Source organism: Pseudomonas sp. R11-23-07, from assembly GCF_003852295.1.
Taxonomy (GTDB): Bacteria; Pseudomonadota; Gammaproteobacteria; order Pseudomonadales; family Pseudomonadaceae; genus Aquipseudomonas.
The window spans coordinates 56,467-171,809 of record NZ_CP027761.1; the positions used below are offsets into that span (position 1 = coordinate 56,467).

A 115,343-nucleotide genomic window follows, 5' to 3' on the forward strand; every position below is an offset into this window, starting at 1 on the left:
AGTGACTGATGAGTCGGCGCCTTGGGCTGTGGAGGTTTCCCAACTTTTTCACTGCCCGACGTCGAACTGGCCTGGAACACTTACCCTGCATTGATCAAGAGGATGAATCATGAGTGATAAGGATAAACAGCCGTTGGCTGCGTCGGCTTCAGCCTCTCAGGCGGAAACCGCCGATGCAGCGCTGCAGCACATTGTTGACGGCTTTTTGCATTTCCATCACGACGTCTTCCCCCAGCAGGAAGAACTCTTCAAGAAACTTGCCACGGCTCAAAGTCCCCGTGCGATGTTCATCACCTGCGCCGATTCGCGCATCGTGCCGGAGCTGATCACCCAAAGCTCCCCTGGCGATCTGTTCGTCACCCGTAACGTGGGTAACGTAGTGCCGCCTTATGGCCAGATGAACGGCGGCGTGTCCACGGCCATCGAGTACGCGGTACTGGCGCTGGGCGTGCAACACATCATCGTGTGCGGGCACTCCGACTGCGGCGCCATGCGTGCAGTGCTCAATCCCGACAGCCTCGAGAAGATGCCAACGGTCAAGGCCTGGTTGCGGCATGCCGAGGTGGCCAAGACCATGGTCCACGACAACTGCGACTGCGCCAATGAAGGCGAGAGCATGAAGGTGCTGACCGAAGAAAACGTCATCGCCCAGTTGCAACACTTGCGCACCCACCCTTCCGTGGCTTCGCGCATGGCCAATGGCCAATTGTTTATCCACGGCTGGATCTACAACATCGAAACCAGCGAGATCCGGGCCTACGACGCGGATCAGTCGGCGTTCCGACCGTTGGGCGGTGAAGGTCCGATTCCATCCGCGACGCCTAAAGCGCGCTTCTAACACACTTCCCTGCCGGGTAAAGCGGTGGCTGCCATGGATGCAGCCAGGCTTTACCGCGCCCGGCGAATGCCTCGGGAGAGTCATCATGCGTGCTGCTCAATTGAAAGCTGTTTTGCCTCGGGAGCTGCTCGCCTCCGTGGTGGTGTTTCTGGTCGCCCTGCCTTTGTGCATGGGCATCGCGATCGCATCCGGTATGCCGCCGGCCAAGGGCTTGATCACCGGGATCATCGGTGGTCTGGTGGTGGGCTGGTTGGCGGGTTCTCCGTTGCAAGTCAGTGGCCCGGCAGCGGGGTTGGCGGTGTTGGTGTTCGAGCTGGTACGCCAGCACGGCATGCTGATGCTGGGGCCTATCCTGTTGCTGGCGGGCTTCCTGCAATTGGTGGCCGGGCGTCTGCGCCTGGGCTGCTGGTTCCGCGTGACGGCGCCGGCGGTGGTGTACGGCATGCTGGCGGGGATCGGCGTACTGATTGTGCTGTCGCAGGTTCATGTGATGCTCGACGGCGCGCCCAAACCTTCGGGGCTGGATAACCTGGCAGGCTTCCCGGCGGCATTGATCGAAGCGATACCCACCCTCGGCGGCGGGCTCGGCTGGCAGGCGGGCTTGCTCGGTGTATCGACGATGCTGGTGATGTACCTGTGGGACAAATTCCGTCCACACCAACTGCGCTTCGTGCCAGGGGCTCTATTGGGCGTAGGCCTGGCCACGGTGACCAGCCTGGTGCTGGCGTTGCAGGTCAAACGTGTGGAAGTGCCGGAAAACCTGGCCGACGCCATCGATTGGCTGCGTCCCAGCGACCTGCTCAACCTGGCTGACCCGCAGCTGCTGATCGCCGCATTTGCCGTCGCCTTTATCGCCAGTGCCGAAACGCTGCTGTCCGCCGCAGCGGTCGACCGCATGCACAGCGGCCAGCGTTCGGATTTCGATAAGGAATTGTCCGCTCAAGGCGTGGGCAACATGCTGTGCGGATTGGTCGGTGCTCTGCCGATGACCGGCGTGATTGTCCGCAGCTCGGCCAACGTCCAGGCGGGCGCTACCACGCGCTTGTCAGCGATGTTCCACGGGCTGTGGCTGCTGGGCTTCGTGTTGTTGCTGTCGAGTGTGCTGCAGAGCATCCCGGTGGCGAGCCTGGCGGGCGTGCTGGTGTATACCGGGATCAAGCTGGTGGACGTGAAGGCGTTCAAGGCATTGGGGCGTTATGGCCGCATGCCGATGTTTACCTACGCGGCCACGGCGCTGGCAATCATCTTCACCGACCTGCTGACCGGTGTACTGGTGGGCTTCGGGCTGACGCTGGTCAAGCTGGCCTTCAAGGCCTCACGGCTGAAAATCAGCCTGATCGACTTGCCTCAGAACGGCGAGATGGAGTTGCGACTGATCGGTGCCGCGACGTTCCTGAAAGTGCCGGCGTTGACCCAGGTGCTGTCGACGGTGCCGATGGGAACCACCGTGCATGTGCCGCTCAATAACCTGAGTTATATCGACCATTCCTGCCTGGAGCTGTTGGAGGAATGGGGCCGTGCCAATGCGGCCAAGGGCTCGAAACTGGTGATCGAGGCGCGTGGGTTGAAGCGCCGGTTGGAAGGCCGCGTGCGAACGACGGTGGGGATCGGCTCGGCGCCCTCAGTCGGCTGATGGAACCGGATCAAAATGTGGGAGGGGGCTTGCTCCCGATTGGGGTGTGTCAGCCAAATAGATTTTGACTGGTCCACCGCTATCCGGGGGCAAGCCCCCTCCCACATTTGTTTTGTGTCCAATTTGGGATTAAGTCGGCTGATCCAGCGCCAACTCCACTCCAAGCTGGCGCGACAGGCACGGCCAGCGCTTCCATGCCGCTTCCGTGTCCGGGCTTTTCAACTGCTCGCGGTATGTCTCGACCGACTCCAGCGCAAAGCTCTCTTCGTTAAGCATCTCATCCACTGCCATGTGCACCGCTTCATCCAGCTGGTTGGCGAAGTCTTCACCGATCAATTGGTGGGCAATCAGGTTGGCGACCGTGGTGTCCGCCGGGATCAGCGGCTGGCCGAAATGCTTGATATACAGGTCGTTGACCTCCTCCACCAGGCGATGGGCCAGGTAGGCTTCGTCCAGCAAACCGTCCAGGCCTTCGTGCCCCGCCAGAATTGCTGGCGGCTGCAGGAAGAAATGCTCGGCAATTTTCAGCACAGGCTTGATCTGGCTTTCGATTCCGGCTTCGCGCGCTACGTCGTTGGCGGCTTCGAGCAAATCCGGGACGAGGTCGATGTACGCGGTGACAAAGCGGGTCATGACAATGTTGCGATCACCGTCAACCAGGGAAATGGCCGAATGCAGGTGCGGCAATTGCTTTTCCAATTGCTGGGCAAGCTGGCCCGTGGTTGCTTCGTGTTGATGGGCACGGGAAATCTGCTCGCGCAATGCGGCGGTGTTCATGAAGGCTCCGGTCAGGCGTAGGAAAAGAGAGAGGATAAGGTAGCTCGCTTATACGAGCACCTAAGACGCATTTGTCATAATTATTTCATGGTTATACGCACACGTTATATCGAATTGCCATCGCTCGTCGGATAAACGATTCCGCCGCCCGTTTTATTGGGCCCGTCTGTCTGTTTTCACTCATTTGCCCCTACACATTGCGGGGTCGCTGCGGCTGTCTATACTCGGATTTGTAGGCAATTGGCTGATGACGCCCGACTGCATGACGCAGCAAGGCTTGGCGGTGGTAAGCAGTTTGGAAGCCGCTCCCTTCGCCGCAGGTGCAAACCGGCGGGATAACAAGAAACATAAAAGGGGAACCCGCAATGACGCGACATCCACACGTTTGGATGGGCTTAGTGTTGTCGTCGGTATTCGGCCAGGCCCACGCCGCCTGGACAACGAATATGGCGCCAGGTGCTACTGAAGTCAGTCACGCTGTGTTTGACCTGCACATGACCATTTTCTGGATTTGTGTAGTGATCGGCATCGTCGTGTTTGGCGCGATGTTCTGGTCGATGATCCTGCACCGCCGGTCCACGGGCCAGGTAGCGGCCAAGTTCCATGAAAGCACCACGGTGGAAATTCTCTGGACCGTGGTGCCGTTGCTGATCCTGGTGGCCATGGCCATTCCCGCAACCAAGACGCTGATCAACATCTACGACAGCAGTGAGTCGGATATCGATATCCAGGTCACCGGCTATCAGTGGAAGTGGCATTACAAATACCTGGGCCAGGACGTGGAGTTCTTCAGCAACCTGGCCACACCGGCCGAGCAAATCCATAACCAGGCCACCAAGGGCGAGCACTACCTTCTCGAAGTCGACCAGCCGCTGGTGTTGCCGGTGGGGGCGAAAGTGCGCTTTCTGGTGACCGCCGCCGACGTGATCCACTCCTGGTGGGTGCCGGCCTTTGCGGTCAAGCGTGACGCCATTCCAGGCTTCGTCAATGAAGCCTGGACCCGCGTCGAGAAACCCGGCATCTATCGCGGCCAGTGCGCCGAGCTATGCGGCAAGGACCATGGGTTCATGCCCATCGTGGTCGAGGTCAAGTCCAGGGCCGACTACGACACCTGGCTTGGCGAGCGCAAGCAAGAGGCGGCCATGCTCAAGGAACTGACCTCCAAGGAATGGACACTCGACGAACTGGTGGCCCGCGGCGACAAGGTCTACCACACCACCTGCGTGGCCTGTCACCAGGCTGAGGGCCAGGGCCTGCCGCCCATGTTCCCGGCGCTCAAGGGCTCGAAAATCGCCACCGGGCCTGCCGCCGATCACCTGAACCTGGTGTTTCACGGCAAGCCAGGCACCGCGATGGCCGCGTTCGGCAAACAACTCTCGGAAGTCGATATCGCTGCGGTAGTGACCTACGAACGCAATGCCTGGGGCAATAACAAAGGCGACATGGTCACGCCAAAAGACGTGCTGGCCATCAAACAGGCGGAAAGTAAATGACAGCCTCCCTTGCCACCGTCCAGACCCGCCCCGCCCACTCGCTTGCAGGAGAACGGTCATGAGCACTGTGATCGATGACCATGGTCACGCCGACCACGCCCACGGCCCCGCGAAGGGGTTGATGCGCTGGGTGCTGACCACCAACCACAAAGACATCGGCACGATGTACCTGTGGTTTGCCTTCACCATGTTCCTGCTGGGCGGTTCGTTCGCCATGGTGATTCGCGCCGAACTGTTCCAGCCCGGCCTGCAGATCGTGCAGCCGGCGTTCTTCAACCAGATGACCACCATGCATGGCCTGATCATGGTGTTCGGCGCGGTGATGCCGGCCTTTGTCGGCCTGGCCAACTGGATGATCCCGTTGATGATCGGCGCACCGGACATGGCTCTGCCGCGCATGAACAACTTCAGTTTCTGGCTGCTGCCGGCGGCGTTCCTGTTGCTGGTCTCGACCCTGTTCAGCCCCGGCGGCGGGCCGAATTTCGGCTGGACGTTCTACGCCCCGCTCTCCACCACCTATGCGCCGGAAAGCGTGACCTTCTTCATCTTTGCCATCCACCTGATGGGCATCAGTTCGATCATGGGCGCAATCAACGTGGTGGCGACCATCCTCAACTTGCGCGCGCCGGGCATGACCCTGATGAAAATGCCGCTGTTCGTGTGGACCTGGCTGATCACCGCGTTCCTGCTGATTGCGGTGATGCCGGTGCTGGCCGGTTGCGTGACCATGATGCTGATGGATATCCACTTCGGCACCAGCTTTTTCAGCGCGTCGGGCGGTGGTGATCCGGTGCTGTTCCAGCATGTGTTCTGGTTTTTTGGCCACCCTGAGGTGTACATCATGATCCTGCCGGCGTTCGGGGCCGTCAGCTCGATCATCCCGACCTTTTCGCGCAAACCGTTGTTTGGCTATACCTCAATGGTCTACGCCACGGCCAGCATCGCGTTCCTGTCGTTCATCGTATGGGCGCACCATATGTTCGTGGTCGGTATACCGCTGGTGGGCGAACTGTTCTTCATGTACGCCACCCTGCTGATTGCGGTGCCCACCGGGGTCAAGGTGTTCAACTGGGTCAGCACCATGTGGCAAGGTTCGCTGACCTTCGAGACGCCGATGCTGTTCGCGGTGGCCTTCGTGATCCTGTTTACCATCGGCGGTTTTTCCGGGCTGATGCTGGCGATCGCGCCGGCGGACTTCCAGTACCACGACACCTACTTCGTGGTGGCGCATTTCCATTACGTGCTGGTGCCCGGCGCGATCTTCGGCATCTTCGCCTCGGCCTACTACTGGCTGCCGAAATGGACCGGCCACATGTACGACGAAACCTTGGGCAAGCTGCACTTCTGGCTGTCCTTCGTCGGCATGAACATGGCGTTCTTCCCGATGCATTTTGTGGGCCTGGCCGGCATGCCGCGTCGGGTGCCGGACTACAACCTGCAGTTCGCCGACTTCAACATGGTGTCGTCCATTGGTGCGTTCATGTTCGGCGCCACGCAGATCTTCTTCCTGTTTATCGTGATCAAGTGCATCCGCGGCGGCCCGCCCGCGCCGGCCAAGCCGTGGGACGGCGCCGAAGGCCTGGAGTGGAGCGTGCCCTCGCCTGCGCCGTACCACACCTTCACCACGCCGCCGGAGGTTAAATGAATACCTTTGCGCGCTGCGAACGCGGTCACTGTGGGAGAGGGCTTGCTCCCGATAGCGGTGTGTCAGCCACCCTCATCATGGGTGGTAAAACCGCCATCGGGAGCAAGCCCCCTCCCACACTGACCGCATTCACCTCAGGTGGGCGTCATGGCTGACTCCGTGCCCCTCAAGCGCCTGGTCACGCGCCTGCTTATCCTGGTGCTGGCGATGTTCGCCTTCGGTTTTGCCCTGGTGCCGATCTATGACGTGATGTGCAAGGCATTCGGCATCAACGGCAAGACCGGCGGGCAGTACGAAGGCGAGCAGGTCGTCGACCCGTCGCGCCAGGTGCGGGTGCAGTTCCTGTCCACCAATGCCATCGATATGGTCTGGGATTTCTATGCCAAGGCCGACGAGGTGGTGGTCAACCCGGGTGCTGTGACCGAGATGCTGTTCGTCGCTTACAACCCGACTGACAAACCGATGACCGCCCAGGCGGTGCCGAGTATTTCCCCGGCCGAAGCGGCGATGTACTTCCACAAGACCGAGTGTTTTTGCTTCACCCAGCAAGTGTTGCAGCCAGGCGAACGTATCGAGATGCCAGTGCGCTTCATCGTCGATCGCGCCATGCCCAAGGATGTGAAGCATTTGACCTTGGCCTACACGCTGTTCGATATCACTGCGCGCCAGCCGCCCGTGGCGGTCCACAGCGGCGGCTAGCTACTGTTTGCCCGCTCAATCAGGAGAGCGAATACATGTCGACTCATGATACGTACTACGTACCAGCGCAAAGCAAATGGCCGATCATTGCCACGATTGGCCTGTTGGTCACCGTGTATGGACTGGCCGTGTGGTTCAACGACCTCAAGGCGTTGCGCCCGGAATCCCACGGCCCATGGATCTTCTTCGTCGGTGGCCTGTTGCTGGCCTACATGCTGTTCGGCTGGTTCGGTGCGGTGATCAAGGAAAGCCGCGCCGGCTTGTACAGTGCGCAGATGGACCGTTCGTTTCGCTGGGGCATGACCTGGTTTATCTTTTCCGAAGTGATGTTTTTCATCGCGTTCTTCGGCGCGCTGTTTTACGTGCGTGTCTGGGCAGGACCCTGGCTGGCAGGTGAGGGCCCCAAGGGCATCGCGCATATGTTGTGGCCGAATTTCGAATTCGCCTGGCCATTGCTGAACAACCCGGACCCCACGTTGTACCCGGCACCCAAAGGCACGATCAGCCCCTGGGGCCTGCCGTTGGTAAACACTATCCTGCTGGTGAGTTCCAGCGTGACCATCACCATCGCCCACCATGCCTTGCGCAAAGGGCATCGCGGCGCGCTGAAGATCTGGCTGGCGCTCACCGTGCTACTGGGCCTGGCGTTTCTCGGGTTCCAGGCCGAAGAGTACATCCACGCCTATAGAGAGCTGGGCCTGACGCTGGGCTCGGGTGTATACGGCGCGACGTTCTTCATGCTCACCGGGTTTCACGGTGCCCACGTGACCATCGGCACGATCATTCTGTTTGTGATGCTGATGCGCATCCTGAAGGGGCATTTCAATGCCGAACACCAGTTCGGTTTCGAGGCGGCCAGTTGGTATTGGCACTTCGTGGATGTGGTGTGGATCGGGCTGTTTTTCTTTGTGTATGTGCTGTGAACCGTTCTACCACGGCGCATGCGAGACCAACTGGCCACTGAAAAAGCCCCAGGCGATCAGCCCGACGGTGATGGCGGCCAACACCACACGCACGGTCAGGGCAGTGACGAGGCGGTTGGAACGGCCCTCGTCCTTGACCAGGAAGAACAAGCCACTGAACAGGCTCGCGACGGTCGCGATCAGCATCAGGGCAATGGCGGCTTTGAGCATGGTCTGGCTCCGGGCTTCAGGGGGAGGGGGCAATGAGATTCAGTATAGCCAGTGCCAGGCAGCGCCTGCGGCCCGGCATCGCGCCGACCTTGGTGGTGCTGCTGTTGCTGCCGTTGATGGTCGGCCTGGGCTTCTGGCAACTGTCGCGCGGTCAGGAAAAACAGCGCCTGGTCGACACTTACGCAGAGCGGCGTGCGGCCGAGCCCTTGGGCAGCGAGCAGCTTGAAGCCAGTGCCGACCCAGCCTTTCGCCGGGTTCATCTGCGCGGCAACTTCGATGCCGAACACAGCGTGCTGCTCGACAACCGTATGCGCGACGGCAGGGCCGGAGTTGAGCTGTTGCAACCCTTCCATGACCAGGCCAGCGGCCTGTGGGTGTTGCTCAATCGCGGCTGGCTGCCCTGGCCGGACCGCCGCACGCCACCGCTTTTCACCACCCCGGATCAACCGGTGAGCCTTGTCGCCTGGGTGTACGTCGCCCCCGGCGAAACCTTCCAATTGCGCGTCGACCCCACAACCGCGCAGTGGCCGCGCCTGTTGACCGCGTTGCATCCCGTCGCGCTGTGGGCTGAATTGCGCCGCAGCGGCTTCGCCTACGAGCTGCGCGCCGAAGCCGGCCCCGGTACCTACGACACCACCTGGCCGGTGGTCGCCATGGGCCCGGAAAAACACCTGGGGTATGCCGTGCAGTGGTTTGCCATGTCACTGGCGCTGCTGGCGCTTTACCTCTACCTCGGATGGCACAACGCAAAGGAGAAGCACCATGGGAGCCGCCATGAATCCACTCAACATGTCTGAGGCGCCGGACCGGCGTAAAGGCCGCTTTCAGTTGATCCTGATCCTGCTGATGGTGGTGGGTCCGATGGTGCTCGCGACCTTTATGTACAAGCTGCAGTTCTGGGTGCCGGACAATCGCAGTTATCACGGTGAAATGATCGGTAACGGCCAGACCCGCGCCGACATCGGCGTGCAGGCCGATGAGCAGCGCTGGCAACTGTTGGTCACCGCCCCCGCCGCCTGCGCCGCCGAATGCCAGCAACTGGTGTACCTCGCGCGCCAACTGCAGATCGGCCTCGGTCGCGATGCGTCCCGCGCCAGCCACGCGCTGGCCAGTGCGCAGCCGGTCGCTACCGACTACGACGCCAGGCTCAAGGCCGAGTACCCGCAATTGCAACGCTACTCACTGGACCTGTCGACCTTCAATCGCAATGCCGACGCGCCGGGCGATGCGCACCTGTGGATCGTCGACCCCCACGGTAACCTGGTGCTGCGCTACGACGCCAAGGTCAACGGCAAGGATTTGCTCAACGACCTGCGTCTGCTGTTGAAACTGTCGAACATCGGATAAGGGCATCGTCATGGCCAAGCCTGGATTTCGCCTCGCGTTGTTTGCCACCTTGCTGGCGCTGATCGTCGTGTTGCTCGGCGCCTATACCCGCCTGACCCATGCCGGCCTCGGGTGCCCGGACTGGCCGGGTTGCTACGGCTTTATCAGCGTGCCGCAGAGCGCGGCTCAGTTGGCCCATGCCGAGCTGCATTATCCGGATACGCCGGTGGAGGCCGACAAAGGCTGGGCCGAGATGACTCACCGCTACTTTGCCGGCACCCTCGCCCTGCTGATCGCGCTGCTGGCGGCGCGTGCGTGGAGCCACCGCCGCGACCCCGGCCAGCCGGTGAAATTGCCGTTGTTCGTGTTGATGGTGGTGATCGCGCAGGCGGCGTTCGGCATGTGGACGGTGACCCTCAAGCTGTGGCCGCAGGTTGTGACGGGGCACCTGTTGGGCGGTTTTGCCACCTTGAGCCTGCTGTTCCTGTTGACCCTGCGCTTGTCCGGTGTGTTGCCCGCATTGATCGTGCCCAGGCGCCTGCAATATTGGGCAACGGCGGGGTTGGTGCTGGTGATCGGGCAGATTGCGTTGGGTGGTTGGGTCAGCTCCAACTATGCGGCAGTAGCCTGTGTCGATTTGCCAACGTGTCACGGCCAATGGTGGCCGGCAGCGGACTTTGCCAATGGTTTTCACCTGACCCAGCATATCGGCCCTAACTACCTCGGCGGTCAGCTGGACAGCGATGCGCGCACGGCCATTCACCTTACCCATCGCGTCGGGGCGGGGCTGGTCACGCTGGTGCTGCTGGGCCTGGCCTGGCAATTGCGCGCGGTGGGCATGACGCGCCTGGCGGGCTTGCTGTTGATCGCCCTGGCGGCGCAAATCAGCCTGGGCCTGAGCAATGTGGCGTTCGGCTTGCCGCTGCCGGTGGCAGTGGCTCACAACGCCGGGGGCGCGGCGCTATTGCTGAGCCTGGTACTGGTCAATTATCACGCGCGTACCAGCCTGGTCCGGGTGCGCGTTCCACGCCCGATTGCCTGGCGGTTTATTCCGCGCAAACAGGTATCGGGCCTGATAACCCTTAAAGGAGAGATGCCATGGCGTCCTTGATCGGCGCAGGTCACGGCCAGGCTATCTGGCGCGACTATCTGGAGCTGACCAAGCCGAAGGTGGTGGTGCTGATGCTGATCACCTCGCTGGTGGGCATGTTCCTCGCCACCCGCGCCGGAGTGCCGTGGACGGTGCTGGTTTTCGGCAACCTGGGCATCGCCTTGTGCGCGGGCGCGGCGGCGGCGGTCAATCATGTGGTGGACCGGCGCATCGATGCGTTGATGGCGCGTACGCACAAACGGCCATTGGCCGAGGGCCGCGTCTCGCCGGCTGCGGCACTGGCCTTTGCGCTGTTGCTGGCGGTGGCGGGCCTGGCGCTGCTGCTGGCCTTCACCAACCCGCTGGCGGCATGGCTGACGCTGGCTTCATTGGTGGGCTATGCGGTGATCTACACCGGTTTCCTCAAGCGCGCGACGCCGCAGAACATCGTCATCGGTGGCCTGGCTGGCGCCGCGCCGCCGCTGTTGGGCTGGGTCGCGGTAACCGGGCATATCAGCGCCGAACCCCTGCTGCTGGTGCTGATCATCTTCGCCTGGACGCCGCCGCACTTCTGGGCGCTGGCCATTCACCGCAAGGAGGAGTACGCCAAGGCCGATATTCCGATGCTGCCGGTCACCCACGGCGAGCATTACACCAAGGTGCATATCCTGCTCTACACCTTTGCCCTGCTGGCGGTGAGTCTGATGCCCTATGTGATCCATATGAGCGGGTTGCTGTACCTGGCCTGTGCGCTGGTATTGGGCGGGCGCTTTCTGCAATGGGCCTGGGTGCTGTACCGTGGCAGCCAGCCGCACGCGGCGATCAACACCTTCAAGTACTCCATCTGGTACCTGCTGCTAGTGTTTATCGCCCTGCTCGTCGACCACTACCTACTGTTGAACCCATGACTCGAACTCAGAAAACTGTCTTCATTCTCGTGGCCCTGGTGGCGTTGATCATGGGCCTGACCGTCAACAAGGTGCTATCGGGCAAAGGCCAGGGCGATCCCACTGCGCTGATCGACGCCGGCATCATCCTGCTGCCGCAAAGTCGCCAGCTGCCTGCGGTGAGCATGACCAACCAGGACGGCCAGCCGGTGCTGGTCGATGAGCTGAAAGGCAAGTGGAGCCTGCTGTTCTTCGGCTACACCTTCTGCCCGGATATCTGCCCGACCACCCTCGCCCAGCTGCGCCAGATCAAGAGCGAACTGCCCAAGGACGCGGTGGATAAGTTGCAAGTGATCCTGGTCAGCGTCGACCCGAACCGCGACACCCCAGCCCAGCTCAAGCAGTACCTGGGCTATTTCGATCCGCAGTTCCAGGGGCTGACCGGTGCGAATGTGCAGGAGGTGCAGACGGTCTCGAATGCGGTGAGCATTCCGTTCATCCCGGCGGACACCAGCAAGCCCAACTACACCGTCGATCACAGCGGCAACCTGGCGCTGATCGGGCCGGACGGTACCCAGCGCGGGTTCATTCGCGCGCCGTTGAATAACCAGAAGTTGGTGGCGCAGTTGCCAGTTCTGCTGCAGCGTAAATAGCTCACGACACAAAACAAATGTGGGAGGGGGCTTGCCCCCGATAGCAGAGTGTCAGTCGATGAAGATGTTGACTGACCTGCCGCTATCGGGAGCAAGCCCCCTCCCACATTTTGATCTCCAGTGTGTTGGAGATCGTTCCCACGCTCTGCGTCCGTGTTGGATCAGAACGCTGGCTTGATCGCGCCTTTGTACTTCTCTTCGATGAATTGCTTCACTTCAGGTGTGTGCAGGGCGGCTACCAGCTTCTTCACCGCGTCCGAATCCTTGTTGTCTTCACGGGTCACCAGGATGTTCACGTAAGGCGAGTCGCTGCCTTCAATCACCAGGGCGTCCTTGGACGGGTCCAGCTTGGCTTCCAGCGCGTAGTTGGTGTTGATCAGGGCCAGGTCGACCTGGGTCAGCACGCGCGGCAGGGTGGCGGCTTCGAGTTCGCGGAACTTCAGGTTTTTGCTGTTACCGGTGATGTCCTTGATGGTCGACAGGATGTTGGTCGGGTCCTTCAGGGTAATCAGGCCGTTGTTGGCCAGCAGCAACAGGGCGCGGCCGCCGTTGGTGGCGTCGTTCGGGATCACCACATTGGCGCCGTCCGGCAGCTCGTCCAGCTTCTTGTATTTGCTCGAGTACGCGCCCAGCGGTTCCAGGTGCACGCCGCCGACGCTCACCAGGTGAGTGCCCTTGGCCTTGTTGAATTCATCCAGGTACGGCTGGTGCTGGAAGAAGTTGGCATCCAGGCGCTTTTCAGCCACCTGTACGTTCGGCTGCACATAGTCGGTAAAGACTTTGACCTGCAGGTCCACGCCTTCTTTGGCCAGCGCAGGCTTCACGAATTCCAGGATTTCTGCATGCGGCACTGGCGAGGCGGCGACCTTGAGGGTCTCGGCGTGGGCAGAAAACGCGGCAACGGCGGCGAAAGCAACCAGTAGTTTTTTCATCCAGCAAGCTCCATGTTCGGGCATCTGCCGGCACCAGGCCGGCCATGGCCGTTATTTTCGAGAAAAGTGCACCACCAGCTTGTCGCCGACGGTTTGCAGAATTTGCACCAGGATCAACAGCATCACTACGGTGACTACCATCACGTCGGTCTGGAAACGCTGGTAACCGAAACGGATCGCCAGGTCGCCCAGGCCACCGGCACCGACCACGCCGGCCATCGCCGTGTAGGACACCAGTGTAATCGCCGTTACGGTAATTGCCGCGAAAATGCCGGGGCGTGCTTCGGGCAGTAAGGCGTTGGTGATGATCTGGCGCGTGCTGGCACCCATCGACTGCGTGGCCTCGATGATGCCGCGGTCCACTTCACGCAGGGCGGTTTCCACCAGGCGCGCAAAGAATGGCGTGGCGCCCACCACCAGCGGCGGAATCGCACCCGCTACGCCCAGCGATGTACCAGTGAGCAGCACGGTGAACGGAATCATCACGATCAACAGGATGATGAACGGCAGCGAGCGCAGGATGTTCACGATCAACGACAGCAGCGCGTACAAGCCTTTTTGCTCGAACAACTGACGTGGGCTGGTCAAGAACAGCAGCACGCCCAACGGCAGGCCCAGCACGACCGTAAAGAACAGCGAACCGAACAGCATGATCATGGTATCGCCGGTGGCGAGCCAGATTTCGGACCAGTCGATGTTGGCAAAGAAGCTCAGGAAAATGTCCATCAGCGCAGCACCTCCATATGAACGTCAGCGGCGGTGAAGCGCGCAAACGCGGCCTCCATGTCACCGCCAGTGACGGCGAGGGTCAATTGCCCGTAGGGAATGTCTTTGATCCGGTCGATACGACCGGCAAGGATGCTGTAGTCCACCCCCGTTTCACGGGCGACGGTACCCAGCAATGGCGCGTAGGTCGCATCCCCCTGGAACGTCAGGCGCACGATACGGCCCGGTACGTGGGCGAAGTCATCGTGCTGCTCGCCTTCATCGACCTGTTCGGCTTCCTGGACGAAGCGCTTGGTGGTCGGATGCTTGGGATGCAGGAACACATCGGCCACCGAGCCTTGCTCGACGATCACGCCGGCGTCCATCACGGCCACCTGGTCGCACACGCGACGAATCACGTCCATTTCATGGGTGATCAACACGATGGTCAGCTTCAGCTCGCGGTTGATTTCCGCCAGTAATTGCAGGACCGACGCGGTAGTTTGCGGGTCCAAGGCGCTGGTGGCTTCATCGCACAGCAGAATCTTGGGTTTGGTCGCCAGGGCGCGAGCGATGCCGACGCGCTGTTTCTGGCCGCCAGACAATTGCGCCGGGTACTTGCGGGCGTGGTCCGACAGACCGACGCGGGCGAGCAGCTCGGCGACACGCAGGTCGATTTCCTTGCGCGACAATTCGCCGGCCAATGTCAGCGGCAGCGCCACGTTGTCTGCAACGGTCTTGGACGCCAGCAAGTTGAAGTGCTGGAAAATCATGCCGACTTGCTGACGGAAACGGCGCAGGCCGTTGGCATCCAGTGCGGTGACTTCTTCGCCGTCGACACTGATCTGCCCGCCACTGGGCTCTTCAAGGCGATTGATCAGGCGCAGCAGGGTACTTTTTCCCGCACCCGAGTGGCCAATCAGGCCAAACACCTGGCCGTTTTCGACGCGCAGGCTGGTGGAGTGCAGGGCTGGAATATCCTTACCGGCGACGCGGTAGGTTTTATGGACGTTTTGAAACTCGATCACGTAGCGAACCTTGTGGGGCGCATGGAAAAGGGATCAGCGGTTAGCCGGGCGCGCATTTTAGCCTGTCCAACTAGCGTTTCTTAGCATTTATTTCGTATCCGTCCAGCGATTTGGCAATAACGAGACCAAAGGTCATAAAAAGGAACGGCTCATAACGCTATCAGTCACTACTTAAGCAATGCGATGTTCCGGGTGCCGTGCCCGGGGCTTCATTCAAACGAGCCGGGGACCGCTCTGGCCACTTTGACTAAGGAGTTTTGACTGATGAGTACCAAGAAGCCAGGCACCCCGCCGAAGAGTGAACTCGCGGGTACCGATACCCTGGACCGAGGCAATACCAACACCAAATTGCAGGCGTTGGAAGAATTCCGTTCCGATGCGACCGGCCAAGCCCTGCGCACTAACCAGGGCGTGAAGATCTCCGACAACCAAAACACCTTGAAGGTCGGTGCCCGTGGCCCTTCGCTGCTTGAAGACTTCATCATGCGTGAAAAAATCACGCACTTTGACCATGAGCGCATCCCGGAGCGCATCGTGCATGCCCGTGGTACCGGCGCCCATGGTTATTTCCAGAGCTACGGCGACCATTCGGCGCTGAGCAAGGCTGGTTTCCTACGTACTCCGGAGCATAAAACGCCGGTGTTCGCGCGTTTTTCCACGGTGCAGGGGCCGCGCGGTTCCGGTGACACCGTACGTGACGTGCGCGGTTTTGCCGTGAAGTTTTTCACCGACGAAGGCAACTTCGACCTGGTGGGCAACAACATGCCGGTGTTCTTCATTCAGGACGCGATCAAGTTTCCTGATTTCGTGCACGCCGTTAAGCCTGAACCGCACAACGAGATTCCTACAGGCGGCTCGGCCCACGATACGTTCTGGGACTTTGTCTCGCTGGTACCGGAGTCGGCGCATATGGTGGTGTGGGCGATGTCTGACCGCGCCATTCCGAAAAGCCTGCGTGCAATGCAGGGTTTCGGCGTGCATACCTTCCGTTTGATCAACACCGAAGGCAAATCGAGCTTTGTGAAGTTTCACTGGCGGCCAAAAGTCGGTACCTGCTCGCTTGTGTGGGACGAAGCGCAAAAGCTGGCCGGTAAAGATACCGATTACCACCGTCGCGACCTGTGGGAATCGATTGAAAGCGGCGACTACCCCGAGTGGGAACTGGGCGTTCAGATCGTTGCAGAAGAAGACGAGCATAAGTTCGACTTCGACCTGCTCGACCCGACCAAGATCATCCCCGAAGAGTTGGTGCCGATCACCCCTCTGGGCAAGATGGTGCTTAACCGCAACCCGGACAATTTCTTTGCCGAGGTCGAGCAGGTCGCGTTCTGCCCAGGCCATATCGTGCCGGGCATCGACTTCACCAACGACCCACTGCTGCAAGGTCGTCTGTTTTCCTACACAGACACCCAGATCAGCCGTCTTGGCGGGCCGAACTTCCATGAGATCCCGATCAATCGCCCGGTCGCACCAAACCACAACAACCAGCGCGATGCCCTGCATCGCAGCGTGATCGATAAGGGCCGCGCAGCCTACGAGCCGAACTCCATCGACGGCGGGTGGCCGAAGGAAACGCCGGCAGGTCCGACCGACGGCGGTTTTGAGACCTACTACGAGCGCATCGATGCGAACAAGGTCCGCGAGCGCAGTGAGTCGTTTGGCGACCATTTCTCCCAGGCCACGCTGTTTTTCAACAGCATGAGCCACCACGAGAAAGAGCACATCATCGCCGCCTACAGCTTCGAGTTGGGCAAGGTCGAGCGCGAACATATTCGTGCCCGCCAGGTGAATGAAATCCTGGCCAACATCGACCTGGAACTGGCCAAGCGCGTGGCGCAGAACCTGGGCCTGCCAGTGCCGACCAAAGGCACGGTGCCGGTACGTGAAACGTCGTTGAAGCAATCGCCGGCATTGAGCCAGGTGAATTTGCTGTCTGGCGACATCAAGACGCGCAAAGTGGCGATTCTGGCGGCTAACGGCGTGGACGGTGCAGCGATTGATGCACTCAAAGCCGCACTTGAGGCTGAAGGTGCGCACGCCAAGTTGCTGGGGCCGACTTCGGCGCCTGTGACCACTGCCGATGGCAAGTCGCTGCCGGTGGATGCGTCAATGGAAGGCATGCCGTCCATTGCGTTTGACGCAGTGTTTATCCCTGGCGGTAAAGAGTCGGTCAAAGCGCTGAGCGGCGACGGTGTGGCGCTGCACTACGTGCTGGAAGCGTACAAGCACCTGAAGGCCATCGCGGTAGCCAGTGACGTGAAGCCTTTGTTGGATCTGCTGAAGCTGGAGGCGGATGCGGGGTTGATCGTGGGTGCGGATGCCAAGGCGTTCAAGGCGTTCTTCGCCGCGATTGCCCAGCATCGGGTCTGGGATCGGGAGCCTAAGGCCAAGGCGATTCCGGCTTAATTATTGGGTTGTTTGTTAGATCGCCATCGGGGGCAAGTCGAATCGTCGCACCGCCCCTCCCACATTTGAAGTGTGAATACATTCAAGTGTGGGAGGGGGCTTGCCCCCGATGCTTTTAGTCGGCTTTACGCGGAATCAGCACAACCTGCGCCGGAATGTGTTTCAAAATTTGCCGGTGAATCTTCAGGTCATACCCTGCATCAATGCGCTTCACCCGTTTGGTCAGCAACGTGGCCAACCACGGGTAATCCTCGGTACGTGGCACCTGAATGCTGACGTCGCACTGGTAATTCACCACATCGGTGGCGATGGCATCCAGCTGATGGCGCATGGCTTCGACATCCGCCAGGTTCAACGCCACGGTGGTGCTCGGCGCCGCCGGGTCGATGACTTTGGCGGCGGGCTTGGCTTCGGCGGCTTTCAAGGCGGCCTCGGCCTGATCCAGCTCGGCTTTGCGCGCATGGCTGATGGCGCTGTTGACGCCACCGGTCAGGGCCGGGGCCTTGGGCATCAGCGCGCGGGCACGGCTCAGGGCTGTGGCGGCGGCGTTGACGTCGCCCTTTTGCAGCACGATCTGGCTGCGCTGCAGGTAGGCTTCGGCCAATTGCCGCTGGTAAGCCTCAAGCGCCGGATCGTTGGGCGATTGGGCCTGCAACGTGGCGAGCTGGTCTTCGGCGGTGGCCAATTCGCTGCTGGCCAGGTTTTGCTCCAGTTGCGCGATGGCCGCAGCACGGGGGTCCAGCGCTTCGGGGGCGGCGGGCGGTGTGCTTTGACAGGCGCCCAGCAGCAGGGAAAATGCGGCAAGGAGCAGATAACGGAAGGTGAACGGCTTCATTCCTGCGACTCTCTATTTGCGCAAAAAGCGAGCAAGTCTACACCCCTCGACGGGGCAGGACAAAACTCAGCAGAAACAGGGCGGCCGCCGATACTACGATCGACGGCCCGGCCGGTGTGTCCTTGAACCATGACAACGCCAGGCCTCCACACACTGCCAACATGCCCAAAAGGCTCGCGCCGATTGCCATTTGCTCCGGCGAACGAGCATGGCGCTGAGCGGCGGCTGCGGGAATGATCAACAGCGACGTGATCAACAATACGCCGACAATCTTCATCGCGACAGCGATCACCACCGCGATCAATAACATCAGCGCCAGGCGCAAGGCCGGCACGGGCAAACCTTCTACCGTGGCGAGTTCCTCGTGCACGGTAATCGCCAGCAGCGGGCGCCACAGGCTCACCAGCAGCACCAGCACCGCCGCGCTGCCGCCCAGGATCCACATAAGATCGACAGGGCTGATCGCCAGCAGATCGCCAAACAGGTAGGCCATCAGGTCGATGCGCACTTCATGCATGAAGCTCAGCACCACCAGGCCCAGGGACAAGGTACTCGGCGCCAGGATGCCCAGCAGCGTATCGGAGGCCAGGGGTTGGCGCTGTTGCAGCGTTACCAACAACACCGCCAGCAGCAGGCAGCCGACAGTGACGGCGATGGTCGGGCTCACATCCAGCAGGAAGCCCATGGCCACGCCGAGCAGCGCGGCATGGGACAGCGTGTCGCCAAAGTACGCCATGCGCCGCCAGACCACGAACGAGCCCAACGGGCCCGCCACCAGCGCCAAAGCCAAGCCTGCCAGCAGGGCGTAGAGCAGAAAATCAGCCATGCTTGCAGCTATCTCCATGAACATGAGGGTGGGGTGCGGCGGGGTCGTCAACCACGGCGCCGTGCAGATCATGGGCGTGGTCATGGTGATGATGGTAGATCGCCAGGCTTTGCGCGTTCTTACCGAACAGCTCGACGAACGCCGGGTCGCCGCTGACCTGCTCCGGGTGGCCGGAACAGCACACGTGACGGTTGAGGCAGACCACCTGGTCCGTGGTGCTCATCACCAGGTGCAAATCGTGAGACACCATCAGCACACCGCAGCCGTGACGGTCGCGCAAGCGGGTGATCAGGCTGTACAGCTCGGCTTGCCCGGCGACGTCGACGCCTTGCACGGGCTCATCGAGCACCAGCAGCTCTGGCTCGCGCAACAGCGCGCGGGCCAGCAGCACGCGCTGCATTTCACCGCCGGAGATGCTCTGCACCGGGCTGTCGATCACCTGTTCGGCGCCGACTTCCTTGAGCGCCGCCTGCGCGCGGGCACGGTCAACCCCCGGTACCAGGCGCAGAAAGCGCAGTACGGAAAGCGGGAGTGTCGGGTCTACATGCAGCTTCTGCGGCATATAGCCCACGCGCAGTTTGGGCCTGCGCCATACGCTGCCACGGTCCGGCTTGAGCAGGCCCAGCACGGCGCGCACGAGGGTGGTCTTGCCAGCGCCATTGGGGCCGATCAGGGTAACGATCTGCCCAGGCTCCACGCTCAATGCGATGTCATCCAGCACGTTTTGCCCGGCGAACGTGACCCCAACCTGCTCCAGGCGGATTAACGCGTTGCTCATCAAGCCCCCTGACAGCCCGAGCACAGGCCGACCACTTCGACCGTTTGCCCTTCGACGCTGAAGCCGACTTCAGCGGCGCTTTTGATGATGGCGTCACTGATGCTTTTTTGTTCAAGCTCGATGGCGGCGTGGCACTGGCGGCAAATCAGGAACTGACCCTGATGCGCGTGTTCCGGGTGGTTACAGCCGACAAAGGCGTTGAGCGAGGCGATGCGGTGCACCAGGCCGTTTTCCAGCAGGAAATCCAGCGCGCGATAAACCGTGGGCGGCGCAGCGCGGCGGCCGTCCTGCTCGCTGAGTACGCCGAGGATGTCGTACGCGCCGAGCGGCTTGTGGCTTTGCCACACCAGCTCGAGCACGCGACGACGCAGCGCGGTCAGGCGCAAACCCTTCTGCGCGCACAGGGTGTCGGCCTCCGACAGCGCGGTGTGAACGCAGTGAGAGTGGTCGTGGGGACGGCTGGCAAGAGGTGTTATAGGCATGAGCGGCGACAGATATTTGATAGAGACGTTATTATGTTACCCGTTCCTACGCCATTGAGTGGTCATCGTGTCCCGACTTTTTCCCGTTTTTGTCGTATTTGTCACCAGTTTGTTCATGGCTGGCGCCGCTCAGGCCGGGGTCAAGGTGCTGACCAGCATCAAGCCGCTGCAACTGATTGCCGCTGCTGTACAGGACGGTATAGCGGTTCCGGAGGTGTTGCTGCCACCGGGTGCGTCGCCGCATAACTTCGCATTGCGCCCATCCGACGTACGGCGCGTGCAGTCGGTAGACCTGCTTTACTGGATCGGGCCGGACATGGAAACATTTCTGCCGCGCGTGCTGAAAGGCCGTACGGCGACAACGGTGGCCGTGCAGGACCTGCCGGGTATGAAACTGCGCAGGTTCGGCGAAGATAGCCACTCCCACGCCGATGAAGCCGACGAACATGACCACGATCATCGTCCCGGCAGTGTGGATGCACATCTGTGGCTGTCGACGGTGAATGCGCGGGTGATCGCGGCGCGTATGGCGGCTGACCTCAGTGCCGCCGACCCTGCCAATGCCGCGCGTTACCAGAGCAACGCAAAGGCCTTCGAGGATCGCCTGGATGCGCTGGATGTGCGCCTGAAGCAGCGTTTGGCCGGCGTTGAGGGCAAACCTTACTTTGTATTTCACGAAGCCTTTGATTACTTCGAAGACGCCTACGGTTTGAAGCACGCCGGCGTGTTTGCCGTTGCAGCCGAAGTGCAGCCAGGCGCCCAGCATGTGGCGGCGATGCGCACGCGGTTACAGGAAGTGGGCAAGACCTGTGTGTTCAGCGAGCCGCCGTTGCGGCCTAGGTTGGCGGAGACGCTGGTGGCAGGTTTGCCGGTGAAGCTCGCGGAATTGGACGCGCTGGGTGGGTACACCCCGGCCACGGCCCAGGGTTATGAGCAGGTGCTGGAAAAACTGGGCAATGACCTGGCTGGCTGCCTGGAATCGCTCTAACAGCCACCGCAGATCAAATGTGGGAGGGGGCTTGCTCCCGATGAGGGAGTGTCAGTGAGCACATCATTGGCTGACCCACCCTAATCGGGAGCAAGCCCCCTCCCACATTTTTGACCGAGCAGGTCTTTAGAGTGCGAATGGCAGGTGGACGCTGACTTGCTGGCGTTGCGCCAAGCGCTGCTCGAACTCCGCCGGGTCATGAATCAACACATCCTGCCCCGCAAACGACTCGGCTGCGATCAGCCGCGACAGCCAGAACCGCACGCACGCGACGCGCAACAGGGTCGGCCACAGCTCGGCTTCCTTCGCGGTAAACGGCCGCAGCCCCGCGTAAGCCCCAAGCAACGCACGGGCGCGCTGCCCATCAATCACGCCGTCGGCATCCGAACACCAGTCATTCAAGGCGATGGCGACGTCGTACAGCATCGGCCCCGAGCAGGCGTTGTAGAAGTCGATCAGGCCGGTCAGGTGCGTGCCTTCGAACATGGCGTTGTCGCGGAACAGGTCGGCGTGTACGTTGGCGCGCGGCAGGGCAAGGATCTGCGCCTTGTGGGCCTGGATCTCGCTCAAGGCGTCCTGCAGAAGCCGCTGTTGCGCGTCGTTCAGGTGCGAAATCAACTGCGCGCCTTCAGTGAGCATCCAATCCAGCCCGCGATCGGTCTTGCGTTCCAGCACCTTGTCGCCCTGGGTCGCCAGATGCAGGTGACCGAGCAAGTCGCCGACCTGGGCGCAATGCTGGGCGTTGGCGTCCTTGATGTGTTTGCCGGCCAGGCGTGGTTGCAGCAGCGCCGGCTTGCCGGCCAACGTGCGCAGGGCGACGCCGTCGGTGGTGCGCAGGGCGTAAGGCACGGGCAGGTCGGCGTCGTGGAGCACGTCGAGCAGTTCGATGAAGAACGGCATTTCGGCGACGGGGCCCCGTTCGACCAGGGTCAGGACGTACTCGCCCTGTTCCAGGCTGATAAAGAAATTGGTGTTTTCGCTACCGGCGGCAATCCCCTGGAAATCAAGCAGGCGGCCGAGCCCGTAAGGGGCAAGAAAGGTTTCCAGCTCGGGCCGAGCCAGGGGGGTGAACACAGACATGGTTAAAACTGCCATTACGGGCGCCGCTCAGCGCGGCGCCGGTTGAAGTTAGGGAATCATTTCCATTCGAAGATCTTCCATGACGGGATCAGCATATCCGGCTGGTCAGAACGAATGAAGTTCGCGTCGGTTCCGTCAGCGCGTACCAGGAAATACGGTGGCGCACCTTTTGGCGTGACCTTGATGGCGTACAGGAAGCCGTTTTGGCGGTACTCCTGGATAGTCTTGTCGCCTTCCGTGCGAATGGTCACTTCCGGATCGGCCGAAGGCGCATCGTCTGCCGCCATGGCAGCCATCGGAGCGAGTGCAATCAAGCCAGTGAACAGCAGGCGATTGAATGTACGCATGATAACCTTGTCCCTTTGTTTTCATTGGTCCGGCTATTCTAGCGCCTGACCCGCCGAAAAGGTTGATCCTGCTCATGAGCCAAGCGCCCCTCGTCCTGGTGGACGGTTCTTCTTATCTGTACCGCGCCTTCCACGCGCTGCCACCGCTGACCACCTCCAAAGGCCTGCCCACCGGCGCGGTCAAGGGCGTGTTGAACATGCTCAAGAGCCTGCGCAGGCAATACCCGAACAGCCCGTTCGCCGTGGTGTTCGACGCCAAGGGCGGGACCTTTCGCGATGACATGTACGCCGAATACAAGGCCAATCGCCCGAGCATGCCCGATGACATGCGCCTGCAGATCGAGCCCCTGCACCAGAGCGTGATCGCCCTGGGCTTCCCGTTGCTGTGCGTCGAAGGCGTCGAGGCCGATGACGTGATCGGTACCCTGGCCCGCAGCAGCGCGGCCGCTGATCGTCCCGTGGTGATCTCCACCGGCGACAAGGACATGGCGCAACTGGTGGACGGGCACATTACCTTGGTCAACACCATGACCGGTAGTTCGATGGACATCGAGGGCGTAAAGGAGAAATTCGGCGTCGCTCCAGAGCAGATCATCGATTACCTGGCGTTGATGGGCGATTCGTCCGACAACATCCCTGGCGTTCCCGGAATTGGCCCGAAGACCGCCTCCGGTTTGCTGGTGGGTGTGAATGGCGGCCTCAAAGAGCTGTATGAACAGCTGGACATTGTGCCGACCCTGCCGATTCGTGGCGCCAAGACGCTGCCGGCGAAGTTGGAAGAGCATAAGGAGATGGCGTTCCTGTCCTATCAGTTGGCGACGATCAAGATCGACGTGCCCCTGGATATCGGCCTGGACGACCTGCACCTGATCGAGCCGGATCGCGAAAAGCTGCTTGAGTTGTACACGCTGCTTGAGTTCAAGAGCTGGTACGAAGAGATCCAGCGCGATACCAAGCGTGTCGAGCTCAAGATGGCAAACGAGGTCGCGCCCGTCGCTGAAGCGTCGGTTGAGGCGGTGATAGCGGTGCCGGTGGAGTCGGTTTACACCACCATCCTGGACCAGGCCACGTTCGATCTGTGGCTGAAGAAGCTCAACGACGCGCCATTGTTTGCCTTCGACACCGAGACCACCGGGATCGACGCCCAACGGGCCCAGTTGGTTGGGCTTTCGTTCGCGGTGCAGCCCCATGAAGCGGCCTATATCCCGCTGACACATGCCTACACTGGCGTGCCGGATCAATTGGACCGTGACACCGTGCTGCTGGCCTTGAAGCCGTTGCTGGAAGATCCGACCAAGCTCAAGGTCGGCCAGCACGCCAAGTTCGACATGAATATCCTGGCCAACTGCGCTATCGGCGGTGACCCTGCGCAGGGCATCACCGTGCGGGGCATCGCCTTCGATACCATGCTCGAATCCTACGTACTGAACTCCACCGCCACCCGCCATGACATGGACAGCCTGGCGAAAAAATACCTGGACCACGACACCGTCAGCTTCCAGGACATCGCCGGCAGGGGCGCCAAGCAGCTGACATTCGACCAGATCGCCCTCGAGCAAGCCGGCCCGTATGCGGCCGAAGATGCCGATGTGACGTTGCGCCTGCACCAGAAGCTGCACGCGCAGCTGGCAGCGATCCCGAGCCTGGCCAGTGTGCTGACGGACATCGAGATGCCGTTGGTGCCGGTGCTGGCGCGTATCGAGCGCCAGGGCGCCCTGGTGGACAAGGCCCTGCTCGGCATCCAGAGCATCGAGCTGGGCAACAAGATGGTCGAGCTGGAGCGCCAGGCATTCGAGATCGCCGGCGAGGCGTTCAACCTGGGTTCGCCCAAGCAGCTCGGGGCGATTCTCTACGAGAAACTCGGCATGCCGGTGTTGAAAAAGACCGGCAAGGGCCAGGCATCCACGGCTGAAGAAGTACTGGCCAAGCTGGCCGAGGATGATTTTCCGTTGCCCAAGGTGCTCATGCAGTACCGCAGCATGAGCAAGCTGAAAAGCACCTATACCGACCGCCTGCCGGAACAGATCAACCCACGTACCGGGCGTATTCATACGTCTTACCATCAGGCGGTGGCGGCAACCGGGCGTTTGTCCTCCAGCGATCCGAACCTGCAGAACATCCCGGTGCGCACCGCCGAGGGGCGACGCATTCGCCAGGCGTTTATCGCACCCAAAGGCTACAAGCTGCTGGCAGCGGACTATTCGCAGATCGAGCTGCGGATCATGGCGCACCTGTCGAAGGACGAAGGGTTGATGAACGCCTTTCGCAATGACCTGGACGTGCACACCGCCACGGCTGCCGAGGTATTCAAGGTTGAATTGACCGAGGTTACCTCCAACCAGCGCCGCAGTGCCAAGGCGATCAACTTCGGCCTCATCTACGGCATGGGCGCCCAGAAGCTCGGCAAGGACATTGGCGTCGATACCAAGACCGCCAAGGCTTATATCGATGTGTACTTCGCACGCTATCCCGGCGTGCGCGAATACATGGAGCGCACCCGCGCCCAGGCGGCGGACCAGGGTTTTGTGGAAACCTTCTTCGGGCGGCGCCTGTACGTGCCGGATATCAACTCCAACAAGCCTCAGGAGCGCGCGGCGGCAGAGCGCACCGCGATCAACGCGCCCATGCAGGGCACGGCGGCGGACATCATCAAGAAAGCCATGGTGAAGGTGGACAATTGGCTGACCGAGTCGGGCCTGGACGCTAAGGTCATCCTTCAGGTGCATGATGAACTGGTACTGGAGGTGCGTGAGGATCTGATCCCGGAGGTCAGCCAGAGAATCCGCGAACACATGAGCGCTGCCGCGCAGTTGGACGTGCCCCTGGTGGTGGACGTGGGCGTTGGCGATAACTGGGACGAGGCCCATTGATTCTGCGGCTGCGCCATCACCGCGCGTGATGGCACGGCGCTTTAGATCGGAAACTGCCGTCAGTTATTTCCAAGAGTTTTTTGAACCCGCAGGAACTTAACCTGTGAACCGTCACTCAGAGTTACTGAATGGGTGGTGAAGCCCTTCAATGCTCCTATGTTGTGTTAAGTGTTGGCAGATATCTGGACCCCGCCCTAGCGGTCCGGAACTTGGACCCCGAACTTCCCTCCCCATACGAAGTCCGGGGTTTTTTTTGCCCGCGCAAAAGTTACTCGGCGACCTCAGCGCCTTTGTCCGCCAATTCCATCCAGCCGGCCAGTACAGTGTAGGCGTCTTCGAGGCCCATGCGCTTTGGCGCGGAGAACAGTTGGATGCTGATTGCGTCGCCCCAACCCTTACGGATCTCGGTCTGCACTTTGAGCAGGGTGTTCTTGGCCGCGCCGTAGGTCAGCTTGTCGGCCTTGGTCAGCAGGATATGCATCGGCATGCCGCTGGCGACCGCCCAGTCGAGCATCAGCAGGTCGAAATCGGTCATTGGATGACGGATGTCCATCATCAGGATCAACCCCTTCAAACTCTCCCGGCCACCCAGGTAAGCCTCCAGGTGACGCTGCCAGTGCAGCTTCAATGGGATAGGGACTTTTGCATAACCGTAGCCTGGCAGGTCGACCAGACGCCGATCATCGTCTAGCTTGAAGAAGTTGAGAAGCTGCGTGCGACCTGGGGTTTTCGAGGTGCGTGCCAGGCTGGCGTGGGTCAGGGTGTTCAGTGCGCTGGACTTACCGGCGTTGGAACGGCCGGCGAAGGCGACTTCAAAGCCTTCGTCATCGGGGCATTGGTCCACTTTGGCGGCGCTGAGCATGAAGGTGGACTGTTGGCACAGGCCGAGGATGGGATTCTTGAGTTGCATGAGATTTCCGATGTGGGCGGTGCCGAAAAAGGGTGCGGCAAGCGGTGTCGTTTCCGTTTCAGTAGCGCCAGTATATAATGCCGCAGATTTTGTGTGTGCTTTGTCCCAGCGAAGGACGAAGTTCACGGGAGCGAAAGACCTTCATTGCGCATTAGAACGCAAAACGCTCTCAAACCCTGAACAGGTCGATGTATGACCTGATGGTGACTCGCTTCGGTGTCCTGATCGCGCGTTAAAGCGCCCAGGCTACACAGGAACCGCAAGCGCTGTACAACCGAGTTTGCGTGGTCATGCCGGTGCAACGCGTGACCCGGGGTTTCAAGGCAATGCCGCCGCGTGGTTTGTGCAAGGACTGCAGTACTGAGGATTACCAGGCCATCATTGAGTTGATGGTGAGTAAACCCGGTAGATAACTCTTAAACCCTTAGCCGTAGTTGGATTAGCTGATGAACAAACTGATCGTGAGTCTGCTGTTGACCTTGGGCATCACCGGTGTTGCCCATGCTGCAGGCGACGCTACCGCAGGGCAGGCGAAAGCCGCCGTGTGTGGTGCTTGCCATGGACCGGACGGTAACAGCCCGGCACCGAACTTCCCCAAACTCGCCGGCCAGGGTGAACGTTACCTGACCAAGCAGATGCACGACATCAAGGATGGCAAGCGCGTGGTGCTGGAAATGACCGGCTTGCTGGCCAACTCCAGCGATCAGGACATGGCTGACATCGCGGCGTATTTTGCCAGTCAGAAAGGCAGCGTGGGAGCTGCCGATCCGAAACTGGTCGCTCGTGGCGAGAAGCTGTTTCGTGGTGGCGACCTGGACAAAGGCCTGCCCGCCTGTACCGGCTGCCATTCGCCCAATGGCGCAGGCAACGCCCCGGCAGGCTTCCCGCACCTGAGTGGCCAGCACGCCACTTACATCGCCAAGCAGTTGACCGACTTCCGCAAAGAAGAAGCCGGCCGGGCCAACGATGGCGACGCAATGACCATGCGCACCATCGCCCGTAAACTGAGTGACGAAGACATTGCGGCAATCTCCAGTTACATCCAAGGCTTGCACTGACAGCCTGCAACGTTAACGCTCGATTAATCCATCGATGCAAGCATAAAAAGGGTGGCTACGGCCGCCCTTTTTTGTGGCGGCTGCCGTTACACTAACGAACTCATGTCCGCGTAGACCTGTCACACCTAAAGGTCGCGTGAGGCGACCGTATTTGTCCAGGAGTAAAGCATGCGTAATCTGATCCTCAGCGCCGCCCTCGTCACTGCCAGCCTCTTCGGCATGACCGCACAAGCTGCCGACGTGCCGCTTGAAGCCGGTAAAACCTACGTTGAACTGGCTAACCCGGTGCCGGTTTCGGTACCCGGCAAGATCGAAGTGGTGGAGCTGTTCTGGTACGGTTGCCCGCATTGCTATGCTTTTGAGCCAGTCATCAACCCGTGGGTCGATAAGCTGCCTCAGGACGTGAACTTCAAACGTATTCCTGCCCTGTTCGGCGGCCCATGGGACGCCCACGGCCAGCTGTTCATTACCCTGGACACCATGGGTGTAGAACACAAGGTTCACGCAGCTGTGTTCAATGCCATCCAGAAAGAAGGCAAGCGCCTGGTGAAGCCTGAAGACATGGCCGATTTCGTCGCCACCCAAGGCGTCGACAAAACCAAGTTCCTGGAGACATTCAACTCGTTCGCTGTGAAGGGCAAGATGGCCCAATACAAGGAACTGGCCCAGAAATACGGCGTGCAAGGCGTACCGACCCTGATCGTCAACGGCAAATACCGCTTTGACATCGGCAGTGCCGGCGGCGAAGAACAAGCGCTGAACGTGGCCGACCAGCTGATCGCCAAAGAGCGCGCAGCCAAGTAAGGGGCTCGCCATGCGCCGCTGGGGTACCGAACGCGTTGTAGGCCTGCATGATCCGCGGGTCAACGAACATCATCTGGAATCCACAGGCCTGCCGGCAGACAGCCGCCTGCGCCTGCTCAGTTTCAATATCCAGGTGGGTAACAGCACCGAGAAATATCGGCACTACCTCACGCGGGGCTGGCAGCATTTGCTGCCGCACAAAGGGCGCACCGGCAATCTGCAAAAAATCGGCGACCTGCTCAGCGACTTCGACCTGGTCGCCCTGCAGGAAGCCGACGGCGGGAGCCTGCGCTCCGGCTACATCAACCAAGTGGAACACCTTGCCCAGCTCGGCGCCTTCCCCTACTGGTACCAGCAACTCAATCGCAACCTCGGGCGCCTGGCACAGCACAGCAATGGCGTGCTCAGCCGCTTGAAGCCGACCGTCATCGAGGATCACCCGTTGCCGGGCCCCAAAGGGCGGGGCGCGATCCTTGTGCGTTTTGGCGAAGGTCCGGAAGCGTTGGTGGTGGTGATGATGCACCTGGCCCTCGGCGGGCGTACGCGCAACCTCCAGTTGGCGTACGTGCGCGACTTGATCGGCAACTACAAGCACCAGGTGCTGATGGGTGACATGAACACCCATGCCAACGACCTGCTGCAGAATTCCCCGCTGCGCGACCTCGGCCTGCTGGCGCCGCAGGTTGAAGCCACGTTTCCCAGCTGGCGTCCGCAGCGCTGTCTGGACCATATCCTGCTCAGCCCGAGCCTCACACTGGAAAGTGTGCAGGTGCTGGCGCAGCCCATTTCCGATCACCTGCCGGTCGCGGTAGAGATTCGTCTGCCGGGTTCGCTTACGGCTGATGCATTACCCGCGTTGAGCCCAGGCCCTCGCGGACCTCTTGCATGAGCGACGACGCCCAGCGCTGGAAAGAGAAATACCTTAAAAGCATCGAGCAACAAGACAAGCTCGAACGCCGCTGGGCCGCCCGCCTCGACCTGCTACGCCGAGGGCTGGTGCGCAGCACGCTGGCGGCCGAAGGCACTGACCGCGCTGTCGATCAATGCATGAAGGAAATGCGCGATGTGGTGCGCACCGACGACATGGACGCTGCCCTGGCTGCCCTGCTGCCGCGTCTGGAAAAGGCCGTGCTGGATTCCGAGCAGCGCCGCGAAACGCGGGTTGACCAGATCAGTTCCGCCCTCACCGCCCTGGTCGCGCAGTTGCAGAAACTGCCGCTGCCCCGTGAGGTGGCGCGCCCGCTGAAGACCTTCGCCAAACAGCTCGACGCTCGGGTGGGGCAGGCGCGGGAAATTCCGCTGCTGCTCAGCGAGTTGAGCAACCTGCAAGAGCAGGCGCTGCAAAACCTGGAGCCAGAGGGTGAAACCCCACGCTCCGGGCCCGGTTTGTTGCAACGCTTGTTTGGTGCCAAAGAGGTCTCCAATGACACCTCTGCGCCTGAGCCCGAGGTGCTCCCTGCGGCAAAATCCGTTGCGCCCAAACCTGCCTCAGAGCCTGCGGAACCGGCCCAGTCCGAAGAACTGACACAAGCCTTGCGCGCGTTTGCACCGTTGCCGCAGACAGTGACGGCCGCCGAGCCTGAGGCCGTTGCACCTGTCAAAGAGCCAGTGCCCGCCGGCGCAACGTTTGAGTTCGAAGCGCCTGCTCAAACGTCACCCGTGTCCACGCCTGACAAAACCCCCGAGCCTGCGGTGCCGGCTGAGGAAGCCGCTCCCGAAAGCGCACTTGCTGCCTTTATCGAAGAGCCCCAAGACTCAGTCGACACGCCTGAAGAAACCCTCATCGGCAGCCTTTCCCTCCCGCCCGTATGGGATACCGCAGAGCCTGATCCCGATGCAGTGCAATCGGAGGGGCTCTACGCGCTGCCCGATTCGCCCGAGCCGTCCTACAGCTCGGTTGCCCAGCACATTGAAAACACCTTGCTCGGCCTGCTGGAAGACCTGTCCCTGCCCGAGCGCCACCGGCCTCAGGCCGAAGCCATGCGCGAACGCCTTGCCCATGGCTTGAACTGGTACGAACTGCTGCCGATCCTCGACGACCTGGCGGTGCTGATGTTGGCTGTCACCGACAGCGGCCAGCATGAGTTCGAGGCTTACCTTAAACAGCTCAACGAACGCCTTGAGGCATTCCAGGGCCATCTGCAGGTTGCCAGCGAAGGTCACGCCGACAGCCGCTCTGCTGCGCGCCAGTTGGACACGCAGATTCGCGAGCAAGTGGACGGCCTGCAAAGCAGCGTGCAGGAAGCTGCCGATCTGGACAGCCTCAAGCAACTGCTGGAGAGCCACCTTGAAGGCTTGCTCGGCACCATGGACGAACACCGCCAGCAGCGCGACCAACGCGAACAGGAAGTGGCCGCGCGCCTCCAGGGCCTGGCGGAGCGGGTGGCGAACATGGAGCAGGAAGCCCAGGGCTATCGTGAGCATTTGGAAATACAGCGCCAGAAGGCGCTGATCGATCCACTCACCGGCCTGCCCAACCGCGCAGCCTGGAGTGAGCGCCTGGATCAGGAGGTCAATGCCTGGCACCAGCGTGGCAACAGCCTGTCACTGGCCATGCTGGACCTGGACCACTTCAAGCGCATCAACGACGGCTACGGCCACTTGGCCGGCGATAGAGTGCTGAAGATCATTGCCAGTGTGCTGCGCAAGCGCCTGCGGCCGACCGATTTTATTGCGCGCTTCGGCGGCGAAGAATTTGTGTTGTTGATGCCCGACTCAGCCTTGGCGGATGCCCTGGCCGTGGGTGAAGGGTTGCGAGCGGCCATCGAGGCTTGCCCGTTTCACTTCAAGGGCGTGCCGGTAACCATCACGGTATCCATGGGGGTCGCGCAGTTTCAACCAGGCGAGCGAAGTGACCTGGCGCTCAAGCGCGCAGATGAGGCGCTTTACAGGGCGAAGGCAGCGGGACGTAACCAGGTGCAGGCGGCGTAAAAGATGTTCCATTTTGTAATTTCGCCGCCTGGGATTTGACGTTACGTTACACTGTTGCATTATCGTCCTCTATGTATGCCTTCTCCCATGAAATCTCTTCTTATCGCCTCTGTAATTCTTCTGCTCGCTGGCTGCTCCAGCGGCCCGCGCCTGAACACCAGCTATCCTTCGGTTAATCACGACAACCGTGTGCAGTTCGTTGTGGTGCATTACACCTCGGCTAACCTTGAGCGCTCCCTGGCTTTGTTGACCCATGGTCAGGTCAGCAGCCATTACCTGATCGGCGATGACGCTTCAGGCACCGTCTACAAGCTGGTTGATGAAAGCCAGCGCGCCTGGCACGCAGGGGAAAGCGAATGGATGGGGCGCACCTGGCTCAATTCCAGCTCCATCGGCATCGAGATCGTCAACCCAGGCTATAGCGACACCCCGACCGGTCGGGTGTGGTACCCGTACTCCGAAGCTCAGGTGAAATCACTGGTGGTGTTGCTCAAGGACATCAGCAAGCGTAACGGGATCGCCCCCAAGAACATCATTGGGCACAGCGACATCGCCCCGCTGCGCAAGCTGGACCCTGGCCCGTTGTTCCCTTGGAGGCGTCTGGCCAATGAAGGCCTGGGGATTTGGCCGGATGCCCAGACGGTGGCTCGATTCCAGGCGCAGTACGCCACGCAACTGCCAAGCATCAGTTGGTTCCAGCAAGAACTGGCCCGTCTGGGTTACCAGACCCCGCAAACCGGCGAGTTGGATGTGGCCACGCGTCATGTAATCGCCGCGTTCCAGATGCATTTCCGTCCATCGCTGTTTGACGGAACGCCGGATGCGGAAAGTGCGGCGATCCTGCATGCCTTGAACCAGCGCTGAAATGGCTGGCAAGTTTTGTGGCAAGGCAGCAAGCACCCTCGCCACAAAAGCGCGCGCCTACAGAGGCAAGGCCATATAGAACTGTGTGCCCTGCCCCGGCCGTGAGTACACACCCATGCGGCCGCCGTGCAATTGCACGATCTCCTTGCACAGCGCCAGCCCCAGGCCGGCGCCGCCTTTTTTGCGCCCCACCTGCACGAAAGGTTCGAAGATGCGTCCTTGCTGGCCGTACGCAATGCCTTCGCCGTTGTCCTCGACGCTGATAATTACCCGCTCACCATGACGCCGAGCCTGCAAGCGAATCTGCCCTCTCTCGGCCGTGTGTCGCATGGCGTTACCCAGTAGGTTGTCGAGCACGCGCTCCAATTGTGCCTGGTCGGCATACAGGCGAGGCAGGTCAGATTGCACCTCCACCATCAGTTCAATACCTTGGGCGCCCGCCGGCTCGGCGAATCGAGCGCGGGCATGCTCGAGCAGGTCAGTCACATCGCATGGCCCGAGCGTGAGTTTCTGCAGGCCGTTCTGATAGCGCGAGAAGTTGAGCAAATCGTTGATCAACTGCATCAACCGCTGCATTTCTTCATTGACCGTATCCAGCAGGTCCGCTTCGCGTGATTCCGCCGGGAACTTGGCCCGCTCGCGAAACAGTCCGAAGGCCATGTGCATGCCGGTCACCGGTGTCCGCAGCTCGTGGGAGGCGCGCAACACGAACTCGCTGCGTACTCGTTCAAAAGCCCGCTGCTCGGTGACGTCATGCAGCACCATCACAGCGCCCAGAATGTGCCCCTGTGTATGGCTGACCGGGGTCAGGCTGTACGTCAGCAGGCGCAGCTCGCCTTCGACTTCAACTTCCAGATCCTCCGGCGCCCGCTCCAGGTTGCCGCCGCGCAGCACCAAGTGCAGCTGTTCATCCATTTCCGGACGACCCAGCGCTTCGCCCAGGCCCTGGCCGAGGCGTTCTTCGTCCCAACCCAGTTGGCGTTGCGCCACAGGGTTGAGATGCTCGAGATGGCCCTCGCGATCAATCATCAGCAAGCCGTCGTCAATGCTGTCGAGTACTGCTTGCAAGCGCTGCTGGCCGGCGAGCAGCTCATCGACATTGGTGGCCTGATGTTGGCGCAATGCCTCGGCCATGATGCCGAAGCGACGGGTCAGCTGGTTCATTTCCGCCGCCGACGATATCGGCAATGTCACTTCGAAATCGCCTTGCCCGATTTTGTCGGCAGCCTTGGCCAGCGCTTCAATTGGCCCGCCGAATCGCCGGGCAATGCCATGCGCGGTCACAAAACCGATGATCAGCACCGCAAGGCCTACCAGCCCCAGTAAGCTGGCAATCAACAGCGCCCGTTCGCGGGATCTGTGCTCGCTCGTGCTGATATTTTCCAGCGCCTGTTTGTGGTGAACGATTAGCCCATTGCGCAGGGTATTGAAGGTTTCAGTGAGCTTTTCCTTGCTGCCCGGTACAGGTGGGTTCTGCTGGAATTCGTCAAATGCCTGCAGCAGGTGCTGGTAGTCGTCGCGTGCCTGACTGAAACCGTGGGTCAGTCCGTCACGCTGTTCATGGGCGATGCCCTGGTCCAGCAGGTCGAAGTATTGCTGCTTGGAAGCTTGCAGGGCAGCCGGATCAGGGCGCTTTTCGAGCATCATCATCAGTTGATCGCCCAGGCTCTGGCGCAACTTGAGACCCAGCTCCAGGGTGACGAAGTTGCTGCGAATCAACGATTCCTGGGTCTTGGCCATCTGCATCACGCTGACCAGGCCCAGGACCAGCCCCAGCAGGGCCACGGTGATCAGCGCTGAGATGCTCAGGAATAGTCGAGTACGCAGTTTCATCGCGAGCTTCATGAGGTACAGCTCATAGGTTGTACTGTTTACGTTTGCGATACAGCGTCGACGCATCGATGCCAAGGGTGCGCGCGGCCTGGTCCAGCGTATCGCTGGTGGCCAGGACGGCGCCGATATGGGCTTTCTCCAGCTCGTCCAGGCTCAGTGCCGCACCAATGCGCGGTGCGTTGTTGGTCGGTTGCTCGGCCATGCCAAGGTGGCTGATCTCGACCTTTTCCTGAGGGCAGATGATGCTGGCGCGTTCCACCACGTTGCGCAGTTCCCGGATGTTACCGGGCCAACGGTAGTTGAGCAGCGCTTCGCGTGCCTGGTCGCTGAAGCCACGAGCCGGGCGGGCATACTCCTTGACGAAGCGCGCCAGGAACCGGTCGGCCAAGGCGAGGATGTCTTCACTGCGTTCGCGTAGCGGCGGCAGGTGCAGGGTGATGACGTTGAGGCGATACAGCAGGTCTTCACGGAAGCGGCCGTCGCGCACCATGTCTTCCAGGTTGAGGTTGGTGGCGGCGAGGATGCGCACGTCAGCGCGACGGGTAACCGGGTCGCCGACACGCTCGTATTCCTTGTCCTGAATGAAACGCAGCAGTTTTGGCTGCAAGGTGAGCGGAAAATCGCCGATCTCGTCAAGAAACAAGGTGCCGCCGTCCGCCTGGTTAACGCGGCCCAACGTGCTTTCGCTGGCACCGGTAAAGGCGCCGCGGCTGTGGCCGAACAATTCGCTTTCCATCAGTTCTGCGGTCAACGAGGGGCAGTTGATGGTTACGCAGGATTTCTTCGAGCGTTTGCTCCAGCCGTGAATGGCCCGCGCCAACTCGCCTTTACCGGTGCCCGACTCGCCGAGAATCAAAATATTGGCGTCGGTCCCTGCCACTTGGCGTGCGGTTTCCAGTACCGCCATCATGGCCGGGCTGTGGGAGTCGAGACCGTCCTTGGATTGGCGTACCGCGCCTTCCAGGGCTTCCAGGCGTGCCGAGAGCTGGCGCACTTCCAATTGTTTGGCGGTGGCCAGGCGCAACTGGTCCGGGCTGCAGGGTTTGACCAGGTAATCGGCGGCGCCGGCTTGAATGGCGTCTACCGCAGTGTCCACGGCGGAGTGGGCCGTCACGATCACGACACGCATCCATGGCGCCTGGACACGCATCTGGGCCAATACATCCAGGCCATTGTCTTCGCCCAGGCGCAAATCCAGGAAGCACAGATCGAACACTTGGCGTTGCATCAAGGCATCGGCTTGGGCCGCGCTGTTGGCGGTGGCAACGGTGTAGCCTTCATCTTCCAGGCAATAACGAAAGGTACGGAGGATCGCGGACTCGTCATCCACTAAAAGAATGCGGCCTTGAAGTTCCTTGGCTGATTCCATCTGTCCCGCGCTCCTTAACTATGAATGTTGGTGTTTAGTCCCGGAATAATCGGGCAAGTTGCATGGTTTATTCTGATCGATAAAAGGCAACGTCGCGCAGCTATCTGCATACCTTCCTACACGCCCCGCCAAAGCCCCGCGCTAGTGGCGTTTTCATATCTTCTCGCCGCTTCGGCAATCCTGCAGCTACTTTCGCTCCTTCGACCCGACCACTGGCCATCGTGCATTTCGCACGGCCCTACAGGGGGCATCGTGCAGGATGCTGTGGGGCGTGCGTTTAAATAATTCATATCTTATTGATTTTAAAGGGTTTTATTTTGTAGTAAACCTGGCATGCGCTCTGCAATAGGTAATGCATAGAGCATCATGAACGAATAATCAGAATGCGGGAGAAAGCCGTATGACTCGCCAAAGCCTCAGCCAATTGCGTGTATCGCCACTGCATCTGCAGCAAGGCCTGTTCGCCAGCCTGGCGTTGATGGTCACGCTGATCGCGGGCCAGCAGATGCAGCATTGGCAGCAGAGTCAGCAGCCGACTGCGCAGTTCGAGCGTCCCGTCATGACCCAGACCCACTTCCGTTCCGTCGCCAGCACGGCTGTCGATGTAACCGCCCCGCAACTGAGAGTGGCAGACCAGGATTCCACCCTGAGCGAACTGCCGGTCCAGGAACGCTGGGTGTTCTAAGCAACAAAACGTCGCTCATGTGAGCGGCCGCATGGCATCACTGCTGTTACCCCTATGAAAGCTTAAGGAGAATCACCATGTTGAGTTGGGCAATCACATTTCTGATCATCGCCATTGTGGCTGCAGTCCTGGGCTTCGGTGGTATCGCGGGCACCGCCACGGGTATCGCCAAGATTCTGTTCGTGGTGTTCCTGGTGATGTTCATCGCTTCGTTCTTCTTTGGTCGTCGCGGCCGAGGCTGAATATGACCACTTTGTCCCTTAAAGCCATTGCCGCTGCCGTACTGTTGGGCGGCAGTGGCCTGGTGGTGGCTGCCAACGACGGCCAATCCCGGGCCAACGAATTGCTCAGCACGGATGCGCAGTACCGTGAAACCTGGCAAGGCGTAGTGAAGAAAGAAGAGCGCCTGCCGGAATGGGTGATGAACCTGTCGGGTACCGCTGAGCAGATGAACGCTGTCGAAGAGGATGGCGACAAGTATCTGGTAGGGCCGCTGTGTGAAACGGCAGATACCTGCCTGAATAAGCGCCTGATTGTCGCCTTCAGCCTCGATAAGGAAGATGCCTACGCGATGTTGGTGGAAGTCCCGGCCGGCCTGCCGGCGGACAAGTCCCCAACACGCCACGCCGATTACCGTTTTCTCGGTAAGCCGGACGAAGGCATGAAGAAGCTGCTGATGGAGCAGCTGAAGAAAGATCCGAATTGGTACTAGGTTCCGTCTCACGGAGCTGGCGTCCATAGAAAGAAGTCCGTTCGCTTCTTTCTGTTTGCATCGCGCGTCAAGGGCGATGCATGACCAGGGGGCCGGGTTGCTCTGATCGATCAGGATCGGCGCGACCTACGGGTACAGGGAGTGCCTGCGCAAGGGCCGGGTCAGGCGAAAAGCTGCGACGCAAGTTCACAAGTCCTCAAGCTTGCTGAACTTGCGGCGAGCTTATGCTCTTCATCGCTCGCGCTTCATGCCGCCCATAGCTCACATTCATCGTTTTTCCTCCCGCCAACCATTACCTTGTGTGTCGGCGCGACCATCTATCGAGAAAACTATCCTGACGCTATAGGTTGTTTCTTACGCCAGGCTGCGGATTTTCCAAGCATTTTCAGCAAACGCCTCTAGCCATTCGGTATCTCTGTGCATACCGGAATTGGCAGCTTCACGGCAGGTTCACCCGCTTGGATGGCGGATTCGAACTGACCGTTCAGACAATTATTTTCAATAATGTCCATGCCGATTCGGCATAGGGTAGGCGTTTACGGCATTAGACGTCGCTCCCTTGCATGGGAATAGTTGCGGCTTTTTTCGCCTGCCAGTAAGCCATTTCGGCCACGCTGCGGTGACCTTCCATGGAGGCAGATGCACACACTTTTTCGCTTTCGAGCGGTCCAGCTGGCGCATTTGCCTTAAGTTCACTTGAAGTAAGGGTAATGACATGAAGAAGGCAAAGCTAAGCCTCGCCTGGCAGATCCTCATCGGTTTGGTACTGGGGATCGCGATCGGCGCAGTGCTCAACCATTTCAGTGCTGAAAAGGCCTGGTGGATCAGCAACGTGCTGCAGCCGGCGGGCGATATCTTTATCCGCCTGATCAAGATGATCGTCATCCCAATCGTGATTTCCTCGCTGATCGTGGGCATTGCCGGCGTTGGTGACGCGAAAAAGCTCGGTCGCATCGGTGTCAAAACCATCCTCTACTTTGAAGTCGTCACCACCATCGCCATTGTGGTCGGCCTGTTGCTGGCCAACGTGTTCCATCCGGGCGCGGGCATCGACATGAGTACCCTGGGTACCGTCGACATCTCCAAGTACCAGGCAACCGCCGCCGAGGTGCAGCATGAGCATGCGTTCATCGAGACCATTCTCAACCTGATCCCGTCGAACATCTTCGCTGCCGTTGCGCGCGGCGAGATGCTGCCGATCATTTTCTTCTCCGTGCTGTTCGGCCTGGGCTTGTCGAGCCTCAAGCCGGAGCTGCGCGAGCCGTTGGTGACCATGTTCCAGGGCGTGTCCGAGAGCATGTTCAAAGTCACTCACATGATCATGAAGTACGCCCCTATCGGTGTATTTGCCCTGATCGCGGTAACGGTCGCCAACTTCGGCTTCGCCTCGCTGCTGCCGTTGGCCAAGCTGGTGATCCTGGTGTACGTCGCGATTCTGTTCTTCGCGTTTGCGGTGCTGGGCATGATCGCGCGCCTGTTTGGTTTCTCGATCCTTAAGCTGATGCGCATCTTCAAGGACGAGCTGGTGCTGGCCTACTCCACCGCCAGCTCCGAAACCGTGCTGCCGCGCGTGATCGAGAAGATGGAAGCCTACGGCGCGCCGAAGGCGATCTGCAGCTTCGTGGTACCGACGGGTTACTCGTTCAACCTCGACGGTTCGACCCTGTACCAGAGCATCGCTGCAATCTTCATCGCGCAGCTGTACGGCATCGACCTGTCGATCGGCCAGCAACTGATGCTGGTCCTGACCCTGATGGTCACCTCCAAAGGTATTGCCGGTGTGCCGGGTGTGTCCTTCGTTGTGTTGCTGGCGACCCTGGGCAGTGTGGGCATCCCATTGGAAGGCCTGGCGTTTATCGCAGGCGTCGACCGTGTGATGGACATGGCGCGTACCGCGCTGAACGTGATCGGCAACGCTTTGGCCGTGCTGGTTATCTCGCGCTGGGAAGGTATGTACGACGATGCCAAGGGCGAGCGCTACTGGAATTCGCTGCCGCACTGGCGCAGCAAAGAAGCGCTGCCGGCCGGCGAGATCACGCGCGGCTGATCGCGCGATTGCGCTGACACAAACCCCGGATAATTCCGGGGTTTGTCGTTTCTGCCAGCCCCGCTATCATTCGCCCCAACTTTCGGGGGATTTAACTGATGCTCAATGGCCTGTGGCTTGGCTTCTTTGTCGTGGCAATGGTGTCAGCACTTGCGCAATGGCTGGTGGGCGGTAACGCCGGGATTTTCGCGGCGATGGTGGAAAGTATTTTCGCCATGGCCAAATTGTCGGTAGAGGTCATGGTGCTGCTGTTCGGCACCCTGACGCTGTGGCTGGGCTTTCTGCGTATCGCCGAAAAAGCCGGGATCGTCGATTGGCTGGCCAAGGCCCTGGGCCCGCTGTTTCGCCGCCTGATGCCGGAAGTGCCCGCCGGCCACCCAGCCATCGGCCTGATCACCCTCAACTTCGCCGCCAACGGCCTGGGCCTGGACAACGCCGCCACGCCTATCGGCCTGAAAGCCATGAAGGCGCTGCAGGAACTCAACCCTATCCCCAACACGGCAAGCAACGCACAGATCCTGTTTCTGGTGCTTAATGCGTCCTCGCTGACCCTGTTGCCGGTGACCATCTTCATGTACCGCGCCCAGCAAGGCGCTGCCGACCCGACGCTGGTGTTCCTGCCGATCCTGCTGGCCACCAGCGCGTCGACCCTGGTCGGCCTGCTGTCGGTAGCGGTGATGCAGCGCCTGCGCTTGTGGGACCCGGTCGTGCTGGCCTATCTGATTCCCGGCGCGTTGGTCCTGGGTGGCTTCATGGCGCTGCTGGCGACCTTGTCCGCAACCGCACTGGCCGGCTTGTCGTCGATCCTTGGCAACCTCACGCTGTTTGGCTTGATCATGCTGTTCCTGGTGATCGGCGCGTTACGCAAGGTCAAGGTGTATGAGGCCTTTGTCGAAGGCGCCAAGGAAGGCTTCGACGTTGCCAAGAACCTGTTGCCCTATCTGGTGGCGATGCTCTGTGCGGTGGGTGTGTTACGTGCGTCCGGCGCGCTGGACTTCGGCCTGGAAGGGATTCGCCACCTGGTGGCCTGGACCGGCATGGACACCCGCTTTGTCGACGCGCTGCCGACCGCGATGGTAAAGCCGTTCTCCGGCAGCGCGGCGCGGGCGATGCTGATCGAGACCATGCAGACCCAGGGTGTAGACAGCTTCCCGGCGTTGGTGGCCGCGACGATCCAGGGCAGTACCGAGACCACTTTTTATGTGTTGGCGGTGTACTTTGGTTCGGTGGGTATCCAACGGGCGCGGCATGCGGTGGGGTGTGCGTTGCTGGCGGAGTTTGCCGGGGTGGTGGCGGCCATTGCGGTGTGCTACTGGTTCTTTGGTTGAGGCTTAGATAGCTATCGGGGGCAAGTCGAATCGTCGCACCGCCCCTCCCACAGTTTGAATGTATTCACAGATCTAAATGTGGGAGGGGGCTTGCCCCCGATGAGGCCGTCAGTGTTTAGAAACAGCATTGCCTTGTGCAACCACCCAATCCACCACCTGTCTGTTCAAACTATCCCCCGCCCGCCCAAACCCAGCCACCACCGCTGGCACCTGGGTATCGCTCACTGGCTGGCGCACTTCAAACCGGCGACTGGCAATGATCCGCTGATCACTGCCGCGCACCAGCCGCGCATCCAGGCGAATCACCACATCCACGGCCTTGCCGTGATATTCACTCTGAAACGCCTGCAACTGGCCGCCGAGCTCATAGTCGGCTTGCAGGTTAGTCTCATCGGTACTCAACAGCGTCACCCGGCCGTCACGCTGGAAGCCGTCCAGCAGGCGATTACGCAACAGCACCGGCGCCGGATCGCTCCAGCGCGCGTTCGCATAGCTGCTGATCAAATCGCCATTGGGCACCACCGCAATGCGCGGGCTGTCGAGAAATTCGCTGGTCTGCGGCTTGGTCACGCGCAGTGACCAGCTTACTGGCGCGCCTTGGCTGACGGGCTGGGCCGAAGCCAGGCGGTACACGTCGGACGGGTCCGGCTTGGGCAGGATCGAGCACGCGCTTATCAGCGCGAAGGCTGCCGGGGCGATCATTCGGTAAGCACGCTTCATGGCGTGAACTCCTTGTTCTTGTCACTGCCCAGCAGGTAACCGCTGGGGTTGGCTTCGAGGCGGCGCGAGATGGCGCGCAACGAACCGAGGGTTTCGCGCAGTTCGCGCACGGCCGGTGCCAGCTCATTGAGGCCCTGCAGGCCGCTGTTCACCGAGTCCTTGTTGTTGGCCAGCAACGTGTTGAGGGTGGCGGTGCTTTGCTCAAGAGACTTCATCGCCTGCTCCGCGCTGCCGAAGGCTTGCTTGCCTTGATCATTGAGCAAGCCGTTGGCGTTGCGCATCAATACGGTGGTCTGTTCCAGCGCACCGCCGGCCTGTTTGCTCACTTGCAGCAATTGCTGCATCACCACTTTGATGTCGCCGCGCTGGTCGGCGATGGCGCCAGTGGTTTGCTGCAGGTTGTCCAGGGTCGTGCTCAAGCGTTCGACGTTTTCCCGGGAGAACAGCTGGTTGGCGTTATGCAGCAGCAGGTTGATGCTGGTCATCAGGTCGTTACTGTTATTGAGCAGGCGTGCGATGGGCGATGGCGACGCGATGATTTCTGGCAGGTTGCCATCCTTGCCCTTGAGTTCCGGGCTTTGCGGGGTGCCGCCGCTGAGCTGGATGATCGAGGTGCCGGTGATGCCGGTCAGAGCCAGCTTGGCCTGGGTGTCTTCCTTGATCGGCGTTTGCCCGGCCAGGCGGATGCGCGCCAGCACGCGGCGCGGGTCCTTGGGGTCCAGGCGCAGGCTGGTGACATCGCCCACCTTGATCCCGCTGTACTGCACCGAACTGCCCTGGGACAGGCCGCTGACCGCTTCGTTGAACACCACCTCGTAATCGCGGAAGGCACTGTCGACGCTGGATTTGGCCAGCCACAGGCCGAACAGCATCGCGCCGACCACCACAATTACGCTGAACAATCCGATCATCACGTGATGGGCTCGGGTTTCCATGTCATACCTCGTTGAGCGATTGAGCGGCATCCAATGCCGCGCGGCCTCGGGGGCCGTGGAAATATTCGTGAATCCAGGCGTCGTCGGTTTCCGAGACGACATCGATGGCATCGGCCACCAGCACTTTCTTCTGCGCCAGCACCGCCACGCGGTCGGTGATGGTGTACAGCGTGTCGAGGTCGTGGGTCACCAGGAACACACTCAAGCCCAGCGCATCGCGCAGGGTCAGGATCAGTTGGTCGAATTGCGCCGCGCCAATCGGGTCGAGGCCGGCGGTGGGTTCGTCGAGAAACAGGATGTCCGGGTCCAGGGCCAGCGCGCGCGCCAGGGCGGCGCGCTTTATCATGCCGCCGGACAGCGACGCCGGGTATTTGTCGGCCGCCGACAGCGGCAGCCCGGCCAGGGCCAGCTTGACTGCCGCCAAATGCTCGGCATCGGCGCGGCTGAGCCCGGCGTGCTCGATCAACGGCAGGGCGACGTTCTCGGTGACGGTCAGCGAAGAAAACAACGCGCCCTTCTGGAACAGCACGCCGAAGCGCCGTTCCACCAATGAGCGTTCATTCTCGGGCAAGCTCGGCAGGTTCTTGCCGAACACCCGAACTTGCCCCTCGCTGGGCCGGCGCAGGCCGACGATGCTGCGCAGCAACACCGACTTGCCGCTGCCAGAGCCGCCGACCACCGCCAGGATTTCACCCTTGTACAAATCCAGGTCGAGGTTTTCGTGCACGCTCTGGCTGCCAAAGCGGTTGCACAGGCCGCGTACCTCAATCACCGCCTCAGTGGGCGCTCGATGCAGACGACTCACCAGCCCATCTCCATGAAAAACATGGCAGCGACCGCGTCCAGCACGATCACCACGAAAATCGATTGCACCACGCTGGAGGTGGTATGCGCGCCGACGGACTCGGCACTGCCGCTGACCTTGAACCCTTCCAGGCAACCAATTGCGGCGATCAGGAACGCGAAAATCGGCGCTTTCACCATGCCCACCAGGAAATGCTGCACGCCGATGTCCGATTGCAGCAGCGACAGAAACATCGCCGGCGAAATATCCAGGGCCACCGCACACACCACACCGCCGCCGACGATCCCTGAAAGCATCGCCAGAAAGGTCAGCATCGGCAGCGCCACCAGCAGCGCCAACACCCGTGGCAGCACCAGCAGCTCCATGGGGTCCAGGCCCAGGGTGCGGATCGCGTCGATTTCTTCGTTGGCCTTCATCGAGCCGATCTGTGCAGTAAAGGCACTGGCCGTGCGGCCGGCGATCAGGATGGCGGTGAGCAATACGCCGAATTCGCGTAGGAAAGAGAACGCTACCAGGTCCACGGTGAATACCGTCGCGCCAAAGCTCTTGAGCACGGTGGCGCCGAGGAAGGCCACGACGGCGCCGACCAAGAAGGTCAGCAGCGCGACGATCGGCGCGGCGTCGAGGCCGGTCTGTTCGATATGCGCCACCATCGGCGTCAAGCGCCAGCGCTTGGGCCGCAAGATGCCGCGCACGAAGGTTTCGAGGATCAGGCCGATGAAGCCCAGCAGTTTCATCCCGTCTTGCCAGACGGTGTCCACGGCGCGGCCGATGCGCGCCAGCACTTGGATGCCGGTGCTTTCTTCCGGCTCTTTGAGCGGTACGCAAAAATCATTCAGCGAGCGGTAGACTGTCTTGAGCAGCGCCCGGTCGGCGGCGGACAGGCTGCAATCAGTCTGCTCGGCGGAGTGTTCGATGCGGTCGGGGCCCAGCAGCTCCACCAGCAGCGAAGCACCGGCGGTATCCAGGGCGCCGAGGCCGTTAAGGTCGATGCGTGCGCCGGCGTCGTATCGGCCGTCGAGGGTGGCCGACAACTTCTTCAGGTTTGCGTAGTGAGCAAGCGTCCAGTCACCGGTAATCCGCAGCAGCGGCGGTGTGCTGGACGTATCGAGTTGGGCTGCGCCGGCTGTCGTGCGAGTGGTCATAAGCTCCGAGCTTGTTTGGCTATCCACAATTGCTACGTAATAGCATGATCGGGCCTACTCTGGGTTGTCCGTTTGTGCTGAGTCGGTGACGTTGAAGCGCAGCACGCCAATGACTTGGCCGTCTTCGGTCAGCACCCGCACCTGCCAGCGGCCTACCGAGTCCGGCGGGAAGTTCTGCTTGTGGGTCCAGGCGCGGTAGCCCTCCTTGCGGCCGCCATGGATATCCAGGGCAATGCGGTCGACTTCCTTGCCGTTGAATTTCCACACATGGTAGATCCGCTCATCCAGGCCGCGCGGGGCGTTGATGGCGGTGTAGGCGTACAGTCCGCCGCTGCGCAGTTGGGCGGCGCTGACGTGCTTGAGGTCGTCGCCCGGTGTGCGGTCTTGGAGCTGGGTGCTGATGGCCACTTCGGTCATCCACAGGGTGGCAGGTGGCACCCAGCTTCGCAGCAGCCAGCCGGCGCAGCCGATCGCGGCCGTGACCCCCAGCAGCATCGCCCAGCCCTTGATGCTGCGCAGTGGCAGGCTGACGGCCAGGCTCGGAATCGACAGGGCCATGGCGACGCCCAGGGCCAGCTTGTAACTCTCGGCGGTGGTCAGGTGCAGAATGATCGGCAATGCGGTCAGCAGTGCGGCGAATAACGTCAGCGTATGCAAGGCGAGGAACAGGGAGCGCTTGGGCGCCAGCCACTTGTAGTACAGCGGGTCGATGATCGACACCAGCGCCGCCGCACCGAGCAGGCCGGTGAACACCGACTGGCCACTGTTCCAGGCCGTAGTGACGAAAAAGAACGGCAGCACGAAAAACAGACTTTCCTGGTGGATCATCTGGGTGGCGTAGCGCAGCAGCGGTTCGGGTATTTCGCGGTTGAACAGCCTGGTGAACAGTCTCGTGAAGCTGTTTTCCAGCATCAGCCACAGCCAGCTCACCAGCATGATCACGGCAATCCAGCTGGCCATGCCTTGCTGGCGGTCCACCAGGATGAAGCTGCCCACACCCGATATGAAACCGCCGAGTGCGATCACCCCAGGGTAGCGTTTGATCAGTTCTATAACGCGCTGGATAAGGGGCGGTAAGTTCGGCATGGACGATTCACAATGTGTGTGGGAAAAATCCGAGACAGAATAACGTCTTAGTCCGTTGTTCGGTGCTTCATTACAGGGTCCGTTTGCGAGAAAACCGTAGCGCCGCCCCAGCCAGGATGATCAGTCCCAACACACCCGCGCCGATCCAGCTCAGGGCGTTATAGCTCAACAGCGGCTTTTCGACCCGCCAGTAGCCCGCCTGCTCCAACACCTGGCGCATGGCCTGATTGGTCTGCGCCAGGGTCACGGCCTTGATGCGTTTGGCCGGGTCGCCGAAGCGGCCATCGGCATATTCGCCGGCCGCGCTCCAATAATAGTCGGCCAACGCGCTGTTGCCCTGCACTGCCCAGGCCTGGCGGGCGATGGCGGCTTGCTGCAAGCGAGCGAACACCGCCGGGTCGAGGCCGTCCTTGAGCAACTGCGTCTTGAGGTCTTGCAAGACCTGTTCGGCTTGCTCGAGGTTGTCCCGTTCGAGGTCGGCGTTCAGGCTGAGGAAACCGACGCCGCCGAGCACTTCGCGTTCGGTCCACGGGCCGTAGGACAAGCCGTGCCTGAGCCGCAGTTGGCGGTACAACGCCCAGTCGAGGTAGTCCTTGAGCAGGTCGTAGGTTTCATCATGCTGGTCGTCCAGCACCGGTTCCGGGAACAGCCAGTGCAGCTTGGCGTTGTCGCCGACCCAGCCGTGGATCAGGTCACGCTGGCTGGCAGCGGCATGCTGGATTTGCGGCAATGGCCGGTGTTCGCTCGGCTCTACCGGGTCGAGTTGGCCATAGGTGCGTTCCAGGTAGGCCGGCAGCAGTTTGTCCAGATCGCCGACGACGATCAGGGTCATATTATTCGGCGCGTACCAATTTTTGCGCAGCGCCTCCAACTGATCGCGCGTGAGGTGGCTGACCTCGGCGCGTTCGGCGCACTTGAGGCCCAGCTCGACGGCTAACTGGTTGCTGGCGTTGTGGCCGAGGTCCTGGCGGTCGAGCAGGCGTTGCAAGTGTGAGTAATGGCCGCCGTCCTCGCGCTCGACTACCTGCTTGGCAGCGTTGATATGGGCGTCGGTCAGTTGAGTGCGGGTGATGATTGCCAGCAGCAGGTCCAGCACCTTGCGCTGGTTCTGCGCAGGCGCCTCGATGACGAACGTGGTGTCGGCGTTGCTGGTGTAGGCGTTCCATTCGCCGCCCAGTGCTTGCATGCGATCTTCGAGGTCGCCTTCGCCACCGCCATCGATGCCGCTGAACAACAGGTGTTCGAACAGATGCGGCAGTTCTTTCTGGTCGCAGCTGAAATCGTCCAGGCCCACGCCAACCACCAGGCGGATGGCCACATGCCCGCGCTCGGTGCCCGGTTTGAGCAACAGTTGCAGGCCGTTGGGCAAGGTGTAGCCCTCGACTTGCAGGCGGTCAAAGGCAAAGGTGTGTGCCGAGCCCAGCAGCAGGCAGGCGAGTAACAGGCGACGCATAACAAGCTTCCTGGCGAACGAGGTCCATTGTTAACTGACTTCGCTGGCTGGCGTACGTTCAGGGCGAATGGGTGATGTCGGCAATATCTTCAGCAGAGAGTGCGCCGGTGTCGGACGTTTCCAACACAACATAGGCGCTGCTGCAGAACAACGAGTTCAAACGCTTCATGTCGGCAATCAGCTCCAGGTGCAAGGAACTGGTTTCCAGGCTCTGCACGATTTTACGTTGCAGGCGGCTGACGTGGGCGTGGGCCAGGCGACGTTCCTGGGCGCGAAAGCGGCGCTTCTCACGCAGTAATTGGCGGGCACTTTCCGGATCGCCGCTGAGGAAGACCGACAGGCCCAGGCGCAGGTTGGCGATCAACTGGCTGTGCAGGCCGCTGAGCTCTTCCAGGCCGACCTCGGAAAATTGCCGACGTTGCGAAGTCTTCTGCTGCTGGACTTTGCGCAGCATGCGCTCAATCAAGTCGCCCGCCAGCTTCAGGTTGATGGACAGCTCAATGATTTCCGCCCATCGTCGATTGTCCTGTTCACTCAGGTCTTCACGGGGCATTTGCGCCAGGTAAAGTTTGATCGCGCTGTAAAGCGCCTCGACGTCATCGCTGAGGCTGCGCATTTCCTGGGTAATGGCGGTTTGTTTGCCGCGCAGCACTTCCTGCATCGAGGTGAGCATGTTGTCGATCAGGTCGCCGAGCCGCAGGGTTTCGCGGGCGGCGTTGGCCAGCGCCAGGCTCGGCGTATTCAGTGAGGCCAGGTCCAGGTGGCGCGGCTTGGCTTTGCCATCGGTTTCGGGACGCTCCGGCAGCAGCCATTCGCACAGCCGTGCCATCGGGCCAATGGTAGGCAACAGAATCAGGCAGCGGCTGACGTTGTAGAGCAGGTGGAACGTGATAACCATGGCCTGAGTGCTGTAGTCCAGGCCGTCCATCCAGCGTACGAGTGGGTCGAGTACCGGAATGATCAACAGCAGGCCGATCAACTTGTACAACAGGCTGCCCAGGGCGACTTGCCGCCCGGCGGTGTTCTGCATGCTGGTGCTGAGAAAGGCCAGGATGCCGCTGCCGATGTTGGCGCCGATCACCAGGCCGATGGCGACGTGCAAACCGATCACGCCGGCCCCGGCCAGGGTTGCCGTCAGCAGCACGGCGGCGAGGCTGGAGTAGGAAATCATCGCGAACAGCGCGCCCACCAGGGCATCGAGCAGGATGTCGCCGGTCAGCGACGCGAAGATGACTTTGACACCTTGGGCATGGGTAATCGGCCCGGCGGCTTCGACGATCAATTGCAAGGCGAGAATGATCAGCCCGAGGCCGATCCCGACCCGGCCGAGTTGCCCGGCCCGCGTCTGTTTACGTGACAGGAAAAAAATCACCCCGAGGAAGATCAACAGCGGCGATAACCAGGACAGGTCCAGGGTGAGTACCCGCGCCATCAACGCGGTGCCTACGTCGGCGCCGAGCATGGTGGCCAAGGCGGGCGTCAGGCTCATCAAGCCTTGGCCGACAAAGGACGTCACCAGCATCGCCGTGGCATTGCTGCTCTGCACCATGGCCGTTACCAGGATGCCGGCGACAAACGCCAGCCAGCGCTTGGACATATTCTGCCCGATGACTTGGCGCAAGTTCGAGCCGTAGACCCGCAGGATGCCGGTACGGACGATGTGCGTGCCCCAGATAAGCAGGGTCACGGCGGAAAGCAGATTGAGCAAGGTCAGCATGCTCGGCCCCCCGTGTGGGTGCGCTCCAACAGGAGCGAAGGAAAGTTGCCGCGTGCCGTTCTACGTCTTGTACTTAAGCTGTAGTTGGCGAATGGGCTCTGCGCCAGCATCGCATAGCTAAACTCGGGATTGAAACAAAACTGTCATATGTAGGAGCGAGCTTGCTCGCGAAGAACCCAAGGACAACGCGTTAAATCAGGCAGTACGCGTAATCGTTGACGTTCTTCGCGAGCAAGCTCGCTCCTACAGGTTTATTGACCCGGAACGTCCTTGCGCAGTTTCACCGGGTCCTGCTGTTTCTTCTTTTTCGCGATGGCGGTGCGCATCTTGATGTTCACCGCTTCCACTGCCAGCGAGAACGCCATGGCGAAGTAGACGTAGCCTTTTGGCACGTGCACGTCGAAGGATTCAGCGATCAGCACGGTACCCACTACCAGCAGGAACGACAGCGCCAGCATCTTCAGCGACGGGTGCTTGTCGATGAATTCGCTGATGGTGCCAGCGGCCAGCATCATCACCAGTACGGCAACCACGATGGCGGCAACCATCACCGGCACATGGGAAACCATGCCGACGGCGGTGATGACCGAATCCAGGGAGAACACAATGTCGATGATCGCAATCTGGATGATGGTGTAGATGAACTTGCCGCCGGCGCCTTTAGGCTCGTCGTTGGTTTCATCTTCACCTTCCAGGGCGTGGTACATCTCCTGGGAGCTTTTCCACAACAGGAACAGGCCACCGAAGAACAGGATCAGGTCGCGACCGGAAATGCCCTCGCCGAACACTACGAACAGGTCGGCGGTCAGTTGCATGACCCAGGTGATCGACAGCAGCAACAGGATACGCGTGACCATCGCCAGCGCGAGGCCGAAGATCCGGGTGCGTGCCTGCATGTGCTTGGGCATGCGGCTGACCAGGATCGAAATCATGATGATGTTATCGATGCCCAGGACGATCTCGAGGGCCGTCAGGGTGAAGAAGGCAATCCAGATTTCCGGATTGGTCAGCCATTCCATGTGTATTCCTTTGAGCAAATGTTAGACCGCGCAAGCTGTAGCGCCGCGCGGTAGGTGAGTCGGTACGATTATAGAGTGCTGAACAGCGGAAAAATCCCCATCAGCAACGCGGCGACCATTATGCACAGGCATACCAGTACTGCCCACTTGAGGGTGAAGCGCTGGTGATCGCCAAACTCGATACCCGCCAGGGCGACCAGCAGGTAGGTCGAGGGTACCAGTGGGCTCAGCAGATGCACCGGTTGCCCGACGATCGACGCGCGGGCCATTTCCACGGCAGTGATGCCGTAGTGGCTGGCGGCTTCGGCCAGTACCGGCAGCACGCCATAGTAGAACGCATCGTTGGACATGAAGAAGGTAAACGGCATGCTCACCAGCGCCGTGATCACCGCCAGGTACGGGCCCATGGCTTCAGGGATGACCGCCAGCAGGCTCTTGGACATGGCATCGACCATGCCAGTGCCCGACAGGATGCCGGTGAAGATACCGGCGGCGAAGATCAACCCGACCACCGCCAATACGCTGCCGGCGTGGGCCGCGACGCGGTCTTTCTGTTGTTGCAGGCACGGGTAGTTGACGATCATCGCGATACTGAACGCCACCATGAACAGCACCGGCAGCGGCAACAGGCCGGCGATGAGCGTGCACATCAGGGCAAGGGTGAGCGCGCCGTTGAACCAGATCAGCTTCGGACGGCGGGCGTCGGGGAATTGCGACACGCTGATGTCGCTGTGGTCGATCTCGTCGCCCTGCAGGTGCAGTTCACCCAGGCGGGCGCGCTCGCGCTTGCCGTACATATAGGCAATCACCAGGATCGCCACCACGCCGGCGGCCATGGCCGGGATCATCGGCACGAAGATGTCCGATGGGTCCACATGCAGCGCACTGGCGGCGCGGGCCGTCGGGCCACCCCAGGGGGTCATGTTCATCACGCCACCGGCAAGAATGATCAGGCCGGCCATGATCCGCGGGCTCATGCCGATGCGCTGGTACAGCGGCAACATGGCGGCGACGCAAATCATGTAAGTGGTGGCGCCGTCACCGTCGAGGGACACCACCAGGGCCAGCACGGCGGTGCCGACCGAGACTTTCAGTGGGTCGCCCTTGACCATCTTGAGGATCTTGCGCACGGCCGGGTCGAACAGGCCGGAGTCGATCATCAGGGCAAAGTAGAGGATGGCGAACATCAGCATCACGCCGGTCGGCGCGAGCTTGGTGATGCCTTCGAGCATCATCGGGCCGATCTTCGGCGCGAAACCGCCGAACAGCGCGAACAGGATAGGCACGATGATCAAGGCGATCAGCGCAGACAGGCGCTTGGTCATGATCAGGAACATGAACGTGATGACCATGGCAAAGCCAAGGAAAGTCAGCATAGGAATACTCCAGGCGTAGCGCGGCTAGGGAATGGCGAACCGGGTGGGGTCAGCGCAGAACGAAAGGCACGTGGCGTACGGGGGGAGTTGGGGCAAACAGGCGGGTACGGGCGGACATCGGGAATCACCATTGTTGTTGTTAACAGTCGGTCTGTTGCCGACAGTGGGGGTGATCCTAGACGGGTAAGCTTTCAGCCAGCTTTCGCTGAGAAAACAGCTGACACTCGGTCGTGAGGCTTATTCAGATACAAATGTGGGAGGGGGCTTGCTCCCGATAGCGGTGGGTCAGCCAGCACATGTATCAGCTGACCCAATGCCATCGGGAGCAAGCCCCCTCCCACAATTGGGTTTTGCGTACTGCTGAATCTTCAGGGCAGTTCGAGACCACCGGCCGCCTTGTGCAACGCCCGCAGATGTTCGCCCATCTGCTTGAGATTGGCTTCGCAAGCGGCAATCTCGGCAGCACGGGCAGGCTCGAGCAGCGCCCTTACCTCTTTATCCAGTTCGCCGGTCAGCGATTGCAGTTGCTTCTGGCGCTCGGCACTTTCCGATTCCAGCCGCTTGGCTTCTGAAGGTTGCGGCAGGCCGTAGCCGCCACTGTCGAGCAGTTCGGCCGGACGGCTGAGGAAGCCGCTGTTGGCGAGAATTTGCTGCAGCGTGTTATTGGCTTTCTCCATGCCGCCGTTTTTCAGCTCCCGGGCATTGAGGTAGCGTTGTTTGACTTCGTCCTGGGCGAGCATCAGTTGTTTGCGATAGCTGGCTTGTTCCAGCAACAGCAACGCGGCGCTGGTGCGCAAGTCGGCCTGGCTGAACCATTGGCGGCGCTCTTGCGCATTCAGCGACAGCCACTCTTCGACTTGGGTCTGCTTGATCGGCAGACGCTTGCGCAGTACATCGAACATCGCCTGGTAGCGCTCGCGGAACGAGTCGAAGTGGTAACCCAGGCGCAACGCCTCGCGCTTGTCGTTCAGCACGCTGGTATCGGCCAACCCACGGGCGCTGAGCACTTCCAGCAAGCCGTTGGGGGTGATGTTGTCCAGGCCGGTCAATTGGGGGTTGGCGCTGCCACTGCGCAACAGCTTCAGGCTTTCTACCGCGCAGTTGTTGGAAATAAAGAAGTAGTTGCCGTCGTAGCTCCAGTGCATCTCGGCGGCATGTTCGACCGTGTCGTTGATTTCCTGGCGGTTGAGCTTCAGCGGCACCGATGCCAAACCGCGCAGTTCGGTCTTGGTGTATTCGTCGATGACCTGGGCCAGCGGCAGCACAAACAGGCGCGACGGGTATTTGCCCACCAGGCCGTCCCAGCTCGACAGCTGGACGTCACCGACGAAGGCGCGGTAGGACAACACCAGATGCTGATCCAGGTCCAGCCGGCAATCCGGTCCGCGCGGACGGCCCGGCGCGCAGATCACCAGACGCAGCATGCTGTGGCCCCAGCGGCTTACCAGATTCTGGTTGGCTTCGGCGAGCAGGTAGTCGATTTCGTACACGCGCTCCGGGTCGATCTGGCCCAGCGGGGTCTTGGCGAAGTCATTGCCGGCGTTCAAAAACGCGTAGGTATTGCCGCAGGCGTCCTGCCCGGGCGGTGCCCAGCCGAAATGTTCCTTGTAATAGCGCGCCAGCGCGGGACGGCGGCACGCGTAGCTGGGGTCGAGGAGGAAATACTCCATATTGACCGCGACGAATTCCAGCGGGCTGGTGGTTTCGTAGATATCCGGGCTGCGCACCACTTGATTATTGTGCTGTTCGCGTTCGCCGCGACGGCCGACGTATTGCGGCCAGCCGGCGAGGTCCAGCAAGCGTGGGTCGTCACTGAGCGTGAAGCGCCGGTCATTCTGGCCACGGCATTGATCGGGCAGGCCAATCAAACCGGTGATGCTGTTCTGGCGGCTGCATCGCTGGATCAGGGCTCGCTCGTCTTTGGACCAGACGCGCGCACGGTCGTAGATATGGGTCAGTTCATGCAGCACGGTGGCGAGCATTTCCTTGCGCACGGTGCCGTGGGGGCGGTTGGTTTTCTGCGTGGCGGCGCTGCCGTCGGTCAGGCTGGCAAGCAGGTTCTGGTTGAGGTCCAGTTCGGACACCAGGGAGGCCTGGCCATAAGCGTTTTCAGGCATCTTGTCGGTCCAGCCGACGTCGATACGGCGGTCCAACTGCTCGATGAAACGCGGCGGCAAGGCGCCCATCGCTTCATCGAGCAACGCCTGGCTGGCCTGCTGTTGCGCCGGGCTCAAGCCATCGGTCTTGAGCCGCAGTTGCAGGCCGGCCTGGGCTGTACCGGCACACAGCAGCACGGCCCCGGCCAGGAGCCAGGCGTTGATTCGCCTCACAGAGCGAGGATAGCTTCGGCGAGCGTCTGGTCGCTGGCATCACGGGCTTCTGGCACGCGGGTGCGCAAGGTGTCGAACGCCGCCTCAAGTTGCGCGCCACGGATCTCGCCGTTGGTGGCGACGAAGCTGGCGGCATCATCGTGGGCTTCACGCACGATTTTGGAGTCGCGGATGGAGGTGGTGGTGTCCGAGGTGAAATCAATAGTGCGCGCCGAAGCACGGACGATAATGTTACTGGTGGCCTTCAGGGTTTGCGCCTGGGCGACATCGGCCAAAAACAGCAGGCCGAGGGCGGCGATGATCAACGGGCTACGCATGGGGTGACTCCAATACAAAGATGGACATACAAAGATGATTATTGGACGAGAATTGCCTGCGCCAGTTCAAGGTCGCTCGCATGAAGTTTTGGCTGGGTACGGCGTAGGTAATCCAGCGCGGACTCCAAGCGTGCGCCCCGCCATTGGCCGTCAGTGGCAATGAAAGCAGCAGCATCATCCTTGGCAACCCGTACCAATTTGTTGTCGAACGGCGCAGAGGTCACCTTGCTGGTGGCGTATGCGCTGACAACGGTGCTCTGGATGGACACGTCAAAGGCCGAAGCCGGCGGTGCCCAGCAGGCGCAGAACATCACAGGAACAATCAACAGACGGTATGAAAAAGCCATGGGACTCGACAACTGAAAACGAGCGCCAAGGCTAGCGCAATGACCGGATGAGGGCCAGTGCGACTGGCCCTTCCCCTGGTTTTAGATCGCCAGGATGGCCTGGGCCAATTGAGCGTCGGTTGCGGTGCTCAACTGCGGCGCCTGCTGGCGGATCTGGGCCAGGGCGCTTTCCAGTTTCACACCACGGATGGCGCCTTCGCTGGCGACAAAACTGGCCGCGTCGTCACGGGCGGCTCGCACCACTTTGTTGTCGCGCAGGGAGGACGTGGCATCAGAGGTGGCGTCGGAGGTGGCTTTCAGTGCGCCAACGATCGAATCGGTGGTCACGATAAAGCTGCTCGCGTTGGCATTGGCAGCAACGACCAACAGGGCGGCAGTGCACAGCAGGCGAAGACGGGACATGGGGTAACTCCTGTAGATGAGCAAATAAAGTGGCACAGAGTGGCCACAATGAAACGGACGTTGGCATTTGGGCATCTGACGCCCGTTCTACAAGGTTCGCCACGTAGTGATTGGATATTAGGCCACCGCTTGTCCATTCGGAAGTCGTCGTTTAACTGTTATGGTTATATTTTAAAATATAAAAACTGTATTGGTTCGGCAGATTATCGCTGTCTCAATTGCATCGCATCAGAAACAGCAAAGCCCGCCTCCAGTTTCCCGGGGCGGGCTTTGCTTTGACAAATCAGAGTGCTGGCAGTGGACCCGTCAGGTCAGGGCCAGCGAGCGCCAATCAGCGCCAGAACGGCTTGCTCAGCTCTTCGTAGCGTTGAGCTTCGCTGATACCGGCATCGGCCAGCAGACGCGAATCCAGGCGAGCCAGTTGGTGGCGGCTGGAGATGCGGCGCTGCCACAACATCAGGTTGGCGAGAACGCGCAGAGGCAGGGAAGCCTGGGTGTTAACAGCTTTTTCTTCGAAGAACAGTTCGGAACTGAGTGTACGTTCCATGATGACATCCTTCCGCTTGTGGCGGGATTAGGTAGTGGTTTAACTGATGCCAATCATCCTCCTCCCGCGCAAGACTCTCTAGATACAGTTCACCTGTATTGTGAGGGGCCAGTTAACTGTTTATAGAGGCTGTACGGTACGAAATGAGGGCAACTGTACCTGTTCGCACTGAAACAGTGCGAAATTGGCATTTTAGAGGAAGGTCGTAGGTTATTTCGGTAGGAAATGACCGGTACAGCAGTACAGTTTTTGACGTAACTGCCGCTTAAGCGACCGGGTCGATGAAACTGTCTAGGCATCAACCCGGTTGTGTACCCCTCAAGCCTTGAGCATGTGTCCGGTTTCTTCCAGGTTAATGTGCCAGCTCAGTGCATCACGCAGGATGTGCGGGGTATGCCCGCCAAGCGCGCAGGCGGCCTCGAAGTAACTGTTCAGCGCATCCCGGTACGCCGGGTGCACACAGTTGTCGATGATCACTCGGGCCCGCTCCCGTGGCGCCAGGCCACGCAAGTCGGCCAGGCCCACTTCGGTCACCAGGATGTCTACGTCATGTTCGGTGTGGTCCACATGGCTCACCATCGGTACCACGCTGGAAATCGCGCCGCCTTTAGCAATCGACTTGGTCACGAAGATCGCCAGGTGCGCATTGCGCGCAAAGTCCCCGGAGCCGCCAATACCGTTCATCATTCGCGTGCCGCAAACGTGGGTGGAATTGACGTTGCCGTAGATATCGAACTCCAACGCGGTGTTGATACCAATAATGCCCAGGCGACGCACCACTTCAGGATGGTTGGAAATCTCCTGCGGGCGCAGCACCAATTTGTCCTTGTAGTGCTCAAGATTGCCAAACACGTCGGCATTGCGCCGCTCCGACAGGGTAATCGAGCTGCCGGAGGCGAAGCTCAGCTTGCCGGCGTCGATCAAGTCGAACGTCGAGTCCTGCAGCACTTCCGAATACATGGTCAGGTCTTCGAACGGCGAGTCAATCAGGCCGCACATCACCGCGTTAGCGATATTACCGATACCGGCCTGCAGCGGGCCGAGCTTGTTGGTCATGCGTCCGGCGTCTACTTCCTGTTTCAGAAAGTTGATCAGGTGATTGGCGATGCCTTGTGTATCGGCGTCGGGTGGCGTCACGGTGGACGCAGAATCCGCCTGATTGGTGATCACAATAGCGACGATTTTTTCGGGCGGGATAGGAATCGCCGGGCTGCCAATGCGGTCGTCGACTTTAACCAGCGGAATCGGCGTGCGGGTTGGCCGGTAGGAGGGGATGTAAATATCGTGCAGCCCTTCCAGGTTCGGATTGTGTGCCAGGTTGATCTCGACGATCACTTGCTTGGCAAAAATCGCGAAGCTGGCCGAGTTTCCTACCGAGGTGGTGGGCACGATATGCCCAAGCTCGGTGATTGCAACGGCTTCGATTACCGCGATGTCCGGCAACTTGAGCTGATTGTTACGCAGCTGCTCGACGGTTTCCGACAGGTGCTGGTCGATAAACATCACCTCACCCGCATTGATCGCCTTGCGCAGCGTGCTGTCCACTTGAAAGGGCATGCGGCGTGAGAGTACGCCGGCTTCGGTCAATTGCTTGTCCAAGTCGTTGCCCAGGCTGGCGCCGGTCATCAGGGTGATTTTCAGCGGGGAAGTCTTGGCGCGCTCGGCCAGGGCGTGAGGAACGGCCTTGGCTTCACCGGCACGGGTGAAGCCGCTCATGCCGACGGTCATGCCGTCTTCGATCAGTGCGGCGGCGTCTGCCGCGCTCATGACCTTGTTCAACAATGAAGGCAAGCGGATACGATCACGGTACATGAATGGTTATCTCGGGCTACGGAAGCAAGGTGGGCAGTGTAGTGATTTCAAAAAGTTTCGGCCCGCTACCATGGTCGAATGCCGAGTAGCGATTTAGAGCCTTTGGTCGGGTTTCATATGAGTGTGCAAGCGGGACGTGCAACGTCCCCGGCTGCATTCCCACGCAGAGCATGGGAACGAAAAAACCCCAGCCTACGTGAGGCCAGGGTTTCGGGTGTTGCGCTGGCGCAGTGTTATTCGACGGCCTTGACCATGTCTTCGATGACCTTCTTGGCATCGCCAAAGACCATCATGGTCTTGTCCAGGTAGAACAACTCGTTATCCAGGCCCGCGTAGCCGCTGGCCATCGAGCGCTTGTTGACGATGATGGTCTTGGCCTTGAACGCTTCAAGGATCGGCATGCCGGCGATCGGTGAGTTCGGATCGTTCTTGGCGGCCGGGTTGACCACGTCGTTGGCGCCCAGCACCAGTACCACGTCGGCCTGGCCGAACTCGGAGTTGATGTCCTCCATCTCGAACACCTGGTCGTACGGTACTTCTGCTTCGGCGAGCAGTACGTTCATGTGCCCAGGCATACGGCCCGCCACCGGGTGGATCGCATACTTCACTGTCACGCCGCGGTGCGTCAGCTTCTCGGTCAGTTCCTTGAGCGCGTGTTGCGCCCGGGCCACTGCCAGGCCGTAGCCCGGCACGATGATCACGGTGTCGGCGTTGGTCAGCAGGAACGTGGCATCGTCGGCCGAGCCGGACTTCACCGGCCGTGCTTCTTTAGAGCCTGCCGCAGCGGTGGCGTCTGGCGTGTTGCCGAAACCGCCGAGCAGTACATTAAAGAAGGAACGGTTCATCGCCTTGCACATGATGTACGAGAGGATTGCGCCGCTGGAACCCACCAGGGAGCCGGCGATGATCAGCATCGAATTGTTCAGCGAGAAGCCGATGCCCGCCGCTGCCCAGCCGGAGTAGCTGTTGAGCATCGACACGACGACCGGCATGTCGGCGCCGCCGATCGGGATGATGATCAGCACGCCCAGGACAAAGGCCAGGGCCAGCATCACTGCGAAGGCAGTCAGGTTGCCGGTGAACATGAACGCCAGGCCCAGGCCCAGCGTGAGCAGGCCCAGCACCAGGTTGAGCTTGTGCTGGCCACCGAACTGTACCGGTGCGCCCTGGAACAGGCGGAACTTGTACTTGCCCGACAGCTTGCCGAAGGCGATCACCGAACCGGAGAAGGTGATTGCGCCGATGGCGGCGCCGAGGAACAGCTCCAAGCGGTTGCCCGCAGGAATCGCGTCGCCCAGGTGTTTGACGATGCCCAGCGATTGCGGTTCGACCACAGCTGCAATGGCGATAAACACTGCGGCCAGGCCGATCATGCTGTGCATGAAGGCTACCAGCTCCGGCATCTTGGTCATTTCTACGCGCTTGGCCATGATCGAGCCGGCGGTGCCGCCGATCAGCAGGCCGACGATCACGTAGCCGATACCGGCAGTCGCCAGCTCAGCGCCGAGCTTATAGATGAGGCCGACGGTGGTGAGTACCGCCAGCGCCATGCCGAGCATGCCGAACAGGTTGCCGCGCCGCGAAGTGGTCGGGTGCGAGAGGCCTTTGAGGGCTTGGATGAAACAGATCGACGCAATCAGGTAGAGCGTCGTGACGAGGTTCATGCTCATTACTTTGGCGCCTCTTCTTTTACTTTCGGGGCTTTTTTCTTGAACATCTCAAGCATGCGCCGCGTGACCAGAAAGCCACCAAATACGTTGACCGCTGCGAGGGCCACGGCCAGGGTGCCCATCGTCTTGCCCAGCGGCGTCACCGTGAGGGCGGCGGCGAGCATGGCGCCGACGATCACGATGGCCGAAATGGCGTTGGTCACGGCCATCAACGGCGTGTGCAGCGCGGGTGTCACGTTCCAGACCACGTGGTAACCGACATAAATCGCCAGCACAAAGATGATCAGGTTGTAAATACCGGGGGAGATAAGCTCTTCCATCGTCTGAATCCCTGCTTAGGCGTTTTTGCGGATGACTTGGCCGTCGCGGCACATCAGGCACGCGGCGACGATGTCGTCTTCGAGGTTGATTTCAAACTGCCCTTCCTTGGTGAACACCAGCTTCAGGAAGTCCAGCAGATTGCGTGCATACAAGGCCGACGCATCGGCGGCCACGGCGCCGGCCAGGTTGGTCGGGCCGCAAATGATCACGCCGTTTTCCACCACCACTTGATCTGCGACCGTCAGCGGGCAGTTGCCGCCCTGGGCTGCCGCGAGGTCAATGACGACCGAGCCCGGTTTCATCTGTGCGACGGTTTCGGCGCTGAGTAAGGTCGGTGCTTTGCGACCGGGGATCAATGCCGTGGTGATGACGATATCGGCTTGCTTGGCGCGCTCGTGCACAGCCAGGGCCTGGCGCTGCATCCAACTGGTGGGCATCGGGCGTGCGTAACCACCGACGCCGACCGCGCATTCACGTTCCTCATCGGTTTCGTAAGGCACATCGACGAACTTGGCGCCGAGGGATTCGATCTGTTCCTTTACGGCCGGGCGTACATCAGAGGCTTCGATTACTGCACCCAGGCGTTTCGCCGTGGCGATGGCCTGCAAACCGGCGACGCCGGCGCCAAGGATCAGCACGCGGGCCGCTTTCACGGTGCCTGCGGCGGTCATCAACATCGGCATGAAGCGCGGGTAGTGGTGGGCAGCCAGCAATACCGCCTTGTAACCGGCGATGTTGGCTTGTGAAGACAGCACATCCAGGCTCTGGGCCCGCGAGGTGCGTGGCGCCGCTTCGAGAGCGAAGGCCGTGATGCCGCGTTCTGCGAGCTTGGCGATGGTTTCGTTGCTGAACGGATTGAGCATGCCCACCAATACGGTGCCGCTTTTGATCAGCGCCAGTTCGCTGTCGCTGGGGGCAACCACCTTGAGGATCAGTTCGGCGCCAAACGCATCGTTGGCGCTGCCAATGGTTGCGCCTGCCGTTTCATAGGCACTGTCGACGATGCTGGCTTTAATGCCTGCGCCGCTTTGTACAGTGACCTTATGGCCCTGGCCGATCAGCTTCTTGATGGTTTCCGGGGTGGCAGCCACCCGCGTTTCACCGGTCTGGGTTTCGAGAGGAACACCAATGTGCACGTCAAATCTCCTGCATGATCTTTTTGCTTTTGATCTTTTTGTAAAAAGGCCAGTGCGCCGTGAGTGGCGCAGCTGGGGCGGCCGATCAGCACGATCCCGCTGAAATGACAGCGGGGCGCGGCATTTTGCAGGCGAACTTTACGGCCTTCAAGGGATTATGACGGGTGACGAAAAATTAACTACAAGTCACCCTGTGACTGATTGTCGCAATGCACTGGAATAACCTTATTGAATACAGGCTGTTAAGCAATTTTGTAGTGAAATATACGGTTTCCACATGGTCATGGTGAATAGTCGGTTATTGACCCGTGATGGTCGCTATAGGCCTTGAAAATCATGGCTTTGAGCCTCATCTGTGTTCGGCAGGTACAGTCTGTTTAAATGCGACATCTACGTATATCTGTAGGGCTTTTATTCATCTGACTACAAGGTCAATAAATTGCTGTATGCCTTTAAATATTGGGGTTGTAGCGCTGAGATTGGCCGATAAGCCAGTCTCGGAACGCATGCAATGAAGCAGATTCGACCTTTCGGTCTGGAATCATCAAGTAATAGGCCTTATCGCTGCTCAGGGTCTGGTTAGCGGCGATCACCAACTGTTTCTCCTGTAACTCCCGCTGGATCAAGAAGGGCGGGATCAGCGCGATGCCCATGTCATGCATAGCCGCCTGGGACAACATTGAGAATAGCTCGTAACGCGGGCCTGTCATGTCGCGGGGAACGCTCAGTTGCTGGGCGTTGAACCACTGGCGCCAGGCATAAGGGCGGGTTGTCTGCTGCAGCAGGGGCAGTTCGGCGATTTCCCGAGGAGTGAAGTGCGCAAGGTCGCCGAGTAAGCGTGGGCTGCAGACGGGCACAGGGTTTTCACCCATGAGCCGATGGGATTCCGTGCCGGACCAGTCGGCATCGCCGAAGTAGATCGCAGCGTCGAACTCGGTGTCGGCAAACAGGAAGGGGCGCGTGCGGTTGGTCAGGTTGACCGTCACTTCCGGATGCTGCTGTTGGAAGTCCTTCAGGCGCGGGATCAGCCACTGGGTGCCAAACGTCGGTACCACCGCCAGTTCGATCACATTCGCACCCTGCTGGCCCATGACGGAAAGGGTGTCGCGCTCCACTGCGTCCAGTTGCGTTGCCACTCTGCGGCTATAGGACAGCCCTGCCTCGGTCAGCTTCACTCCGCGCCGCGAGCGCCGAAACAGTTCGACACTCAAAAACTCTTCAAGGCTGGCGATCTGCCGGCAGATCGCGCCTTGGGTGATGGAAAGCTCCTGCGCCGCCTTGGTGAAGCTCTCGTGGCGGGCTGCTGCTTCAAAGCTGATGAGCGCGGTAGTGCTGGGGATTTTCCTGCGCATGTACATTGTCCTCACATGTAAGGCGCATTTTTGGCCTTATCGAGCATCACGAAGTGAGAAATTAGCACAAGCTCATGCAGAAACCTCGTTTGCCCTCTGCACCGTCCCGACCTAGTCTGCATGCACGACGTTTGATTCTTTTCGTGAGGACTTATTCATGGCTGGCAAGGCAAGCTTCAACTGGATCGATCCACTGCTGCTGGATCAACAGCTCACCGAAGAAGAGCGCATGGTGCGTGACAGTGCCGAGCAATTTGCTCAGGACAAGTTGGCGCCTCGAGTGCTTGAAGCTTTCCGTCATGAAAAGACCGACCCCGCGATTTTCCGCGAGATGGGCGAAACCGGCTTGTTGGGAGCGATGATCCCCGAGCAATACGGTGGCAGTGGCTTGAACTATGTCAGCTACGGGTTGATTGCCCGTGAAGTCGAGCGGGTCGATTCCGGTTATCGCTCGATGATGAGCGTGCAGTCCTCACTGGTGATGGTGCCGATCAATGAATTCGGTACCGAGGCGCAAAAGCAAAAGTACCTGCCGAAATTGGCCTCGGGCGAATGGATCGGCTGCTTCGGTCTCACCGAGCCCAATCATGGTTCTGATCCAGGCGCGATGATCACCCGTGCGCGCAAAGTGGAGGGCGGCTACAGCCTGAGCGGCGCGAAGATGTGGATTACCAACAGCCCGATCGCTGACGTGTTTGTGGTGTGGGGCAAGGACGATGCCGGCGACATACGCGGTTTTGTCCTGGAGAAGGGCTGGAAAGGCCTGAGCGCGCCGGCGATTCACGGCAAGGTCGGCCTGCGAGCGTCTATTACCGGCGAAATCGTGATGGATAACGTATTTGTCCCGGAAGAGAACATCTTTCCGGATGTGCGTGGCTTGAAGGGACCTTTTACTTGCCTGAATTCGGCACGATACGGCATCTCCTGGGGCGCGTTGGGCGCTGCGGAGTTCTGCTGGCATACCGCGCGTCAGTACACCCTTGATCGCCACCAGTTTGGCCGGCCATTGGCCGCGACGCAGTTGATCCAGAAGAAGCTGGCCGACATGCAGACCGAGATCACGTTGGCGCTGCAAGGCTGCCTGCGGTTGGGTCGGATGAAGGATGAAGGGACGGCGGCGGTCGAGATCACTTCGATCATGAAGCGCAACTCATGCGGCAAGTCCCTGGATATCGCGCGCATGGCCCGGGACATGCTCGGTGGTAACGGCATCTCCGATGAGTTTGGGGTGGCGCGGCATTTGGTCAACCTGGAGGTGGTCAACACCTATGAAGGTACCCATGACGTGCATGCCTTGATCCTGGGGCGCGCGCAAACCGGTCTTCAGGCGTTCTATTAATAGGAGCATGGGCATGGGCGCGCTTTCGCATCTGCGAGTACTGGATTTATCGCGAGTACTGGCGGGCCCTTGGTCCGGGCAGATACTTGCGGACCTCGGGGCCGAGGTGATCAAGGTCGAAAGGCCGGGCAATGGTGACGACACGCGCGCCTGGGGGCCGCCCTTCCTCAAGGATGCTTATGGTGAGAACACCAGTGAGGCGGCTTATTACCTGTCGGCCAACCGTAATAAGGAATCGGTGACCATCGACTTCACCAAGCCTGAGGGGCAGAGGCTGGTGCGTGACCTGGCGGCCAAGTCGGACATTCTGATCGAGAACTTCAAAGTCGGTGGCCTGGCGGCTTATGGTTTGGATTATGAGTCGCTCAAGGAGATAAATCCGGAGCTGATCTATTGCTCGATCACCGGTTTTGGCCAGACCGGGCCTTATGCCACGCGTGCCGGCTATGACTTCATGATTCAAGGGTTGGGTGGGTTGATGAGCCTGACCGGTCGGCCTGAGGGGGATGATGGCGCGGGGCCGGTGAAGGTTGGGGTGGCATTGACCGATATTCTCACGGGGCTTTATTCAACCGTGGCTATCCTGGCGGCCCTCGCTCACCGGGATCACGACGGCGGCGGGCAACATATCGATATGGCGCTGCTGGATGTGCAGGTGGCTTGCCTGGCTAATCAGGCGATGAATTACCTGACGACGGGAGTCTCGCCAAAACGCCTGGGCAACGCGCATCCGAATATCGTGCCTTATCAGGACTTTCCTACGGCCGATGGTGATTTCATTCTGACGGTGGGAAATGACGGGCAGTTTCGCAAATTCGCCGAGGTGGCTGGGCAGCCACAGTGGGCGGATGATCCGCAGTTCTCTACTAACAAGATGCGGGTTGCCAATCGTGCGGCGCTGATCCCGTTGATTCGTCAGGCGACGGTCTTCAAGACCACGGCAGAGTGGGTATCGCAACTGGAGAAAGTAGGCGTGCCGTGTGGGCCGATCAATGATCTGGCGCAGATGTTCGCTGATCCGCAGGTCAAGGCGCGGGGGTTGGCCATAGAGCTGCCTCATGCTTTGGCGGGGATGGTGCCTCAGGTCGCAAGCCCGATCCGGCTTTCCAAGACGCCTGTGGAGTATCGCAGTGCGCCGCCGCTGCTGGGTGAGCACACGCTGCAAGTGCTGCAGAATGTACTGGGGCTGACGCCGTTGAATGTGGCGGCTTTAAGAGAGGCTGGCGTCATCTGAGTGCGTTCTCTATATAGAAGAGGTATCTGTCGGTCGTTTTATGATCAATCCTAACTATTTGATAAGAAAACGAAATTAGAAGTTGACGGCAGATTCTGTGCGCCTATAATTCGCCCCACTTCCGGCGCAGTCGAAACGGAAAACTCCTTGGTAAACAATGAGTTAAGTAGTTTTCGACAGCAAGCCGCTTCAGTTCATCGAAGCCAAAAGGAAGTTGAAAAAGAGGTGTTGACAGCAGCGTGTAACGCTGTAGAATTCGCCTCCCGCTTACGAGAGATCGCAAGCGCAAGTGGTTGAAGTTGTTGAAGAATCTTCGAAAACTTCTGAAAATAACCGCTTGACAGCAAATGAGGCTGCTGTAGAATGCGCGCCTCGGTTGAGACGAATAGCTCTTAACCAACCGCTCTTTAACAACTGAATCAAGCAATTCGTGTGGGTGCTTGTGGAGTCAGACTGATAGTCAACAAGATTATCAGCATCACAAGTTACTCCGCGAGAAATCAAAGATGTAACCAACGATTGCTGAGCCAAGTTTAGGGTTTCTTAAAAACCCAAAGATGTTTGAACTGAAGAGTTTGATCATGGCTCAGATTGAACGCTGGCGGCAGGCCTAACACATGCAAGTCGAGCGGTAGAGAGAAGCTTGCTTCTCTTGAGAGCGGCGGACGGGTGAGTAATGCCTAGGAATCTGCCTGGTAGTGGGGGATAACGTTCGGAAACGGACGCTAATACCGCATACGTCCTACGGGAGAAAGCAGGGGACCTTCGGGCCTTGCGCTATCAGATGAGCCTAGGTCGGATTAGCTAGTTGGTGAGGTAATGGCTCACCAAGGCGACGATCCGTAACTGGTCTGAGAGGATGATCAGTCACACTGGAACTGAGACACGGTCCAGACTCCTACGGGAGGCAGCAGTGGGGAATATTGGACAATGGGCGAAAGCCTGATCCAGCCATGCCGCGTGTGTGAAGAAGGTCTTCGGATTGTAAAGCACTTTAAGTTGGGAGGAAGGGCAGTTACCTAATACGTGATTGTTTTGACGTTACCGACAGAATAAGCACCGGCTAACTCTGTGCCAGCAGCCGCGGTAATACAGAGGGTGCAAGCGTTAATCGGAATTACTGGGCGTAAAGCGCGCGTAGGTGGTTTGTTAAGTTGGATGTGAAATCCCCGGGCTCAACCTGGGAACTGCATTCAAAACTGACTGACTAGAGTGTGGTAGAGGGTGGTGGAATTTCCTGTGTAGCGGTGAAATGCGTAGATATAGGAAGGAACACCAGTGGCGAAGGCGACCACCTGGACCAACACTGACACTGAGGTGCGAAAGCGTGGGGAGCAAACAGGATTAGATACCCTGGTAGTCCACGCCGTAAACGATGTCAACTAGCCGTTGGGAGCCTTGAGCTCTTAGTGGCGCAGCTAACGCATTAAGTTGACCGCCTGGGGAGTACGGCCGCAAGGTTAAAACTCAAATGAATTGACGGGGGCCCGCACAAGCGGTGGAGCATGTGGTTTAATTCGAAGCAACGCGAAGAACCTTACCAGGCCTTGACATCCAATGAACTTTCCAGAGATGGATTGGTGCCTTCGGGAACATTGAGACAGGTGCTGCATGGCTGTCGTCAGCTCGTGTCGTGAGATGTTGGGTTAAGTCCCGTAACGAGCGCAACCCTTGTCCTTAGTTACCAGCACGTTATGGTGGGCACTCTAAGGAGACTGCCGGTGACAAACCGGAGGAAGGTGGGGATGACGTCAAGTCATCATGGCCCTTACGGCCTGGGCTACACACGTGCTACAATGGTCGGTACAGAGGGTTGCCAAGCCGCGAGGTGGAGCTAATCCCAGAAAACCGATCGTAGTCCGGATCGCAGTCTGCAACTCGACTGCGTGAAGTCGGAATCGCTAGTAATCGCGAATCAGAATGTCGCGGTGAATACGTTCCCGGGCCTTGTACACACCGCCCGTCACACCATGGGAGTGGGTTGCACCAGAAGTAGCTAGTCTAACCTTCGGGAGGACGGTTACCACGGTGTGATTCATGACTGGGGTGAAGTCGTAACAAGGTAGCCGTAGGGGAACCTGCGGCTGGATCACCTCCTTAATCGACGACATCAGCTGCTCCATAAGTTCCCACACGAATTGCTTGATTCATTGAAGAAGACGAAAAGAAGCAGCCCGAAATTGGGTCTGTAGCTCAGTTGGTTAGAGCGCACCCCTGATAAGGGTGAGGTCGGCAGTTCGAATCTGCCCAGACCCACCAATTTTGTGTGGGAAACGCCTGTAGAAATACGGGGCCATAGCTCAGCTGGGAGAGCGCCTGCCTTGCACGCAGGAGGTCAACGGTTCGATCCCGTTTGGCTCCACCACTACTGCTTCTGTTTGTAGAAAGCTTAGAAATGAGCATTCCATCGTTGTGATGGTGAATGTTGATTTCTAGTCTTTGACTAGTTCGTTCTTTAAAAATTTGGGTATGTGATAGAAAGATAGACTGGACGTTACTTTCACTGGTAACGGCTCAGGCTAAGGTAAAATTTGTGAGTCGCTCTTAATTGAGTATGATCGAATTTTCGGCGAATGTTGTCTTCACAGTATAACCAGATTGCTTGGGGTTATATGGTCAAGTGAAGAAGCGCATACGGTGGATGCCTTGGCAGTCAGAGGCGATGAAAGACGTGGTAGCCTGCGAAAAGCTTCGGGGAGTCGGCAAACAGACTTTGATCCGGAGATGTCTGAATGGGGGAACCCAGCCATCATAAGATGGTTACCTTACACTGAATACATAGGTGTATGGAGCGAACCAGGGGAACTGAAACATCTAAGTACCCTGAGGAAAAGAAATCAACCGAGATTCCCTTAGTAGTGGCGAGCGAACGGGGACTAGCCCTTAAGTGGCTTTGAGATTAGCGGAACGCTCTGGAAAGTGCGGCCATAGTGGGTGATAGCCCTGTACGCGAAAATCTCTTAGTCATGAAATCGAGTAGGACGGAGCACGAGAAACTTTGTCTGAATATGGGGGGACCATCCTCCAAGGCTAAATACTACTGACTGACCGATAGTGAACTAGTACCGTGAGGGAAAGGCGAAAAGAACCCCGGAGAGGGGAGTGAAATAGATCCTGAAACCGTATGCGTACAAGCAGTGGGAGCCTACTTTGTTAGGTGACTGCGTACCTTTTGTATAATGGGTCAGCGACTTATTTTCAGTGGCGAGCTTAACCGAATAGGGGAGGCGTAGCGAAAGCGAGTCTTAATAGGGCGTCTAGTCGCTGGGAATAGACCCGAAACCGGGCGATCTATCCATGGGCAGGTTGAAGGTTGGGTAACACTAACTGGAGGACCGAACCGACTACCGTTGAAAAGTTAGCGGATGACCTGTGGATCGGAGTGAAAGGCTAATCAAGCTCGGAGATAGCTGGTTCTCCTCGAAAGCTATTTAGGTAGCGCCTCATGTATCACTGTAGGGGGTAGAGCACTGTTTCGGCTAGGGGGTCATCCCGACTTACCAAACCGATGCAAACTCCGAATACCTACAAGTGCCGAGCATGGGAGACACACGGCGGGTGCTAACGTCCGTCGTGAAAAGGGAAACAACCCAGACCGTCAGCTAAGGTCCCAAAGTTATGGTTAAGTGGGAAACGATGTGGGAAGGCTTAGACAGCTAGGAGGTTGGCTTAGAAGCAGCCACCCTTTAAAGAAAGCGTAATAGCTCACTAGTCGAGTCGGCCTGCGCGGAAGATGTAACGGGGCTCAAACCATACACCGAAGCTACGGGTATCACGCAAGTGATGCGGTAGAGGAGCGTTCTGTAAGCCTGTGAAGGTGAGTTGAGAAGCTTGCTGGAGGTATCAGAAGTGCGAATGCTGACATGAGTAACGACAATGGGTGTGAAAAACACCCACGCCGAAAGACCAAGGTTTCCTGCGCAACGTTAATCGACGCAGGGTTAGTCGGTCCCTAAGGCGAGGCTGAAAAGCGTAGTCGATGGAAAACAGGTTAATATTCCTGTACTTCTGGTTATTGCGATGGAGGGACGGAGAAGGCTAGGCCAGCTTGGCGTTGGTTGTCCAAGTTTAAGGTGGTAGGCTGGAATCTTAGGTAAATCCGGGATTCTAAGGCCGAGAGCTGATGACGAGTTGTCTTTTAGACGACGAAGTGGTTGATGCCATGCTTCCAAGAAAAGCTTCTAAGCTTCAGGTAACCAGGAACCGTACCCCAAACCGACACAGGTGGTTGGGTAGAGAATACCAAGGCGCTTGAGAGAACTCGGGTGAAGGAACTAGGCAAAATGGCACCGTAACTTCGGGAGAAGGTGCGCCGGTGAGGGTGAAGGACTTGCTCCGTAAGCTCATGCCGGTCGAAGATACCAGGCCGCTGCGACTGTTTATTAAAAACACAGCACTCTGCAAACACGAAAGTGGACGTATAGGGTGTGACGCCTGCCCGGTGCCGGAAGGTTAATTGATGGGGTTAGCTAACGCGAAGCTCTTGATCGAAGCCCCGGTAAACGGCGGCCGTAACTATAACGGTCCTAAGGTAGCGAAATTCCTTGTCGGGTAAGTTCCGACCTGCACGAATGGCGTAACGATGGCGGCGCTGTCTCCACCCGAGACTCAGTGAAATTGAAATCGCTGTGAAGATGCAGTGTATCCGCGGCTAGACGGAAAGACCCCGTGAACCTTTACTATAGCTTTGCACTGGACTTTGAATTTGCTTGTGTAGGATAGGTGGGAGGCTTTGAAGCGTGGACGCCAGTTCGCGTGGAGCCAACCTTGAAATACCACCCTGGCAACTTTGAGGTTCTAACTCAGGTCCGTTATCCGGATCGAGGACAGTGTATGGTGGGTAGTTTGACTGGGGCGGTCTCCTCCTAAAGAGTAACGGAGGAGTACGAAGGTGCGCTCAGACCGGTCGGAAATCGGTCGTAGAGTATAAAGGCAAAAGCGCGCTTGACTGCGAGACAGACACGTCGAGCAGGTACGAAAGTAGGTCTTAGTGATCCGGTGGTTCTGTATGGAAGGGCCATCGCTCAACGGATAAAAGGTACTCCGGGGATAACAGGCTGATACCGCCCAAGAGTTCATATCGACGGCGGTGTTTGGCACCTCGATGTCGGCTCATCACATCCTGGGGCTGAAGCCGGTCCCAAGGGTATGGCTGTTCGCCATTTAAAGTGGTACGCGAGCTGGGTTTAGAACGTCGTGAGACAGTTCGGTCCCTATCTGCCGTGGACGTTTGAGATTTGAGAGGGGCTGCTCCTAGTACGAGAGGACCGGAGTGGACGAACCTCTGGTGTTCCGGTTGTCACGCCAGTGGCATTGCCGGGTAGCTATGTTCGGAATAGATAACCGCTGAAAGCATCTAAGCGGGAAACTAGCCTCAAGATGAGATCTCACTGGGACCTTGAGTCCCCTGAAGGGCCGTCGAAGACTACGACGTTGATAGGTTGGGTGTGTAAGCGCTGTGAGGCGTTGAGCTAACCAATACTAATTGCCCGTGAGGCTTGACCATATAACACCCAAGCAATTTGCGTCGGCTCTTTAATCCAGAGCAACCAGATTGCGGTGTGTGAAGACGCAATGAACCGAAAGTTCGATGCTCACGAAACACCGAATTCTATCCCATACCCAATTTGCTGAAGCGAGGCCATCTGGTCACGACTCAGTACCCGAATTTCTTGACGACCATAGAGCATTGGAACCACCTGATCCCATCCCGAACTCAGTAGTGAAACGATGCATCGCCGATGGTAGTGTGGGGTTTCCCCATGTGAGAGTAGGTCATCGTCAAGATTAAATTCCAGAACCCCTGTTTGCGTACGCAGACAGGGGTTTTGTTTATGTAGAAGTCCATGAATTTCACCGGTACGTTGCTAGCGCAACGATCTGGTACACAGAATTTCTTGACGACCATAGAGCATTGGAACCACCTGATCCCATCCCGAACTCAGCAGTGAAACGATGCATCGCCGATGGTAGTGTGGGGTTTCCCCATGTGAGAGTAGGTCATCGTCAAGATTGAATTCCGAAACCCCTGTCTGCTCACGCAGACAGGGGTTTTGTCGTTTAGGGCTCTAAGTGGCTGATAGTCGACTGTGCTCATACCGCCTGTCGTTCTCTTACGCTAAAAGCGGAAGATTCACACAAATCTCTAAGTTTTATCGATTTCTAGCCGAAAGCCTGACGAGCCATGCGTGCACCGAAACAGAGCGGTCGCAGAGTCCGCCTATCGCGATACATGGAATGTTCCACTCGGCACGCTCACCCCCCTTTGGCAAAAGAAGTCGATGAAATGAATCTCAAGTTCAGTCATAAAATTCTGTTGGCTGCGTCAGGCGTCGTGGTTTTGGCCTTCGCGCTATTCACGTTCTACAACGATTACCTGCAGCGCAACACGATCAGGCAGAACCTGGCGTCCTCCATCCAGCAATCCGGAGAGCTTACCGCCAGCAGTGTGCAGAACTGGCTCAGCGGCCGCATCCTGGTTCTCGAGAGCCTGGCACAAAACGTTGCCCATCAAGGCAGCGCCGCCGACCTACCCGGCTTGGTCGATCAACCGGCGCTCACCTCCAACTTCCAGTTCACCTACGTTGGCCAAATCAATGGAGTGTTCACCCAGCGCCCCGACGCGAAGATGCCCGAAGGCTATGACCCACGTCAGCGCCCTTGGTACAAGCAAGCCGTAGCAGCCGACAAAACCATGCTTACCCCGCCTTATATGGCGGCTGTAGGCGGCCAGATCGTGACGATCGCCATGCCGGTGAAGAAGAACGGAGAGTTGTTGGGCGTTGTGGGTGGCGACTTGAGCCTGCAAACCTTGGTAAAGATCATCAACTCGGTGGATTTTGGCGGTATTGGCCATGCATTCCTGGTCAGTGGTGATGGCCAGGTCATCGTCAGTCCTGACCAGGACCAGGTGATGAAAAACCTCAAGGATATCTACCCGGGCACCCAGGTGCGCATCGAGAAGGTTAACCAGGAGGTTGTCCTCAATGGACAAGACCGAATCCTGTCCTTTACACCAATCAACGGGTTGCCGGGGGCTGACTGGTACATCGGTTTGTCTATCGACAAAGATAAAGCCTATGCAGCACTGGGTAAATTTCGCACTTCAGCGTTGATCGCAATGCTCATCGCCGTGGTGGCGATTGCCGTACTGTTGAGTGTGCTGATTCAGGTGTTGTTGCGTCCGCTGACCACCATGGGCGTTGCCATGCAGGACATTGCCCAAGGCGAGGGTGATCTGACCCGCCGCCTCGACGTGACCAGCAAAGATGAGTTCGGCGAAGTCGGAAGCGCATTCAATCAGTTTGTCGAGCGGATCCACGCCTCGATTTCCGAAGTGTCCTCGGCCACCCGCCAGGTGCATGACCTGTCCCAGCGCGTAATGGCCTCGTCCAACGCGTCGATCATCGGCTCCGATGAACAAAGTGCACGTACCAACAGCGTGGCTGCCGCTATTAACGAGCTGGGTGCCGCCACCCAGGAAATCGCACGTAACGCCGCTGATGCCTCGCAGCATGCCAGCGGTGCCAGTGAGCAAGCTGATGATGGGCGCAAAGTGGTCGAGCAAACCATCCAGGCGATGTCGGAACTGTCGCAGAAAATCAGCCTGTCCTGTACCCAGATCGAAACCCTTAACGCCAGCACCGACAACATCGGACACATTCTCGATGTGATCAAGGGCATCTCCCAGCAGACCAACTTACTTGCGCTTAACGCGGCAATCGAAGCTGCCCGTGCCGGCGAAGCAGGGCGTGGGTTTGCCGTGGTGGCGGATGAAGTGCGTAACCTGGCTCACCGTACCCAGGAATCGGCAGAAGAGATCCACAAAATGATCACTTCGCTGCAAGTGGGTTCGCGTGAAGCCGTGACCACCATGAACGCCAGCCAGGTCTCCAGCGAAGAAAGCGTTGAAGTGGCTAACCAAGCCGGCGAGCGTCTGGTCAGCGTGACACAGCGAATCGTTGAGATCGACGGCATGAACCAATCGGTCGCCGCTGCCACCGAGGAGCAAACGGCGGTGGTTGAAACCCTCAATGTCGACATCAACCAGATCAACCTGCTGAACCAGCAAGGCGTGGCCAATCTCAACGAGACGCTCAAGGACTGCGATGCGCTGTCCCAGCAGGCCAGTCGATTGAAGCAATTGGTCGATAGCTTCAAGATCTGATCCTCGCTGTATCGGAGCGAGGCCTCGCTCCGATACTGCCGAGCAACTTCAATGCGGGCCCAAAACCGCTCAGAGAAAGCCGATGGCCCTGAGGTAGTCACAGCCCTTGCGTAACAGTGCGGGGCTCTTTGGCGGATACTGTGTGCCCATTTGTTCCAGGCCCCACTGCGCGTTGCTGTAATGGATCATCGACGTGTCGCCGATGTCTTCACCCAACCCATCAAGGTAAAAGCCCAGTACGCCGAACAACGCATTGTCGTGGCGCACTGTGCGCAACGCCCTTTGCCAATGTTGAAGGCTTATCCGTTCGAAGGTGTGTCCGGCCTGGCTGAATGCATCAAGGTACTGGTCCCAGCTCAAAGGCTGAGGATTGTGCAGGTTGAAGACGTTTCGCCCAGGCACAAAACGCGCGCTGTGAAACGCGATGAAGCGCGCCAGGAAGTCCACCGGCATCAGGTCGAAATTGCCCTCCATTCGAGGAACCCTGCCCAACTGCAGTGACCCCTTGAGCATCAACATCAACCGATTTTTATGGGGTTGGCAGACACCGTTGCGGCTGTTGAAACTGATATTCCCGGGCCGATGAATATTCACCCATGCCCCTTGCTCGACTGCACGCCCCAACAACCGCTCGGCCACCCACTTCGAGAGGTTGTAGCCGTTTTTTACATAGAGTGGCAACGCGCGGCTTGCGGGTGCTTCGAGCACATACCCATCAGTGTCGAGGCGACTGCAGGCCGACAGCGTTGAAATGAAATTGAAAACTTTCTTACAGTGGGTCTCGCAAAGGCGCAGGCATTCAAACATCGGTTCGACGTTGTCGTTGGCCAGTGCTATGTAGTCCATCACATGGTTGACCTGCGCCGCATTGTGCACCAGCACACCATGATTGCGGGCGAGGTGGTCGTACGCCTCTGCAGACAGACCCAGGCGGGGTTGGCGCAGGTCGGCGGCATATACCTGCACTCGGCTCAGGTCCAGCTGTTCCAGGCGGTATTCGCGCAACGCCTGAGAGAATCGGTCCGCCGCCGACTGGCCTGGGAGCGTCCGGACCAGGCACGCTACCTCCTGCGCCCCACCCGCCAGCAAGGCCTGGACGATGTGCACGCCGACAAAGCTGTTCGCCCCTGTGACAATCGCCTTGCGTGGATCCCCGGCGCGGGCCTCGGGCAGCACCTCAAGCGCCAAGGCTCGGGACGCATCTTTTTCCATCTGGCTGAACGATGTATTCGGCAGCGCTGCGCCCTCCATCTGCAAGGCCAGCGTACGAATCGTCGGCGCTTCAAAAAATTGGCTCAAGGAGAGGCTGCGGCCAAACTGCTCGCGCAGGCGCAGCAACAAGGTGGACAGCAGGATCGAATGGCCGCCCAGGTTGAAAAAGCTGTCGTCGATCGACACGTCACCGGCAGGCAACCCTAACAACTCCCCCCACAGGTCTACCAACTGCGCCTGGACTGGCGTGAGCGTGCTGCAACGCGTCATCTCCTGGGCGCGGGTAATCGGCGTCTCCCGCAACGCCTTGCGATCGATCTTGCCGTTGCTCGAAGCGGGCAGGCTCGGCAGCTCGCTCCAGGCGACAGGTTGCATATGCTCAGGCAGCCACTGCCGTGCGTGCTCCTTCAGGCTGGCCAGCGTGGCGCCGGGTTCGGGCTGGGCCGCAAAGCCGATGATTCTATGCGTCTGATCAATCACCACTGCCACTTGGCGAAACAACCGACTGCTGCGCAGGCAGTGCTCGATCTCCTGAGGTTCGACCCGAAAACCGCGGATCTTGACCTGGTCATCCCGCCGGCCGCCCAACTCGATACCGTCTTGCGTCCATTTCGCCAGGTCGCCGCTGCGGTACGCCTGCAGCCATTGCCCGTCGGGCAACGTCAGCTTGATGAACGGGGAGTCGGCCTGCGGTGGTCCGTTCATATAGCCCAGGCTCACGCCCGGTCCTGCGAGGTACAGATCGCCCATCACCTGCTCGTCCACCGGTTGCAGGTGCTCGTCCAGGATCAAGACCTGGCTGTTGGCGATGGGCAGGCCGATATTGCGATTGCTATCACCGAGCCGAAACGTTCGATGGGTTGCCAATACCGTGGCTTCGGTGGGGCCATAGAGGTTGTGAAACTGGCATTGGCCGGCCATTCGCTCGATCACGTAGGGTTCGCAAAAGTCGCCGCCGGTGAGCAGGTGTGCGAGGCCCAGCGGCTGTTCCAGCGGCAAGATGCCGAGCAGTGCCGGTGGCAAGAAAGCATGAGTGACGCGTTGCAGGCGAATCAGCTCGACCAATTGTCGGGGATCGTGACGTTGTTCTGCGCTGGGGACAATCAACGCTGCGCCCGCGATCAAGGCGGGAAAAATATCGATCAGTGATGAGTCAAAGCTCAGCGGCGAAAATTGCAGAACGCGACTCTTATCGTCCAGCGCCACACAGGTACCGAGCCAGGCCGTGAAATGCGCCAGATTATGTTGGCTGAGCAGCACACCCTTGGGTTGCCCCGTGGTGCCAGAGGTGAAAAGCGCCATGCACGGCGCATCGGCGTGGGGACGATGGCGCATCAGCGGCTGTGTGGAGTCGATGCTGTGTGGGGTGAGCGTACTGACATCAAGTGAAACGTACTTATCCCGCAACGGGTGCAGGCCATTTTCCAGTAATACGCCTGCACCTGCGCTTGTCAGCATGCTGTGCTGGCGTTTTACCGGATGGTCCGGAGACAGCGGCAAATACACCGCGCCACAGCCCAGCACCGCCAGAATGCTTGCGTAAAGCTCGGTAGATTTCTCCAGGCACACACCCACCACCGGTGTTTCAATGCCCTCCAACAGGGGCAGCAGGTGTTGCTGAATCGCCACGGCTTTTTCCTGAAGCTGGCGATAAGTCACCCTGCGCCCCGCAATATTCAGCGCTGTACGATCGGCGAAGGCATTCAGGCTGGCCTGCAACCGTTCGATCATGGGCGCCTGTGCCGCCCGCAGCAGTGCCGGATCGGCTGTACGGTTGAATCGATGCATGAACGCCAGTGACTCCAGTCCTCGCAAGCCCTGTTCGGGCAAGGTGCCCGGGTTGGCCGTTGCACAGAAATAACCAGGGTCTCTCGAGAATCCGCTGACCAATGACCCTACCCACTCCACCAGAGCGTGCGCCGCACGACGACGCAGGCGCTGGCCGTTGCCGCTGGGCTCCTCGGCGACTTCGTGCACGGCCAACAGGCGCCGATCACGGTCATAGCAGCGAAACTGAAGTGCGGGTAACCCAGTTTCGGACACGGGGCCGATGCCCAGGCGCAGGCTCATCCATGGCGCATCGGTGGATAAGGCTGACGGTGACTGGCTGCCGTCCTCAATCACCAGGTCGACCGACCCCGCCCCCGCGATATGCCCGTATTGTTCCAGAACCTGCTTGAGGGCCCCCAGTGCTTCACTGGCACCGCCCCATTCAATCGTCAAGCGCCTCATGCCAGCCTCCCCGCCGCGGGCAGGTAGTCGTCCAGTGCGCGTGCCACGCTTGGGGTGTGCAGCACGCCGCTGTGGTGCAGGAAGCTCATGATGTTGCCCATCAACGGGTGTTGGCGGGTGATAGGAAAATCCAACGCAACGATTTCATCCTGCAGCGCCAAACGAATATCGGTACTGACATCCAGGTGTTCGATCAACTGCAGGTCGAAGCCTTTCTGTATGTCGTTGGTCAGGTAATGGGCCAGAAAGGTCGGGAGCACGCCGGCAATGCTGTCGCGGTCTTGCGCGCTTGCCGACTGCCAGTAGATACGCATTAACTGTGTCCAGAACTGTGCGTGGCGCCCTTCATCGAATAGGTGATCGGCCATCAAGCCGCGTACGGACGACTTGATACTGTCGTCCTTGGAAAAGGCCGCCACATCATGGGTGACGGTGTTTTCGGCGATGGCCACGACAATCAACTCGACGGCATCGTGCAGGTGCTCCGGTGCCTGCGCCTGCGCGGCCGGCAAGGCGCGGCTCAGTTCGATCTGCCCCGGCAGGTCCAGGGGCTCGATACCGGTCAACGCCACGGCTTGCTGCAGGAAGTCCAGTGCCACCAATGCGTGGTAATCCTCATCCACCACGACGGTCATTGCATCGTAGCGGCAGGCGAGGGGGAGGGGCAGCGAGAAGCGATTCTTGGCAATACGGCGGGCAAGCTTATCGACGATCTCGGTTTCGAAAACCACGATGTCATGGATGAATCGATAAAAGCTTTGCGTCAGCACAAAGTCGCGGCATTGCGAGCAGCGCTCGAGAAAGGTCGCACTCAGTACAAGGGGTTGGCGGCTCAGGGGATAGATCAGTTTGCCGTCGTTTTCCAACATGCGGCGCGGGCGTGTGCGGATGGTTGCGCGCCGCTCCCAGTCTTCGGCAAAGGAGTGATAGCCGGTGGCGCTCATGGGTTTACCTCATGCATTGAGGCGTGTACATCGTCCCAGAAGGTCATGCGGCTTTCCAGGGCACCGAAGGCAGCGCTATCGGCTTGTCGCTGGCGAGTCGGGTCTGCGCCGATCAAATGCTGGAGCACCTGCTCCGCCGCCGGGCCGTGCTCCTGGCTATCCAACTCGATATGACGGTTGAGGTAGTGACACAAGATGGGTGCCTGACGAGCAATCAAGGGGCTGCTGCACAGAAGGCGCTCGAACATCGATGCAATGACGCCTTCACGACCATGCAGGAAGGCCGCCGCGACGCAGTGGGTGGGGGCGCTGAGTGCGATCTGCCATGTGCTGTCGACAAAGCGCGGCACACCGGGGGGCGCACCGATCATTCGCAGCGCTGCGCTGACCTCTACACCCTGGTGTTGCAGGTCAATGAAACGTGCGATGACACGGGTATTGGCGCCCACCTCCGCCATGGCCTCCAGGTACAGCTCAAAGTGACTGCAATGGCCCCGCGTCGGATGTTCGTCCGACTCCTCGCCCAGCACGATTTCATTGATCAGGCGTGCGGCCTGCGGATTGGCCGGCGGGAGCCAGGGTATTTGGGTGCAAGTAAGATCCTGCTGCAGGCGTTTGGTCAGGGTCATGAAGTCCCAAACCGCAAATACATGGCTTTCCATAAAGTGTTGTAATTTGCTAAGAGAAGTTATTTCTGCAAATAACGGATGACTGCACAGTTGAAGTTTCTTTTTTTCAAGCAAATGATGATGCATGGTTGACGCCTATGAAGTTGTTGCGACTGCTCTAGTTGCAGTGATGGATTTTGTAGTTGTTAGTTGGAAGATTAGCGTTAAGGCGCGCCCACGCGAGGAACGCTGGCTCAATACGCGGACGGCAATTGCGAGGTTTTTGGGTGGGTCGCTGATAATAAGCTGATTAAACGTTTGGATGAGCTTGTGAATGTATTAAATAGTTTTGCGAACAAAAACTTCCCGAAGAAATACTTGTTTGAAGTGTGAGAGATTTCCTTATATGACGCCGATTTGAATAAGGCTTGCCGGTTTGTTCACGTTGTATCAACGCGGGACGCTTCCTGATAAGGAACGGTACCCCGCGATGCACAGGCTCAAAAACGGTAGGAGCCCCTTATAACGCGGCTGTTCTATTCGCAGTTTCGAGGCTATTGAGGTATCTATTGATGACCTCCATGCCTCGCATCAAGTGATTACGCAGTGTCAGGATGCTTTCGTCGATTTTCTTCTGCACCACCAGGTTGAGCAGTTCGCGGTGATCCTCCTGTGACGTCTCGCCCAGTCCCATCGCCTCGAGGTTGAAGCGCAGAAACCGCTCCTCTTCATTCAGCCCATGCTCCACCAATTTGAGCAGGCGATGGTTAGGCGCCTTGCCATACAGGATCATGTGAAACAGGCGATTGAGGCGACCGATCTCGCTGTAGTCTTTCTCGCATTCCAGCGCAGTGATACAGGCCTCTGCCTCGGCGATGTCCGATTCAGTGAGCAATGGGATCGACAAGCGCAAGGCTTCGGACTCCAATAGCATGCGCAGGGCATAGGTCTCAGCCGAATTGTCCTCGATCAAGGGCGCAACCACAGCGCCTTTGTGGGTCACCACATGCAGCAGGGATTGTGCCTCCAGCTGGCGCAAAGCTTCGCGCACCGGCATACGGCTGACGCCGAACAGGCTGGCGAGTTCTTGCTGGCGCATAGCAGTGCCACAGGGCAATCGGCCATCGAGAATGGCGTTACGCAACGTTTCTTCAATAACGGCGCGGGCAAGATGAGCAGGAATAGGTCCGCTGACCTTGATACTGCTTAAAGGGTTCGGCTTCTGCGTCACGGTTACGCTACCCTCCTTTTGAATAATAGAGTGTGTTTATTGGATCCAATGAACACTAGAGATGGGCCAGGTACTTGTCAAACAGCCAGAGTTTCCGTTTGTAAGGGCCCACAGCGTGTATTTTGTACGTCCCACAGGAGGCGGTTATAAACTCGCTCCACCGATGAATGATCGCACTGTGCCATTGTTTTTTGTGAGACGAAGCTTCACCATCCCTTGAAATTCCGTCTCTTTTCATGGACTGAACGCCTTGGCGGTAAGTTTTATTCCCTATCGAGTTTTTTGCTGGCTCTTATCAGCGATCTTATTGGCCGGCCTGATGCTCGGCGGGCTGCATGCCGATTGGGATTTCTCGCAGATCAGCCGCAAGGCCAGCGCCTTGTACGGGCCGTTGGGCGAGGGCCAGCAACGTATTGACGCGTGGCAGCGGCTGCTGAGCACCGAAAAACAGGTCAGCGAGCAAGACCAGCTCAAGGTCGTCAACGTGTTCTTCAACAAACAAATGACCTACGTGGAAGACATCGATCTCTGGCGTGCGGTCGACTATTGGGAGACACCCATCGAAGCACTCTGGAAGGGCGCCGGTGACTGTGAAGACTACGCCATCGCCAAGTATTTCAGTTTGCGTCATCTGGGCGTGTCCAGCGATAAATTGCGCATTACCTACGTCAAGGCCTTGCGTCAGAATCGTGCGCACATGGTCCTGACCTACTATTCGACCCCCGACGCGATCCCGTTGGTGCTCGACAGCCTGATGGACGACATTCTGCCGGCAACCCGCCGTACCGATTTGATCCCGGTGTATTCATTCAACGCCGAGGGGCTGTATCTGCCTGGCGCCAAGGGCAACAAGAAAGTCGGCGATACCAAACGCTTGTCGCGCTGGCAGGATGTGTTGAGAAAAATGCGTGCGGAAGGCTTCCCAGCCGAGCCTGCCAACTAGGAGTAACTGATCGGATGTCTTTGTTCAAACAGCTGTTGATCGCAATCTGTCTGTTCCTGGTGGTCGCCTTCAGCGGCAGCTTCATGGTCAGCCTGGAAAGTTCGCGCACGCAGTACGTCAACCAATTGCGCTCCCATGCGCAGGATGCCGCGACGGCACTGGCGCTGTCGCTGACCCCCAATATCGATGACCCGGCCATGGTCGAGTTGCTGGTCAGCTCGATCTTCGACAGCGGTTACTACGCCAGCATCCGTGTGGTGGACCTGGCCACGGACCAAACCATCGTCGAGCGCAGCGGCATACCCGACAACAATGGCGTGCCCCCTTGGTTTGTAAAATTGATCGGCCTGGAGCCGGCCGGTGGTGATGCGCTGGTGAGCCGTGGTTGGGAGCAGGCGGCGCGAGTCGAGGTGGTCAGCCATCCGATGTTCGCCCTGGCCAAACTCTGGCAGAGCGCCCTGGGCAGCCTTGGCTGGTTGCTGCTGTGCGGTGCGGTCAGCGTGGTGCTCGGCGGGCTGTTGCTGCGCCGGCAATTAAAGCCGTTGGACTATATGGTCAAGCAGTCCCACGCGATCGCCCGTCGGGAATTCCTCAGCCTGCCTGACCTGCCGCGCACGCCGGAGTTGCGCCGGGTGGTGCAGGCCATGAACCAAATGGTGGAAAAGCTCAAGGCGCTGTTCCAGGAGCAGGCCGAGCGCAGCGAAAAGTTGCGCACTGAATCCTATCAGGACAACCTCACCGGCCTGGCCAACCGCCGCTATTTCGAGATGCAGCTCAACGCCCGCGTCAGCAACCCCGAAGAAACCAACTCCGGCTACTTGCTGGTGTTGCGCGTCAAGGACCTGGCCGGCCTGAACCAGCGCCTGGGCGGCCAGCGTACCGACCAGCTGCTGCAAGCGGTCGGCGAACAACTGCTGCGCCAGTGCGAGCCGTACCCGGAAACCCATAACCTCGTGACCCGTATCCGAGGCGGCGAATTCGCCGTGCTGGCGCCTGGGCTCACGCGTGAAGAAGCGCTGCAATTGGCGCAGAACCTTGAAAGCACGTTGCTCAGCCTGCAGGCCACCGGCGCCAGCGATGTTACGCCCGTGGCCTACATCGGCCTGGCACCGTTCAACCATGGCGATGCGCCGCAGGCGCTGCTGACCCTCGCCGACCAAGCTTTGGCTCAAGCCGAAGGGCAGGGTGACAGCACCTGGGCGTGCCTCGACCACAGTGCCGCCGCCAGCGTCGGTGACGATCACCATGCCTGGCACACACTGTTGGACCAGGCGCTGACCCAACAGCGTTTCGAGTTGTACTTCCAGCCGGTGGTGGCCAGCCAGGACCCGCAATTGGTCTTGCACTACAAAGTGCTGTCGCGCTTGCAGGACTTTGACGGCCATACCCTACCCGCCGGGCGTTTCCTGCCGTGGCTTGAGCGTTTCGGCTGGTCAGCCCGCCTGGACCGCATGATGCTGGAGCAGGTGCTCAAACAGATGACCGGCCACAGCCACAACCTGGCGCTGAACCTCTCAGCCGCAACCTTGCAGGATCCTCAGGCACTGCAACGCATTTATGACCTGCTGCGCCAGCACAGCAACCTGGGCTCGCGCCTCACCCTGGAGATCGGTGAAGAGCAACTGCCGGAACAGCTTGTGTTGGAACAGATGACCCAGCGCCTGCGCGAGTTGGGCTTTTCCCTGAGCCTTCAGCGTTTCGGTGGGCGATTCAGCATGATCGGCAACCTGGCCCGCCTGGGCCTGGCCTACTTGAAAATCGACGGCAGCTACATCCGCGACATCGACCAGGAAAGCGACAAGCGCCTGTTTATCGAAGCCATCCAGCGCGCGGCCCACAGCATCGATCTGCCGTTGATTGCCGAACGTGTGGAGACCGAAGGTGAGCTGAGGGTGATTCGCGAGATGGGGATATTCGGAGTGCAGGGGCAGTTATTCGGCGAGCCCGCACCCTGGAAATAACGCAGATCCAATGTGGGAGGGGGCTTGCTCCCGATAGCAGTCAATCAGTCGATATTTGGGTGACTGATACGCCGCTATCGGGAGCAAGCCCCCTCCCACATTTCGATCCGGTTCGGCTTCAGGGCTCAGATAAGCCCTTTTTCATCATCATTGATCAACTGGCTCAACCCACCCAACGCTTCCCGCGCCTGGTTACGGTCCATCAACTTGGCCTGGGCTGCGGGCGGCAGGTCAGTTACGCTGATGACGCCCTTGCGGGTGAGCACCTGGATCAAGTCGTCCAGTACCCGGATCATCTCCAGGTCACTCTGTTTGAGCTGGGCCAGGCTGGTTTCTACCACTTCGTTGGCGTACCAGGCCTGGATCTCATGGTGATCGGGCGGCAGCGTTTCGGTGGATTCGGCAAAGGCGGCGGCCTCTACGCGACTCAACGCGCCCTGCGCATCACGTTGCACGTAAAACATAAGAACCCCTCGAAAAAAAGCCACACACCTTCAGCCGCCTAGGCCGACCGTGTGTTGATAAGCGCGAGTATGCGATGCAACCGGCCGCCAGGGCCAGCGACGTATCGCCCAAATGAATCGGCCGCCTCGAGGGCGGCCGATAAACCCAAGCTTAGGCGGTGTGATCGATCTTGATGGTCGGGTCGGCACCGCTGATCAGCGAGTTGATGCTGGTGTGGGACCAATCGTTGCCTTCCAGCTTGATGGTCACATCCGCATTGGCCAGGCCACCGGCGGCGTTGAGCTTGCCTTCGCTGCTCACTTGCAGGGTCGACACGCCTTCTACCGTGGTGATCTTGAGGTAGTTGTCGATGGTGCTGTCCGTCTCGCCCTTCAACAGATCGCGCAGGTCAATCCGGTCACCTTCCGACGCCTTGAAGTCCTTGATCACATCGTTGCCGATGTCACCGGCTTTCCACACGAAGGTGTCGGCACCCGCACCGCCGATCAGGATGTCGTTGCCCTGACCGCCCATCAACGTGTCGTTGCCGGTACCGCCCAGCAGGATGTCATTGCCCTTGCCGCCGTCCAGCACGTCGTTGCCGCCCTGGCCGAACAGAATGTCATCGCCATTGCCGCCGAGCAGCGTGTCGTTGCCGTCCTTGGCGCCGGACACGTCGAAGTCCGCGTAATGTTCGGTGACGTACTGGTGCACGTTCGAGGTGGTGACCGCCGAGACGGCCACACCGGCTTTCTGTGCCACAAAAGCCTGCAGGGCGTTGTAACCCTCGCCGGTCACCCCGCTGAAGCTCACCAGGTCGCCAAAGAGAATGTCATTGCCGTCGCCACCGCTGACGCTGTCCGCGCCTGGCAGAGTCGCCTCGGTATGGCCGAGGATGGCATTGGCCAGGTCCTTCGGATCAATGTTGCTTTGCGGCTTGCCATCGCTGTCATACGGTTTGAGGTCGTCGAGGCTGACGGCGCCGTTGATACCGATCGCCTCCACATGCGACAGCCCGCCCAGCAGCGCAAAGGCGCTTTTGGAATTGGTCGCTGTTGCCGTGTCGGTGCTATTGCCTCGGCCGTCAAGATTGGACAGCTCAAAAGTGCCGTCGCCCTGAGCGCGGACGGTGCCCAGATTGTTGGCCGTCCACCAGAAGCCATTCCAGGTTTGCAGTTGAGCGGCACCGGAGGTGTCGATGCTGAAGTAATGGGTGTTATCCAGGTACTTGCCGACCGAGGTCCCAGGGGTGTAGTTGGCCGTCGTCACCACATCATCGAACTTGACGTTGCCGTACAGCGTCATGTTGGTCTGCTCGCCGCTCTGGTAGAACGTCGGCTGGCCGTCGGTGATGAAGTACGTCAGGTTGGTCGCGCCGGTGTTTTTAGTCGCCAGGTCGCTCTGGAAGAAGTTGGCGGTGGTCTTGAACACGTCTTCGTAGTTGGTACCGCCTTCCGACACCATCGAGTCCAGCACCGCTTTGAGCTGGGTCAGCGCATTGGAGGCATTGAGGTTGATGGCGATCGACTTGTTCACCTGGCTATCGAAGTCGGCCAGGAAGATATTCACCGTACCCGACGTGTTGGCGCCCAGGCTGTTTTTCAGCGAGTTGAATACCGTGGTCAATGAAGCCTTCGCCGCGTCGATCGACGCTGCGCTCATGCTGCCGGAGCTGTCCACCATGAAGGCAAGGTTGTAGTTCTTGCCCTGCACCACGTTCAGGCCGCCGATGTCGGCCACGACGATGTCGTTGCCGTCGGTGCCGATGATCGAGTCGCTGCCCGACGTGCCGGTTACCGAGTTATACGCCGCCGGGTAGACCGTCACCGGCAATTGCGCGGTGGTGGTCGCCGAGCCGCCGATGCTTTCGGTAGACGTCGAGGTCACGGTCAGGTTGAACTGGCCGCTGTAATAGGTCGGTGGCTTGATGGTCAGGGTGCCCAGGTCCCAGCCGTTGACGTTGACTTCGCCCACGGTTTTCGTCGCCGTGAAGGTGTGTCCCGAAGCGTCGGTAAGCACCGAGCCTGCCGGAATGCCACCGATCTTCACCGCCAGGGTTTCTGAACCATCGGTGTCGGTCAGCGCGGTGCTGATCTTGGACAGTTTGACGCTGCCGTTTTCCAGGCCTTCGTTGAGCTTATAACCCACGTAGTAACCGTCACCGTTGCTGCCATGCAGGTCGGACACGGTCACGCCGGCGTTGGTCAGGTCGGCGATGCCAGTGTACAGCGGGACGTTGCTGGTGCTCAGGTTCTGGGTCGCGCCGCCATTGATCGACAGGTTGACGTCAAAGCTGCCGGGGCCTGCCTGGTTGGCCTGATAGATCTCAAGGCTGTAATAACCGCTGACCACCGGCGTGAACGTGCCGCTGAACTTGCCGCTGTTGGTGCCCCACAGGCCGCTGGCCACGTCTTTACCGCCGACGTTGATCAGCAGGCTGTCATCGGCGACGCCGCTGAAGGTGTAGTTCTTGCCGGCTTCCATGTACATCAGGCCGGAGATTTTTCCGCCTGAACCGGGGGTAACGTCGGTGGTGGACTCGACATTGGTCACCACCGCCGTGCTGTTCGGCGTGCCGGCGCCATCGATGGCTTTTTTCAGCACGTCCGGTGCAGCGCCGTTGCCGCTGGTGCCCAACCCGGGAAGGCTGTTCCAGCTCTGTTTGATCAGGCCGACCGAGTTGACGTTGTTGTCAGCCACACCCAGGGTTGGCGCGTCGGCCACCGGGGTGATATCGACTTTCACTGTGGCGCTGGTGCCCAGGTCCTTGCCGTCGGTGGGCTGGAACTTGAACTGTGCGTAATCGGCCTGCTTGTTACCGATGCCCGTGCCGCCATAACCGTCGGCGCCGGACTCGTTGGCGTTTGGCGTAAAGCGTAACTGGCCGCCATCGATCTGGGCTTTGGTAAAGGTCTGGCCGCTGGTCACATTGGTCCAGGTGGTGCCGTCGGTTGCCAGGTATTGCAGTTTGCCGGCCACCGGCAGGTCGGTGATTTTCACCCCGAGGCTGGCTGATGGCGAGTCCACGTCGCTCACGCCGAAGTTGGCCCAGGTCAAGGCCAGCGCAGTGTCTTCCGTACCGGTCACGGCCCCGCCCGTTGCCACTGGCGCATCGTTGACCGCCACCACGTTGACTGTGGTGGTGGCGACGTTGGAGTAATTGCCGCCGTCGGTCACCGCCACGGTAATGGTGCGCGGCGTGGTGCTTGGGTCGTGGCTGGTGTTGGTGAACGTGATGTTCTGGATACGCTGCATGTAGTCAGCCAGCGTCGCGCTGCCCGACAACGTCAGGGTGATGGTGCCCGTCTGATTGTTGGTGCTGACGCTGATGCCGTTCACGCTGTTGCCCAGGTTCAAGGCATCACCGGCTTGTGCATTGGTCAGGGTGACCGTTGCGCCGGTCAGCAGGGTGCTGTCCGGATCGGTGATCTTGATATCGGTGTCGGCAATCGACACACCCGGCCCGGCGGTGCCTTCGGTGAAGGTGGTCTTGAAGTCGTTGCCGCTGGCACCGCTGGAGTTGTTGGCGTCCAGGTCGATAACCGGCGGCGCATCGTTGTCGAGGATGTCAGTGCTGACCGTGCCCTTGTCGATCACCAGGTTCTCGAAGTTGCCCCCGGTGGCCTTGTCGATGGTGATGACGATTTTTTCGGTCGGCTCGGTGATTCGGTCGTCAAGGGTGCGGATATCAAACGGCACGCTGCTGGCGCCGGCCGGGATCTTCACGGTGTACACACCATTGAAATCCGAACCATCGGTGGCCGTGCCGCTGTACTTGAGGGTGACGGTCACATCGGTTTGCGCCGGGTTGCTCAAGGTCAGGGCGTAGTGCGCCGTACCGCCTTCGGTCACCGAAGCGTCGCCGCTGATGCTGAGGGTGGTGTTGGTGACCACATCCGTGACTTTGGTGACCACGGTGCTGCCATCGACCATCAAGTGCTCGTATTTGTCGCCGCCACTGACTACGGCACTGATTTTGGCAGTGACATCATTGGCGCCGACATACGCATCGTTCGGCGCGGAGGCGGTGGTGAAGCTGCTGGACTTGCCGCTGCCGATGGTAATGGTCGAGCCGTTATCCAGCTTCACCACCAGGTCGGAACCAACGTTGGTCACTGCCGCACCATTTTTGTCGACCAGCGACGCGGTGTAGACGATCTGCCCGCCCTCGCTGACCGAACCCGTGGCCTTGAGCACCACGGTTACATCGTCGATGGTGTCGTTGATCGTGGTGGTTGCGCCGTTGCCTGCGACTGCCAGTTTTTCGAAGTTGCCGCCAGTTGCGTCGGTGATCTTGACCGTTTGAGTGCTCTTGTCGATGAACACGTCATCGCTTGGCGCGGACACAGTTACGGTGCCAACGGTCTCGCCAGCCTTGATCGTGATGCTCGAACCGTTATCCAACTTCAGGGTGACGTCGCTGCCGGCCTTGTTGCTCAAGGTTGCGGTGTAGGTGATCTGGCCACCCTCGTTGACGGCGCTTGGCGCGGTCAGCGTGACGCTGGTGAGGTCGGTGCTGCCTGGGGTATCCGTGACGGTCGTATTAACCGCTGTGGTACCCGGCACCAGGTTTTCGAAATGCTCGCCACCGGTCACGCTTTTGATAGAGGTGGTGACGGTTTGATCGCCTTTGTAAACGTCGTTTGGTGCCACCGTGGTGAGCGTGCCGCTGGATTGGTTTACACCGATGGTGATGGTTTTGCCGTTGTCCAGAGTGACGGTCAGCGGATTGGTAGTGTTGTTCACCAGCGCGCCGTTTTTATCCACAAGGGTAGCGGTGTAGACGATATTGCCGCCCTCGCCAACGGTAGGAGTGGCGGTCAGAACCACATCGACCTTGTCGATGGTGTCGTTGATCGTGGTGGTTGCGCCGTTGCCCGCGACTTCCAGTTTTTCGAAGTTGCCGCCAGTTGCGTCGGTGATCTTGACCGTTTGGGTGCTCTTGTCGATGAACACATCATCGGTCGGAGCAGGTACGGTCACGGTGCCGACGGTATTACCCGCTTTGATGGTGATCGACGAGCCGTTGTCGAGTTTCAGCGTGACGTCACTGCCTGCTTTGTTGGAAAGCGTAGCGGTGTACGTAATCTGTCCACCTTCGTTGACTGCGGTTGGCGCTGTCAGGGTGACGGTAGTGGTATCAGCAGTGCCCGGAGTGTCCGTGACAGTGGTGTTAACCGCTGTAGTACCTGGCACCAGGTTTTCAAAATGCTCGCCACCGGTCACGCCTTTAATGGCGGTGGTGACGGTTTGATCGCCTTTGTAGACGTCGTTTGGTGCCACCGTGGTAACCGTGCCGCTGGATTGGTTCACACCGATGGTGATGGTTTTGCCGTTATCCAGAGTGACAGTCAGCGGGTTGGTGATGTTGGTCACCGGTGCACCGTTCTTATCCACAAGGCTGGCGGTGTAGACGATGTTGCCGCCTTCGCCGACGGTGGTGGTCGCGGTCAGGACCACATCAACCTTGTCGAGGGTGTCGTTAATCGTTGTCGTTGCGCCGTTGCCTGCAACTGCCAGTTTTTCGAAGTTGCCGCCAGAAGCGTCGGCGATTTTGACGGTCTGAGTGCTCTTGTCGATGAACACATCATCAGTCGGTGCTGGCACAGTCACAGTGCCGACGGTATCGCCGGCTTTGATGGTGATGCTCGAGCCGTTGTCGAGTTTCAAAGTTACGTCACTACCGGCCTTGTTGCTCAGGGTCGCGGTATACGTAATCTGCCCCCCCTCATTGACGGCGCTTGGCGCGGTCAGCGTTACGGTAGTGGCATCTGCTGTACCTGGTGTATCAGTGACGGTGGTATTGACCGCCGTGGTGCCTGGCACCAGGCTTTCGAAGTGCTCGCCACCGGTCACGCCTTTGATGGCGGTGGTGACGGTTTGATCGCCTTTGTAGACGTCATCCGGCGCAACAACCGAAACGCTGCCGCTCGATTGGTTTACACCAATGGTGATGCTCTGGCCGTTATCCAGGGTGATAGTCAGCGCGTTGGTGATGTTAGTCACCGGTGCGCCGTTTTTATCCACAAGACTGGCGGTATAAACAATGTTGCCGCCCTCGCCAACGGAGTTTGTGGCGGTCAGAACCACATCGACCTTGTCGATGGTGTCGTTGATCGTGGTGGTTGCACTGTTACCTGCAACTTCCAGTTTTTCGAAGTTGCCCCCGGAAGCGTCGGTGATTTTGACGGTTTGAGTGCTCTTGTCGATGAACACATCATCAGTCGGTGCTGGCACAGTCACAGTGCCGACGGTATCGCCGGCTTTGATGGTGATGCTCGAGCCGTTGTCGAGTTTCAAAGTTACGTCACTACCGGCCTTGTTGCTCAGGGTCGCGGTATACGTAATCTGCCCCCCCTCATTGACGGCGCTTGGCGCGGTCAGCGTTACGGTAGTGGCATCTGCTGTACCTGGTGTATCAGTGACGGTGGTATTGACCGCCGTGGTGCCTGGCACCAGGCTTTCGAAGTGCTCGCCACCGGTCACGCCTTTGATGGCGGTGGTGACGGTTTGATCGCCTTTGTAGACGTCATCCGGCGCAACAACCGAAACGCTGCCGCTCGATTGGTTTACACCAATGGTGATGCTCTGGCCGTTATCCAGGGTGATAGTCAGCGCGTTGGTGATGTTAGTCACCGGTGCGCCGTTTTTATCCACAAGACTGGCGGTATAAACAATGTTGCCGCCCTCGCCAACGGAGTTTGTGGCGGTCAGAACCACATCGACCTTGTCGATGGTGTCGTTGATCGTGGTGGTTGCACTGTTACCTGCAACTTCCAGTTTTTCGAAGTTGCCCCCGGAAGCGTCGGTGATTTTGACGGTTTGAGTGCTCTTGTCGATGAACACGTCATCGCTTGGCGCGGGCACAGTTACGGTGCCAACGGTCTCGCCAGCCTTGATCGTGATGCTCGAACCGTTATCCAACTTCAGCGTGACGTCGCTGCCTGCCTTGTTGCTCAAGGTGGCGGTGTAGGTGATCTGACCACCTTCGTTGACGGTGCTTGGCGCGGTCAGCGTGACAGTAGTGGTATCAGCAGTGCCTGGGGTGTCCGTGACGGTCGTGTTGACCGGAGCAGTGCCTGGCACCAGGTTTTCGAAATGCTCGCCACCGGTCACGTCCTTGATAGCGGCCGTGACGGTTTGATCGCCTTTGTAGACGTCATCCGGCGCAACAACCGAAACACTACCGCTCGTTTGGTTTACACCGATGGTAATGCTCTGCCCGTTATCCAGAGTGACAGTCAGCGGATTGGTGATGTTATTCACCGGCGTACCGTTCTTATCCACAAGGCTGGCGGTGTAGACAATGTTGCCGCCTTCGCCAACGGTAGGAGTGGCGGTCAGAACTACATCGACCTTATCGATAGTGTCGTTGATGGTGGTGGTTGCACCGTTACCTGCAACTTCCAGTTTCTCGAAGTTGCCGCCAGAAGCGTCGGTGATTTTGACGGTCTGGGTGCTCTTGTCGACGAACACGTCATCGCTTGGCGCTGGCACGGTCACAGTGCCGACGGTGTCGCCAGCCTTAACAATGATCGAGGAGCCGTTATCCAACTTCAGCGTAACGTCACTGCCCGCTTTATTGGAAAGCGTAGCGGTGTAGGTGATTTGACCACCTTCGTTGACGGCGCTTGGCGCGGTCAGCGTAACGGTGGTGGTGTTATCAGTGCCAGGGGTGTCAGTCACAGTTGTGGTGACTTTATCGGTACCCGGCACGAGGTTTTCGAAATGCTCGCCACCGGTCACGCCCTTGATAGCGGCCGTGACGGTCTGGTCGCCCTTGTACACGTCATCCGGTGCAACAACCGAAACAGAACCGCTCGACTGATTCACACCAATGGTGATGCTCTGGCCGTTATCCAACGTGACGGTCAGCGGGTTGGTGATGTTGCTCACCGGCGTGCCGTTTTTATCCACAAGGCTGGCGGTGTAGACGATGCTGCCGCCTTCGCCAACGGTAGGAGTGGCGGTCAGAACTACATCGACCTTGTCGATGGTGTCGTTGATGGTGGTGGTTGCGCCATTACCCGCAACTTCCAGTTTCTCGAAGTTGCCGCCCGTGGCGTCAGTGATCTTGACCGTTTGAGTGCTCTTGTCGATGAACACATCATCGGTAGGCGCAGGGACGGTCACGGTGCCAGCGGTATCGCCGGCCTTGATGGTGATCGAAGAGCCGTTGTCGAGTTTCAGCGTGACGTCACTGCCGGCCTTGTTGCTCAAGGTTGCGGTATAGCTGATCTGGCCGCCTTCGTTGACGGCGCTTGGCGCGGTCAGCGTGACGGTGGTGGTGTTATCAGTGCCTGGGGTGTCAGTCACAATTGTAGTGACTTTATCGGTACCCGGAACTAGGTTTTCGAAGTGCTCGCCACCGGTCACGCCTTTAATAGTGGTGGTGACGGTTTGATCGCCTTTGTATACGTCATTCGGCGCAGCAATCGAAACGCTGCCGCTCGACTGATTGACGCCAATGGTGATGCTCTGGCCGTTATCCAACGTGACGGTAAGCGGGTTGGTGATGTTGCTCACCGGCGTGCCGTTTTTATCCACAAGGGTAGCGGTGTAGACGATGTTGCCGCCTTCGCCAACGGTAGGAGTGGCGGTCAGAACTACATCGACCTTGTCGATGGTGTCGTTGATCGTGGTGGTTGCACTGTTACCTGCAACTTCCAGTTTTTCGAAGTTGCCGCCAGTGGCGTCAGTGATCTTGACCGTTTGAGTGCTCTTATCGATAAACACGTCATCGGTAGGCGCAGGGACGGTCACGGTGCCAACGGTATCGCCGGCTTTGATGGTGATCGAAGATCCGTTGTCCAGCTTCAGAGTGACGTCACTGCCGGCCTTGTTGCTCAAGGTCGCGGTGTAGGTGATCTGTCCACCTTCGTTGACGGCGCTTGGCGCGGTCAGCGTAACGGTAGTGGTGTTATCAGTGCCAGGGGTGTCAGTCACAGTTGTGGTGACTTTATCGGTACCCGGAACTAGGTTTTCGAAGTGCTCGCCACCGGTCACGCCTTTAATAGTGGTGGTGACGGTTTGATCGCCTTTGTATACGTCATTCGGCGCAGCAATCGAAACGCTGCCGCTCGACTGATTGACGCCAATGGTGATGCTCTGGCCGTTATCCAACGTGACGGTAAGCGGGTTGGTGATGTTGCTCACCGGCGTGCCGTTTTTATCCACAAGGGTAGCGGTGTAGACGATGTTGCCGCCTTCGCCAACGGTAGGAGTGGCGGTCAGAACTACATCGACCTTGTCGATGGTGTCGTTGATCGTGGTGGTTGCACTGTTACCTGCAACTTCCAGTTTTTCGAAGTTGCCGCCAGTGGCGTCAGTGATCTTGACCGTTTGAGTGCTCTTATCGATAAACACGTCATCGGTAGGCGCAGGGACGGTCACGGTGCCAACGGTATCGCCGGCTTTGATGGTGATCGAAGATCCGTTGTCCAGCTTCAGAGTGACGTCACTGCCGGCCTTGTTGCTCAAGGTCGCGGTGTAGGTGATCTGTCCACCTTCGTTGACGGCGCTTGGCGCGGTCAGCGTAACGGTAGTGGTGTTATCAGTGCCAGGGGTGTCAGTCACAGTTGTGGTGACTTTATCGGTACCCGGAACTAGGTTTTCGAAGTGCTCGCCACCGGTCACGCCTTTAATAGTGGTGGTGACGGTTTGATCGCCTTTGTATACGTCATCCGGAGCCACAACCGAAACAGAACCACTCGACTGGTTCACACCAATGGTGATGCTCTGCCCGTTATCCAAGGTGACAGTCAGCGGGTTGGTGATGTTAGTCACCTGCGCGCCGTTCTTATCCACAAGGCTGGCGGTGTAGACGATATTTCCGCCTTCGCCGACGGTAGGAGTGGCGGTCAGAACTACATCGACCTTGTCGATGGTGTCGTTGATCGTGGTGGTCGCACCGTTGCCTGCAACTTCCAGCTTCTCGAAATTACCGCCAGTGGTCTCGGTGATCTGAACCGTCTGAGTGCTCTTATCGATAAACACGTCATCGGTCGGAGCAGGCACGGTCACCGTGCCAACGGTGTCGCCAGCCTTGATGGTAATGCTCGAACCGTTATCCAACTTCAGGGTGACGTCGCTGCCTGCTTTGTTGGAAAGCGTGGCGGTGTAGGTAATCTGACCACCTTCGTTCGCTTCAGCCGGAGCCGTCAGCGTCACTGTGGTGGCGTTGTCAGTGCCGGGAGTATCAGTAACGGTGGTATTGACCGGCGTGGTACCCGGCACCAGATTTTCAAAATGCTCGCCACCGGTCACGCCTTTGATGGCGGTGGTGACGGTTTGATCGCCTTTGTATACGTCATTCGGCGCAGCAATCGAAACGCTGCCGCTCGACTGATTGACGCCAATGGTGATGCTCTGGCCATTATCCAACGTGACGGTCAGCGGGTTGGTGATGTTGGTCACCGGCGTACCGTTCTTATCCACAAGGCTGGCGGTGTAGACGATGTTGCCGCCTTCGCCAACGGTAGGAGTGGCGGTCAGGACGACGTCAACTTTGTCGATGGTGTCGTTGATCGTGGTGGTCGCACCGTTGCCTGCAACTTCCAGTTTTTCGAAGTTGCCGCCAGTGGCGTCAGTGATCTTGACCGTTTGAGTGCTCTTATCGATAAACACGTCATCGGTAGGCGCAGGGACGGTCACGGTGCCAACGGTATCGCCGGCTTTGATGGTGATCGAAGATCCGTTGTCCAGCTTCAGAGTGACGTCACTGCCGGCCTTGTTGCTCAAGGTCGCGGTGTAGGTGATCTGTCCACCTTCGTTGACGGCGCTTGGCGCGGTCAGCGTAACGGTAGTGGTGTTATCAGTGCCAGGGGTGTCAGTCACAGTTGTGGTGACTTTATCGGTACCCGGAACTAGGTTTTCGAAGTGCTCGCCACCGGTCACGCCTTTAATAGTGGTGGTGACGGTTTGATCGCCTTTGTATACGTCATCCGGAGCCACAACCGAAACAGAACCACTCGACTGGTTCACACCAATGGTGATGCTCTGCCCGTTATCCAAGGTGACAGTCAGCGGGTTGGTGATGTTAGTCACCTGCGCGCCGTTCTTATCCACAAGGCTGGCGGTGTAGACGATATTGCCGCCTTCGCCGACGGTAGGAGTGGCGGTCAGAACTACATCGACCTTGTCGATGGTGTCGTTGATCGTGGTGGTCGCACCGTTGCCTGCAACTTCCAGCTTCTCGAAATTACCGCCAGTGGTCTCGGTGATCTGAACCGTCTGAGTGCTCTTATCGATAAACACGTCATCGGTCGGAGCAGGCACGGTCACCGTGCCAACGGTGTCGCCAGCCTTGATGGTAATGCTCGAACCGTTATCCAACTTCAGCGTAACGTCACTGCCGGCTTTGTTGGAAAGCGTGGCGGTGTAGGTGATTTGACCACCTTCACTAACGGCGCTTGGTGCAGTCAGCGTAACGGTCGTGGTGTTATCGGTACCCGGCGTATCGGTAACGGTCGTGTTGACCGGAGCAGTACCCGGCACCAGGTGTTCGAAATGCTCGCCACCGGTCACGCCCTTGATAGCGGCCGTGACGGTCTGGTCGCCCTTGTACACATCATCCGGTGCAACAACCGAAACGCTACCGCTTGATTGGTTCGCACCAATGGTAATGCTCTGGCCATTATCCAAAGTGACGGTCAGCGGATTGGTGATGTTATTCACCGGCGCGCCGTTTTTATCCACAAGGCTGGCGGTATAGACGATGTTGCCGCCTTCGCCGACGGTAGGAGTGGCGGTCAGGACGACGTCAACTTTGTCGATGGTGTCGTTAATTGTCGTCGTCGCACCGTTACCCGCAACTTCCAGTTTTTCGAAGTTGCCACCAGTGGTCTCGGTGATCTGAACAGTCTGGCTGCTCTTATCGATAAACACGTCATCGGTAGGTGCAGGCACAGTCACGGTGCCGACGGTGTCGCCAGCCTTAACAATGATCGAGGAGCCGTTATCCAACTTCAGGGTGACGTCACTGCCGGCTTTATTAGAGAGCGTCGCGGTGTACGTAATTTGACCGCCTTCGTTCGCTTCAGCCGGAGCCGTCAGCGTCACTGTGGTGGTGTTATCAGTGCCAGGGGTGTCAGTCACAGTTGTGGTGACTTTATCGGTACCCGGAACTAGGTTTTCGAAATGCTCGCCACCGGTCACGCCATTGATAGCAGCGGTGACGGTTTGATCGCCTTTGTAGACATCATCCGGCGCAACAACCGAAACAGAACCGCTCGATTGGTTTACACCAATGGTGATGCTCTGGCCGTTATCCAACGTCACGGTCAGCGGATTGGTGATGTTATTCACCGGCGTACCGTTCTTATCCACAAGGCTGGCGGTGTAGATGATGCTGCCGCCTTCGCCAACGGTAGGAGTGGCGGTCAAAACCACATCGACCTTATCGATGGTGTCGTTAATTGTCGTCGTCGCACCGTTACCCGCAACTTCCAGTTTTTCGAAGTTGCCGCCAGTGGTTTCAGTGATCTGAACTGTCTGAGTGCTCTTATCGATAAACACGTCATCGGTCGGAGCAGGCACGGTCACCGTGCCAACGGTGTCGCCAGCCTTGATGGTGATGCTCGAACCGTTGTCCAACTTCAGCGTAACGTCACTGCCGGCTTTGTTGGAAAGCGTGGCGGTGTAGGTGATTTGACCACCTTCACTAACGGCGCTTGGTGCAGTCAACGTAACGGTCGTGGTGTTATCGGTACCCGGCGTATCGGTAACGGTCGTGTTGACCGGAGCAGTACCCGGCACGAGGTTTTCGAAGTGCTCGCCACCGGTCACGCCCTTGATAGCGGCCGTGACGGTCTGGTCGCCCTTGTACACGTCATCCGGTGCAACAACCGAAACAGAACCGCTCGATTGGTTTACCCCAATGGTGATGCTCTCGCCGTTATCCAACGTCACGGTCAGCGGATTGGTGATGTTATTCACCGGCGTGCCGTTTTTATCCACAAGGCTGGCGGTGTAGACGATATTGCCGCCCTCGCCAACGGTAGGAGTGGCGGTCAGGACTACGTCAACTTTGTCGATGGTGTCGTTGATCGTGGTGGTTGCGCCGTTGCCTGCAACTTCCAGTTTTTCGAAGTTGCCGCCCGTGGCGTCAGTGATCTGAACGGTTTGAGTGCTCTTATCGATAAATACATCATCGCTAGGCGCAGGCACCGTCACAGTGCCGACGGTCTCGCCAGCCTTGATGGTGATCGAAGAGCCGTTGTCCAGCTTCAGAGTGACGTCACTGCCGGCCTTGTTGCTCAAAGTTGCGGTGTAGCTGATCTCGCCGCCTTCGTTAACCGCGCTTGGTGCAGTCAGCGTAACGGTGGTGGTGTTATCGGTACCCGGCGTATCGGTAACGGTGGTATTGACCGGCGTGGTGCCCGGCACTAGGTTTTCGAAGTGCTCACCGCCAGTGACAGTCTGAATGGCAGTGGTGACGGTCTGGTCGCCTTTGTAAACATCATCCGGTGCCACGGCGGTGACCGTGCCGCTCGATTGGTTTACCCCGATGGTGATGCTCTGGCCATTATCCAAAGTGACGGTCAGCGGATTGGTGATGTTAGTCACCGGCGTGCCGTTTTTATCCACAAGGCTGGCGGTGTAAACGATGTTTCCGCCTTCGCCAACGGTGGTTGTGGCGGTCAGAACCACATCGACCTTGTCGATGGTGTCGTTAATTGTCGTCGTCGCACCGTTACCCGCAACTTCCAGTTTTTCGAAGTTGCCGCCAGTGGTCTCGGTGATCTGAACAGTCTGACTGCTCTTGTCGATGAACACGTCATCGGTCGGTGCGGGTACGGTCACAGTACCGACGGTGTCACCCGCTTTGATGGTGATCGACGAGCCATTATCCAGCTTCAAAGTTACGTCAGTACCGGCCTTGTTGCTCAAGGTCGCGGTGTACGTAATCTGACCACCTTCGTTCGCTTCAGCCGGAGCAGTCAGCGTCACTGTGGTGGCGTTGTCAGTGCCTGGGGTGTCAGTAACGGTCGTATTGACCGGAGCGGTACTCGGCACTAGGTTTTCGAAATGCTCGCCACCGGTCACGTCCTTGATAGCGGCCGTGACGGTTTGATCGCCTTTGTAGACGTCATCCGGCGCAACAACCGAAACACTACCGCTCGACTGGTTCACACCAATGGTGATGCTCTGCCCGTTATCCAGGGTGACGGTCAGCGGATTGGTGATGTTAGTCACCAGCGCGCCGTTTTTATCCACAAGGCTGGCGGTATAAACGATATTGCCGCCTTCGCCAACGGTGGTTGTGGCGGTCAGAACCACATCGACCTTGTCGATGGTGTCGTTAATTGTCGTCGTCGCACCGTTACCCGCAACTTCCAGTTTTTCGAAGTTGCCGCCAGTGGTCTCGGTGATCTGAACGGCCTGGCTGCTCTTATCGATAAACACGTCATCGGTAGGTGCAGGCACCGTCACAGTGCCAACGGTATCGCCGGCCTTGATGGTGATGCTCGAACCGTTGTCCAACTTCAGCGTGACGTCGCTGCCGGCTTTATTAGAAAGCGTAGCGGTGTAGGTGATCTGACCACCTTCGTTCGCCTCGGCCGGAGCTGTCAGCGTGACGGTCGTAGTGTCGATGGAGTCGGTAATGGTGGTAACCGCTGGCGTCGTACTCGGCACCAGGTTTTCAAAGTTGCCGCCGGTTGCGCCAGTAATGGTGGTGCTGATGGTGCTGCCGTTGACGTAGACATCGTTCGGCGGCGTGTCGACGACCACGCTGCCTACCGACTCGCCCGCCTTGATGGTGATCACCGAGCCATTGCTCAAGGTGACGTTCACCGGCGTCTGCGCAGGGTTGGTCAAGGTCGCGGTGTAGGTGATCTGGCCGCCTTCGGTCACGGCCGTGTCGGCTGTCAGCGTAACGGCGGTGGCGTCGACCGAATCAGTGATGGTCGTAACGGCAGGCGTTGTGCTCGGTACCAAGTTTTCAAAGTCGCCGCCGGTGGCACCGGTGATCGTGGTGCTGACAGTCGAACCGTTAACGTAGACATCGTTGGCCGGGGTATCGACCACAACGGTGCCCACGGACTCGCCGGCCTTGATAGTAATCACCGAGCCATTGCTCAGGGTGACGTTCACCGGCGTCTGCGCTGGGTTGGTCAGGGTCGCGGTGTAGGTGATCTGGCCACCTTCGGTCACAGTCGAACCGGCCGTCAGCGTGACGGCGGTGGTATCGACCGAATCATTGATGGTCGTAACGGCAGGCGTTGTGCTCGGTACCAGGTTTTCAAAGTTGCCGCCGCTGGCACCGGTGATCGTGGTGCTGACGGTCGAACCGTTAACGTAGACATCGTTGGCAGGGGTATCGACCACCACGGTGCCCACGGACTCGCCGGCCTTGATAGTGATCACCGAGCCATTGCTCAAGGTGACGTTCACCGGCGTCTGCGCAGGGTCGGTCAGGGTAGCGGTGTAGGTGATCTGACCGCCTTCGGTCACAGTCGAACCCGCCGTCAGCGTGACGGTGGTGGTATCAACCGAATCGGTAATCGTAGTGACCGCAGGCGTGGTGCTCGGCACCAGGTTTTCAAAGTTGCCGCCGGTTGCGCCGGTAATAGTGGTGCTGACAGTCGACCCATTAACGTAGACGTCGTTGGCCGGAGTATCGACCACGACCGTACCCGTCGACTCGCCGGCTTTGATAGTGATCACCGAGCCATTGCTCAAAGTGACGTTCACCGGCGTCTGCGCCGGGTTGGTCAAGGTCGCGGTGTAAGTAATCTGCCCGCCTTCGGTCACGCTCGAACCGGCCGTCAAGGTCACGGTGGTGGTGTCGAGGGTATCGGTAATCTGTGTCACGGCCGGGTTAGGGTCGAGGGTCAGCACCAGGTTGTTGCCGCCGGTGGTGCCGGTGACGTTGACGCTGATCTGGCTGGCGTCGATGTACGGGCTGTCATTAGGTGCCAGGGGCACGTTGACGGTGCCGGTCAGTTGGCCGGACGGGATGGTGATCACCGCGCCGTTGGACAGGGTGACGGTCAGGTCGCTGGTGCCGGGTTGGGTCACGGTGGCGGTGTAGGTCAGCACGCCTCCGGCTTCGGTGATGCTGGGCGTGGCGCTCAGGCTCAGGGTCGCAGGCTGCAGCGCCAGGTTGCCGTTGCCGGTAGAAGCCTGGGCACCCGTAAAGGTGTTCAGGGTTGACGTGCCCTGGCCGATAGGGGCGGTGGGAAAGCCAATGGTCGGATCGACACGGCCGGCGGTCGCGTCCAGCACTACAAAGCTGTGGCCCCCGCCTGCGGCGCCATTACCGGCAGCGGTTGCGCCAGCGGCCGTGGCTTCCAGGTCGGTGGTCGGGTCGGCGCCGGCGGCGATGGCTTGTTGCAGTTCGGCTACCGATGGCGCGGCCTGTTCGGTGGCGGCGGCCAGGTCGGCAGTGGAGTCCGGCATGTCGGCGCTCCACTGGGTGTCGCGGCCCAGGTCCAGGGTGCGCCCATCAGCCAGTTCCAGGCTCACCGAGCCCGACAGGCCCGTGTCAATCTGGTCGCCCGCGAACAGGCGATCACCCTCAACCAGGACACGGCGCGTGCCTTCCGGAGAAATAACGAACACTTGACCAACAATGCTTTTGACGATGGCAACAACATTGCTCATTAAATATTTCTCCGGCGATCCGTTTCTGATGATTTCCATGTGGCCACTAAAGAGTAGGGCCAAACTGGAGGGGGCGTAGTCTAGATAGTTACTGGCGTCAAATATTTGGCTAGAATTTTTAGTTATCTAGTTTCTGCCAAACTATTGACCTTATGGCCGCCATCCTAAACAATCGCCTCCGTAATGTCACATTGATATTTATGCGGCGAACCGTCCTACATGTGTGAAGCAGTTCCGCTTTTTGAACTTTCCGACGTACGGTCATTACGGTAGCCATTATCCGACGCGGCGGCGCCAATCGCTGTGATTTGAGACAAGAAGTCCTGGGGAATTTTTTAATGCGTCTGCACCTGCTTAAGGCAATACCGTTCGTTCTCGCCGCCAGTTTTGTCCAAGCCCAAACATTGCCCCAAGCCATGCAGCAGGCGCTGGATGTGCACCCTGAGATTCAGGCAGGTGTGAACAGCCGTATCGCCGCCGATTACCAGCTGCGTGCGGCGCAGGGCGGGTATCTGCCGCGTGTCGATTTGAATGCCGGCTATGGCCGTGCAGGCACCGATAACGCCTCCACCCGCCTCGCCAATGGCACAGGCGGCAACCACTGGGAAACCCTCAATCGCGGCGAGTCCAGCCTGCGCCTGCAACAAATGATTTTTGACGGTTTCGCCACCTCCAGCGAAGTCGGGCGTCAACAAGCCAACGTCAACGCCCGTGCCTACTCCCTGCTCGGTACATCCGAGCGCACCGCGTTGACCGTTGCCCAGGTCTACCTGGAAGTGTTGACCCGTCGCGAGTTCGTGCGCCTGGCCGAAGACAACCTGCGCAACCACGAACGCATTTACGATCAGATCAAGCTGCGCACCCAGCGCGGCGTCGGTAACGGCGCCGACCAGGACCAGGCCGAAGCGCGTCTGGCCCAGGCCCGCAACAACCTGATCACCGAGCAGACCAACCTGGCGGATGCGCAAACCAACTACCTCAGCGCCGTTGGTCAAATGCCCGACCAGCTTGAGCGCCCGGCGCCGTTCATGGCCATGCTCCCGGCCGACCTGAATGAAGCGCGTCGCCAGATGCTCGACAACAGCCCGGTCCTGCGCTCGGCCGAGTCGGACATCTCTGCCGCCGAGGAGCAGTATGCCGCCGCCAAGTCCAGCTTCTACCCGCGCTTTGATGCTGAGCTTGGCACCAACGCCGACAACAACGTCGGCGGCGACGCCAACCACAGCAACGGCTGGGAAGCCATGGTGCGCATGCGCTTCAACCTGTTTGCCGGTGGCAGCAACAAGGCCGACCTGCAATCGAAGTCGTACCAGGCCAACCAGGCCCTGGACATCCGCAACAACGCCCTGCGCCAGCTCAATGAAGAACTGGGCCTGGCCTGGAATGCCTTGAACAACGCAAACGCGCAACTGCCGGTGGCCCAGCAGTATGTGGACCACAGCTCCCGCGTGCGCACCTCCTACCAGCAACAGTTCAGCCTGGGCCAACGTACCCTGCTGGACTTGCTCGACAGCGAGAACGAATTGTTCACCGCTTCGCGTCGTCTGGAAGAGATCAAGAACATTCAGTTATTTACTCAGTACCGAATCAAGGCGACCATGGGCCAATTGCTCAAAAGCCAAGGCGTAGTCGCTCCAATGGCCTCCATCGTGCAAAACGATGTGAAGCCCAAAGTCCAGCTGCCTGGGATGAACTGAGTCACCCATAGCCCCATCTGTTAGTCGAGAGTGCACCGCGTGGAATCCGAAGTCAGTCGAGTTCATCTCAGTCATGATCCACGCACGCTGCACGACGACCCGTTACTCGACGGGTTGTTGGCACTCTGCGCCCTGCACCAGAAACCGGCCAGCGCGGCCATGCTCACCACCGGCCTGCCGCTGCCTTCGCAGCGCCTGAGTGCCGAACTGCTGTCGCGTGCCGCCGCGCGTGCCGGGCTGCAGGGCCGGCTGTTGCAACGCAAGCTCGAACAGATCCCGGCCATCGCGTTGCCGGCGCTGCTGCTGCTCAAGGACGGGCGCAGTACTGTGCTGGTCGGCTGGCAGGGCGACGATGAAGCGCGGGTGCTGCTCAGCGAAAGCGACGGCGGGGAAGTGCTGATCAAGCGCGAACTGCTGGCCGCTGACTACATCGGCAAAGTCTTCTTCGCCCAACCGCAGCACAAATTCGACGTCAACCATGGCACCCTGATCCCGCGGGCGCGGTCCTGGTTTCGTGACACCCTCAAGCGCTCGCGCTGGCTCTACACCGACGCCATCGCCGCCAGTTTTTTGATCAATATCATCGCCATGGCCGCGCCGCTGTTCGTGATGAACGTGTACGACCGCGTGGTGCCGAACCAGGCCACCGCCACCCTGTGGGTGCTGGCCGTGGGCATCTGTGGCGCGTACCTGTTCGACTTGGTGCTCAAAAGCCTGCGCAGTCTGTGCCTGGACCTGGCCGGTAAAAAAACCGACCTGATCATCTCCGCCACCTTGTTCGAGCGCATCGTCGGCATGTCGATGAAGTACCGCCCGGCGCGGGTCGGCAGCTTTGCGCAGAACATCCATGAGTTTCAGAGCCTGCGCGACTTCCTCGCCTCGCTGACCCTTACCAGTCTGATCGACCTGCCGTTCACGCTGCTGATTTTCCTGGTGATCGCCCTGCTCGGCGGCCATCTGGTATGGATTCCGGTGCTGGCGTTCCCGATTGCCCTGGGTATCGGCTACGCGCTGCAGAAGCCGTTGGTCGCGACCATGGAACGCACCATGGCCCTGGCCGCCGAGCGCCAGTCGAGCCTGATCGAGACCCTCGCCGGGCTGGATGCGGTCAAGGTCAACAACGCCGAGAGCGAACGCCAGTACGGCTGGGAACAGACCATCGGCACCTTGAGCCGGCTCGAACTGCGGGTGAAGTTGCTGTCGGGCCTGTCGATGAATATGACCCTGCTGATCCAGCAACTGGCCGGCGTGATCATGATCGTGTTCGGCGTGTACCAGATCATCGACGGCAACCTGAGCATGGGCGGCCTGATTGCCTGCTACATGCTCAGTGGCCGCGCGTTGAGCCCGCTGGCCTCGCTGTCGGGCCTGCTCACGCGCTACCAGCAAGCCAAGGTCACCATGACCTCGGTGGACCAGATGATGGAACTGCCCCAGGAGCGCAACTTCGAAGAGCGCCCCATGAGCCGCCGCACCCTGCAAGGCGCCATCGAGTGCCGGGGCCTGAACTTCACGTACCCGAACCAACAGAACGCTGCGCTGAAAAACATCAACCTGGTGATCAAGCCAGGGGAAAAAATCGGCATCATCGGTCGCAGCGGCTCGGGCAAAAGCTCCCTGGCCAAATTGATCGTCGGCCTTTACCAGCCTGACTCCGGCGCGTTGCTGGTGGACGGCGTGGACGTGCGCCAGATCGATGTCAGTGAACTGCGCCACAACATCGGCTACGTCGCCCAGGATATCCAACTGCTGGCCGGCACCCTGCGTGACAACCTGGTCAGCGGCGCACGCTACGTCGAAGACGAAATGGTGCTGCAGGCGGCGGAATTGGCCGGCGTGCACGAATTCGCGCGCCTGCACCCGCAAGGCTACGAGCTGCAAGTCGGCGAGCGTGGCCAGAACCTGTCCGGCGGCCAGCGCCAGAACGTCGCCCTGGCCCGTGCGCTGCTGCTCAACCCGCCCATCCTGCTGCTGGACGAACCCACCAGTGCCATGGACAACACCGGTGAAGAACGCTTGAAACAACGCCTGCACGCCGTGGTGCAAAACAAGACCGTGGTGTTGGTGACGCACCGTGCCTCGCTGCTCTCCCTGGTAGACCGCCTGCTGGTGGTCGACCGTGGGCAGATTCTCGCGGACGGCCCGAAAGCCGTGGTCATGGAAGCGTTGAAGAAGGGGCAGATCAGTGTTGCTTAACTCCATCAAAAACGCGGTCGGCCGCTACTTCAAAGGTTCCGACTCGCTGCACGGCCAGCCGCTGCCCGAGGTCAACAAAGCGTTGATCGAAGATGCGCCGCGAGTCATCCGCCTGACCATCTGGGCCATCATTGCCTTCTTCCTGTTCCTGGTGGTGTGGGCGGGTTTCTCCGAAATCGACGAAGTGACCCGTGGCGACGGCAAGGCGATTCCGTCGTCCAAATTGCAGAAAATCCAGAACCTGGAAGGCGGTATCGTCGCCGAGCTGTACGTCAAGGAAGGCCAGATCGTCGAGGCCGGTGCGCCGCTGATTCGCCTGGATGACACGCGGTTCGTGTCCAACGCCGGCGAAACCGAAGCCCTGCGCCTGGCCATGCAATTGCGCGTCGAACGCCTGAGTGCGCAGGTGGATGATCGCCCACTGAACATTCCCGACGAGGTGCTCAAGGCCGCGCCCAGCCAGGCCGCCAACGAACGCTCGCTGTATGAAAGCCGTCGCCAGCAGTTGAAAGACGAAGTTGGCGGCTTGCAGGAACAACTGGTGCAGCGCCAGCAGGAATTGCGCGAGTTCACCTCCAAGCAAGGCCAGTACCGCAGCCAGCTGTCCCTGCAACGCCAGGAAATCAACATGTCCGAGCCGCTGGTGGCCCAGGGCGCGGTGTCGCCGGTGGAAGTGCTGCGCCTCAAGCGCGCCGAAATGGAGACCCGCGGCCAGCTGGACGCCACCACCCTGGCAATCCCCCGCGCCGAATCGGCGATCAAGGAAGTGCAGCGCAAGATCGACGAAACCCGTGGCAAATTCCGCAGCGAAGCCCTGACCCAACTCAACGAGGCCCGCACCGAACTGAACAAGGCCGAATCCACCGGTCGCGCCCTGGAAGACCGCGTCAGCCGTACCCTGGTCACCTCGCCGGTGCGCGGGATCGTCAAGCAGCTGCTGGTCAACACCGTCGGCGGCGTGATCCAGCCGGGCAGTGACATGGTAGAAATCGTGCCGCTGAACGACACCCTGCTGGTGGAAGCCAAGATCCGCCCGCAAGACATCGCGTTCCTGCACCCTGGGCAAGAAGCGGTGGTCAAATTCACCGCTTATGACTACACCATCTACGGTGGCCTGAAGGCCAAGCTCGAACGCATCGGCGCTGACACCATCACCGATGAAGACAAGAAAACCACCTACTACATGATCACCCTGCGCACCGACCGCAGCCACCTGGGCACCGATGAGAAGCCGCTGCTGATCATCCCCGGCATGGTCGCCTCGGTGGACATCATCACCGGCAAGAAAAGCATTCTCAGCTACCTGCTCAAGCCGATCATCAAGGCGCGGGCCGAGGCGTTGCACGAGCGCTAATCTCTATAGGCTGCTCAGGCCTCATCGGGGGCAAGCCCCCTCCCACATTTGAATGTATTCACAAATCAAGTGTGGGAGGGGGCTTGCCCCCGATGAGGCCATCAGCATCACCCAAAGCATATGGATATGCCCTAACAGTATTTAAACTTCCATTCTTAGACCTATAAATTCACTCCCCTGTCTGCCGGAAGTGAATCCAATGTCCACCATCTACCAAACCTTCGACATCCGCCCCTTCCCCGGCAGTGTCGGCGCCGAAGTCATCGGCCTGGATCTATCCCAACCCGTCAACGACCGGGAATTCGCCCGCATCCATCGCGCACACCTGGACCACCACGTCATCGTGTTCCGCGACCAACGCATCACCCCCGAACAACAGATCGCCTTCAGCCGCCGCTTTGGCGTGCTGCAAATCCATGTGCTCAAACAGTTCCTGCTGGCCAATCACCCGGAGATCCTGATCGTCTCCAACATCATCGAAAACGGCCAATCCATCGGCCTGGGCGACGCGGGCAAGTTCTGGCACTCGGACCTGTCGTACAAAGAGCTGCCCAGCCTGGGCTCGATGCTGCATGCCCAGGAACTGCCGTCCGAAGGCGGCGACACGCTGTTTGCTGACATGCACAAAGCCTGGGAGCAACTGCCCGAGCACCTGCGCAACGCCGTCGAAGGGCGCCGCGCCGCGCATTCCTATACCGCGCGTTACAGCGAGAGCAAATTCGAGGGCAACTGGCGTCCCACCCTGACCCCTGAACAGCTCGCCCAAGTGGCCGAAGTGGAGCACCCCATCGTGCGCACTCACCCTGAAAACGGCCGCAAGGCACTGTTCGTCAGCGAAGGCTTCACCACCCGCATCGTCGGCCTGCCAGAGGACGAAAGCCGCGACCTGCTGGCCCAGCTCTACGCCCACAGCGTGCTGCCGGCAAACATCTACCGGCACCAGTGGCAGCCCCATGACTTGGTGTTCTGGGACAACCGCTCGCTGATCCACCTGGCGGCCGGCTGCCCGAGCCATCTGCGCCGCAAGTTGTTCCGCACCACCATCCAGGGCGACGCGCCGTTCTGAATCGCAAAAGCCTGCTAGGATTGCGCCCAGTTCACTCCCCATCGAACACGAGTGCTTGGCATGCAACTACCCGACATGAACCTGCTGGTCGCGCTCGACGCCTTGCTCGATGAAGGCAGCGTGGTGGGCGCCGCGCGACGGATGAACCTGAGCCCGGCGGCCATGAGCCGTACCCTCACGCGTATCCGCGAGGCGGTGGGCGATCCGATCCTGGTGCGCGCCGGCCGCGGCCTGGTGCCGACGCCCAAGGCGCTTGAGCTGCAAGGCCAGGTGCGCAACGTGGTGGAGCAGGCGGCGTTGTTGTTTCGCTCGGCGGACCAGGTCGATTTGAGCACTTTGCGCCGCCGCTTCAGCGTGCGCGCCAATGACTTTTTCATCGGTGTGTATGGCGGTCGGCTGTTCGACACCCTGCAACGCGCGGCGCCGTTCTGCGAACTGCGCTTCGTGCCCGAAGGCGACACCGACGATGAAGCGCTGCGCGAAGGGCGGTTGGACCTGCGGGTGAGCAATACCATGCCGGCCGGGCCTGAAGTGAAGGTGCAGAACCTGTTCTCGACCACGTTTGTCGGCCTGGCCCGGGAAGATCACCCGCTGTTCGACGAAGAGATCACCGCCGCTCGGTTTGCCAGCTATTCCCACATCAGCATTTCGCGACGCGGCATCGCCCGTGGGCCTATCGATACCGCCTTGAATGCCCAGGGCCTGGAGCGTCACGTGGCAATGATCGCTCCCGGCTTTCACGGCGCGATGTTCATGCTGCCCGACTCCGACCTGCTGCTGCCGGTGCCCAAAGAAGCCCTCCTGAGCGCCCGGCGGCTGAAGCTGCCGCTGCGCTCGTTCGCCCTGCCGATTTCGCTGCCGACCCTGGTATTGGCGCAATCCTGGCACCCGCGTTTCGACAAAGACCCGGCGCACAAATGGCTGCGCGAGACCATGCGCGAGAGCTGCCACGCCACCTGGCTGGAAGCCCAGCCGGGCTGAAATCAAATGTGGGAGGGGGCAAGCCCTAATGCCAGTCAGTTAAGGCGACACCGAACCTGTGGCGAGGGAGCTTGCTCCCGCTGGACTGCGCAGCAGTCCCATTGTTTGGGGCCGCTTCGCGCCCCAGCGGGAGCAAGCTCCCTCGCCACAAGTTAGTTCTCGCTCCTGCTACTTCTTAACTGACCGGCATTAGGGCAAGCCCCCTCCCACATTAAAAGCCCTGCATTACCCGGTGGATTGCGCCTGGCGCACTTATAACCTGCCAACAAGTCACTTTTTGTCATGCATTTGCCTGATTAAACTACTCGGGTATTTCCATTCCGAGTTACCTGTCCATGACTTCCCTCGCTGCCCCCGCCTTCGAGGCCGCAGCCAAACCCACTGCGCCCAGCCCTCCGGTGTTCGGCCCGCGCATCATCATCGGCCTGGTCGGCGTGTTGCTGGCGGTGCTGGTGTCTGGCCTCAATGAGATGGTGGCCAAGGTCGCCCTCGCCGATATCCGGGGTGCGCTGTACATCGGCTTTGACGAAGGCACCTGGCTGGTCGCGGCGTACACCGCCACTTCCGTCGCAGCCATGGCATTCGCGCCGTGGTGCGCGGTAACGCTCTCCCTGCGCCGTTTCACCCTGGGCGCCATCGGCGTGTTCACGCTGCTCGGCATCCTGTGCCCGTTTGCACCGAACTACGAAAGCCTGTTGCTGCTGCGCACCGTGCAAGGCCTGGCCGGTGGCGCGTTGCCGCCGATGCTGATGACCGTGGCGCTGCGTTTCCTGCCCGCCAACGTCAAATTGTACGGGTTGGCCGGCTATGCACTGACCGCCACTTTCGGCCCGAGCCTGGGCACGCCATTGGCGGCGCTGTGGACCGAATACGTCGGCTGGCAATGGGCGTTCTGGCAGATCGTCGGGCCGTGCCTGTTGGCGATGGCCGCCGTGGCCTACGGCTTGCCGCAGGATCCGCTGCGCCTGGAACGCTTCAAACAGTTCAACTGGCGTGGTCTGCTGTTGGGTTTTCCGGCGATCTGCATGCTGGTGATCGGCCTGTTGCAAGGCAATCGCCTGGACTGGTTCGAGTCGGGCCTGATCACCTTTTTGCTCAGTGGCGGCGCGCTGCTGCTGGTGCTGTTCATGCTCAACGAATGGTCGCAGCCGCTGCCATTCTTCAAGCTGCAGATGCTCGGCCTGCGCAACTTGTCGTTCGCCTTGATCGTACTGGCCGGGGTGTTGATGGTGCTGACCTCGGTGATCATCATCCCCTCGAGTTTTCTCGCCCAGGTCCAGGGCTACCGGCCGCTGCAAACCGCGCCGGTGATGCTGCTGATGGCGCTGCCGCAGTTGATCGCGCTGCCGCTGGTGGCGGCGCTGTGCAATCTGCGCTGGATCGATTGCCGCTGGGTGCTGGGCATGGGGCTGGGCATGTTGGCGTTGTGCTGCATCGGCAGTTCGCACCTGACCTCGGCGTGGATCCGCGATGACTTTTATGGCTGGTACCTGCTGCAGATCTTTGGTCAACCGATGGCGGTTCTGCCGTTGCTGATGCTGTCCACCGGCAGCATTCAACCTATCGAAGGGCCGTTCGCCTCGGCGTGGTTCAACACCGTCAAGGGTCTGTCCGCCGTGATCGCCACGGCGGTGCTGGATACGCTGACCACCCAGCGCGGGCATTTCCACTCGACCATGCTGGTGGACCGCCTGGGCAACTCGCCCCTGGCCGACGGCGACGCGCCGGGCCTGGCGCACCGCCTGCACGAGCAGACCGTGGTGCTCACCTCTTCGGATCTGTATGTCGTCATGGCCGGTGTCGCGGTGGCGTTGATCCTGCTGATTTTCTGGATGCCCACGCGGATTTTTCCGCCTCGCGCACCGACCTGACCCCAAGGATTTCTCATGAAACGCAAAGACAAAATTGCCGTCTCCGTCATCGCCGTATTTGCCGTGGGCGTGCTGGTGTATCTGGTTGCGCCGGGCATCCTGGGCAGCCAGCGCCAGACCACCAACGACGCCTTCGTCGCCGCCGATTTCACCCTGGTTGCACCCCGCGTTGCCGGGTTCATCAAGGACGTGCTGGTGGAAGACAACCAGCGCGTCAAAGCCGGCCAACTGTTGGCGCTGATCGACGACCGTGACTTTCGCGCTGCCGCCCAGGCCGCCGACGCCGACACCCTGGTCGCCCAGGCCCAACTGAAAAACGCCACCGCGACCCTTGAACGCCAAAGCTCGGTGATCGCCCAGGCCCAAGCCACCGTGGCGGCCGATCGCGCCGAAGTGGCGTTTGCCGAACACGAACTGAACCGCTACAACCACCTCGCCGGCGTCGGCGCGGGCACCGTGCAGAACGCCCAGCAAGCCAAGACCCGCATCGACCAGGCCACTGCGCGCCTGGCCAAATCCACGGCGGTGCTGGCAGCCGAACGCAAGCAAGTGGAAATTCTCACCGCCCAGCGTGACGCTGCCGAAGGCGGTCTCAAGCGTGCACAGGCCGCGCTGGAAATGGCCAGTTATCAGCTGTCCTACACCCGCATCGTCGCGCCGGTGGACGGCATGGTCGGTGAGCGTGCGGTACGGGTGGGCGCCTATGTCACGCCGGGCAGCAAAATCCTTGCCGTGGTGCCGCTGGCCCAAGCCTATGTCGTGGCCAATTTCCAGGAGACGCAACTGTCGCACATGCAGGCCGGCCAGGCCGTGCAGGTGCGGGTCGACAGCCTCGATGGCGAGTTGCTCAACGGCCATCTGGAAAGCCTGGCGCCTGCCACGGGGGTGACCTTTGCCTCGGTCAAGCCGGACAATGCCACCGGTAACTTCACCAAGGTGGTGCAGCGTATTCCGGTGAAGATTGTGCTTGAGCCAAACCAACCGCTGACCGAACGCTTGCGCGTAGGGATGTCGGTGGAAGCCAGCGTCGACACCCACGCCGCCGCGCAACAACATGAGGTGGCCCAGCAATGAGACATCTCGCCTGGCTCACCCTGAGCCTGATCAGTTTGAGCGCTTGCACCGTCGGCCCGGATTTCCAGCGGCCGCAGGGTCCGTCTGTGGCCCAATGGACTGAGCCCCAGGGGCGTCAGGCGGCCAGTCGCGCCACCAGTGACCCGTTGCAAGAGCGCTGGTGGGACGTATTCCACGACGAGCAACTGTCGGCCCTCACACGCCGCGCCCTCAGCGATAACCTCGACCTGAAACTGGCCAGCAGCCGCCTGCAACAAAGTCGCGCCGTGCGCCAGGTAACCACCGCCGAGCGTTACCCCAACGTCGACGCGGGCGGCGCTTACCAGCGTAAGCGCAACAGTGGCAAAGGCTTGAACGACCCCTCCGGCGAGAACGGCCGCTCGGCGTTCAACCAATGGGACATGGGCTTTTCCGCCGCTTGGGAAGTGGACTTCTGGGGCCGGGTCAAGCGTGAGACCGAAGCCGCCGACGCCACCCTGGAAATCGCCGAAAACGACCGCCGCGCCGTGTTGCTGTCGGTGCTGGCCGAGACCGCCCAGGACTACATCCAACTGCGCGGCGTACAAAACACCCGCGCCGTCACCGAGCAGAACCTCGACGTCGCCCGCCACAGCCTCAAGCTTTCGCAACTGCGCCTGGCCGATGGCGTGGCGACCGACCTGGACGTGGCCGAAGCCGCCGCCCAGGTCGCCGCCATCGAAGCGCGCCTGCCGGATTTGCAGCAGCGCCAGGACCAGTTGATCAACGCCCTGAGCCTGCTGATGGGCGAGCCTCCGCAAGCCCTGCACGCGCAACTGTCCAAGGACGCCGCCGTGCCGCAGACCCAGCGCCAGGTCGCTATCGGCCTGCCGTCGGAACTGGCCGAGCGCCGCCCGGACATCCGTCAGGCCGAAGCCCGCTTGCACGCTGCCACCGCCAGCATCGGCGTGGCCAAGGGCGATTTCTACCCGCGCATCACCCTGTCCGGCAGCCTCGGCTCCCAGGCCATGCAGCTCTCGGATCTCGGCTCCTGGGGCTCACGCGCCTTTGCCTTCGGCCCGCAGTTCAGCCTGCCGCTGTTCAACGGCGGGCGCCTGCAAGGCATGGTGAATCTGCGCGAAGCCCAGCAACAGGAAGCGGCGCTGGCCTACCAGCAAACCGTGCTGCGCGCCTGGCATGAAATCGACGACCAGTTGACCCGCTACAACGCCAGCCAACTGCGCCGCGACAGCCTCGCCGAAGCCGTGCGCCAGAACCAGATCGCCCTGACCACCGCACAACACCAGTACGTCGAAGGCGTGGCGGATTTCGTCAACGTGCTCACCGTGCAAAGCGCGCTGCTGGCGACCCAGGAACAGTGGGTGGAAAGCTCTACCGGTGTGTCGCTGGCGATGGTGGGCTTGTACAAAGCGTTGGGTGGCGGCTGGGAGTCGGTGTATCCGTTGCACGCCGTTCACTGATGACTGTGGGAAGTCGGGTATACCAACAACACCTACGTCTCGCAGCGCACCAGTAATTTGGATTGCTACTACGACGAAGGGCGAAAGGCTGTGTCGAGCGTGACCTGCGACTGGTAATTACGTATTTACGTGCGCATTAACATGAACGTGACGTCGTCTTCGGCTATGCACCCGTCAAGGGTGCGTTCCATGATGGCCTTGAATTGGTCCTCGGCTGAGAGTTCGGCCCAGAATCCATCTGTCGCCATGATCCATAGGGTGTCTTGGGCAATCTGCACGGATTGAATGTGAGGCTCGTGGGCCCGCCGGTGGCTCATGCAGTTGAGCAGTGTTTTACGAGCTGGGGAGTTGGCGATGAATGAATGGCTCAGGTCGCCTTTCCAGTTTGGACCGCAGTGAGGTGAACTCACCCAGTTAAGGCATTGCGATTTCTCCAGATGACCCAGGCAGCAATCACCTGCGTGAATGGAGATAGCTGTGTGACCGACTACCAGCAATACAAGGTAGCTGGTGGACGCCAATGGAAAGTCTGGACAAATGTTTGAATGCACTTCGTCGAGGGAAGTAAGCACTAGCGTCAGGGCGTGTTCAGGACAAGACACCACAACGGGTTGCGCATGGCGAAAACACTCAAGCAGGTGGTGACTCAAAGCGCTTGCCAATTCGCCACTCTTTGGTTTTGAAGTGCCGTCGGCAATCACGTAGAGGTATGCGCCAGCATTGTGTGCCGAGCCGCTGACATCGCGGTTCTCTATCCTATCGGTTCCTTGTCGACTCAAGCTCAATTGCAGAATCAAGCGGTTGCTCCGAATCCAATCAACGCGGTCAGTCGTTCGTGAATCAACGCCGCACGAGCTGGATCCTGGGCGGTGCTTTGGATCACGTCCTCAAATGCGGGTAACGCAAGCAGTGCCGTAAATTGTTCGCTCACGAAATGCCGCAGTTCGTGAGGCGCTAGTTTCACTTCTTCGATGAGTTCTTCCCTGCCATCCAGCAGGGCGATGATGTCCTCAATGTCGTTGGACATCAGTACATCACCATGACCGCGCCCCTGATAAGCCTGCAATTTGGCTGCGAGGAACCAAGGTGCGGCGAACACTCTGATCCGCGTTCCGTTGGGCAGGGTGTAGCCAATCGCGCGTTCTAACCCGCCCACGAACCAAGTATTGGCGAAGCCTAGGACGCTCTCCTGCGTCGGCATGAAGTCGACTTTCAACTGGCCCAGTCGTAAACGGCAGGTTACCGAGTCTTGGCCAGTATTTTTGAAACCTCGAGGTTTGAGTTTTTCTTCCAGCCGATACCAATCAGCGGTGCCTGTCAGATGAATGACCAGGTCCACATCATCGGTACCGCGAATCGACTCCAATGTGTATTCATCAGTGATAAGCAAGACAGTGGTGCATCCACCGACAAAGGCAACTTGCTCGCATAACTCTTCGCCCAAGGCCTCGGCAACCTCCTCCAGCATTTGCAGCATCATTGTTCGGTTGGACGTCACAGTATCCACTCCCGCAGCATGGCGTCGGCGACTTTGGTCTCACGCGGTCCGCCGATGCGGATGGCATCAACGAGGGCCAGGAAATGGTAGAGAAGCTCGTCTTTCTTCACGGCGCCGGGAACGGTTTTGTACAACGGTGTAATTGCCTGCCCTTTGCTTTTTCCGTAGGCATCTGGCCAGACGGGAATAAGGTCGCCCCCGCTCATCACTTTGCCTGCCAATACCGGTGCGGCAAAGGCCGTTGGAATGCCTCGGACGATAGCGCCAAGCTTAACCGGAAAAATATAGCGAATGCTGTGCGTAACTAAATCGAGCAGCGCTGTGCTTCTTACCAGCGGGATTCCATCGATGTGCCTTGTATAAATCAAGCCGATTTCCCTGCAACGATTCAGGGAGGAAGACACTTCGGTTTTGCTCAGACCCAACGCTGAGGACAGAGCTCTCACAGAGTAGTTTTGTGAAGCGTGCTCTTCAGAATCCTCGTCTGCGTCATCCCACCCGCGCCAGTCATCCATTGTTGAAAGTTGTACGGTTTCGAAGTTTTCAATATAGGTCGGAAGACTTTGAAAACCGAGGGACGCGGTCTCTTTTTCAACAGAGAACACCCGTTTTTTTACGCGCTCCCCTTTGGCCTGTAGTTCGAGGCTGATCAGTTTGAACAGGACTACAATGTCTTGACTTTTCATATGGCCCCAAAAGTTATTGTCCTCTGTCCGCGGACAGAGGACACTTTCTTGCATAAAGCCAGCCTCCCTGTCAACGATTCTGCAAAAACACCACATACCCCCGAAACCACTCACTCCCCTGTAAATACTCCGGCGCTTGCCAGTCCCCGCCCTGAATCAGGCCGACCTTGAACGGCACGCCCAGCCGGTTCATGCGGGGCAAATACGCGGCGTAGTCGGGGATGCTGTGCCGCCCTTGATAGGTCTGTACCACCACTTCATCCACCACGCCCTTGAGCTGGGCGATGGCGGCGGGGTCGGCGTTGCTGCTCCAGTCCATCAGGCCGGTGATGCTCAAGCGCAGGTCGGCCGGCAGGCGTTGGCGCAGGTCGCGCAGGAAGGCCGCGTATTCGTGCAGGTACTGGGTACGGGCGTCGAAGTCGATCTGGATGCCGACCACCGGGTTGCCCGCCTCGCGCCAGCGTTGCACCTGGCCAAGCAGTTGGGTGTAGACCTGCTTCGGCCATCGCAGAGTATGGGCGCGGTAGACCACCCAGATGTCGCCCTGGGTAATGCGCGGCACGTTCATGCCCTGGGCGATCAGTTGCACACCGCGTTGCGGCGCGCGGCGGGTGGAGTTGATCTGGCCCTGCAGGATGTACAGGGTCTTGGCCTGCTTGAGCACCGGCTGGGGCGCGACGCCGCTCCACAGCCAGAAGGCGTCGTAGTCACGGGCGTCTACGGCGCCGAAGGCTGGGCTTGCCAGCAACAGCAGGCCCAGCCACAGGGTTTTCACCAGTAGTACTGCAGCGATTTGCCCCACTGGGTGTCGGCGAAACCGCTCTTGAGCTGGCGGAACCAGCCTTTGCGCACGCCCGGCGCCACGTCTTCGCCGCCGCAGCTGTTGTAGCCGGCCGGCGCGTAGCAATTGATCGCGCGAAACAGTGCGTAGGCCCGGTCGGTTTTGGGCGCCTTGGCATTGGCGATCACCTGCTGGTAGCCGTCCAGGCGCGAGAAGGTTTCACCTTTGAACTTCGAGGCGGTGCTGCCAAGGCTGCCGGTGGCGCGGGCTTGCTCCAGCGGCATGCCGTCCAGGCCATTGCGCAGGATAAATTCCCCCAGGCAGTTGAGGGCTTGCGGGTTTTTTGCGTCGCTTTGCAAGGTCGCGGCGGTTTGCGCGACGCTCGGGCAGGCATAGCCGGATTCGGCCTTGTCACCGTTCCACTGGAACAGCTTCAGGCTTTGCCCGCCGCTGTAGGTGTAACCCAGGCTGGTGCCGAGTTTGTCGTCAGACAGCGAGGCCTGCTTGAGGTCGTCGGCGAAGGTCGCGAACTGGCGGTGCAGCAGGTCTTTGTAGAGCAGCACGAATTGGGCGGTCTGGCGTTCAGTGGGGTCGTTGGCCTTGGCGATCTGCTGGCGCAACAGGTCGGGACCGGCCACGTTGCGCAGCAGGATGTAGCGCACCTGCCTGGCACTGATCGGCGAGTCGGCGGCGAACACCTTGGCCAGTTGGCCGCTGCGCTCGTAGTTCATCGCCAGCGCCAGCTCCAATTGGTCGCGTTGCAGCGGTTGCTTGGCCAGCGGCAGCAGTTGCAGCCACAGCGTTTCGGCGCCTTTCCAGTCTTGCTTGGCTTCCAGGGCCAGGGCGCGCAGGGTCTGCTGGCTGAAGGCGAAGTAATCCAGGTTTGGCGGCAGGCCCGTCGGCAGGTGCTTCAGGGCCGTGTCGGGTTGATGCTCGACATACAGGGCATACGCCGCTTGCAGGTAGTCGAACAAGGCCGGCTCGTTGGCGAAGGTGCTCTTTTGCTTGTCGAGGGCTTCGCGACTCAACAGGGGCGGGGTATGGGCACGCATGGCCATCAGGTCGCTGACCAGTTGCAGCATCGGGCTGTTGGCCGCCTGGTTGCTGGCCATCAGCAATTTGAGGTCGGCTTCTTCCACCAACGCGTCCACGCTCACATTGCGCTGGGCGTCGCTGGCTTCGGTGAATTGCCAGGTGAAGTCTGCGGCGAGCTTGGTCTCGTCATTCGCCAGCCAATGCACCCGGCGCAGCAGGCCACGGGCGGACGCGACGTAAGCGCCCTGCGGGTAGGTTTTCAGGTAGCCGAGAAAGCCTTCTTCGGCGTCGCTCAACGCGGCCTTGTCCACATGCTCGCGCTGGGGCACACCGTATTCGTCGAAGGCTTCGGCCTGGGCTTGGTTCAGCGAGGTGCGCGCGGCCATGTACAGCGCGGTTTCCTTCAGCCAGGGCACATCGCTGGTAGCGGCGGCGGCGAAACCGCGCTCGGCGTTACCGAAGCGGCCGCTGTAGAAGTCAGCGGCGGCCTGCAGATAAGTGCGAAACAGTTGGGCGCTGGCCGAAGGGGTCAGCTGCGCATCCACCACCTGGCCGTCCCAGTCACAGGTGGTCAGCAGCTGCAGACGTGCTTTCACCAGCAGGTCGCGCTCGGCGGGCGGCATATCGGCCTTGATCACCTGGCTGATAAACGCGGTGGCGCTGTCATCAGCGTTGCTGCGGCAGCGGCTGCCTTCGCCATCGAGAAATGCTTCGCCTGCAGTCTTGTACTCCTCACGCTTGATGCCCAGCGGCGCGAGCAGGGTGTCGAGCTCGGCGGTGCGCGAATCGTCCGCTTGGTTATCGGGTTCGTCCTCTGCGGCCGGAACCGGCACCAGGCGATACACCGGAAACGGCACCGGGCCGAAACCCTGGGCCAGGTCGTCTTCGCTCAGGGCATTCGGCGCCAGGGGTGCGGCCTTTTTGTCGGCCAGCAACAGGCGCAGGTTTACCCGGCTATCGTTGCCTGGGCTGAGAAAGGGTTGGTTGCTGCAGGGTTCGAGACTGTCACGCGACACCCGCCAGTCGGGGTAGCACGAGTCGTCGGAACTGGCCTGGGCCGTCAGGGGAATACCGGCCAGCAGGGCCAGTGCCAGAGGTGACAAAAAACCGATGCGCATGACGTGTCCTTGATCCTGGGTCCTTGGAGGACGGCAATCATAGCGTGATCCGACGCCAGCTTCGGTGAACGCTCACACAAATCACGGATTTGTCCGATTGAGGGTAGTGGCGTTTTAACCTTGCTGACATAGACTGCGTTCTTCATCAGGGAGGATCGTATGAAGCTATTGCGGCTATGGCTGTTGAGTGTTGCCTGCGTGATCGGCGTGGCGCCTGTCGCCATGGCGGACGACCCCTTGCTGGATCACCCGCCGGCGGCTGCGGCCGGCACTGATGAGGCGCGCGGCGTGTTACGGGCCCGCGACCAGGCGATGCTGGCCAGCGAGTTGTCGGGGCGCATCGTCGAACTGCCGTTCAGTGAGGGCGAGTCGTTCAAGAAGGGCGACACCCTGGCGCGTTTCGATTGCTCGGCCTACCAGGCGCAACTGAATGCCGCCCAGGCTGCCAGCCGTGGCGCCGGTGAAGAGCTGGCCCACAACAAACAGCTGGCGGCGCTCAATTCAGTCGGGCGCTTTGAAGTGGCCCGCGCCGAAGCCAAACTCAGCGAAACCCAGGCCCAGTCCCAGGTCTATCAGGTGCAGGTCAAGCGTTGCAGCGTGCTGGCGCCGTATGACGGCCAGGTGGTGCAACGCAAGGTGCAACGCTATGAAAGCGTGTCGGCCGGGGCGCCGATGCTGGAAATCGTCGACAACCGCAGCCTGGAAATCCACCTGCTGGTGCCGTCACGCTGGATGGACAAGCTCAAGCCCGGCCAGACCTTCACCTTTACCCCCGATGAAACCGGCCAGGCGTTCAGCGCCACGGTCAAACGACTCGGCGCGCGCATTGACGAGGGCAGCCAGACGCTGCTGCTGGTCGCCACTTTACCCAACGCCGCCGGGTTGATGGCAGGCATGAGTGGCACCGCACACTTTGCGCAATTGCAATGAACGCCCCGATGCCGGGCAACAGCGAGCGGGTGTTTGCGCAGTTTCTGGACCTGGAACGCCAGACCCGCGCCGCGCGCACCACCGAGCAACTGGCCTACAGCCTGGTCAATGACAGCCAGCCGCTGTTTGGCTATCGGCATGCCGCACTGTTGATCGCCGGCAAGGTGCAGGCGGTGACAGCCGTGAGTAACGTCGACCCGAATGCGCCGTTC

84 protein-coding genes, 2 tRNA genes and 4 rRNA genes (1 of these 90 running past the window's edge) are annotated in these 115,343 nt (G+C 59.7%); 46 read left to right on the plus strand and 44 right to left on the minus strand.

What is annotated here, in order from left to right:
- Positions 1-109 precede the first annotated feature (109 nt).
- Together C4J84_RS00275 and C4J84_RS00280 are read left to right on the plus strand one after the other, a co-directional pair.
- Complete coding sequence (locus C4J84_RS00275) at positions 110-838, plus strand: carbonic anhydrase (RefSeq protein WP_124402587.1); 729 nt, start codon at positions 110-112, stop codon at positions 836-838.
- 85 nt (positions 839-923) lie between these two features.
- Positions 924-2,471 carry a SulP family inorganic anion transporter gene (locus C4J84_RS00280; RefSeq protein ID WP_124434761.1) on the plus strand — a complete coding sequence of 516 codons (1,548 nt, stop codon included), beginning with the start codon at positions 924-926 and terminating at the stop codon, positions 2,469-2,471.
- Between the two features lie 129 nt (positions 2,472-2,600).
- Here the strand turns inward: C4J84_RS00280 and C4J84_RS00285 are convergent, their stop codons facing one another.
- Positions 2,601-3,248 (minus strand): hypothetical protein, encoded by a 648-nt coding sequence (locus C4J84_RS00285; protein WP_124369075.1) that lies wholly within the window; start codon positions 3,246-3,248, stop codon positions 2,601-2,603.
- Between the two features lie 365 nt (positions 3,249-3,613).
- On the opposite strand from C4J84_RS00285, the gene coxB reads away from it, so the two are divergent.
- The 4 genes from coxB (at position 3,614) to C4J84_RS00305 (ending at position 8,008) form a co-directional block, all read left to right on the plus strand.
- Positions 3,614-4,741 (plus strand): cytochrome c oxidase subunit II, encoded by a 1,128-nt coding sequence (gene coxB / locus C4J84_RS00290; RefSeq protein ID WP_124434762.1) that lies wholly within the window; start codon positions 3,614-3,616, stop codon positions 4,739-4,741.
- Positions 4,742-4,799: 58 nt separating this feature from the next.
- Positions 4,800-6,386 carry a cytochrome c oxidase subunit I gene (gene ctaD / locus C4J84_RS00295; protein ID WP_124413437.1) on the plus strand — a complete coding sequence of 529 codons (1,587 nt, stop codon included), beginning with the start codon at positions 4,800-4,802 and terminating at the stop codon, positions 6,384-6,386.
- Positions 6,387-6,533: 147 nt separating this feature from the next.
- The gene (locus tag C4J84_RS00300; RefSeq protein ID WP_124428282.1) at positions 6,534-7,085 is read left to right on the plus strand and encodes a cytochrome c oxidase assembly protein; all 552 of its coding nucleotides are present in this window, start codon (positions 6,534-6,536) and stop codon (positions 7,083-7,085) included.
- 35 nt (positions 7,086-7,120) lie between these two features.
- Positions 7,121-8,008: a cytochrome c oxidase subunit 3 gene (locus C4J84_RS00305; RefSeq protein WP_124413438.1), complete on the plus strand. Its 888-nt coding sequence runs from the start codon at positions 7,121-7,123 to the stop codon at positions 8,006-8,008.
- Positions 8,009-8,014: 6 nt separating this feature from the next.
- Here the strand turns inward: C4J84_RS00305 and C4J84_RS00310 are convergent, their stop codons facing one another.
- On the minus strand, positions 8,015-8,218 hold the full coding sequence (locus C4J84_RS00310; protein WP_124365282.1) for a twin transmembrane helix small protein: 204 nt from the start codon (positions 8,216-8,218) through the stop codon (positions 8,015-8,017).
- A 32-nt stretch (positions 8,219-8,250) separates the two neighbouring features.
- On the opposite strand from C4J84_RS00310, the gene C4J84_RS00315 reads away from it, so the two are divergent.
- Genes C4J84_RS00315 through C4J84_RS00335 form a run of 5 tightly spaced genes read left to right on the plus strand, consistent with a single transcriptional unit; the run spans position 8,251 to position 12,174 of the window.
- A complete protein-coding gene (locus C4J84_RS00315; RefSeq protein WP_124434763.1) occupies positions 8,251-9,015 on the plus strand; it encodes an SURF1 family protein in 765 nt (254 codons plus the stop codon).
- Positions 8,981-9,565: a hypothetical protein gene (locus C4J84_RS00320; RefSeq protein ID WP_124434764.1), complete on the plus strand. Its 585-nt coding sequence runs from the start codon at positions 8,981-8,983 to the stop codon at positions 9,563-9,565. Before C4J84_RS00315 ends, C4J84_RS00320 begins: the two co-directional genes overlap by 35 nt.
- A gap of 10 nt (positions 9,566-9,575) precedes the next feature.
- Positions 9,576-10,655: a heme A synthase gene (locus C4J84_RS00325; protein ID WP_124434765.1), complete on the plus strand. Its 1,080-nt coding sequence runs from the start codon at positions 9,576-9,578 to the stop codon at positions 10,653-10,655.
- A complete protein-coding gene (cyoE, locus tag C4J84_RS00330; RefSeq protein ID WP_124434766.1) occupies positions 10,643-11,542 on the plus strand; it encodes a heme o synthase in 900 nt (299 codons plus the stop codon). Before C4J84_RS00325 ends, cyoE begins: the two co-directional genes overlap by 13 nt.
- Positions 11,539-12,174 carry an SCO family protein gene (locus C4J84_RS00335; protein ID WP_124408723.1) on the plus strand — a complete coding sequence of 212 codons (636 nt, stop codon included), beginning with the start codon at positions 11,539-11,541 and terminating at the stop codon, positions 12,172-12,174. The genes cyoE and C4J84_RS00335 overlap by 4 nt, the downstream gene beginning before the upstream one ends.
- Positions 12,175-12,335: 161 nt before the next feature.
- Here the strand turns inward: C4J84_RS00335 and C4J84_RS00340 are convergent, their stop codons facing one another.
- The 3 genes from C4J84_RS00340 to C4J84_RS00350 are packed head-to-tail and all read right to left on the minus strand — an operon-like array spanning position 12,336 to position 14,839.
- Positions 12,336-13,106 carry a MetQ/NlpA family ABC transporter substrate-binding protein gene (locus C4J84_RS00340; RefSeq protein ID WP_124369082.1) on the minus strand — a complete coding sequence of 257 codons (771 nt, stop codon included), beginning with the start codon at positions 13,104-13,106 and terminating at the stop codon, positions 12,336-12,338.
- A gap of 51 nt (positions 13,107-13,157) precedes the next feature.
- The gene (locus C4J84_RS00345; protein ID WP_124434767.1) at positions 13,158-13,832 is read right to left on the minus strand and encodes a methionine ABC transporter permease; all 675 of its coding nucleotides are present in this window, start codon (positions 13,830-13,832) and stop codon (positions 13,158-13,160) included.
- On the minus strand, positions 13,832-14,839 hold the full coding sequence (locus tag C4J84_RS00350; RefSeq protein ID WP_124365288.1) for a methionine ABC transporter ATP-binding protein: 1,008 nt from the start codon (positions 14,837-14,839) through the stop codon (positions 13,832-13,834). Before C4J84_RS00350 ends, C4J84_RS00345 begins: the two co-directional genes overlap by 1 nt.
- 264 nt (positions 14,840-15,103) lie before the next feature.
- Here C4J84_RS00350 and katE point away from each other — a divergent pair, with 264 nt between their 5' ends.
- Positions 15,104-17,245: a catalase HPII gene (katE, locus tag C4J84_RS00355; protein ID WP_124434768.1), complete on the plus strand. Its 2,142-nt coding sequence runs from the start codon at positions 15,104-15,106 to the stop codon at positions 17,243-17,245.
- 115 nt (positions 17,246-17,360) lie between these two features.
- Here katE and C4J84_RS00360 read toward each other — a convergent pair whose 3' ends face one another.
- From C4J84_RS00360 to zur, 4 genes are read right to left on the minus strand one after another with little or no spacing between them, the layout of a single operon-like run.
- The gene (locus tag C4J84_RS00360; RefSeq protein WP_124428290.1) at positions 17,361-18,080 is read right to left on the minus strand and encodes a PA5502 family lipoprotein; all 720 of its coding nucleotides are present in this window, start codon (positions 18,078-18,080) and stop codon (positions 17,361-17,363) included.
- Between the two features lie 37 nt (positions 18,081-18,117).
- Positions 18,118-18,906 carry a zinc ABC transporter permease subunit ZnuB gene (znuB, locus tag C4J84_RS00365; RefSeq protein ID WP_124360638.1) on the minus strand — a complete coding sequence of 263 codons (789 nt, stop codon included), beginning with the start codon at positions 18,904-18,906 and terminating at the stop codon, positions 18,118-18,120.
- Positions 18,899-19,684 (minus strand): zinc ABC transporter ATP-binding protein ZnuC, encoded by a 786-nt coding sequence (gene znuC, locus C4J84_RS00370; protein WP_124360639.1) that lies wholly within the window; start codon positions 19,682-19,684, stop codon positions 18,899-18,901. The genes znuB and znuC overlap by 8 nt, the downstream gene beginning before the upstream one ends.
- The gene (zur, locus tag C4J84_RS00375; protein ID WP_124365291.1) at positions 19,684-20,166 is read right to left on the minus strand and encodes a zinc uptake transcriptional repressor Zur; all 483 of its coding nucleotides are present in this window, start codon (positions 20,164-20,166) and stop codon (positions 19,684-19,686) included. Before zur ends, znuC begins: the two co-directional genes overlap by 1 nt.
- Positions 20,167-20,224: 58 nt before the next feature.
- Here zur and C4J84_RS00380 point away from each other — a divergent pair, with 58 nt between their 5' ends.
- Entirely contained in the window at positions 20,225-21,154 is a 930-nt protein-coding gene (locus tag C4J84_RS00380; protein WP_124405918.1) for a zinc ABC transporter substrate-binding protein, read from the plus strand.
- Positions 21,155-21,280: 126 nt separating this feature from the next.
- On the opposite strand, the gene C4J84_RS00385 is transcribed toward C4J84_RS00380, so the two are convergent.
- Positions 21,281-22,234 carry a homoserine kinase gene (locus tag C4J84_RS00385; protein ID WP_124434769.1) on the minus strand — a complete coding sequence of 318 codons (954 nt, stop codon included), beginning with the start codon at positions 22,232-22,234 and terminating at the stop codon, positions 21,281-21,283.
- A gap of 56 nt (positions 22,235-22,290) precedes the next feature.
- Complete coding sequence (locus C4J84_RS00390; protein ID WP_124360643.1) at positions 22,291-22,581, minus strand: DUF2782 domain-containing protein; 291 nt, start codon at positions 22,579-22,581, stop codon at positions 22,291-22,293.
- Between the two features lie 74 nt (positions 22,582-22,655).
- On the opposite strand from C4J84_RS00390, the gene polA reads away from it, so the two are divergent.
- Positions 22,656-25,451, plus strand: a complete 2,796-nt coding sequence (polA, locus tag C4J84_RS00395) for a DNA polymerase I (protein WP_124434770.1) — start codon at positions 22,656-22,658, stop codon at positions 25,449-25,451.
- A gap of 268 nt (positions 25,452-25,719) precedes the next feature.
- Here polA and yihA read toward each other — a convergent pair whose 3' ends face one another.
- Positions 25,720-26,361 (minus strand): ribosome biogenesis GTP-binding protein YihA/YsxC, encoded by a 642-nt coding sequence (gene yihA, locus C4J84_RS00400; protein ID WP_124434771.1) that lies wholly within the window; start codon positions 26,359-26,361, stop codon positions 25,720-25,722.
- Positions 26,362-26,627: 266 nt separating this feature from the next.
- Between yihA and C4J84_RS26345 the strand changes: the two genes are divergently transcribed.
- From C4J84_RS26345 to C4J84_RS00430, 6 genes are all read left to right on the plus strand, one after another.
- Positions 26,628-26,774 carry a cytochrome C gene (locus C4J84_RS26345; protein WP_372237514.1) on the plus strand — a complete coding sequence of 49 codons (147 nt, stop codon included), beginning with the start codon at positions 26,628-26,630 and terminating at the stop codon, positions 26,772-26,774.
- Positions 26,775-26,807: 33 nt separating this feature from the next.
- Positions 26,808-27,419 carry a cytochrome c4 gene (locus C4J84_RS00410; RefSeq protein WP_124408727.1) on the plus strand — a complete coding sequence of 204 codons (612 nt, stop codon included), beginning with the start codon at positions 26,808-26,810 and terminating at the stop codon, positions 27,417-27,419.
- A gap of 168 nt (positions 27,420-27,587) precedes the next feature.
- A complete protein-coding gene (locus tag C4J84_RS00415) occupies positions 27,588-28,223 on the plus strand; it encodes a thiol:disulfide interchange protein DsbA/DsbL (protein ID WP_124408728.1) in 636 nt (211 codons plus the stop codon).
- A gap of 10 nt (positions 28,224-28,233) precedes the next feature.
- The gene (locus C4J84_RS00420) at positions 28,234-29,112 is read left to right on the plus strand and encodes an endonuclease/exonuclease/phosphatase family protein (protein WP_124360648.1); all 879 of its coding nucleotides are present in this window, start codon (positions 28,234-28,236) and stop codon (positions 29,110-29,112) included.
- On the plus strand, positions 29,109-31,154 hold the full coding sequence (locus C4J84_RS00425; RefSeq protein ID WP_124434772.1) for a diguanylate cyclase: 2,046 nt from the start codon (positions 29,109-29,111) through the stop codon (positions 31,152-31,154). Before C4J84_RS00420 ends, C4J84_RS00425 begins: the two co-directional genes overlap by 4 nt.
- 87 nt (positions 31,155-31,241) lie before the next feature.
- The gene (locus tag C4J84_RS00430) at positions 31,242-32,018 is read left to right on the plus strand and encodes an N-acetylmuramoyl-L-alanine amidase (RefSeq protein ID WP_124434773.1); all 777 of its coding nucleotides are present in this window, start codon (positions 31,242-31,244) and stop codon (positions 32,016-32,018) included.
- A gap of 57 nt (positions 32,019-32,075) precedes the next feature.
- On the opposite strand, the gene C4J84_RS00435 is transcribed toward C4J84_RS00430, so the two are convergent.
- Together C4J84_RS00435 and algB are read right to left on the minus strand one after the other, a co-directional pair.
- Positions 32,076-33,863, minus strand: a complete 1,788-nt coding sequence (locus tag C4J84_RS00435) for a KinB sensor domain-containing domain (RefSeq protein ID WP_124434774.1) — start codon at positions 33,861-33,863, stop codon at positions 32,076-32,078.
- Between the two features lie 10 nt (positions 33,864-33,873).
- Positions 33,874-35,220, minus strand: a complete 1,347-nt coding sequence (gene algB, locus C4J84_RS00440; protein WP_124434775.1) for a sigma-54-dependent response regulator transcription factor AlgB — start codon at positions 35,218-35,220, stop codon at positions 33,874-33,876.
- A gap of 400 nt (positions 35,221-35,620) precedes the next feature.
- Between algB and C4J84_RS00445 the strand changes: the two genes are divergently transcribed.
- From C4J84_RS00445 to C4J84_RS00465, 5 genes are all read left to right on the plus strand, one after another.
- Positions 35,621-35,905 carry a hypothetical protein gene (locus C4J84_RS00445; RefSeq protein WP_124360653.1) on the plus strand — a complete coding sequence of 95 codons (285 nt, stop codon included), beginning with the start codon at positions 35,621-35,623 and terminating at the stop codon, positions 35,903-35,905.
- Between the two features lie 77 nt (positions 35,906-35,982).
- Entirely contained in the window at positions 35,983-36,147 is a 165-nt protein-coding gene (locus C4J84_RS00450; protein WP_003170804.1) for a DUF1328 domain-containing protein, read from the plus strand.
- Positions 36,148-36,149: 2 nt separating this feature from the next.
- Complete coding sequence (locus C4J84_RS00455; RefSeq protein ID WP_124428300.1) at positions 36,150-36,617, plus strand: inhibitor of vertebrate lysozyme family protein; 468 nt, start codon at positions 36,150-36,152, stop codon at positions 36,615-36,617.
- Between the two features lie 715 nt (positions 36,618-37,332).
- Positions 37,333-38,664, plus strand: a complete 1,332-nt coding sequence (gene gltP, locus C4J84_RS00460) for a glutamate/aspartate:proton symporter GltP (RefSeq protein WP_124434776.1) — start codon at positions 37,333-37,335, stop codon at positions 38,662-38,664.
- Positions 38,665-38,762: 98 nt separating this feature from the next.
- Entirely contained in the window at positions 38,763-39,992 is a 1,230-nt protein-coding gene (locus C4J84_RS00465; protein ID WP_048721443.1) for a nucleoside recognition domain-containing protein, read from the plus strand.
- 108 nt (positions 39,993-40,100) lie between these two features.
- On the opposite strand, the gene C4J84_RS00470 is transcribed toward C4J84_RS00465, so the two are convergent.
- The 19 genes from C4J84_RS00470 to C4J84_RS00560 all read right to left on the minus strand — a co-directional run bounded on the left by C4J84_RS00470 (position 40,101) and on the right by C4J84_RS00560 (position 60,482).
- Positions 40,101-40,712, minus strand: a complete 612-nt coding sequence (locus C4J84_RS00470; protein WP_124434777.1) for an ABC-type transport auxiliary lipoprotein family protein — start codon at positions 40,710-40,712, stop codon at positions 40,101-40,103.
- A complete protein-coding gene (locus C4J84_RS00475; RefSeq protein WP_124369096.1) occupies positions 40,709-41,647 on the minus strand; it encodes an MlaD family protein in 939 nt (312 codons plus the stop codon). The genes C4J84_RS00470 and C4J84_RS00475 overlap by 4 nt, the downstream gene beginning before the upstream one ends.
- Before the next feature lies 1 nt (position 41,648).
- A complete protein-coding gene (locus tag C4J84_RS00480) occupies positions 41,649-42,452 on the minus strand; it encodes an ABC transporter ATP-binding protein (protein ID WP_124369097.1) in 804 nt (267 codons plus the stop codon).
- The gene (locus tag C4J84_RS00485) at positions 42,449-43,597 is read right to left on the minus strand and encodes an ABC transporter permease (protein WP_124369098.1); all 1,149 of its coding nucleotides are present in this window, start codon (positions 43,595-43,597) and stop codon (positions 42,449-42,451) included. The genes C4J84_RS00480 and C4J84_RS00485 overlap by 4 nt, the downstream gene beginning before the upstream one ends.
- 54 nt (positions 43,598-43,651) lie before the next feature.
- Positions 43,652-44,683: a DUF5924 family protein gene (locus C4J84_RS00490; protein WP_124434778.1), complete on the minus strand. Its 1,032-nt coding sequence runs from the start codon at positions 44,681-44,683 to the stop codon at positions 43,652-43,654.
- A gap of 70 nt (positions 44,684-44,753) precedes the next feature.
- Positions 44,754-46,136, minus strand: a complete 1,383-nt coding sequence (locus C4J84_RS00495) for a pitrilysin family protein (protein WP_124369100.1) — start codon at positions 46,134-46,136, stop codon at positions 44,754-44,756.
- A gap of 58 nt (positions 46,137-46,194) precedes the next feature.
- Positions 46,195-47,853: a Na/Pi cotransporter family protein gene (locus C4J84_RS00500; protein WP_124369101.1), complete on the minus strand. Its 1,659-nt coding sequence runs from the start codon at positions 47,851-47,853 to the stop codon at positions 46,195-46,197.
- A gap of 251 nt (positions 47,854-48,104) precedes the next feature.
- Positions 48,105-48,872, minus strand: coding sequence for a TerC family protein (locus C4J84_RS00505; RefSeq protein WP_124369102.1), 768 nt, complete (start codon positions 48,870-48,872; stop codon positions 48,105-48,107).
- A gap of 68 nt (positions 48,873-48,940) precedes the next feature.
- On the minus strand, positions 48,941-50,248 hold the full coding sequence (locus C4J84_RS00510) for a CitMHS family transporter (RefSeq protein ID WP_124369103.1): 1,308 nt from the start codon (positions 50,246-50,248) through the stop codon (positions 48,941-48,943).
- Positions 50,249-50,616: 368 nt separating this feature from the next.
- Positions 50,617-52,578, minus strand: a complete 1,962-nt coding sequence (locus tag C4J84_RS00515) for a DUF4105 domain-containing protein (RefSeq protein WP_124434779.1) — start codon at positions 52,576-52,578, stop codon at positions 50,617-50,619.
- Positions 52,575-52,895, minus strand: a complete 321-nt coding sequence (locus C4J84_RS00520) for a DUF2388 domain-containing protein (RefSeq protein ID WP_124365308.1) — start codon at positions 52,893-52,895, stop codon at positions 52,575-52,577. Before C4J84_RS00520 ends, C4J84_RS00515 begins: the two co-directional genes overlap by 4 nt.
- Positions 52,896-52,933: 38 nt before the next feature.
- Entirely contained in the window at positions 52,934-53,242 is a 309-nt protein-coding gene (locus C4J84_RS00525; protein ID WP_124360666.1) for a DUF2388 domain-containing protein, read from the minus strand.
- A gap of 81 nt (positions 53,243-53,323) precedes the next feature.
- Positions 53,324-53,644 carry a DUF2388 domain-containing protein gene (locus C4J84_RS00530; RefSeq protein WP_124369106.1) on the minus strand — a complete coding sequence of 107 codons (321 nt, stop codon included), beginning with the start codon at positions 53,642-53,644 and terminating at the stop codon, positions 53,324-53,326.
- A 331-nt stretch (positions 53,645-53,975) separates the two neighbouring features.
- Positions 53,976-54,191 (minus strand): DUF1127 domain-containing protein, encoded by a 216-nt coding sequence (locus tag C4J84_RS00535; protein ID WP_003187413.1) that lies wholly within the window; start codon positions 54,189-54,191, stop codon positions 53,976-53,978.
- A gap of 318 nt (positions 54,192-54,509) precedes the next feature.
- Positions 54,510-56,003 (minus strand): acetyl-CoA hydrolase/transferase family protein, encoded by a 1,494-nt coding sequence (locus tag C4J84_RS00540; RefSeq protein WP_124365309.1) that lies wholly within the window; start codon positions 56,001-56,003, stop codon positions 54,510-54,512.
- A gap of 233 nt (positions 56,004-56,236) precedes the next feature.
- Complete coding sequence (locus C4J84_RS00545) at positions 56,237-57,673, minus strand: NAD(P)(+) transhydrogenase (Re/Si-specific) subunit beta (RefSeq protein ID WP_124369107.1); 1,437 nt, start codon at positions 57,671-57,673, stop codon at positions 56,237-56,239.
- Positions 57,673-57,993, minus strand: coding sequence for an NAD(P) transhydrogenase subunit alpha (locus C4J84_RS00550; protein ID WP_003187417.1), 321 nt, complete (start codon positions 57,991-57,993; stop codon positions 57,673-57,675). Before C4J84_RS00550 ends, C4J84_RS00545 begins: the two co-directional genes overlap by 1 nt.
- A gap of 15 nt (positions 57,994-58,008) precedes the next feature.
- Positions 58,009-59,130: a Re/Si-specific NAD(P)(+) transhydrogenase subunit alpha gene (locus tag C4J84_RS00555; RefSeq protein ID WP_124434780.1), complete on the minus strand. Its 1,122-nt coding sequence runs from the start codon at positions 59,128-59,130 to the stop codon at positions 58,009-58,011.
- A 452-nt stretch (positions 59,131-59,582) separates the two neighbouring features.
- Positions 59,583-60,482 carry a LysR family transcriptional regulator gene (locus C4J84_RS00560; RefSeq protein ID WP_124369108.1) on the minus strand — a complete coding sequence of 300 codons (900 nt, stop codon included), beginning with the start codon at positions 60,480-60,482 and terminating at the stop codon, positions 59,583-59,585.
- A 157-nt stretch (positions 60,483-60,639) separates the two neighbouring features.
- On the opposite strand from C4J84_RS00560, the gene C4J84_RS00565 reads away from it, so the two are divergent.
- From C4J84_RS00565 to C4J84_RS00610, 9 genes are all read left to right on the plus strand, one after another.
- Positions 60,640-61,821: an acyl-CoA dehydrogenase gene (locus tag C4J84_RS00565; RefSeq protein ID WP_124360672.1), complete on the plus strand. Its 1,182-nt coding sequence runs from the start codon at positions 60,640-60,642 to the stop codon at positions 61,819-61,821.
- A gap of 13 nt (positions 61,822-61,834) precedes the next feature.
- Positions 61,835-63,055 carry a CaiB/BaiF CoA-transferase family protein gene (locus C4J84_RS00570; RefSeq protein WP_124434781.1) on the plus strand — a complete coding sequence of 407 codons (1,221 nt, stop codon included), beginning with the start codon at positions 61,835-61,837 and terminating at the stop codon, positions 63,053-63,055.
- 563 nt (positions 63,056-63,618) lie between these two features.
- A 16S ribosomal RNA gene (locus tag C4J84_RS00580) occupies positions 63,619-65,155 on the plus strand.
- A gap of 82 nt (positions 65,156-65,237) precedes the next feature.
- Positions 65,238-65,314: transfer RNA gene (locus C4J84_RS00585), tRNA-Ile, on the plus strand.
- 30 nt (positions 65,315-65,344) lie between these two features.
- A tRNA-Ala gene (locus tag C4J84_RS00590) sits at positions 65,345-65,420 on the plus strand.
- 249 nt (positions 65,421-65,669) lie between these two features.
- A 23S ribosomal RNA gene (locus tag C4J84_RS00595) occupies positions 65,670-68,561 on the plus strand.
- A gap of 165 nt (positions 68,562-68,726) precedes the next feature.
- A 5S ribosomal RNA gene (gene rrf, locus C4J84_RS00600) occupies positions 68,727-68,842 on the plus strand.
- A 109-nt stretch (positions 68,843-68,951) separates the two neighbouring features.
- Positions 68,952-69,067: ribosomal RNA gene (rrf, locus tag C4J84_RS00605) — 5S ribosomal RNA — on the plus strand.
- Together the 16S, 23S and 5S rRNA genes with 2 tRNA genes alongside form the textbook arrangement of a ribosomal RNA operon.
- Positions 69,068-69,341: 274 nt before the next feature.
- Complete coding sequence (locus C4J84_RS00610; RefSeq protein ID WP_124360674.1) at positions 69,342-71,222, plus strand: methyl-accepting chemotaxis protein; 1,881 nt, start codon at positions 69,342-69,344, stop codon at positions 71,220-71,222.
- 69 nt (positions 71,223-71,291) lie between these two features.
- On the opposite strand, the gene C4J84_RS00615 is transcribed toward C4J84_RS00610, so the two are convergent.
- The 4 genes from C4J84_RS00615 to C4J84_RS00630 all read right to left on the minus strand — a co-directional run bounded on the left by C4J84_RS00615 (position 71,292) and on the right by C4J84_RS00630 (position 77,449).
- On the minus strand, positions 71,292-74,666 hold the full coding sequence (locus C4J84_RS00615) for an amino acid adenylation domain-containing protein (protein WP_124369110.1): 3,375 nt from the start codon (positions 74,664-74,666) through the stop codon (positions 71,292-71,294).
- The gene (locus C4J84_RS00620) at positions 74,663-75,610 is read right to left on the minus strand and encodes a diiron oxygenase (RefSeq protein WP_124369111.1); all 948 of its coding nucleotides are present in this window, start codon (positions 75,608-75,610) and stop codon (positions 74,663-74,665) included. Before C4J84_RS00620 ends, C4J84_RS00615 begins: the two co-directional genes overlap by 4 nt.
- Positions 75,607-76,365, minus strand: coding sequence for a DUF3050 domain-containing protein (locus C4J84_RS00625; protein WP_124369112.1), 759 nt, complete (start codon positions 76,363-76,365; stop codon positions 75,607-75,609). The genes C4J84_RS00620 and C4J84_RS00625 overlap by 4 nt, the downstream gene beginning before the upstream one ends.
- 373 nt (positions 76,366-76,738) lie before the next feature.
- Positions 76,739-77,449: a GntR family transcriptional regulator gene (locus C4J84_RS00630; protein ID WP_124369113.1), complete on the minus strand. Its 711-nt coding sequence runs from the start codon at positions 77,447-77,449 to the stop codon at positions 76,739-76,741.
- A gap of 250 nt (positions 77,450-77,699) precedes the next feature.
- Here C4J84_RS00630 and lapG point away from each other — a divergent pair, with 250 nt between their 5' ends.
- Together lapG and lapD are read left to right on the plus strand one after the other, a co-directional pair.
- Positions 77,700-78,392 (plus strand): cysteine protease LapG, encoded by a 693-nt coding sequence (lapG, locus tag C4J84_RS00635; protein ID WP_124360679.1) that lies wholly within the window; start codon positions 77,700-77,702, stop codon positions 78,390-78,392.
- A 14-nt stretch (positions 78,393-78,406) separates the two neighbouring features.
- Positions 78,407-80,353 (plus strand): cyclic di-GMP receptor LapD, encoded by a 1,947-nt coding sequence (lapD, locus tag C4J84_RS00640; RefSeq protein ID WP_124369114.1) that lies wholly within the window; start codon positions 78,407-78,409, stop codon positions 80,351-80,353.
- A 125-nt stretch (positions 80,354-80,478) separates the two neighbouring features.
- Here lapD and C4J84_RS00645 read toward each other — a convergent pair whose 3' ends face one another.
- Together C4J84_RS00645 and C4J84_RS00650 are read right to left on the minus strand one after the other, a co-directional pair.
- On the minus strand, positions 80,479-80,817 hold the full coding sequence (locus tag C4J84_RS00645) for a tryptophan synthase subunit beta (protein WP_124369115.1): 339 nt from the start codon (positions 80,815-80,817) through the stop codon (positions 80,479-80,481).
- Positions 80,818-80,968: 151 nt separating this feature from the next.
- On the minus strand, positions 80,969-97,405 hold the full coding sequence (locus C4J84_RS00650; protein WP_124434782.1) for a LapA family giant adhesin: 16,437 nt from the start codon (positions 97,403-97,405) through the stop codon (positions 80,969-80,971).
- Positions 97,406-97,743: 338 nt separating this feature from the next.
- Between C4J84_RS00650 and C4J84_RS00655 the strand changes: the two genes are divergently transcribed.
- The 8 genes from C4J84_RS00655 to C4J84_RS00690 all read left to right on the plus strand — a co-directional run bounded on the left by C4J84_RS00655 (position 97,744) and on the right by C4J84_RS00690 (position 109,083).
- Positions 97,744-99,102: a TolC family outer membrane protein gene (locus C4J84_RS00655; protein WP_124369117.1), complete on the plus strand. Its 1,359-nt coding sequence runs from the start codon at positions 97,744-97,746 to the stop codon at positions 99,100-99,102.
- A 39-nt stretch (positions 99,103-99,141) separates the two neighbouring features.
- Positions 99,142-101,298, plus strand: coding sequence for a type I secretion system permease/ATPase (locus C4J84_RS00660; RefSeq protein ID WP_124365323.1), 2,157 nt, complete (start codon positions 99,142-99,144; stop codon positions 101,296-101,298).
- Complete coding sequence (locus C4J84_RS00665) at positions 101,288-102,652, plus strand: HlyD family type I secretion periplasmic adaptor subunit (protein WP_124360684.1); 1,365 nt, start codon at positions 101,288-101,290, stop codon at positions 102,650-102,652. The genes C4J84_RS00660 and C4J84_RS00665 overlap by 11 nt, the downstream gene beginning before the upstream one ends.
- Before the next feature lie 199 nt (positions 102,653-102,851).
- On the plus strand, positions 102,852-103,718 hold the full coding sequence (locus C4J84_RS00670; protein ID WP_124369118.1) for a TauD/TfdA family dioxygenase: 867 nt from the start codon (positions 102,852-102,854) through the stop codon (positions 103,716-103,718).
- Positions 103,719-103,778: 60 nt separating this feature from the next.
- Positions 103,779-104,699 carry a LysR family transcriptional regulator gene (locus tag C4J84_RS00675; protein ID WP_124369119.1) on the plus strand — a complete coding sequence of 307 codons (921 nt, stop codon included), beginning with the start codon at positions 103,779-103,781 and terminating at the stop codon, positions 104,697-104,699.
- Between the two features lie 335 nt (positions 104,700-105,034).
- Positions 105,035-106,570, plus strand: coding sequence for an MFS transporter (locus tag C4J84_RS00680; protein ID WP_124369120.1), 1,536 nt, complete (start codon positions 105,035-105,037; stop codon positions 106,568-106,570).
- A gap of 15 nt (positions 106,571-106,585) precedes the next feature.
- Positions 106,586-107,644: an HlyD family secretion protein gene (locus C4J84_RS00685; protein WP_124365327.1), complete on the plus strand. Its 1,059-nt coding sequence runs from the start codon at positions 106,586-106,588 to the stop codon at positions 107,642-107,644.
- The gene (locus C4J84_RS00690) at positions 107,641-109,083 is read left to right on the plus strand and encodes an efflux transporter outer membrane subunit (protein ID WP_124369121.1); all 1,443 of its coding nucleotides are present in this window, start codon (positions 107,641-107,643) and stop codon (positions 109,081-109,083) included. Before C4J84_RS00685 ends, C4J84_RS00690 begins: the two co-directional genes overlap by 4 nt.
- Positions 109,084-109,208: 125 nt before the next feature.
- On the opposite strand, the gene C4J84_RS00695 is transcribed toward C4J84_RS00690, so the two are convergent.
- From C4J84_RS00695 to C4J84_RS00715, 5 genes are all read right to left on the minus strand, one after another.
- On the minus strand, positions 109,209-109,880 hold the full coding sequence (locus C4J84_RS00695) for a protein phosphatase 2C family protein (protein ID WP_124369122.1): 672 nt from the start codon (positions 109,878-109,880) through the stop codon (positions 109,209-109,211).
- A complete protein-coding gene (locus tag C4J84_RS00700; RefSeq protein WP_124372363.1) occupies positions 109,877-110,563 on the minus strand; it encodes a hypothetical protein in 687 nt (228 codons plus the stop codon). Before C4J84_RS00700 ends, C4J84_RS00695 begins: the two co-directional genes overlap by 4 nt.
- Positions 110,564-110,577: 14 nt before the next feature.
- Entirely contained in the window at positions 110,578-111,267 is a 690-nt protein-coding gene (locus C4J84_RS00705; RefSeq protein ID WP_124372364.1) for a hypothetical protein, read from the minus strand.
- Positions 111,268-111,337: 70 nt separating this feature from the next.
- Positions 111,338-112,042: a DUF3142 domain-containing protein gene (locus tag C4J84_RS00710; RefSeq protein ID WP_124369123.1), complete on the minus strand. Its 705-nt coding sequence runs from the start codon at positions 112,040-112,042 to the stop codon at positions 111,338-111,340.
- Positions 112,039-114,201: an outer membrane assembly lipoprotein YfiO gene (locus C4J84_RS00715; RefSeq protein ID WP_124369124.1), complete on the minus strand. Its 2,163-nt coding sequence runs from the start codon at positions 114,199-114,201 to the stop codon at positions 112,039-112,041. The genes C4J84_RS00710 and C4J84_RS00715 overlap by 4 nt, the downstream gene beginning before the upstream one ends.
- A 159-nt stretch (positions 114,202-114,360) precedes the next feature.
- On the opposite strand from C4J84_RS00715, the gene C4J84_RS00720 reads away from it, so the two are divergent.
- Positions 114,361-115,131 (plus strand): efflux RND transporter periplasmic adaptor subunit, encoded by a 771-nt coding sequence (locus C4J84_RS00720; protein ID WP_124365333.1) that lies wholly within the window; start codon positions 114,361-114,363, stop codon positions 115,129-115,131.
- Positions 115,128-115,343: the beginning of an efflux RND transporter periplasmic adaptor subunit gene (locus C4J84_RS00725; protein WP_124369125.1), read on the plus strand. The gene runs 1,104 nt beyond the window's last position; 216 of the gene's 1,320 nt are visible here — the first part of the coding sequence; the start codon lies at positions 115,128-115,130; its stop codon lies beyond the right edge, outside the window. Before C4J84_RS00720 ends, C4J84_RS00725 begins: the two co-directional genes overlap by 4 nt.

Bases quoted from the DNA above. Each gene is read 5' to 3' on its own strand.
- C4J84_RS00275 (WP_124402587.1), top strand. From the start codon at position 110: ATGAGTGATAAGGATAAACAGCCGTTGGCTGCGTCGGCTTCAGCCTCT.
- C4J84_RS00280 (WP_124434761.1), top strand. From the start codon at position 924: ATGCGTGCTGCTCAATTGAAAGCTGTTTTGCCTCGGGAGCTGCTCGCC.
- C4J84_RS00285 (WP_124369075.1), bottom strand. From the start codon at position 3,248: ATGAACACCGCCGCATTGCGCGAGCAGATTTCCCGTGCCCATCAACAC.
- coxB (WP_124434762.1), top strand. From the start codon at position 3,614: ATGACGCGACATCCACACGTTTGGATGGGCTTAGTGTTGTCGTCGGTA.
- ctaD (WP_124413437.1), top strand. From the start codon at position 4,800: ATGAGCACTGTGATCGATGACCATGGTCACGCCGACCACGCCCACGGC.
- C4J84_RS00300 (WP_124428282.1), top strand. From the start codon at position 6,534: ATGGCTGACTCCGTGCCCCTCAAGCGCCTGGTCACGCGCCTGCTTATC.
- C4J84_RS00305 (WP_124413438.1), top strand. From the start codon at position 7,121: ATGTCGACTCATGATACGTACTACGTACCAGCGCAAAGCAAATGGCCG.
- C4J84_RS00310 (WP_124365282.1), bottom strand. From the start codon at position 8,218: ATGCTCAAAGCCGCCATTGCCCTGATGCTGATCGCGACCGTCGCGAGC.
- C4J84_RS00315 (WP_124434763.1), top strand. From the start codon at position 8,251: ATGAGATTCAGTATAGCCAGTGCCAGGCAGCGCCTGCGGCCCGGCATC.
- C4J84_RS00320 (WP_124434764.1), top strand. From the start codon at position 8,981: ATGGGAGCCGCCATGAATCCACTCAACATGTCTGAGGCGCCGGACCGG.
- C4J84_RS00325 (WP_124434765.1), top strand. From the start codon at position 9,576: ATGGCCAAGCCTGGATTTCGCCTCGCGTTGTTTGCCACCTTGCTGGCG.
- cyoE (WP_124434766.1), top strand. From the start codon at position 10,643: ATGGCGTCCTTGATCGGCGCAGGTCACGGCCAGGCTATCTGGCGCGAC.
- C4J84_RS00335 (WP_124408723.1), top strand. From the start codon at position 11,539: ATGACTCGAACTCAGAAAACTGTCTTCATTCTCGTGGCCCTGGTGGCG.
- C4J84_RS00340 (WP_124369082.1), bottom strand. From the start codon at position 13,106: ATGAAAAAACTACTGGTTGCTTTCGCCGCCGTTGCCGCGTTTTCTGCC.
- C4J84_RS00345 (WP_124434767.1), bottom strand. From the start codon at position 13,832: ATGGACATTTTCCTGAGCTTCTTTGCCAACATCGACTGGTCCGAAATC.
- katE (WP_124434768.1), top strand. From the start codon at position 15,104: ATGAGTACCAAGAAGCCAGGCACCCCGCCGAAGAGTGAACTCGCGGGT.
- C4J84_RS00360 (WP_124428290.1), bottom strand. From the start codon at position 18,080: ATGAAGCCGTTCACCTTCCGTTATCTGCTCCTTGCCGCATTTTCCCTG.
- znuB (WP_124360638.1), bottom strand. From the start codon at position 18,906: ATGGCTGATTTTCTGCTCTACGCCCTGCTGGCAGGCTTGGCTTTGGCG.
- znuC (WP_124360639.1), bottom strand. From the start codon at position 19,684: ATGAGCAACGCGTTAATCCGCCTGGAGCAGGTTGGGGTCACGTTCGCC.
- zur (WP_124365291.1), bottom strand. From the start codon at position 20,166: ATGCCTATAACACCTCTTGCCAGCCGTCCCCACGACCACTCTCACTGC.
- C4J84_RS00385 (WP_124434769.1), bottom strand. From the start codon at position 22,234: ATGTCTGTGTTCACCCCCCTGGCTCGGCCCGAGCTGGAAACCTTTCTT.
- C4J84_RS00390 (WP_124360643.1), bottom strand. From the start codon at position 22,581: ATGCGTACATTCAATCGCCTGCTGTTCACTGGCTTGATTGCACTCGCT.
- polA (WP_124434770.1), top strand. From the start codon at position 22,656: ATGAGCCAAGCGCCCCTCGTCCTGGTGGACGGTTCTTCTTATCTGTAC.
- yihA (WP_124434771.1), bottom strand. From the start codon at position 26,361: ATGCAACTCAAGAATCCCATCCTCGGCCTGTGCCAACAGTCCACCTTC.
- C4J84_RS00410 (WP_124408727.1), top strand. From the start codon at position 26,808: ATGAACAAACTGATCGTGAGTCTGCTGTTGACCTTGGGCATCACCGGT.
- C4J84_RS00415 (WP_124408728.1), top strand. From the start codon at position 27,588: ATGCGTAATCTGATCCTCAGCGCCGCCCTCGTCACTGCCAGCCTCTTC.
- C4J84_RS00420 (WP_124360648.1), top strand. From the start codon at position 28,234: ATGCGCCGCTGGGGTACCGAACGCGTTGTAGGCCTGCATGATCCGCGG.
- C4J84_RS00425 (WP_124434772.1), top strand. From the start codon at position 29,109: ATGAGCGACGACGCCCAGCGCTGGAAAGAGAAATACCTTAAAAGCATC.
- C4J84_RS00430 (WP_124434773.1), top strand. From the start codon at position 31,242: ATGAAATCTCTTCTTATCGCCTCTGTAATTCTTCTGCTCGCTGGCTGC.
- C4J84_RS00435 (WP_124434774.1), bottom strand. From the start codon at position 33,863: ATGAAGCTCGCGATGAAACTGCGTACTCGACTATTCCTGAGCATCTCA.
- algB (WP_124434775.1), bottom strand. From the start codon at position 35,220: ATGGAATCAGCCAAGGAACTTCAAGGCCGCATTCTTTTAGTGGATGAC.
- C4J84_RS00445 (WP_124360653.1), top strand. From the start codon at position 35,621: ATGACTCGCCAAAGCCTCAGCCAATTGCGTGTATCGCCACTGCATCTG.
- C4J84_RS00450 (WP_003170804.1), top strand. From the start codon at position 35,983: ATGTTGAGTTGGGCAATCACATTTCTGATCATCGCCATTGTGGCTGCA.
- C4J84_RS00455 (WP_124428300.1), top strand. From the start codon at position 36,150: ATGACCACTTTGTCCCTTAAAGCCATTGCCGCTGCCGTACTGTTGGGC.
- gltP (WP_124434776.1), top strand. From the start codon at position 37,333: ATGAAGAAGGCAAAGCTAAGCCTCGCCTGGCAGATCCTCATCGGTTTG.
- C4J84_RS00465 (WP_048721443.1), top strand. From the start codon at position 38,763: ATGCTCAATGGCCTGTGGCTTGGCTTCTTTGTCGTGGCAATGGTGTCA.
- C4J84_RS00470 (WP_124434777.1), bottom strand. From the start codon at position 40,712: ATGAAGCGTGCTTACCGAATGATCGCCCCGGCAGCCTTCGCGCTGATA.
- C4J84_RS00475 (WP_124369096.1), bottom strand. From the start codon at position 41,647: ATGGAAACCCGAGCCCATCACGTGATGATCGGATTGTTCAGCGTAATT.
- C4J84_RS00485 (WP_124369098.1), bottom strand. From the start codon at position 43,597: ATGACCACTCGCACGACAGCCGGCGCAGCCCAACTCGATACGTCCAGC.
- C4J84_RS00490 (WP_124434778.1), bottom strand. From the start codon at position 44,683: ATGCCGAACTTACCGCCCCTTATCCAGCGCGTTATAGAACTGATCAAA.
- C4J84_RS00495 (WP_124369100.1), bottom strand. From the start codon at position 46,136: ATGCGTCGCCTGTTACTCGCCTGCCTGCTGCTGGGCTCGGCACACACC.
- C4J84_RS00500 (WP_124369101.1), bottom strand. From the start codon at position 47,853: ATGCTGACCTTGCTCAATCTGCTTTCCGCCGTGACCCTGCTTATCTGG.
- C4J84_RS00505 (WP_124369102.1), bottom strand. From the start codon at position 48,872: ATGGAATGGCTGACCAATCCGGAAATCTGGATTGCCTTCTTCACCCTG.
- C4J84_RS00510 (WP_124369103.1), bottom strand. From the start codon at position 50,248: ATGCTGACTTTCCTTGGCTTTGCCATGGTCATCACGTTCATGTTCCTG.
- C4J84_RS00520 (WP_124365308.1), bottom strand. From the start codon at position 52,895: ATGCGTAGCCCGTTGATCATCGCCGCCCTCGGCCTGCTGTTTTTGGCC.
- C4J84_RS00525 (WP_124360666.1), bottom strand. From the start codon at position 53,242: ATGGCTTTTTCATACCGTCTGTTGATTGTTCCTGTGATGTTCTGCGCC.
- C4J84_RS00530 (WP_124369106.1), bottom strand. From the start codon at position 53,644: ATGTCCCGTCTTCGCCTGCTGTGCACTGCCGCCCTGTTGGTCGTTGCT.
- C4J84_RS00535 (WP_003187413.1), bottom strand. From the start codon at position 54,191: ATGGAACGTACACTCAGTTCCGAACTGTTCTTCGAAGAAAAAGCTGTT.
- C4J84_RS00540 (WP_124365309.1), bottom strand. From the start codon at position 56,003: ATGTACCGTGATCGTATCCGCTTGCCTTCATTGTTGAACAAGGTCATG.
- C4J84_RS00545 (WP_124369107.1), bottom strand. From the start codon at position 57,673: ATGAGCATGAACCTCGTCACGACGCTCTACCTGATTGCGTCGATCTGT.
- C4J84_RS00550 (WP_003187417.1), bottom strand. From the start codon at position 57,993: ATGGAAGAGCTTATCTCCCCCGGTATTTACAACCTGATCATCTTTGTG.
- C4J84_RS00560 (WP_124369108.1), bottom strand. From the start codon at position 60,482: ATGCGCAGGAAAATCCCCAGCACTACCGCGCTCATCAGCTTTGAAGCA.
- C4J84_RS00565 (WP_124360672.1), top strand. From the start codon at position 60,640: ATGGCTGGCAAGGCAAGCTTCAACTGGATCGATCCACTGCTGCTGGAT.
- C4J84_RS00570 (WP_124434781.1), top strand. From the start codon at position 61,835: ATGGGCGCGCTTTCGCATCTGCGAGTACTGGATTTATCGCGAGTACTG.
- C4J84_RS00610 (WP_124360674.1), top strand. From the start codon at position 69,342: ATGAATCTCAAGTTCAGTCATAAAATTCTGTTGGCTGCGTCAGGCGTC.
- C4J84_RS00615 (WP_124369110.1), bottom strand. From the start codon at position 74,666: ATGAGGCGCTTGACGATTGAATGGGGCGGTGCCAGTGAAGCACTGGGG.
- C4J84_RS00620 (WP_124369111.1), bottom strand. From the start codon at position 75,610: ATGAGCGCCACCGGCTATCACTCCTTTGCCGAAGACTGGGAGCGGCGC.
- C4J84_RS00625 (WP_124369112.1), bottom strand. From the start codon at position 76,365: ATGCATCATCATTTGCTTGAAAAAAAGAAACTTCAACTGTGCAGTCAT.
- lapD (WP_124369114.1), top strand. From the start codon at position 78,407: ATGTCTTTGTTCAAACAGCTGTTGATCGCAATCTGTCTGTTCCTGGTG.
- C4J84_RS00645 (WP_124369115.1), bottom strand. From the start codon at position 80,817: ATGTTTTACGTGCAACGTGATGCGCAGGGCGCGTTGAGTCGCGTAGAG.
- C4J84_RS00650 (WP_124434782.1), bottom strand. From the start codon at position 97,405: ATGAGCAATGTTGTTGCCATCGTCAAAAGCATTGTTGGTCAAGTGTTC.
- C4J84_RS00655 (WP_124369117.1), top strand. From the start codon at position 97,744: ATGCGTCTGCACCTGCTTAAGGCAATACCGTTCGTTCTCGCCGCCAGT.
- C4J84_RS00670 (WP_124369118.1), top strand. From the start codon at position 102,852: ATGTCCACCATCTACCAAACCTTCGACATCCGCCCCTTCCCCGGCAGT.
- C4J84_RS00675 (WP_124369119.1), top strand. From the start codon at position 103,779: ATGCAACTACCCGACATGAACCTGCTGGTCGCGCTCGACGCCTTGCTC.
- C4J84_RS00680 (WP_124369120.1), top strand. From the start codon at position 105,035: ATGACTTCCCTCGCTGCCCCCGCCTTCGAGGCCGCAGCCAAACCCACT.
- C4J84_RS00685 (WP_124365327.1), top strand. From the start codon at position 106,586: ATGAAACGCAAAGACAAAATTGCCGTCTCCGTCATCGCCGTATTTGCC.
- C4J84_RS00690 (WP_124369121.1), top strand. From the start codon at position 107,641: ATGAGACATCTCGCCTGGCTCACCCTGAGCCTGATCAGTTTGAGCGCT.
- C4J84_RS00700 (WP_124372363.1), bottom strand. From the start codon at position 110,563: ATGATGCTGCAAATGCTGGAGGAGGTTGCCGAGGCCTTGGGCGAAGAG.
- C4J84_RS00705 (WP_124372364.1), bottom strand. From the start codon at position 111,267: ATGAAAAGTCAAGACATTGTAGTCCTGTTCAAACTGATCAGCCTCGAA.
- C4J84_RS00715 (WP_124369124.1), bottom strand. From the start codon at position 114,201: ATGCGCATCGGTTTTTTGTCACCTCTGGCACTGGCCCTGCTGGCCGGT.
- C4J84_RS00720 (WP_124365333.1), top strand. From the start codon at position 114,361: ATGAAGCTATTGCGGCTATGGCTGTTGAGTGTTGCCTGCGTGATCGGC.